The organism is Gelidibacter sediminis (genome assembly GCF_004364975.1).
Taxonomy (GTDB): domain Bacteria; phylum Bacteroidota; class Bacteroidia; order Flavobacteriales; family Flavobacteriaceae; genus Gelidibacter; species Gelidibacter sediminis.
Genome location: NZ_SOBW01000007.1, coordinates 173,015 through 288,357, shown reverse-complemented (window position 1 = coordinate 288,357; position 115,343 = coordinate 173,015). Strand labels below are relative to the sequence as shown.

The 115,343-nt window shown below is 36.8% G+C and carries 104 protein-coding genes (2 of these 104 running past the window's edge); 39 read left to right on the top strand and 65 right to left on the bottom strand.

The annotated features are described in order from the left end of the window. From BXY82_RS01350 to BXY82_RS01320, 7 genes are all read left to right on the top strand, one after another. Positions 1 to 433: the 3' end of a delta-aminolevulinic acid dehydratase gene (locus BXY82_RS01350; protein ID WP_208293680.1), read on the top strand. 776 nt of this gene lie to the left of the window's left edge; only the last 433 of its 1,209 coding nucleotides appear in the window; its start codon lies off the left edge, out of view; its stop codon occupies positions 431 to 433. A 1-nt stretch (position 434) separates the two neighbouring features. Then, positions 435 to 1,133, top strand: a complete 699-nt coding sequence (locus BXY82_RS01345) for a WecB/TagA/CpsF family glycosyltransferase (protein WP_133756387.1) — start codon at positions 435 to 437, stop codon at positions 1,131 to 1,133. A 195-nt stretch (positions 1,134 to 1,328) separates the two neighbouring features. Continuing rightward, positions 1,329 to 2,432, top strand: a complete 1,104-nt coding sequence (wecB, locus tag BXY82_RS01340) for a non-hydrolyzing UDP-N-acetylglucosamine 2-epimerase (protein ID WP_133756386.1) — start codon at positions 1,329 to 1,331, stop codon at positions 2,430 to 2,432. 120 nt (positions 2,433 to 2,552) lie between these two features. Next, complete coding sequence (locus BXY82_RS01335; RefSeq protein ID WP_133756385.1) at positions 2,553 to 3,698, top strand: MraY family glycosyltransferase; 1,146 nt, start codon at positions 2,553 to 2,555, stop codon at positions 3,696 to 3,698. 56 nt (positions 3,699 to 3,754) lie between these two features. Next, positions 3,755 to 4,519, top strand: a complete 765-nt coding sequence (locus BXY82_RS01330) for a polysaccharide biosynthesis/export family protein (protein WP_133756384.1) — start codon at positions 3,755 to 3,757, stop codon at positions 4,517 to 4,519. A 2-nt stretch (positions 4,520 to 4,521) separates the two neighbouring features. Then, positions 4,522 to 6,864, top strand: a complete 2,343-nt coding sequence (locus BXY82_RS01325; RefSeq protein ID WP_133756383.1) for a GumC family protein — start codon at positions 4,522 to 4,524, stop codon at positions 6,862 to 6,864. Positions 6,865 to 7,178: 314 nt separating this feature from the next. After that, positions 7,179 to 7,598 (top strand): CBS domain-containing protein, encoded by a 420-nt coding sequence (locus tag BXY82_RS01320; protein WP_133756382.1) that lies wholly within the window; start codon positions 7,179 to 7,181, stop codon positions 7,596 to 7,598. A 128-nt stretch (positions 7,599 to 7,726) separates the two neighbouring features. Here BXY82_RS01320 and rpe read toward each other — a convergent pair whose 3' ends face one another. The 8 genes from rpe to rpsO form a co-directional block, all read right to left on the bottom strand. Beyond that, positions 7,727 to 8,389: a ribulose-phosphate 3-epimerase gene (gene rpe, locus BXY82_RS01315; RefSeq protein ID WP_133756381.1), complete on the bottom strand. Its 663-nt coding sequence runs from the start codon at positions 8,387 to 8,389 to the stop codon at positions 7,727 to 7,729. 1,043 nt (positions 8,390 to 9,432) lie between these two features. Then, positions 9,433 to 10,296 (bottom strand): sigma-70 family RNA polymerase sigma factor, encoded by an 864-nt coding sequence (locus tag BXY82_RS01310; protein WP_066433750.1) that lies wholly within the window; start codon positions 10,294 to 10,296, stop codon positions 9,433 to 9,435. Positions 10,297 to 10,395: 99 nt separating this feature from the next. Next, entirely contained in the window at positions 10,396 to 10,770 is a 375-nt protein-coding gene (locus tag BXY82_RS01305) for a hypothetical protein (protein ID WP_133756380.1), read from the bottom strand. Positions 10,771 to 11,427: 657 nt separating this feature from the next. Beyond that, a complete protein-coding gene (locus tag BXY82_RS01300) occupies positions 11,428 to 12,627 on the bottom strand; it encodes a glutamate-5-semialdehyde dehydrogenase (protein WP_133756379.1) in 1,200 nt (399 codons plus the stop codon). A gap of 245 nt (positions 12,628 to 12,872) precedes the next feature. Next, positions 12,873 to 13,643 carry a glutamate 5-kinase gene (gene proB / locus BXY82_RS01295; protein ID WP_133756378.1) on the bottom strand — a complete coding sequence of 257 codons (771 nt, stop codon included), beginning with the start codon at positions 13,641 to 13,643 and terminating at the stop codon, positions 12,873 to 12,875. Between the two features lie 2 nt (positions 13,644 to 13,645). Further along, on the bottom strand, positions 13,646 to 14,449 hold the full coding sequence (gene proC / locus BXY82_RS01290) for a pyrroline-5-carboxylate reductase (RefSeq protein ID WP_133756377.1): 804 nt from the start codon (positions 14,447 to 14,449) through the stop codon (positions 13,646 to 13,648). Between the two features lie 306 nt (positions 14,450 to 14,755). Next, positions 14,756 to 17,020 (bottom strand): polyribonucleotide nucleotidyltransferase, encoded by a 2,265-nt coding sequence (locus tag BXY82_RS01285; RefSeq protein ID WP_133756376.1) that lies wholly within the window; start codon positions 17,018 to 17,020, stop codon positions 14,756 to 14,758. 210 nt (positions 17,021 to 17,230) lie between these two features. Beyond that, positions 17,231 to 17,500 carry a 30S ribosomal protein S15 gene (rpsO, locus tag BXY82_RS01280; protein WP_133756375.1) on the bottom strand — a complete coding sequence of 90 codons (270 nt, stop codon included), beginning with the start codon at positions 17,498 to 17,500 and terminating at the stop codon, positions 17,231 to 17,233. Between the two features lie 206 nt (positions 17,501 to 17,706). Here rpsO and BXY82_RS01275 point away from each other — a divergent pair, with 206 nt between their 5' ends. Next, complete coding sequence (locus tag BXY82_RS01275; protein WP_133756374.1) at positions 17,707 to 18,807, top strand: sensor histidine kinase; 1,101 nt, start codon at positions 17,707 to 17,709, stop codon at positions 18,805 to 18,807. Between the two features lie 91 nt (positions 18,808 to 18,898). On the opposite strand, the gene accD is transcribed toward BXY82_RS01275, so the two are convergent. The 3 genes from accD to tamL form a co-directional block, all read right to left on the bottom strand. Then, the gene (accD, locus tag BXY82_RS01270) at positions 18,899 to 19,756 is read right to left on the bottom strand and encodes an acetyl-CoA carboxylase, carboxyltransferase subunit beta (RefSeq protein ID WP_133756373.1); all 858 of its coding nucleotides are present in this window, start codon (positions 19,754 to 19,756) and stop codon (positions 18,899 to 18,901) included. A gap of 114 nt (positions 19,757 to 19,870) precedes the next feature. After that, complete coding sequence (gene fbaA, locus BXY82_RS01265; RefSeq protein WP_133756372.1) at positions 19,871 to 20,938, bottom strand: class II fructose-bisphosphate aldolase; 1,068 nt, start codon at positions 20,936 to 20,938, stop codon at positions 19,871 to 19,873. Between the two features lie 255 nt (positions 20,939 to 21,193). Then, a complete protein-coding gene (tamL, locus tag BXY82_RS01260; RefSeq protein ID WP_317128548.1) occupies positions 21,194 to 23,728 on the bottom strand; it encodes a translocation and assembly module lipoprotein TamL in 2,535 nt (844 codons plus the stop codon). A 116-nt stretch (positions 23,729 to 23,844) separates the two neighbouring features. On the opposite strand from tamL, the gene BXY82_RS01255 reads away from it, so the two are divergent. Beyond that, a complete protein-coding gene (locus tag BXY82_RS01255) occupies positions 23,845 to 24,576 on the top strand; it encodes a TrmH family RNA methyltransferase (RefSeq protein WP_133756371.1) in 732 nt (243 codons plus the stop codon). Positions 24,577 to 24,749: 173 nt separating this feature from the next. Here the strand turns inward: BXY82_RS01255 and porT are convergent, their stop codons facing one another. Beyond that, a complete protein-coding gene (porT, locus tag BXY82_RS01250; protein WP_133756370.1) occupies positions 24,750 to 25,487 on the bottom strand; it encodes a type IX secretion/gliding motility protein PorT/SprT in 738 nt (245 codons plus the stop codon). 28 nt (positions 25,488 to 25,515) lie between these two features. After that, positions 25,516 to 26,247, bottom strand: a complete 732-nt coding sequence (ubiE, locus tag BXY82_RS01245) for a bifunctional demethylmenaquinone methyltransferase/2-methoxy-6-polyprenyl-1,4-benzoquinol methylase UbiE (RefSeq protein WP_133756369.1) — start codon at positions 26,245 to 26,247, stop codon at positions 25,516 to 25,518. A 208-nt stretch (positions 26,248 to 26,455) separates the two neighbouring features. Between ubiE and trkA the strand changes: the two genes are divergently transcribed. Together trkA and BXY82_RS01235 are read left to right on the top strand one after the other, a co-directional pair. Further along, complete coding sequence (gene trkA, locus BXY82_RS01240; RefSeq protein ID WP_133756368.1) at positions 26,456 to 27,805, top strand: Trk system potassium transporter TrkA; 1,350 nt, start codon at positions 26,456 to 26,458, stop codon at positions 27,803 to 27,805. A gap of 83 nt (positions 27,806 to 27,888) precedes the next feature. After that, a complete protein-coding gene (locus tag BXY82_RS01235; RefSeq protein WP_133756367.1) occupies positions 27,889 to 29,382 on the top strand; it encodes a TrkH family potassium uptake protein in 1,494 nt (497 codons plus the stop codon). 332 nt (positions 29,383 to 29,714) lie between these two features. On the opposite strand, the gene BXY82_RS01230 is transcribed toward BXY82_RS01235, so the two are convergent. The 4 genes from BXY82_RS01230 to BXY82_RS01215 all read right to left on the bottom strand — a co-directional run bounded on the left by BXY82_RS01230 (position 29,715) and on the right by BXY82_RS01215 (position 37,163). Then, entirely contained in the window at positions 29,715 to 31,280 is a 1,566-nt protein-coding gene (locus BXY82_RS01230) for a RagB/SusD family nutrient uptake outer membrane protein (RefSeq protein WP_133756366.1), read from the bottom strand. A gap of 12 nt (positions 31,281 to 31,292) precedes the next feature. After that, positions 31,293 to 34,397 (bottom strand): SusC/RagA family TonB-linked outer membrane protein, encoded by a 3,105-nt coding sequence (locus BXY82_RS01225; protein ID WP_133756365.1) that lies wholly within the window; start codon positions 34,395 to 34,397, stop codon positions 31,293 to 31,295. A 467-nt stretch (positions 34,398 to 34,864) separates the two neighbouring features. Beyond that, positions 34,865 to 36,049, bottom strand: a complete 1,185-nt coding sequence (locus BXY82_RS01220) for a pyridoxal phosphate-dependent aminotransferase (protein ID WP_133756364.1) — start codon at positions 36,047 to 36,049, stop codon at positions 34,865 to 34,867. Between the two features lie 13 nt (positions 36,050 to 36,062). Continuing rightward, a complete protein-coding gene (locus BXY82_RS01215; RefSeq protein ID WP_133756363.1) occupies positions 36,063 to 37,163 on the bottom strand; it encodes a fatty acid desaturase family protein in 1,101 nt (366 codons plus the stop codon). 146 nt (positions 37,164 to 37,309) lie between these two features. Here BXY82_RS01215 and rsmG point away from each other — a divergent pair, with 146 nt between their 5' ends. Continuing rightward, positions 37,310 to 37,939: a 16S rRNA (guanine(527)-N(7))-methyltransferase RsmG gene (gene rsmG / locus BXY82_RS01210; RefSeq protein ID WP_133756362.1), complete on the top strand. Its 630-nt coding sequence runs from the start codon at positions 37,310 to 37,312 to the stop codon at positions 37,937 to 37,939. A 100-nt stretch (positions 37,940 to 38,039) separates the two neighbouring features. Here rsmG and pruA read toward each other — a convergent pair whose 3' ends face one another. From pruA to BXY82_RS01195, 3 genes are all read right to left on the bottom strand, one after another. Next, on the bottom strand, positions 38,040 to 39,665 hold the full coding sequence (gene pruA / locus BXY82_RS01205; protein ID WP_133756361.1) for an L-glutamate gamma-semialdehyde dehydrogenase: 1,626 nt from the start codon (positions 39,663 to 39,665) through the stop codon (positions 38,040 to 38,042). Positions 39,666 to 39,974: 309 nt separating this feature from the next. Beyond that, a complete protein-coding gene (gene apaG, locus BXY82_RS01200; RefSeq protein ID WP_133756360.1) occupies positions 39,975 to 40,361 on the bottom strand; it encodes a Co2+/Mg2+ efflux protein ApaG in 387 nt (128 codons plus the stop codon). A gap of 147 nt (positions 40,362 to 40,508) precedes the next feature. Beyond that, entirely contained in the window at positions 40,509 to 41,759 is a 1,251-nt protein-coding gene (locus tag BXY82_RS01195) for a type IX secretion system plug protein (RefSeq protein ID WP_133756359.1), read from the bottom strand. Between the two features lie 180 nt (positions 41,760 to 41,939). On the opposite strand from BXY82_RS01195, the gene BXY82_RS01190 reads away from it, so the two are divergent. The 6 genes from BXY82_RS01190 (at position 41,940) to nqrF (ending at position 48,100) form a co-directional block, all read left to right on the top strand. Then, positions 41,940 to 43,295 (top strand): Na(+)-translocating NADH-quinone reductase subunit A, encoded by a 1,356-nt coding sequence (locus tag BXY82_RS01190; RefSeq protein ID WP_133756358.1) that lies wholly within the window; start codon positions 41,940 to 41,942, stop codon positions 43,293 to 43,295. Between the two features lie 2 nt (positions 43,296 to 43,297). Then, positions 43,298 to 44,521 carry an NADH:ubiquinone reductase (Na(+)-transporting) subunit B gene (locus BXY82_RS01185; RefSeq protein WP_133756357.1) on the top strand — a complete coding sequence of 408 codons (1,224 nt, stop codon included), beginning with the start codon at positions 43,298 to 43,300 and terminating at the stop codon, positions 44,519 to 44,521. Positions 44,522 to 44,523: 2 nt separating this feature from the next. Next, positions 44,524 to 45,315: a Na(+)-translocating NADH-quinone reductase subunit C gene (locus BXY82_RS01180; RefSeq protein ID WP_133756356.1), complete on the top strand. Its 792-nt coding sequence runs from the start codon at positions 44,524 to 44,526 to the stop codon at positions 45,313 to 45,315. Positions 45,316 to 45,318: 3 nt separating this feature from the next. Next, the gene (locus tag BXY82_RS01175; RefSeq protein WP_133756355.1) at positions 45,319 to 45,969 is read left to right on the top strand and encodes an NADH:ubiquinone reductase (Na(+)-transporting) subunit D; all 651 of its coding nucleotides are present in this window, start codon (positions 45,319 to 45,321) and stop codon (positions 45,967 to 45,969) included. A gap of 84 nt (positions 45,970 to 46,053) precedes the next feature. Continuing rightward, a complete protein-coding gene (nqrE, locus tag BXY82_RS01170; protein ID WP_133756354.1) occupies positions 46,054 to 46,788 on the top strand; it encodes an NADH:ubiquinone reductase (Na(+)-transporting) subunit E in 735 nt (244 codons plus the stop codon). A gap of 4 nt (positions 46,789 to 46,792) precedes the next feature. Further along, entirely contained in the window at positions 46,793 to 48,100 is a 1,308-nt protein-coding gene (nqrF, locus tag BXY82_RS01165) for an NADH:ubiquinone reductase (Na(+)-transporting) subunit F (protein ID WP_133757383.1), read from the top strand. A gap of 226 nt (positions 48,101 to 48,326) precedes the next feature. Here the strand turns inward: nqrF and BXY82_RS01160 are convergent, their stop codons facing one another. The 3 genes from BXY82_RS01160 to BXY82_RS01150 form a co-directional block, all read right to left on the bottom strand. Continuing rightward, complete coding sequence (locus BXY82_RS01160; RefSeq protein WP_133756353.1) at positions 48,327 to 48,728, bottom strand: response regulator; 402 nt, start codon at positions 48,726 to 48,728, stop codon at positions 48,327 to 48,329. Next, on the bottom strand, positions 48,721 to 50,205 hold the full coding sequence (locus BXY82_RS01155; protein WP_166643240.1) for a PAS domain-containing sensor histidine kinase: 1,485 nt from the start codon (positions 50,203 to 50,205) through the stop codon (positions 48,721 to 48,723). Before BXY82_RS01155 ends, BXY82_RS01160 begins: the two co-directional genes overlap by 8 nt. Before the next feature lie 130 nt (positions 50,206 to 50,335). Beyond that, positions 50,336 to 50,800, bottom strand: coding sequence for a Na(+)-translocating NADH-quinone reductase subunit F (locus BXY82_RS01150; protein ID WP_133756351.1), 465 nt, complete (start codon positions 50,798 to 50,800; stop codon positions 50,336 to 50,338). Positions 50,801 to 51,013: 213 nt separating this feature from the next. Here BXY82_RS01150 and BXY82_RS01145 point away from each other — a divergent pair, with 213 nt between their 5' ends. Then, positions 51,014 to 51,391 (top strand): Na(+)-translocating NADH-quinone reductase subunit F, encoded by a 378-nt coding sequence (locus BXY82_RS01145; protein ID WP_133756350.1) that lies wholly within the window; start codon positions 51,014 to 51,016, stop codon positions 51,389 to 51,391. 32 nt (positions 51,392 to 51,423) lie between these two features. Beyond that, a complete protein-coding gene (locus tag BXY82_RS01140) occupies positions 51,424 to 52,425 on the top strand; it encodes an FAD:protein FMN transferase (RefSeq protein ID WP_133756349.1) in 1,002 nt (333 codons plus the stop codon). Positions 52,426 to 52,494: 69 nt separating this feature from the next. Here BXY82_RS01140 and BXY82_RS01135 read toward each other — a convergent pair whose 3' ends face one another. From BXY82_RS01135 to map, 3 genes are all read right to left on the bottom strand, one after another. Further along, on the bottom strand, positions 52,495 to 53,259 hold the full coding sequence (locus tag BXY82_RS01135; RefSeq protein WP_133756348.1) for a class I SAM-dependent methyltransferase: 765 nt from the start codon (positions 53,257 to 53,259) through the stop codon (positions 52,495 to 52,497). A 102-nt stretch (positions 53,260 to 53,361) separates the two neighbouring features. Continuing rightward, positions 53,362 to 53,739 (bottom strand): GxxExxY protein, encoded by a 378-nt coding sequence (locus BXY82_RS01130; protein ID WP_133756347.1) that lies wholly within the window; start codon positions 53,737 to 53,739, stop codon positions 53,362 to 53,364. Positions 53,740 to 53,961: 222 nt separating this feature from the next. Next, positions 53,962 to 54,780, bottom strand: a complete 819-nt coding sequence (gene map / locus BXY82_RS01125) for a type I methionyl aminopeptidase (protein WP_133756346.1) — start codon at positions 54,778 to 54,780, stop codon at positions 53,962 to 53,964. A gap of 121 nt (positions 54,781 to 54,901) precedes the next feature. On the opposite strand from map, the gene BXY82_RS01120 reads away from it, so the two are divergent. Then, positions 54,902 to 56,173 (top strand): acetyl-CoA hydrolase/transferase family protein, encoded by a 1,272-nt coding sequence (locus BXY82_RS01120; RefSeq protein ID WP_133756345.1) that lies wholly within the window; start codon positions 54,902 to 54,904, stop codon positions 56,171 to 56,173. On the opposite strand, the gene BXY82_RS01115 is transcribed toward BXY82_RS01120, so the two are convergent. Both BXY82_RS01115 and gpmI read right to left on the bottom strand, forming a co-directional pair. Then, positions 56,170 to 56,583, bottom strand: coding sequence for a BT0820 family HAD-type phosphatase (locus tag BXY82_RS01115; protein WP_133756344.1), 414 nt, complete (start codon positions 56,581 to 56,583; stop codon positions 56,170 to 56,172). The two genes, BXY82_RS01120 and BXY82_RS01115, sit on opposite strands and share 4 nt — an antisense overlap. Positions 56,584 to 56,636: 53 nt before the next feature. Next, positions 56,637 to 58,154 carry a 2,3-bisphosphoglycerate-independent phosphoglycerate mutase gene (gene gpmI / locus BXY82_RS01110; protein WP_133756343.1) on the bottom strand — a complete coding sequence of 506 codons (1,518 nt, stop codon included), beginning with the start codon at positions 58,152 to 58,154 and terminating at the stop codon, positions 56,637 to 56,639. 232 nt (positions 58,155 to 58,386) lie between these two features. On the opposite strand from gpmI, the gene BXY82_RS01105 reads away from it, so the two are divergent. Both BXY82_RS01105 and BXY82_RS01100 read left to right on the top strand, forming a co-directional pair. Continuing rightward, positions 58,387 to 58,623 (top strand): hypothetical protein, encoded by a 237-nt coding sequence (locus BXY82_RS01105; RefSeq protein ID WP_133756342.1) that lies wholly within the window; start codon positions 58,387 to 58,389, stop codon positions 58,621 to 58,623. 125 nt (positions 58,624 to 58,748) lie between these two features. Next, positions 58,749 to 59,174, top strand: a complete 426-nt coding sequence (locus BXY82_RS01100; RefSeq protein WP_133756341.1) for a GNAT family N-acetyltransferase — start codon at positions 58,749 to 58,751, stop codon at positions 59,172 to 59,174. 198 nt (positions 59,175 to 59,372) lie between these two features. Here the strand turns inward: BXY82_RS01100 and pepE are convergent, their stop codons facing one another. Then, a complete protein-coding gene (pepE, locus tag BXY82_RS01095) occupies positions 59,373 to 60,080 on the bottom strand; it encodes a dipeptidase PepE (protein ID WP_133756340.1) in 708 nt (235 codons plus the stop codon). 201 nt (positions 60,081 to 60,281) lie between these two features. Here pepE and BXY82_RS01090 point away from each other — a divergent pair, with 201 nt between their 5' ends. The 6 genes from BXY82_RS01090 to BXY82_RS01065 all read left to right on the top strand — a co-directional run bounded on the left by BXY82_RS01090 (position 60,282) and on the right by BXY82_RS01065 (position 66,787). Beyond that, positions 60,282 to 61,094: a carboxypeptidase-like regulatory domain-containing protein gene (locus BXY82_RS01090; protein ID WP_133756339.1), complete on the top strand. Its 813-nt coding sequence runs from the start codon at positions 60,282 to 60,284 to the stop codon at positions 61,092 to 61,094. Then, on the top strand, positions 61,081 to 61,854 hold the full coding sequence (locus BXY82_RS01085) for a carboxypeptidase-like regulatory domain-containing protein (protein WP_133756338.1): 774 nt from the start codon (positions 61,081 to 61,083) through the stop codon (positions 61,852 to 61,854). Before BXY82_RS01090 ends, BXY82_RS01085 begins: the two co-directional genes overlap by 14 nt. 62 nt (positions 61,855 to 61,916) lie before the next feature. Continuing rightward, positions 61,917 to 62,417, top strand: coding sequence for a DUF6702 family protein (locus BXY82_RS01080; RefSeq protein ID WP_133756337.1), 501 nt, complete (start codon positions 61,917 to 61,919; stop codon positions 62,415 to 62,417). A gap of 68 nt (positions 62,418 to 62,485) precedes the next feature. Next, positions 62,486 to 64,792 (top strand): M1 family metallopeptidase, encoded by a 2,307-nt coding sequence (locus BXY82_RS01075; protein WP_133756336.1) that lies wholly within the window; start codon positions 62,486 to 62,488, stop codon positions 64,790 to 64,792. Positions 64,793 to 64,876: 84 nt separating this feature from the next. Then, on the top strand, positions 64,877 to 65,167 hold the full coding sequence (locus BXY82_RS01070; RefSeq protein ID WP_133756335.1) for a twin-arginine translocase TatA/TatE family subunit: 291 nt from the start codon (positions 64,877 to 64,879) through the stop codon (positions 65,165 to 65,167). 114 nt (positions 65,168 to 65,281) lie between these two features. After that, complete coding sequence (locus BXY82_RS01065) at positions 65,282 to 66,787, top strand: S8 family serine peptidase (RefSeq protein ID WP_133756334.1); 1,506 nt, start codon at positions 65,282 to 65,284, stop codon at positions 66,785 to 66,787. A 290-nt stretch (positions 66,788 to 67,077) separates the two neighbouring features. Here BXY82_RS01065 and BXY82_RS01060 read toward each other — a convergent pair whose 3' ends face one another. The 9 genes from BXY82_RS01060 to BXY82_RS01020 all read right to left on the bottom strand — a co-directional run bounded on the left by BXY82_RS01060 (position 67,078) and on the right by BXY82_RS01020 (position 76,695). After that, entirely contained in the window at positions 67,078 to 67,719 is a 642-nt protein-coding gene (locus tag BXY82_RS01060; RefSeq protein ID WP_133756333.1) for an O-methyltransferase, read from the bottom strand. A gap of 145 nt (positions 67,720 to 67,864) precedes the next feature. Next, positions 67,865 to 68,953, bottom strand: coding sequence for an amidohydrolase family protein (locus tag BXY82_RS01055; protein WP_133756332.1), 1,089 nt, complete (start codon positions 68,951 to 68,953; stop codon positions 67,865 to 67,867). Between the two features lie 114 nt (positions 68,954 to 69,067). After that, complete coding sequence (locus BXY82_RS01050; protein ID WP_133756331.1) at positions 69,068 to 69,601, bottom strand: 3-hydroxyanthranilate 3,4-dioxygenase; 534 nt, start codon at positions 69,599 to 69,601, stop codon at positions 69,068 to 69,070. A 362-nt stretch (positions 69,602 to 69,963) separates the two neighbouring features. After that, positions 69,964 to 70,746: an SDR family oxidoreductase gene (locus BXY82_RS01045; protein WP_133756330.1), complete on the bottom strand. Its 783-nt coding sequence runs from the start codon at positions 70,744 to 70,746 to the stop codon at positions 69,964 to 69,966. Between the two features lie 212 nt (positions 70,747 to 70,958). Further along, on the bottom strand, positions 70,959 to 72,398 hold the full coding sequence (locus BXY82_RS01040) for an aldehyde dehydrogenase (protein ID WP_133756329.1): 1,440 nt from the start codon (positions 72,396 to 72,398) through the stop codon (positions 70,959 to 70,961). 37 nt (positions 72,399 to 72,435) lie between these two features. After that, positions 72,436 to 72,876: a RidA family protein gene (locus BXY82_RS01035; protein ID WP_133756328.1), complete on the bottom strand. Its 441-nt coding sequence runs from the start codon at positions 72,874 to 72,876 to the stop codon at positions 72,436 to 72,438. A gap of 55 nt (positions 72,877 to 72,931) precedes the next feature. Beyond that, complete coding sequence (locus BXY82_RS01030; protein WP_133756327.1) at positions 72,932 to 74,347, bottom strand: FAD-dependent oxidoreductase; 1,416 nt, start codon at positions 74,345 to 74,347, stop codon at positions 72,932 to 72,934. Between the two features lie 130 nt (positions 74,348 to 74,477). After that, positions 74,478 to 75,746 (bottom strand): kynureninase, encoded by a 1,269-nt coding sequence (gene kynU / locus BXY82_RS01025; RefSeq protein ID WP_133756326.1) that lies wholly within the window; start codon positions 75,744 to 75,746, stop codon positions 74,478 to 74,480. A gap of 283 nt (positions 75,747 to 76,029) precedes the next feature. Beyond that, positions 76,030 to 76,695 carry a hypothetical protein gene (locus BXY82_RS01020; RefSeq protein WP_133756325.1) on the bottom strand — a complete coding sequence of 222 codons (666 nt, stop codon included), beginning with the start codon at positions 76,693 to 76,695 and terminating at the stop codon, positions 76,030 to 76,032. A gap of 70 nt (positions 76,696 to 76,765) precedes the next feature. Between BXY82_RS01020 and BXY82_RS01015 the strand changes: the two genes are divergently transcribed. Continuing rightward, positions 76,766 to 77,569, top strand: coding sequence for a class I SAM-dependent methyltransferase (locus tag BXY82_RS01015; RefSeq protein ID WP_133756324.1), 804 nt, complete (start codon positions 76,766 to 76,768; stop codon positions 77,567 to 77,569). 67 nt (positions 77,570 to 77,636) lie between these two features. On the opposite strand, the gene msrA is transcribed toward BXY82_RS01015, so the two are convergent. From msrA to BXY82_RS01000, 3 genes are all read right to left on the bottom strand, one after another. After that, complete coding sequence (gene msrA / locus BXY82_RS01010) at positions 77,637 to 78,287, bottom strand: peptide-methionine (S)-S-oxide reductase MsrA (RefSeq protein WP_133756323.1); 651 nt, start codon at positions 78,285 to 78,287, stop codon at positions 77,637 to 77,639. A gap of 126 nt (positions 78,288 to 78,413) precedes the next feature. Then, entirely contained in the window at positions 78,414 to 79,196 is a 783-nt protein-coding gene (locus tag BXY82_RS01005) for a zinc ribbon domain-containing protein (protein ID WP_133756322.1), read from the bottom strand. Between the two features lie 2 nt (positions 79,197 to 79,198). Then, the gene (locus BXY82_RS01000; RefSeq protein WP_133756321.1) at positions 79,199 to 80,293 is read right to left on the bottom strand and encodes a Nif3-like dinuclear metal center hexameric protein; all 1,095 of its coding nucleotides are present in this window, start codon (positions 80,291 to 80,293) and stop codon (positions 79,199 to 79,201) included. Between the two features lie 55 nt (positions 80,294 to 80,348). Here BXY82_RS01000 and lpxK point away from each other — a divergent pair, with 55 nt between their 5' ends. Beyond that, complete coding sequence (gene lpxK, locus BXY82_RS00995) at positions 80,349 to 81,374, top strand: tetraacyldisaccharide 4'-kinase (RefSeq protein WP_133756320.1); 1,026 nt, start codon at positions 80,349 to 80,351, stop codon at positions 81,372 to 81,374. Here lpxK and BXY82_RS00990 read toward each other — a convergent pair. From BXY82_RS00990 to BXY82_RS00940, 11 genes are all read right to left on the bottom strand, one after another. Beyond that, the gene (locus tag BXY82_RS00990; RefSeq protein WP_133756319.1) at positions 81,346 to 83,577 is read right to left on the bottom strand and encodes an ATP-binding protein; all 2,232 of its coding nucleotides are present in this window, start codon (positions 83,575 to 83,577) and stop codon (positions 81,346 to 81,348) included. The genes lpxK and BXY82_RS00990 overlap by 29 nt on opposite strands. Positions 83,578 to 83,607: 30 nt before the next feature. After that, positions 83,608 to 84,624, bottom strand: coding sequence for a type I glyceraldehyde-3-phosphate dehydrogenase (gene gap / locus BXY82_RS00985; RefSeq protein ID WP_133756318.1), 1,017 nt, complete (start codon positions 84,622 to 84,624; stop codon positions 83,608 to 83,610). Then, entirely contained in the window at positions 84,624 to 85,502 is an 879-nt protein-coding gene (gene lipA / locus BXY82_RS00980) for a lipoyl synthase (RefSeq protein WP_133756317.1), read from the bottom strand. Before lipA ends, gap begins: the two co-directional genes overlap by 1 nt. Positions 85,503 to 85,554: 52 nt before the next feature. After that, a complete protein-coding gene (locus tag BXY82_RS00975; RefSeq protein ID WP_208293679.1) occupies positions 85,555 to 86,769 on the bottom strand; it encodes an NRAMP family divalent metal transporter in 1,215 nt (404 codons plus the stop codon). Beyond that, positions 86,769 to 87,317 (bottom strand): RNA polymerase sigma factor, encoded by a 549-nt coding sequence (locus BXY82_RS00970; protein ID WP_133756315.1) that lies wholly within the window; start codon positions 87,315 to 87,317, stop codon positions 86,769 to 86,771. The genes BXY82_RS00975 and BXY82_RS00970 overlap by 1 nt, the downstream gene beginning before the upstream one ends. Continuing rightward, positions 87,308 to 88,420 (bottom strand): glycosyltransferase, encoded by a 1,113-nt coding sequence (locus BXY82_RS00965; protein ID WP_208293678.1) that lies wholly within the window; start codon positions 88,418 to 88,420, stop codon positions 87,308 to 87,310. Before BXY82_RS00965 ends, BXY82_RS00970 begins: the two co-directional genes overlap by 10 nt. 6 nt (positions 88,421 to 88,426) lie before the next feature. After that, on the bottom strand, positions 88,427 to 88,630 hold the full coding sequence (locus BXY82_RS00960; RefSeq protein ID WP_133756314.1) for a membrane or secreted protein: 204 nt from the start codon (positions 88,628 to 88,630) through the stop codon (positions 88,427 to 88,429). A gap of 128 nt (positions 88,631 to 88,758) precedes the next feature. Beyond that, positions 88,759 to 89,562 carry an anti-sigma factor gene (locus BXY82_RS00955; protein WP_133756313.1) on the bottom strand — a complete coding sequence of 268 codons (804 nt, stop codon included), beginning with the start codon at positions 89,560 to 89,562 and terminating at the stop codon, positions 88,759 to 88,761. A 13-nt stretch (positions 89,563 to 89,575) separates the two neighbouring features. After that, positions 89,576 to 90,106 (bottom strand): RNA polymerase sigma factor, encoded by a 531-nt coding sequence (locus BXY82_RS00950; protein WP_133756312.1) that lies wholly within the window; start codon positions 90,104 to 90,106, stop codon positions 89,576 to 89,578. A 229-nt stretch (positions 90,107 to 90,335) separates the two neighbouring features. Next, entirely contained in the window at positions 90,336 to 91,349 is a 1,014-nt protein-coding gene (gene murB, locus BXY82_RS00945) for a UDP-N-acetylmuramate dehydrogenase (protein WP_133756311.1), read from the bottom strand. After that, positions 91,349 to 92,542, bottom strand: coding sequence for a pyridoxal phosphate-dependent aminotransferase (locus BXY82_RS00940; RefSeq protein ID WP_133756310.1), 1,194 nt, complete (start codon positions 92,540 to 92,542; stop codon positions 91,349 to 91,351). The genes murB and BXY82_RS00940 overlap by 1 nt, the downstream gene beginning before the upstream one ends. A gap of 120 nt (positions 92,543 to 92,662) precedes the next feature. On the opposite strand from BXY82_RS00940, the gene BXY82_RS00935 reads away from it, so the two are divergent. Next, the gene (locus tag BXY82_RS00935; RefSeq protein WP_133756309.1) at positions 92,663 to 93,976 is read left to right on the top strand and encodes an aspartyl protease family protein; all 1,314 of its coding nucleotides are present in this window, start codon (positions 92,663 to 92,665) and stop codon (positions 93,974 to 93,976) included. Positions 93,977 to 94,024: 48 nt separating this feature from the next. On the opposite strand, the gene BXY82_RS00930 is transcribed toward BXY82_RS00935, so the two are convergent. Further along, a complete protein-coding gene (locus tag BXY82_RS00930) occupies positions 94,025 to 94,450 on the bottom strand; it encodes a DUF1573 domain-containing protein (protein ID WP_133757381.1) in 426 nt (141 codons plus the stop codon). A gap of 196 nt (positions 94,451 to 94,646) precedes the next feature. Here BXY82_RS00930 and BXY82_RS00925 point away from each other — a divergent pair, with 196 nt between their 5' ends. Beyond that, positions 94,647 to 97,277: a valine--tRNA ligase gene (locus tag BXY82_RS00925; RefSeq protein ID WP_133756308.1), complete on the top strand. Its 2,631-nt coding sequence runs from the start codon at positions 94,647 to 94,649 to the stop codon at positions 97,275 to 97,277. Between the two features lie 121 nt (positions 97,278 to 97,398). Here the strand turns inward: BXY82_RS00925 and rodA are convergent, their stop codons facing one another. The 5 genes from rodA to purH all read right to left on the bottom strand — a co-directional run bounded on the left by rodA (position 97,399) and on the right by purH (position 104,693). Next, a complete protein-coding gene (rodA, locus tag BXY82_RS00920) occupies positions 97,399 to 98,622 on the bottom strand; it encodes a rod shape-determining protein RodA (protein WP_243835645.1) in 1,224 nt (407 codons plus the stop codon). Between the two features lie 57 nt (positions 98,623 to 98,679). After that, positions 98,680 to 100,623 carry a penicillin-binding protein 2 gene (mrdA, locus tag BXY82_RS00915; protein ID WP_133756306.1) on the bottom strand — a complete coding sequence of 648 codons (1,944 nt, stop codon included), beginning with the start codon at positions 100,621 to 100,623 and terminating at the stop codon, positions 98,680 to 98,682. A gap of 495 nt (positions 100,624 to 101,118) precedes the next feature. Further along, positions 101,119 to 101,940 carry a rod shape-determining protein MreC gene (gene mreC / locus BXY82_RS00905; protein WP_133756304.1) on the bottom strand — a complete coding sequence of 274 codons (822 nt, stop codon included), beginning with the start codon at positions 101,938 to 101,940 and terminating at the stop codon, positions 101,119 to 101,121. A 9-nt stretch (positions 101,941 to 101,949) separates the two neighbouring features. Beyond that, entirely contained in the window at positions 101,950 to 102,978 is a 1,029-nt protein-coding gene (locus BXY82_RS00900; RefSeq protein WP_133756303.1) for a rod shape-determining protein, read from the bottom strand. A gap of 185 nt (positions 102,979 to 103,163) precedes the next feature. Beyond that, positions 103,164 to 104,693, bottom strand: coding sequence for a bifunctional phosphoribosylaminoimidazolecarboxamide formyltransferase/IMP cyclohydrolase (gene purH, locus BXY82_RS00895; protein ID WP_133756302.1), 1,530 nt, complete (start codon positions 104,691 to 104,693; stop codon positions 103,164 to 103,166). Positions 104,694 to 104,897: 204 nt separating this feature from the next. Here purH and BXY82_RS00890 point away from each other — a divergent pair, with 204 nt between their 5' ends. Further along, positions 104,898 to 106,148: an ABC transporter permease gene (locus tag BXY82_RS00890; RefSeq protein WP_133756301.1), complete on the top strand. Its 1,251-nt coding sequence runs from the start codon at positions 104,898 to 104,900 to the stop codon at positions 106,146 to 106,148. Positions 106,149 to 106,237: 89 nt separating this feature from the next. Here BXY82_RS00890 and BXY82_RS00885 read toward each other — a convergent pair whose 3' ends face one another. Further along, entirely contained in the window at positions 106,238 to 106,696 is a 459-nt protein-coding gene (locus tag BXY82_RS00885; RefSeq protein WP_133756300.1) for a GAF domain-containing protein, read from the bottom strand. A gap of 91 nt (positions 106,697 to 106,787) precedes the next feature. Between BXY82_RS00885 and xrtF the strand changes: the two genes are divergently transcribed. From xrtF to BXY82_RS00860, 5 genes are all read left to right on the top strand, one after another. Then, on the top strand, positions 106,788 to 107,336 hold the full coding sequence (xrtF, locus tag BXY82_RS00880) for an exosortase family protein XrtF (protein ID WP_133756299.1): 549 nt from the start codon (positions 106,788 to 106,790) through the stop codon (positions 107,334 to 107,336). Then, positions 107,329 to 107,760: an exosortase F system-associated membrane protein gene (locus BXY82_RS00875; RefSeq protein ID WP_133756298.1), complete on the top strand. Its 432-nt coding sequence runs from the start codon at positions 107,329 to 107,331 to the stop codon at positions 107,758 to 107,760. The genes xrtF and BXY82_RS00875 overlap by 8 nt, the downstream gene beginning before the upstream one ends. A 56-nt stretch (positions 107,761 to 107,816) precedes the next feature. Continuing rightward, positions 107,817 to 108,224 carry an HYC_CC_PP family protein gene (locus BXY82_RS00870; protein ID WP_133756297.1) on the top strand — a complete coding sequence of 136 codons (408 nt, stop codon included), beginning with the start codon at positions 107,817 to 107,819 and terminating at the stop codon, positions 108,222 to 108,224. 171 nt (positions 108,225 to 108,395) lie between these two features. After that, a complete protein-coding gene (locus BXY82_RS00865) occupies positions 108,396 to 110,648 on the top strand; it encodes a TonB-dependent receptor plug domain-containing protein (RefSeq protein WP_133756296.1) in 2,253 nt (750 codons plus the stop codon). 8 nt (positions 110,649 to 110,656) lie between these two features. After that, a complete protein-coding gene (locus BXY82_RS00860; protein WP_133756295.1) occupies positions 110,657 to 111,019 on the top strand; it encodes a heavy-metal-associated domain-containing protein in 363 nt (120 codons plus the stop codon). A gap of 295 nt (positions 111,020 to 111,314) precedes the next feature. Here BXY82_RS00860 and groL read toward each other — a convergent pair whose 3' ends face one another. The 6 genes from groL to BXY82_RS00830 all read right to left on the bottom strand — a co-directional run. Then, entirely contained in the window at positions 111,315 to 112,943 is a 1,629-nt protein-coding gene (gene groL / locus BXY82_RS00855) for a chaperonin GroEL (RefSeq protein WP_133756294.1), read from the bottom strand. A 94-nt stretch (positions 112,944 to 113,037) separates the two neighbouring features. After that, entirely contained in the window at positions 113,038 to 113,313 is a 276-nt protein-coding gene (gene groES / locus BXY82_RS00850) for a co-chaperone GroES (protein WP_133756293.1), read from the bottom strand. A gap of 173 nt (positions 113,314 to 113,486) precedes the next feature. After that, positions 113,487 to 113,843: a preprotein translocase subunit SecG gene (secG, locus tag BXY82_RS00845; protein ID WP_133756292.1), complete on the bottom strand. Its 357-nt coding sequence runs from the start codon at positions 113,841 to 113,843 to the stop codon at positions 113,487 to 113,489. A gap of 3 nt (positions 113,844 to 113,846) precedes the next feature. Continuing rightward, positions 113,847 to 114,785, bottom strand: a complete 939-nt coding sequence (locus BXY82_RS00840) for a tetratricopeptide repeat protein (protein ID WP_133756291.1) — start codon at positions 114,783 to 114,785, stop codon at positions 113,847 to 113,849. A gap of 9 nt (positions 114,786 to 114,794) precedes the next feature. Further along, on the bottom strand, positions 114,795 to 115,301 hold the full coding sequence (locus BXY82_RS00835) for an LptE family protein (RefSeq protein WP_133756290.1): 507 nt from the start codon (positions 115,299 to 115,301) through the stop codon (positions 114,795 to 114,797). A gap of 24 nt (positions 115,302 to 115,325) precedes the next feature. After that, a protein-coding gene (locus BXY82_RS00830) for a sigma-54 interaction domain-containing protein (RefSeq protein WP_133756289.1) crosses the window boundary here: on the bottom strand, positions 115,326 to 115,343 show its 3' portion. 1,251 nt of this gene lie beyond the right edge of the window; only the last 18 of its 1,269 coding nucleotides appear in the window; its start codon lies beyond the right edge, outside the window; its stop codon occupies positions 115,326 to 115,328.

The window sequence follows — 115,343 nt, the reverse complement described above, 5'->3', positions numbered from 1 at the left end:
TCTACTACCAGTACAGTCTTGGATAGATAGTTTTCATACCGGATTTAATTTGGACGCCATTGAAACCTATCAACAACATACTGGGGATAAAAGTTTTCAAGATTATTCAGATAAAGGATTGGCTTATTACGTAAAAAACTTTTTTGAAGCCGATGGGATGCCAAAATATTACCATAATAAAACCTATCCTATCGATATACATTGTCCCGCACAAGTCATTGTCACGATTTCTAAAATGAATAGGTTTCAAGTGCACGAAGCGCTTCTAACAAAAGTATTGAACTGGACGGTTGACCATATGCAACATCATAAAGGCTATTTTTACTACCAGTATAGAAAGGGGGTGAGTTCAAAAATCCCTTATATGCGTTGGTCTAATGCTTTTATGTTTAATGCTATGGCACATTATTTACTAGAAACAAACTCTAAATAATATGGAAGCAAAGTCGTTGAATGGCGTCATTACCTATGCCCCTTGTTCTCGAAAAGAGTTGATGCAATATGCTTTTGATCACCATAAAATAATGGTGGCTGTAAATGCTGAGAAAATTTTGCATGCCACAGATGAAAGCCGGGCATTAATTAATAGAAATTTGGGTTATCCAGATGGTATAGGTGCCGTTTGGGCATTGCAACAAAAAGGCGCTGATAATGTCGTTAAGATTCCGGGTTGCGAGTTATGGTTAGATGTGGTACAAAATTATCATAAAACTAAGTCATTCTATTTAATCGGTGGTAAACAAGAAGTGATTGAAGCTACAGTATCTAAATTGCGTGCGGAATTTAAAGGTATAAATATATGTAATTACAGAGATGGTTATATTAAAACCGAGGCTGAAGAATTAGCATTAATTGAAGATATTAAAAAGTATAAACCAGACGTGGTATTCGTAGCTATGGGGTCACCTAAGCAAGAACTCTTGATGGAACGCATTCAGAAAGAACACGAAGCAGTTTATCAAGGATTAGGAGGGAGTTTTGATGTGTATACAGGTAATGTAAAACGGGCTCCGGAATGGTGGGTGAAAAATAATATGGAATGGACCTATAGGTTGTTGAGTCAACCTTCTAGAATTAAAAGACAAATTCATTTGGTGCGATTTCTAGTGAATTTAAAACTCAATAAATATTAAGATTTAAGGAGGTGCATCAAGGTCAGGTAGAGGGCCGTCACAACCTTTAATATCTTTTATGAAAATATTTATATCTAGGTATTAAAGCAACACAGTCGTCCAAAACAGCTTAGTAATCGTATACTAGTATAGTTAAAGGACAATAAATTTAAGATGGTTCAGAGCCATCGCACATTTTAATATAAAGTTATAAGCATGTATAAAATTACAATCATAGCAGGGGCGAGGCCAAATTTTATGAAAATAGCTCCCATTGTACACGCCATTGAAAAAGCAAAACAAGAAAACGTTGCCATAGATTATCGTTTAGTGCATACCGGTCAGCACTACGATAAAAATATGTCGGGAAGCTTTTTTGAACAATTAGAAATTCCTGAGCCCCACATTAACTTGGAGTGCCGTGGCGGATCTCAGGCTGAGCAGACGGCTGATATTATGATTAACTTCGAAAAGGAATTAATGGGGCATCCTGCTGATTTAGTTTTAGTTGTTGGTGATGTTACTTCCACTATGGCTTGCGCTTTAGTAGCTCAAAAGCTAAACACTAAAGTTGCGCATGTAGAAGGCGGTATCCGCTCTGATGATTGGTCTATGCCAGAAGAAATAAACCGTTTGGTAACCGATAGTATTACGAATTACTTTTTTACAACCTCAGAAACGGCTAATACCAATTTAAGACAAAGTGGGGTAAAGGATGACCAAATATTTTTTGTAGGGAATACGATGATTGATACCCTGTTAAAACAACGCCCAAAATTCAAGCAGCCTAAGGTTTGGAATCAGTTAGGTTTAACTACAGGGAATTACATTGTGATGACCTTACATCGTCCTGCTAACGTTGACGAAGAGTCTCAATTAAAGGACATGATTAACGAGATAGTAAAAAACACTAAAGACTTACCATTAATCTTTCCGGTACACCCGAGAACCGCAAAAATATTTGAACGATTAAAAATTAGTCATTCAAGATTGCATACGGTAGACCCTCTGAGCTATTTGGAGTTTAACTATTTAGTAGAGAATGCGAAAGCGGTCATTACGGATTCTGGCGGAATTACAGAAGAGGCTTCCGTGATGCGCATACCCTGCTTAACGCTGCGAGATAACACAGAACGCCCGGAAACAATAGCCTTAGGCACCAATGAATTGGTAGGGACTAACCCGAAACAGCTAAAGCATTATTTGGACCTTTTATTTTCTGGCCAATGGAAAAAAGGGCAGGACATTCCGCTATGGGATGGAAAAACAGCAATTCGTATCATTGATCATCTGAAGAGGATGACAACGCCAATGGTATAAAAAGACTTAAAATTATCATTAAAGTTATTTATATGTTTTTATGAGTTAAAGGTGTTTGCTTTAAAATCAGTACCTTCGCCCTATTACTTAAATGGTATAAAATTAGTATAGCCCATACTTATGATACAAACATTTTTTGACAATTTTAGTCCACAAAACAATGCCCTTATTTGGTTAATAGGTGCATTTGCATTGGCGTTTGTTATAGCACATCAAACCTTTCCCTCAATATTGTATGTCACTATGAGGAAACGTTTAATGGATGTGCCCGACAGTAGAAGTATGCATATTGATAAAACACCTACCTTAGGTGGTATCGGGATCTTCTTTAGTATTGTTGTGGTTATGACTACAACGGGTGCTATGTTAAACACTAAATTGTTATTATTGGTGATGGGGGGACTAACAATACTGTTTTTTCTTGGTTTAAAAGACGATTTAACCGTGCTTTCAGCAAGAAATAAATTTATAGGACAATTATTTGCTGCCGTTCTACTTATAGTTTTCACAGATACTAGAATTATTGGATTCTCTAAAATATTTGGTGTTGAAGAATTGCCCTATTGGATTTCTATCTTTTTTACCCTTTTTGTTTATATTTTAATCATCAACGCATACAATCTCATAGATGGTGTAGATGGTTTGGCAGGTAGTGTTGGTTTAGTAATTAGTGCCGTATTTTTGGTGCTTTTTTATAATTCAGGCAATTTAAGTTTGGCTACTATATCTGTGGCACTTATAGGTGCGCTATTAGCGTTTTTACGTTTGAACATGTCTGCGAGGCGTAAAATTTTTATGGGCGATACAGGGTCGATGATTGTTGGATTTCTTCTCGCGTTTTTTACGATAAGTTTTATATCTCAATCGCAAACCAATGTCGATTCTGAATACTTTAGAGCATCACCAGCCTTAGCCTTAGCCATGTTGTTTTATCCTTTAATGGATACTTTCAGGATTTTCTTTATAAGAATATTTGTTCTTAAACAGAGTCCATTTAAGGCCGATAAAAATCATATTCATCACCGCTATATTCAAATGGGTTACACACATCTCCAAACTACATTTATTATAGTCATTACAAACTTAATTGTAGTTTTAATAGCGTTTAATATGTTACATCTCAATTTGAATATGCAAATAGGATTATTGCTGCTATATGGCACTATTTTGTTTTTTGCTCCAATTATCTTTAAGCGCAAATTTCACACTTTTAAAAAAAAAAGGGAATTAAGTCTGAATGGTAGGCGTTCTTCTGCTGTTAAGTAATGTTTTGTGATAAGTTTAAATGACTTATATTTGCGACTTCAATGATATAAAAAAATATGAAATTTAGAATTTTAGCGGTAGTATTTTCCATACTAGTAGCTTCCTGCGCTTCAAAAAAAGACATCCTATATTTACAAGATGCCGATGTGAACAATAGCTTGTCTATTGGATACCAAGACACAAAAATCCAACCTAATGATATTCTTAAAATTACTGTCGAAAGCTTAGTGCCTGAAGCAGCCGTGCCTTATAATAGAGGTGGAGCTTCGGCAAATGGGAATGTCAATTCAGTAGAAATAATGAAGTTGGAAGGCTACCTTGTAAATAATCAAGGGTTTATTAACTTCCCTATATTAGGAGATATTTCGGTTGTCAATTTAACAATTGCCGAAGTTCAAGAAAAAATTAAGCAACAATTAATTTCAGAAGGCCATCTTAATAATCCGACAGTAATTGCGAGACTATTAAATGCTAAAATTACTATTTTAGGAGAAGTAAATGCGCCAGGAACTTATACGTTTACCGAACAAAATATCACTATTTTGCAAGCACTGGGTTACGCTGGAGATCTTACCATTAATGGAAAGCGTAATGACATTATTATTACGAGAGACGTTGATGGTATTCGAAAAATTTCGCATATTGATTTAACCTCTACAGATTTTATGAATAGTGAGTATTACTATGTCAAACCCAATGATAATATAATAGTAAATCAAAATGATCCCAAAGTTAAATCTGCCGGTTTTGTAGGTGATCTTGGTGCTGTTCTAACCTTGGTGTCACTAGGATTAAGTATTACAATTTTATTAACGCGATAATTATGGATAATTCTTTCAATACTAATGCCGCGTTTGAAGACGAATCGAACGTTGATCTTAAACAGGAAATTCGTAAATATTTAAGATTTTGGCCTTGGTTTGTCTTAACATTAGGGATAGCATTATTTGGGGCATATTTTTATTTAAGATATGCACCGCGCATCTATCAGACTTCGGCTACCATGAAGATTTTAGATAAATCAGACGGTTTGGAGTTGCCTACACAGGGCTTCGTTTTTAAAAGATCTAATATTAATCTCGAAAATGAAATTCAAATATTGACCTCCTATCGAATTCTTGAAAAGGTGGCACGAGACTTAATGTTAAATACCCGCTTTTTTGAGGAAGGGACAATTCAAACCACTGAAATGGCTGAGCTGCCCTTTGTGTATGAGCAAGTTATTCATACCGATAGTATCAAAAACGGCATGAGTTATGTAATTGAAGTTAAAAATGCTGGTTTTGAAATTTTAGAGTCCCGAACAGATCAAAAGTCTATTATTCCTAATCATAACACCTTCAGAGTAAATAATACATTTCCCTTTCAGTTAAAAATTGAAGATAAAGAAAGCTTAAAAAAGCTCGTGGGAAAGAAATACATTATTTCCTACGGTCCACTAAGGAATGCGGCTTTAAGTTTGAAGTCTAAAATTGCTGTGGAACCTATAGGGCAACAGAGTGATTTGTTGGAATTGACGGTGAAAGGTCAGAGTAAGGAGATTTCAGAGAAAATATTAAATGGGTTGATGGGGGTATTCAATCAAGATGGTATTCGTGATCGTCAATCCGTGTCCAAGCGTACCTTAGACTTTATAGATGAACGATTTGTATTCTTAGCCCAAGAATTAGACTCTATAGAAGTCAGTTATCGCGATTTTAAACAAGAGAACAATGTCATAGATATTAAAACTGACGCTGAACTTGGTTTACAGCTTCGATCTGCATCAGACGAGGAGGTTTTTAGAGTTGAAAATCAATTAGCCTTAGAAGGGTTATTGAAAGAGGCCCTCACCGGTACTTCTAGTAATGAACTCCTACCTAACAATATTGGGCTTGAGAGTGGTAATATTAACGGTTTGATCAATGAATATAATTCGGCCATACAAGAAAGGGATAAGTTGGTGAGTAGTGGTGGCAAGAATAATCCAACGGTTCAGTTGATTCAATCTCAAATTGATGATTTGAAAGCTAATATATCGAGATCTCTTAATTCTTATCATGAGCAACTCATAATGTCACAACGGCAATTGCGGGCGCGAAAAAGTAAGTTTGTGGGGCAAGTGGCACAAATCCCCCAAAAGGAGAAATTATTAAAATCTATTGAGAGACAGCAGCAAATTAAACAGAGTCTATATTTATTACTTTTAACTAAGCGCGAAGAAGCCGCCATTAATCTTGCCATAACAGAGCCATCTATAAAGGTAGTTGATTATGCTTTGACAAGTTCTGGGCCTATCTCGCCAAAGTCTAATATCATTTATGCAGGTGCAGTACTAGGTGGTTTACTTGTGCCATTCGGGATATTATATCTCATATTTATGTTAAATACTAAAGTGCAAAATAAGGAAGATATTATAAAGGTAAATAATAAAGTACCTGTTATTGGAGAAATCCCGGATATGAAAAAGAATTCGGAGATTGTTTTTGAAGACCCAAATGCGAGTACAGTTTTAGCAGAGTCTTTTAGAATTTTAAGTTCTAATGTTGAATATATTCTACCTGTTAAAAATGATAATAAGGGTAAAGTCATATACTGTACGTCTACTATTAAAGGTGAGGGTAAGACATATGTCAGCATAAATCTGTCATTGGCATTGTCCAGCATTAATAGACGTGTATTGTTAATTGGTGCTGATTTGAGAAACCCACAAATTCATACCCACATCAAAGAAGGTAAGGATAATGCAGGATTGTCAAACTATCTACATGATCCTGACTTTGATTGGAAGTCATCTTTAGTAAATGGGTTTGAAAAACATCCTAATCATCATATATTGTTGTCAGGTGACATCCCACCTAATCCAGCGCATTTACTTACTAATGGACGTTTTACAAAGCTTATTGAAGAAGCAAAAGAGGAGTATGACTACATCATAGTTGATACTGCACCTACTATTTTAGTAACGGACACTATGTTGATTTCCCAATTGGCGGATGCCACGGTATATTTGGCACGAGCCAATTTTACTGATAAAAATCTTTTGAAATTCTCAAAAGAATTAGCAGAAACGGGCAAATTAAAAAATATGGCTTATGTTATAAACGGCGTGGGCGCAAGTAAATCTTACGGCTACAGCTATAACTATGGGTACGGCTACGGGTATGGCAATGAAGGAGAGAATTGAGAGTTTAGTATTAAGTATTAAGTATTAAATATAGAGGCTTTGTTGCTGCTCAAATTCGCGATTTGCAGCTATTTTGGTCAGGTTTATGTCTATTATACATAGAATCCCTGAAGACTTTTCTTCAGGGATTTTTTATTCGTTTTATTTGAAATTAAAACCCACCTAAATATATTTTTCACTTACCCAAAGCTTAAAAATCACGAGCCTATCTGTCTGTTTATTGCCATTAATGAAATGTAGCCCTAGTTGATATTTATCATAGCCGGTGTCTTGAAATTGGTTTACTTTTAGTAGTGAATTTAAATGCTACTCCCATGAAAACCATTCCACCAATTTCAGGCATCATGTCCGTAAAAATCATCACCCTCAAGCGTGATGATGATTTAGAAACTGCTGAACATTTATTTAAAAAACACAAAATCAGACATATTCCGGTAGTGAATGGCGATGCTATTATTGGAATGCTGAGCTATACAGATTTGCTCAGAATTAGTTTCGCCGATGCTGTAGATGAAGACGAAGAAAATATAGAAAGTTTAGTATACAATATGTTTACCATTGAGCAAGTGATGGCAAAAAATGTGGTTACCGTTACTTCTGATACAAGCATTAAAGAGGTGGCTGAGATTTTGGCAAAAAAGGAATTTCATGCCTTACCTGTGGTAGATAAAGGACGTCTGGTAGGGATTTTGACCACCACCGATTTGATTAAGTATTTGCTGGTACAACTTTAAACAATTTTATAAAAATTTCAGGAATACTTGTATGTGATAATACATCATAAACTGAAAAATCCCCGACGTATTAAGCGCAGGGCTTTGATTCTATGAAATAATGTATGGTGTCTATTTAAAAACCAGCATTAGGAATTCGCCAATTCCTTTAAAGCTTTAATAGTCTCCGTTGGATTATCGCTTTTAAACACATGGCTTCCCGCCACAAAGGCATCAGCACCTGCGGCCACTAACTTCTGAATATTTTGATCGGTCACACCGCCGTCAATTTCAATTCGTGTATCTAAACTTTGCTCATCAATCATCTTGCGTAAATTTTTAATGCGCTTATAGGTCACCTCCTCAAATTTCTGACCTCCAAAGCCTGGATTTATCGACATTAAAAGCACCATATAGCATTCAGGTAAGATGTCTTCTAAAACAACGAGAGGGGTCGTGATATTAAGCACAACGCCTGCCTTACAGCCTGCATCTTTAATCTGGCGTAACGTGCGGTGTAAATGCACCGTCGATTCATAGTGTACCGTAATAATATCAGCACCCACTTTAGCGAATTCTTCGATATAACGTTCCGGTTTTTCAATCATCAAATGCACATCCAATGGTTTGGTGGCGTGTTTTTTAATGGCAGAAATAACCGGCATTCCGTACGAAATATTCGGTACAAAATGACCGTCCATGACGTCAATATGGAACCAATCAGCGTCACTGTTGTTGACCATTTCAACATCGCGTTGAAGATTTCCAAAATCAGCGGCGAGCATAGATGGGGCAATAAGTTTTGTAGACATGTTGTGTTTTTGTAAAGTTTTTGCAAAGATAGATAAAAATAGTTGGCAGTCCTCAGTTTACAGTATGCAGTCTTCCCGCCACCACAAAATGCTGCGGACGGGCAAGCAGTAGGCAGTCTTAGCTAGATTGTTTCTATTGTTTTTGGTTTCTGTTGTTTCTGTTGTTTCAGGGTTTCTGTTGTTTCAGGTTTCTGTTGTTCTAGGTTTTTATTGTTTCAGGTTTCTTTTGTTACGGTCACGTCGAGTTGAACTGTCTCGGTTTTCAAAAGGCAACTTGAATTTTAATTTCGATTTCAAATTCATATTCAATTTCAAATTCAACTTCAAGTTCAACTTCAATTTCAACTTCAATTTCAATTTCAGAGTTTTAACTATAGCCTCAATCTCAAAACTATTTTTTAATTTTCATGTGAAAGTGCATCCCGATGATTTAGCTTGTGATTTAGCTCTTGTGGATTTATTTTACTAATATGTAACTCTCAAACTTTGGAATTATAGGCCCTATGTGGTCAACATCTCCCTTAAACGGATGAATTTATTTGAAAAACTAACTAATTGTCTTCTCCTATATAGCTATATTAGGACGGATGATGCTCCCTAGATACGCCATGGATAGTGTATGGATAGTGTATGGATAGTGTATGGATAGTGTATGCAAAGTCTTTAAAAATGAAACGTCAATCCGATAGTTCTAAAACATAGATGAAAAAGGTCTATAATTATAATTGGAAACAATAAAACAGGGAGGCGTAAGACTACCTTCTGTGGAAGAAGATCTAAAACGACATAATGCCAGGAAAGATTTCTCAAAGTCCCCAGCCTAAGGGCCGTCAGAATTAGAAGTGCTCCAATAGCAAATTGTAACATTAAAATGGGGAGCGGGGTTTTGTTTCCGGAGGAAGACGGGAGACCAAAAAAAAAGTGAACCCCCGGTAATCAGCCGAGGGTTCTTCATCAATCAAAAAACGAACAGTAAAATTCCCGCGAAAGCGGGAATCTGTAACTGTTTGTTATCGTAATTTAGGCTGCATCACAATTGTGGACTATCCTAAATATGTTTTTAATATTTTACTTCTAGACGTATGTTTTAAACGTCGGATTGCTTTTTCTTTAATTTGACGTACACGTTCGCGGGTTAAATCGAAGGTTTCTCCAATTTCTTCCAAGGTCATTGGGTGTTGATCTCCCAAACCGAAGTATAAACGAATGACATCAGCTTCGCGCGGTGTCAATGTTTCTAACGCACGTTCAATCTCTGTGCGCAGTGATTCATGTAATAAATCTTTATCAGGGTTTGGCGACTCACCAGAACGTAAAACGTCGTACAAGTTAGAATCTTCACCTTCTACTAACGGTGCATCCATGGACACGTGACGGCCAGAGTTTTTCATAGACTCCTTCACATCATTAATCGTCATGTCCAATTCCTTAGCAATTTCTTCTGCACTTGGCGGACGCTCATGACTTTGCTCTAAAAACGCAAAAGTTTTATTGATTTTGTTAATCGATCCAATTTTATTCAATGGCAATCGCACAATACGCGACTGCTCAGCCAACGCTTGCAAGATGGATTGACGAATCCACCAAACAGCATAGGAAATAAATTTGAATCCACGGGTTTCATCAAATCGCTGTGCCGCTTTGATCAATCCTAAATTCCCTTCATTGATTAAATCGGGTAGGGTAAGGCCTTGATTTTGATATTGTTTTGCTACCGAGACAACGAAACGTAAATTGGCTTTAGTCAATTTCTCTAAAGCAAGCTGATCTCCTGCCTTAATGCGTTGCGCCAATTCTACTTCTTCATCTGCAGTGATTAAGTCAACTTTTCCAATTTCTTGAAGATACTTGTCTAGCGAAGCGGTTTCCCTGTTGGTGACTTGCTTCGTAATTTTGAGTTGTCTCATTTAAGTGTGTGTCTCTCTATTAATAATGGTGAATAATCCTTTCGTAAGTAGTTATACGTAAAGACCACTAAAAATGTTACAAGAAAGTGGAAATTAATTTTAAATTTTGATTAATTTTTTGTCCGTCAAGTTAATATCTTCAAGCATTTCATTGGTAAACTTGTAATGTCCCCGAGTAGTGATAATCTTAAATCTAGATGAAGTCATCGAGCTCAAGGTGTTTAAAAACAACCACTTCGATTTTAAAAGTCGTGGTTTATCCGACTTTAAACTTAACTCAAAATAATGTTTTCTACCTTCTTTTTCTGCAACAATATCAGGAGTTACATCAATATCACTTCCTTTTTTGTGATACGATTTTGGGGTTTCATAACCCTCTGCGTCTGCTTTGATGTTCTCAAAACCACTGTTCTCTAAATAAGTCAATGAATGACTTAAAATGTCTGAATATTTCTCTTTATCTGTATAAACCATAACCTAAAATATAATCAAATTCCTGACAATTACAAATTTTTGTGAATGTTTAACTTCTTTATTTAGTTGGCAGTCTTCAGTCCGCAGTTCTCAGTCCGCAGTCCTCAGTTCTCAGTCCGCAGTCCTCAGTCTGCAGTCTTCCCGCCTCCGCAAAATGCTGCGGACGGGCAAGCAGTAGGCAGTATTCCCGCCTCCGCAAGGTGCTACGGACGGGCAAGCAGTCCGCAGTCCGCAGTCCTCAGTGTTCCCGTCTCCGTAAAATGTTGCGGACGGGCAAGCAGTAGGCAGTATTCCCGCCTCCGCAAGGTGCTACGGACGGGCAAGCAGTCCGCAGTCCGCAGTCCTCAGTGTTCCCGCCTCCACAAAATGCTATGGACGGGCAAGCAGTTGTAGTATTTAGTATACCTTTTTAGGTCTCTCCTCTCTATTCTCTTCTCTTACCCTCAAACCTCAAACCTCGCACCAATAAAACCAGGCATGTTTATCAACAAATGGGAAGATTAGTCCTAAGTTTGCAGATTTCAATTTTTAGTTCTCTTTTCTCTGTTCTCTATTCTAACATCTTAAGAACTCAAACCTCACACCTCAAACCTCACACCTCAAACCTCAAACCTCACACCTCAAACCTCAAACCTCACACCTCACACCTCAGATCTATCAAACCCTCACATGTCCATCACCAAACACATAGTACTTATTAGTTACCAATTGCTTCAAGCCTAAAGGGCCTCTATGGTGTAATTTGTCTGTACTAATGGCCAGCTCAGCGCCAACACCCATTTGTCCGCCGTCAGTAAATCGGGTGGATGCATTGTGATAGACTGCTGCACTGTCTACTTGTTCCATAAAGGTTTGTGCCACTGCCTTGTCCTCCGTTAATATGGATGCCGAATGTCCGCCAGAGTAGGTGTTAATAGTCTCAATGGCAGCATCTAACCCGTCAGTTTCTGCAATTAAAAGCTTCATGGCTAAGAATTCTTCGTACCAAGTGGTTTCGCTATTTATCTGGGCTTCGTTGGTAAGAACTTTTCCAACCTTTTCATCAACAAGTAAATCGACGTTTAAATTGTGAAGAATGGCTTGAAGATCTTTTAGCTTCGTTTCATAATTAGGAATATTTTTATCGATCAACACCTTATCCAAAGCATTACATCCCGAAATTTTATCCGTTTTGGCGTTTACAATGACCTTCACAGTTTTCTCCCAATTGGCGTCCTTGGCCACATATAGGAAATTATTTCCTCTACCACTGATCAATACGGCACAGGTGGCGTGATCTTTAACAAATTTGATCAATCGTTCTCCACCTCTAGGTACAATAAGGTCTATTTTTTCCGACGGATTTTTAAGAAACTCTTGGGTTTCTTCGCGCTGTAAATGAAGAAGTCTGATCCACTCTTTGTCAAGACCATTTTCCTCTAATGCCTCATGCCAGCATTTTTCAAGTATAAGATTACTGTTCAAGGCTTCTTTTCCACCTTTTAATAGAATTTTATTGTTTGCTTTAAAAGCTAAAACCGCAGCTTCAATAGTCACATCTGGTCGCGATTCGTATATGATCATAATCGTCCCAAAAGGTGCCGTTTTATTAGTAATTTTCAATCCGCTGTCCAAAACCAGATCTGATATTTCTTGTCCTACCGGATCATCTTGGGCTTTTACTTCCTTAATGGCTTTGATCATCCCGTCAATTTTGGAATCATCAACTACCAAACGGTCGTAGAGTGCTTGATCATCTCGATTAAAAGCGTCCAAATCTTTTTGATTGGCCGCTAATATTGCAGGTCGTTCTCTATCAATAATAGTAATCATTGATTGTAATACCTTGTTTTTTATAGCTGTTTGAATAAGTTTCATAATATATAGTTTAAATTTTTTTTCCTGAAGAAGGCTTACGTTGATTTCTGTTCAGTGACTACTTAGACCCTTTTAATAAGCTAATTGGTCATGAATGAAGCTTGTAGCCCTTCCGTCTTCAATTCCTTTTTTGGCAATGAAGCCACCCTCCCTTGAAATAAGGGAAGGAATTTTTGAATGGGCCTCGTATTGAATTTCGTTGCTAATTCAAGCGTCTTGATGCCCGCTCCACATAATCTTTCTGTTTAAAGAATGAATTTTGTTCCCACCTCCTTATTGTCAATAATATCTACAATAACGTTCTCACGTTTTCCATTAGCGATGTAGGTAGGGATATTTTTTTTGGCCGTGCCTTTGGCGATTTTTAATTTTGAAGCCATGCCGCCGCGACCTTCGCCTTCTTTTTTGTTTGAGGCTTGAACATACTGTTCAACGTTGGCATCGCCTTTGACCTCTTTTAATTGTCTCGAATTTTCGTCGTCCGGATGGCCTGTATATAGGCCATCGGTATCAGAAAGAATAATTAGCCTATCGGCGTCCAATAATTCAGACACCAAACTCGCCAATTCGTCATTATCCGTAAACATAGACATGGTCAAGGATGTGGCGTCATCTTCATTGGCAATGGGTGTAATGCCTTCTGACAGCAAACCTTCGTAACAGTTAATCATGTTATCCCGGTGTTTCCCCTTGTCAAAGTCGCGTTTTGTAGCCAACACCTGAGCGCATCGCATGCCATAATCATGAAAAAGACTGTAATAATGGCGCATCATACGGGGTTGCCCCACTGATGAGTACACTTGCCTTCTTATGGTAGGATTCTCTATGCTGGTTTCACCAAGAATTTCCTTGCCCGCGATGGCTGATCCTGATGATACCAGGATCACATCAATATCCCGTTCGTTTAAAACAGATATTTGTCTTACCAGTTCCCTCAATACGGGGCCTAAAATTCGATTATCCTTATTGGTTAGTACGTTTGTACCAACCTTTACTACTACTCGTTTTGTGTTCATTATTATTTTTTTCCTAATTCAACAGCTCTATCAAATGCAGCATAGGCCGCGTCTTGAATAAGTTGTTTTACATTATTATCTTCCATAGAATCTATGGCTGCCTGCGTGGTGCCACCTTTAGAGGCAACCTTGGCAATCCAGGATTTTGGGGAGATATCATTTTGATTAAAAAGTTCAATAGCACCTTCAAAGGTGTTACTTACCAAAACTTTTGAATCATAATCAGAAAATCCCATTTTTAAAGCAGCTTCTAACATAGATTGCATAAAGTAAAATACATATGCCGGACCACTACCTGAAATCCCTGTTGAAGCATCTATAAAGTTTTCAGTATCTACATGAATGGAAGTTCCTGTAGTATCTAATAGATTTCTAACCATCAACAGTTCAATTTTCGAAATTTCTGCGGCTTCTGTATATGAGGTTACCCCTTTGCCAACTTGAGCTGGAAGGTTGGGCATAGTACGCACCACCTTTTTACGGCCTAAATGATCCTGTATGGACTCAATGGTGACCCCTGCCATTAATGATACAAAAATTTGATCATCATTGAGCATCGGTCTCATTTTCGCAAATAGATCTTCACTGTGATACGGTTTCACCGCTATAAATACGAGATCCGCTTTTGGCAGACAGTCGTCAAGAGTGTCATAGACATCAAATTGTGGTTGTTGCCGTAATGTTTCTATTTTTTTTGGATCTGTGTCAAAAATCCGTAGTTTGTGTTTACTGAGCAAAGGCGAACTCGCCATTCCTTCTGCATAGGTCAATCCCATATTTCCTGCTCCAATAACTAATACTTTCATTTCTTATTTTGTTGATTATCAATGTTATTTGCGCTAATAGCTGCAAGGACTGTACGGAAGCCCCGTTTTTAACATCTTATTTCAAAGATTCATCAAATTGATAATTATAGGTGAGGGAGGCTGCGATTTTGTGAATTTTAGAGTGCTCTGCTTATCGAATACTCAAAATGAAAATTATTTGGAAGGTGACAGCTTGTCGGGAATGTGCAAATTTGTCGGGTAATTATATAAAATTAGAGTATAAAAAAACCTCCCAAGATTTTAAAGCTTGAGAGGTTTGCTGTATTAAGAAGTTTGTATCAGAGTTTAATCTGATTTTCTATCTTCTCTTGGTTTTCGATCATCACGTCTGTCATCACGACCTCTATTGTCTCGAGACCCACGGTTATCACGGCCACCACTTCTATTATCTCTATTATTATCTCTTGGCGGTCTTGCTACATAACCTTCCGGTTTGTCCAACAAAGCTTTACGAGATACTTTCTCTTTACGGGTTTTAGGATCTACGCCAAAGTATTTCACTTCAAACACATCGCCCATATTGACTACGTCAGATACATTTTCTGTACGTTCCCATGCCAATTCACTTACGTGTAATAACACTTCGTTTCCTGGTGCATCTAAATATTCTACAACAGCACCAAAATCTAACATTTTGATTACCTTCACTTTATAAGTACCGCCGACTGTTGGTTTGAACAATAATGAATCGATTTTAGTCAATACAGCATCAATACCTTCTTGGTTGGTACCTAAAATTTCCACGATACCTTCTTCAGTAACTGGGTCTTCATTGATAACAATAGTCGTTTTTGTTGCTTTTTGTAGCTCTTGAATTACTTTTCCACCTGGTCCGATCAATGCACCAATGAATTCATTAGGAATGACACGAGTAATCATTTTTGGAGCATGGGCTTTAACTTCTGCATTAGGTTCAGCAATAGTTTCTACCAATTTCTCAAGAATATGTAAACGACCGTTACGTGCTTGCTTTAATGCATTCACTAATATTTCGTAAGACAATCCTTTTACCTTGATGTCCATTTGACACGCCGTAATACCATCTGCCGTTCCTGTAACCTTAAAGTCCATATCACCTAAATGATCTTCATCCCCTAAAATATCAGACAAGACAGCATATCTTCCAGAATCACCATCAGAAATTAATCCCATAGCAATACCAGAAACTGGTTTGGTTAACTTCACACCAGCATCCATTAGTGCCATTGTACCAGCACAAACGGTTGCCATAGAAGAAGAACCATTAGATTCTAATACTTCAGAAACCACTCTTACGGTGTATGGACACTCATCAGGAACCATTCCTTTTAGTGCACGTTGTGCCAAGTTACCATGCCCTACTTCTCTACGAGAGGTGCCACGGATTGGTCTAGCTTCACCGGTTGAAAAAGGAGGGAAGTTATAATGTAAATAGAAACGCTCTTCACCTTCAAATGATGGCATGTCTATTTGGTTTGCTTCTCTAGAAGTACCTAAGGTAACTGTTGCCAAGGCTTGAGTTTCTCCACGTGTAAAGATTGCCGAACCGTGTGTAGATGGTAAATAATCTACCTCACACCAAATTGGTCTGATCTCGTCCGTCTTACGACCGTCCAAACGCAACCCCTCATTTAAGGTTAAATCGCGAATGGCAGCTTTTTCAGCTTTATAGTAATATTTAGACACCATGCCGCCATAATCAGCTAATTCTTCTTCACTGAAAGTGGCTTTAATATCTTCTTTAATCGCTTCAAATGCAGCGCTACGCTCATGTTTAGCTGAACCTGCTTTTGCAATAGCATATACTTTGTCGTATGCTAAGTCGTGAATTTTCTTTGCTAAATCTTCATCTTCTCTTTCTGGTTCGTACTCACGAACTTCTTTTTTACCAAAAGCTTCAGCCAATCTCACTTGCGCAGCACATTGTACTTTAATTGCTTCATGAGCAAATTTAATGGCTTCAGCCATTTCTTCTTCTGAAATCTCATCCATTTCACCTTCAACCATCATCACTGAATCAGCAGAAGCTCCAATCATCATATCGATGTCAGATTCTAATAATTGTGCACGTGTTGGATTGATTACAAATTCGCCATTAATACGACCAACTCTTGCTTCAGAGATTGGACATTCAAACGGAAAATCTGACAACTGAATGGCCGCAGAAGCCGCTAATCCAGCCATAGCATCAGGCATTACATCATCATCATGAGACATTAACTGAATCATTACTTGTGTTTCAGCGTGATAATCTTTTGGGAAAAGTGGGCGTAAAACCCTATCTACTAAACGCATTGTCAAAACCTCACCATCACTTGGTCTTGCTTCTCTTTTGAAGAAACCTCCTGGATAACGTCCTGAGGCAGCAAATTTTTCTCTGTAATCTACGGTCAACGGTAAAAAGTCAACGTCACTTTGTTTGTAATTGGAAACTACTGTACATAATAACATACAGTTTCCAGATTGCACCACAACCGAACCATGGGCTTGCTTTGCCAATTTTCCGGTTTCGATGGATATTGTACGTCCATCACCAAGGTCAATGACCTCTTTAAAAACTTTTGGAATCATAATTTTTTTAATTCTAATTAAACAATGGTTTCCGTCTTAAATAAGTCGGACAAAGTTGTGTTGTTGTGTAGTGTTGTGTTGACCAATGAAAAACTATTTCGTCCTGAACATATTCCAGGATCTCGCTTCTTATATGCGATTTTGTGGACTCTTACGCTTGAGTATGATAGAAACAAAAAACCACGCTGAAAGGCGTGGTCTTTATGGTGATTATTTTCTTAATCCTAATTCTTTAACGATAGCACGATATCTTAAGATATCTTTTTTAGTTAGATAATCGAGCAATGCACGACGTTTACCAACTAATTTTACTAATGAACGCTCAGTATTAAAATCTTTACGATTCTTTTTTAAATGTTCTGTTAAATGATTTATTCTGTAAGTAAACAAAGCAATTTGCCCTTCTGCAGAACCTGTGTCTTTTGCACCTTTACCGTGTTTTGTAAAGATTTCTTCTTTCTCTTTCTGATCTAAATACATGCTAATATTGTTGTAAATGATTGTTATGTACGACTCGGTTTTCGAATCAAGCTGCAAATATAACAATTATTATGTTACAATGAATGTAAGTTTAGATAAATTAAAAGGTTTATAATTTGAGCGAATTGGCTACAAATTATCGTTTTAGGGTTAATAGAGTGCTTTATTCGCAATTATTTTTGTTTAAAATATTTACACCCTAACTTATGCCTACACAAATAGTTAACATTAAAGACCAACTTTTTGAAAATATTTTTGACCACGCTCCTAACGGCGTAGCCATTGTTGGGCTAGATTTCCGATGGGTCAAAGTCAATCAGAGTCTAATGGATTTGTTAGGGTATTCTGAGGAGGAATTTTATGCCATGACCTTTCCTGATATTACACATAAAGATGATGTAGCTGCAGATATGGAGCTTTTAGGGCAATTGTTAAATGGCGCTATTAATCGCTATCAAATTGAAAAACGCTATTTTCATAAAACTGGGAAAGTGATATGGGGTTTGCTTTCCGTTTCTTTTGAACGCAGTCCAATCGATGGCGCGCCACTCTACTTTATATCTCAAATTGTGGATATCACCCGTCAGAAGGAAATGATAGGGCAAATGAATGCGATAACTAATATTGCGAACATTCAGAATGAAAAACTCAAGAATTTTGCTCATATCGCTACACATGATATCAGGACACACTTGGGCAATTTAGGGGTGATTTCTGGATTTATGGAGGAGGAATTGGAAGTATTAAAGAATAATGAGAATTTTTTAATGCTTAAGGAGGCCTTATCTCAATTGGAAAGTACGATAGACAACCTCAATGAGGTTAGAAAATCAGATTTTAGTACTGAAGAAAGAATGACTTCCTTAAATTTAAAGGATTTTGTAGACAGTGCCATTTACAATATTAATGCAATTGCGCGTCATGAGCAGTGTAAACTTATCAATGAAGTAGATGGAACATTTAATGTGATGGCTGTTGCTGTATATCTTGACAGTGTGATCCTGAACTTGTTAACCAATGCCATTAAGTATAGTTCTAAAGAGCGTCAGTCTTATGTGCATTTACGCAGTTTGGAATCTGAAGATTACATCATATTAGAGGTGCATGATAATGGGATGGGTATTGACATGGAGGTCCATCAGGCCGAACTTTTTCAGTTTAAGAAAACCTTCCATAATCGTGCCGATGCTAGAGGGATTGGATTGTTTTTAACCAAAAATCACGTGGAGAGCATGGGCGGTAAGATTACCGTAGAAAGTAGAGTAGATGTAGGTACCACTTTTAGAGTGTTTTTAAGAAAAGCATAGCAAATATAGCATCTCATAAAAGAATGCCACAACTACCAGAATTTTATTTAAAATCCAAGTCTTGTGGCATGCTTTTTCTATAAATTTACTCCTATGGCCTTAATGGCGCATTAGTAATCAAGTCTATATATTGATTGATTTTATTCTTTAAATCTTTTCGTTCTGTAATAAAATCCAAAAAGCCATGTTCCAATAAAAATTCAGCTGTTTGAAAGTCTTCAGGGAGTTCCTGGCCCGTAGTGTCTCTTACTACACGTGGTCCAGCAAATCCGATAAGCGCTCCAGGTTCACTGATATTAATGTCACCTAACATTGCAAAAGACGCTGTTGTACCTCCCGTTGTTGGGTCTGTACACAAGGAAATATATGGAATGCCTGCATCGGCCAATTGGGCCAATTTTGCTGAGGTTTTAGCCAATTGCATTAATGATAAAGCGGCTTCTTGCATACGTGCACCGCCAGATTTTGAAATGATTACAAAGGGTAGTTTTTTCTTTAATGCATACTCCCCAGCACGAGCAATCTTTTCGCCTACGACGCTTCCCATAGAGCCTCCAATAAAGGCAAAGTCCATACAGGCTACAACAATATCCTTGCCTTTCGACTTTCCTACAGCACAACGAACGGCATCTTTAAGGTTGGTCTTAGCTTCAGCAGCTTTTAAACGGTCTGGGTATTTTTTTGTGTCCTCAAACTTTAGAGGGTCTTTAGAGGCTAGATTTGGATCTAACTCCTTGAATTCATTATTGTCAAAAAGGATTTGGAAATATTCCTTGCTCCCAATTCTCACGTGATAGCCATCTTCCGGACTCACGAAGAAATTTTTCTCTAATTCTTCAGTATCTATAATTTTACCTGTTGGAGATTTGTACCACAAGCCTTTCGGCGTGTCTTTCTTCTCCTCAGTAGTAGTGGTGATTCCTTTAGTTTTTCTTTTAAACCAAGACATATTGATGTATGATTTTAGAGCTTTGCCAAAGCAAAACTTTTGTGTTTATAACTCAAATTCCTTTAGACTTCCAACATTTAAATCAGAACTTCTGGATTAAATATTAGTGCAAAGTTATAAAGTATTTACGTTATTTAAATCTTCAAATGCCTTTTTTAATCTTTCTACGAAAGTTTCTTCTCCTTTTCTTAGCCAGACACGTGGGTCATAATACTTTTTGTTTGGAGAATCCTCACCGTCAGGATTGCCTATTTGAGTTTTTAAATACGCTTCGTGTTTTGTAAAGTAATCACGAACACCGCTCATAAATGCATATTGCATATCTGTATCAATATTCATCTTTATCACGCCGTAGCCAATTGCCTCCCTGATTTCTTCTACACTAGAACCTGAGCCGCCATGGAATACAAAATCAATATGATTATGAGGTAAACCGTGCTTTTTTGATAAGAACTCCTGAGAATTCTTTAGAATTTTTGGCGTTAGTTTGACGTTGCCAGGTTTGTAAACCCCGTGCACATTTCCAAATGCCGCTGCAATTGTAAATTGATCACTTACTTTGCTTAGTTCTTCATAAGCATAAGCCACCTCTTCAGGCTGTGTGTATAATTTAGAGTCGTCAACATCTGTATTGTCAACACCATCTTCTTCTCCTCCGGTAATACCTAACTCAATCTCCAAAGTCATTCCCATTTTGCTCATGCGCTTTAGGTATTCTTTACAGATTTCAATGTTTTCTTCTAAAGGTTCTTCAGAAAGATCAATCATATGCGAACTGTATAATGGCTTGCCAGTTTCTTCAAAATGCTTTTCACTTGCATCTAAAAGTCCATCTATCCAAGGCAATAATTTTTTTGCACAATGGTCAGTATGTAAAATCACAGGAACACCATAAGCTTCAGCCATAAGATGTACATGTTTGGCTCCCGCTACAGCACCTGCAATTGCTGCTTTTTGTCCGTCATTGCTCAAACTTTTTCCTGCATTAAAAACGGCACCTCCATTAGAGAATTGAATTATTACTGGCGCGTTTAAGGCCGCTGCTGTTTCTAACACACCGTTAATGGTGTTGGATCCGATGACATTGACTGCTGGTAAAGCAAAGCCTTTTTCTTTTGCCAGTTTAAAAATGGCCTGTACCTCCTTGCCTGTAGCAACTCCTGGTTTTATGTTGTGACTCATAATGTTTTAGTTGTTTAATTAGTTTCAAAAATAATGAATTTAAAGCTAAATAAAGGTTCTGGGATTGGGCTTTTTTATAAACAATATGTAATTGATGTGCCGAAAACCTTGTAGTTAGCAGCATCAATTGTTTTTGTCTTAAATATAGCATGTGGTCCACATATGTATCCGTTACCGCTTTTGGAAAACTGGGTGATAAGCATATAAATGTGGTTGAAGACTGATGATTTATTGAAGTAAACTGATCAGTAACATTTAAAATGGATAGTTGATGCCTATATTGTAAACAGCATTGTTGAAGTTGTAATCTTTAAACCAACGGTTGCCTAGACTGTAGGAGGGGTCATAGGTTTTGAAACCAATATCACCACGCAGTACAAAAAAGCTGAAATCATAACGCAAACCAAAGCCTGAGCCTACCGCAATATCTTTTAATGAGCTTAAGCTGTCAAAGGTTTGTGCCTCGTCGGTCACGTTGTCAAAAACATTCCAAATATTACCGGCATCTATAAAAAATGCACCGAACAGCGCACCAAACATATTAAAGCGTTGCTCAACGCTGAAGTGTAGTTTTAGGTTGGCTTCATTAAACTCGTTGGTGGATTTTAAACTCCCCGGGCCTAAATTGTAAGCCGTCCAAGCCCGGTTGTCATTAGGACCTCCAGCAAAGAAACTTTTGGAGAACGGAATGTTTTCTGAATTGCCATAAGGAACTGCAATACCAAAATAACTCCTTAGCGCAAATACACTTTTTTGACCCAAATCCCAATATTTAACATAATCAAATTCAGTTTTGGTGTATTGTGAAAATGCTACCCCAAAAATGTCGTAGCGATCATTGTCATTTTTAGGTGAGTTTGCAATATTTGCGATGGTAGCTAAGATATTTCCCGCAAACTCTACTCTAAATCGGATGATAGAAAAATCATTGTCAAAAATATTTTCCCTTCTGTTCTTAATATAATTGAAACTTGAGGAAATGATCAAGTTGTTTTCCGTCAGTCTTGTTTTTCTTTGATCTATGTTGCTGATTGTTTTATATGCATCATCAGTAGGGGCTATGCTAGTGTTATTGTTGAGGACCTCTTCAATAAAAATGTTAGCACCATTGGGGATGCTTAAAGTCTCGTCAGTGTCAATGTATCGGATGTCTTTTGCAATGTTATTGAGGCTGCTGAACGAGTTTTGATAGACCCCAAAATAGTTGTCGGCGTTAAGATTTTTTACAAATTGTACATTAAACAAGTCTAAGGTATTGGTCACTCTTTGGTTAGGATACCAATTGTAGCTCAAATTTCCGGTAAAGGTCTGTTTGTCTAGTCCGATGTTGCGTTGACTTGTTGCCGCGGCAAGAATTCTTGTGCTAGGCGACATGTACTTGGGAATGACTTTATCTGTATTCACAGGAAAAAATAAACGCGGAATGGTGAGTTTAACCGTAGCACCAACTTCTGTGATATCGAAAAAAGCATCCTTAGTGTTTTTTGCATCTTTTGAAGCGCCAATTGAACTTAACCCGGAGACTTCCAATGTTTCTGCACCTCTAAATACGTTTCGGATCAATAATCCGCCACTAAATGCAAATCCGATGGTTTGGATATTGCTTTGTGATACTTCAGCATTAAAATTAAGACCAAACTTCTTTTTTGGAATGAGATAGATGTTAGTGGTCAGTGTGGTGTCCTTAACATCTTCAACGTATTCAATATTAGGGTATCTAAAGGTCCTAAGTTCGCTTAAATGGCGATAGGTTCGGGTTCTGTTGATGTCTTTAAATATGCTCCCTTTAGTGATGAAAACTGCATCTGTTAAGGCTTTTGCGCGGTATTTTGACTTGCCGTAACTGTAGATGTTAAACCCCTTGTAATTGATGGTGTCTGTTGGAATGGCATCTTTGTTTTGATAGGTGTCATCTGTAAAAATGTTCACGTCCTTAATCTTATAAACCTTGAATGGTCTGACTTCAATAGAATCGTCATACCTGATAATTCGGTTTTGTACAATAATGTCGGTATTGACTTTTTTATTGGTGCCAATGGTGTCAATTTCAAAAGTAATGTAATCTTGGGCAAAGTGGTAGAGTCCCGAATTTCGCAATTCAGTAGTCATGCGCTCGCGCTCGTTTGTGAGATTGATTTCTTTAAACTGGTCGCCTTTTACCAATAAGGAGTTCTTTTTGATGTCTTTATAAAGTGTGTCTATAATTGGCGTGTATATTTTAGTTCTAATCGAATCTAAAAAATAAGGATCGCCGGTTTTTACAAAATAATTGACCTCAGCTCTTTTGGTATCAACGGTGTCTATTTCAAAGTGTGCATCTGCATTAAACCATCCATTTTTATAATAATAGGTCTTTAAATTGGCTGTCGATTTTTCAGCTCTTGCTGGGTTAACAATAACAGGGGGCTCTCCAGTAGTTTTTAGCCAACCATTAAAGGTGCGCTTGGAGTTGATTAGCGCTTCGTATTGTTTTAGGGATAAAAAATTCTTGAGTCCAGTTTTCGGGTCGTTGGGATTTCTATATTTAGCATCTAAAATTGAATCAATATTCGGTCGAGCCAAATTATAAATATGGAGTCGTATTGGAATTCCAAATAAAGGGAATTTACCATTGGGTTTTTGATAAATTAAACTGTTAAGGGCGTCCGTATTATTTTTTTTATCGTTAACGTGAATAGTATTATCCGTCAATAAGTACTGATCGCTACTAAGCCGTTTTACCGCATTACAGGACGACAACATTAGGAATAGTGTTGTAATAAATGATATTTTTGCTACCTTAAGTTTCAAAGTGAAATTGACATATGTGTTGATGAGTTCAAATTTACTGTTTTTCTAGATGGTATATCAGCTATTACTTAAATCCTTAACGGAATTTATAACGTAACAAAAGTAAATAGATTTTAATGGTAACAAAAAATCAAATAAAATTAATTACAAGCCTTGGGCAGAAAAAACAGCGTTCAAAATATCAACTGTTTGTTGTAGAAGGCAAAAAGGCAGTGGATGAGTTTTTAAAGTCATCCTACACTCTAAATCATTTGTTTGCGGTGACTGATACTTATAATGTAGCCGCTGATCAGTTTAGCTTGATAACGAACACCGAGTTAAAAAAAATAAGTGCCTTAACGACGCCTCAGGAAGTATTGGCGATATTTGAAATTCCTGAAACACATAAAATAGTCGCCAACAAACTGACAGTTGCGTTAGACGCTGTACGTGATCCCGGTAATTTGGGAACAATTATCAGACTTTGCGATTGGTTTGGTGTGGAGCAAATTGTATGTAGTTATACGACGGTAGATTGTTATAATCCGAAAGTAGTGCAAGCCACAATGGGTTCATTAAGTAGAGTACAGGTAAGTTATGTAGATTTGGAGGAATTTTTAAGATCAACCCACGGTCAAAAATTTGGTACTTTTATGGACGGCAACAATGTTTACGATACTGCATTGCCCAAAGATGGCATACTGATTATGGGTAATGAAGGCAGTGGTATTTCCGATAAAATTGAAAGCTTGGTTGATCACCGACTGAGTATTCCTAGCTTTAGTGTACACCAATCTACTGAGAGTTTAAATGTGGCTACGGCCACTGCAATTTTATTGAGTGAATTTAAAAGACGGGGTGAGGTTTGAGGTTTGAGGTTTCAGGTTTGAGGTTGTGGGAGAGGAAGAATTGATCTGCGCTTTGCATTTGTAGTGCGCACTTTTTTTCCAATTAAATAGTCATATTGCAAATTTTTAAAAGATATACAAGAACAAATTGCCTTTAAACTCTATAAAAATAATTTAAACCTAATCACCAAAATTTACTGAAATGTAAAATTGATAAAGACGCCACGGGTTTGCATTTTATCGATGTTCCCAGTCCATGGGCTTTGTGGATCTTTGTCTTTAACCAATTCATCGTTAATAGCAAAGACGCCTCTAATAGATGGCGTAAACTTAAACCACTCTAGATAAAAATCGATTCCAAAACCTAATTCATAAAAGAGCATTCCTGTTTTAGTGCGAAATTGTCCTGAAGCATTGTCATCAGGGTTTTCTTCGTTACTGGATAAGTTTAAGGCCGTAGATACGCCACCAACAACAAATGGTTTGAAGTTATTGATACGTTTGGTGGAAACTTTTAACAATAAAGGGAAATGGATATAAGTGGATTTCACTTCTCTAAATAAGTCGCCAGGATTGTATGTATTGTCATAAAAATAAGGGTCATATTGCATGGTTTCATCATATTCCAAATTTCTACGTGTAATGTAAAGACCAGGCTCAAAACGGAGATTTAGATACTCGTTAATACGCATATCTCCAACTAATCCTACGTTAAAGCCAATGGTGGTTTCTACACCAATATCAGGACGATTTGCTTGGTCGGCATTGTATTGAAATTTAAAATCATAACTGTTGAAACCCAAAAAATAACCCCAAGTCAAAAAGTCTTTGTCGAAGTTTTCTTGATTTGCTATTTTTTCTTTTGAAAATAATTGTGCAGATGCCGATGTGTACATCAATAAAAGCACGATAACTAGGACTGTTCTTTTCATTGTGACGAGATTCGAGTTCAATTGGGGTTTATAATTTTGTGGCCTTGTAAATTGTTGCAACGCCAAAAGTTTGAGGTAAATCCTCAACATTACTAAACCCAATTTGTCTTAAAATATTGTTTAAGGTTTCACCATATGGAAAAACCGATGCAGATTCGCTTAAATACGAATAAGCGGAACGATCTTTTGAAAAGACTTTGCCTATGGTTGGCAAGATGTATTTAGAATATACTTTATAACCTTGTTTAAATGGTGTTTTAGTGGGAACGGAGGTTTCTAAAATCACGAAAGTGCCCTGAGGTTTCAACACGCGTAGAATTTCTGCCAGGCCCTTTTCTAAATTCTCAAAATTACGTACCCCAAAAGCTACCGTAATCGCATCAAAACTGTTGTCTTCAAAGGGGATGTTTTCAGAATCGCCAAGCGTCATGGTAATTTTGTCGCTCAATTTTTTCTCAGCAATTTTTTTGCGTCCCACTTCAAGCATGCCATCGCTAATATCTAAACCAATAATTTCCTGAGCTTCAGTTTGCGCTAAATTGATAGCCAAATCGCCTGTGCCGGTTGCAATATCTAAAATACGCTTGGCTTTTGACTTTGCCACAATGTCAACAACTTTTTTTCGCCATTTAACATCAATTCCAAAAGAAATCACGCGGTTTAATCCATCATACTCTTTAGAAATATTGTCAAACATTTGTGCTACCTGTTGTTTTTTGTTTAACTGACTGTCCTTGTATGGCTTTACTTTTTCTGACATTCCAATATTTTTGGCAAAATTACATATTTTTTCATTGTTAAGTTGCCATCACCTTTACAAAAGTAGCGATGTGTCGGTTTTTATAATTTAACGTTGTAAGATAGCAAGTTTATAATGAGCAGCTTTAATTCTATTATAATCCTCAGTAAATTGAAATAGAGCCATTTTAAAATCTTATATTTGTACGTTTTTTTGAATACTTCTACTAATGAAAATAATCATTGCAGGCGCAGGTGAGGTTGGATTTCATTTGGCAAAATTATTATCGTACGAATCGCAAGAAATTACGCTACTAGATACGAAAAAGGAAAGCCTAGTTTACGCTATAGACCATTTGGACATTAGGGTAATAAAAGGTGATGCCACTTCTATTGCGGTATTAAAGGATGCGAGAATTGCCACTGCCGATTTGTTTATTGCCGTGACCTCTTCTGAAACTACAAATATTACAGCCTGTGTTTTGGCCAAACAACTCGGAGCAAAAAGAACTATTGCAAGAATCTCTAATGCCGAATTTATTGATCAGAAAGATGAGGTTGGATTCGCTAAGTTTGGGATAGATGAATTGATCTCTCCTGAATCATTGGCTGCAAGTGAAATTGAATTATTGTTAAATCAATATGGTTTTAACGATAGTTATGAGTTTGAGTCTGGAGCGTTAACCATGTTAAGTTTAAGATTGTCGAGAACCGCAACATTTGTGGATAAAACGGTACAAGAAGCCGCAGAGGTTTTCCCTGAACTCCATTTTGTTCCCATTGCTATACAACGTTTTGGTACACAATATACCATTATTCCGCGTGGCGATACGCAATTTAAAGAAGGTGATAAGGTTGTTTTTATTACCTCAAAAGGTGGTGATGAAGAACTGTTTGAGCTTTCGGGAAAAGTCAGATTGGATGTTAAAAACATCATGATTTTAGGCGGAAGTAAAATTGGGCATAAAACGGCTAAAGATTTATGTGCTAGCAAATTTAATGTGAAACTTGTGGAAAGTGATAAGGATGTGGCGTTTGAACTTGCTGACGATTTGCCAAACGCGCTCATTATTAATGGTGATGGTCGAAATGTGGAGTTGTTGGAAGAGGAGAACATCAGTAAAATGGATGCTTTTATTGCGGTTACCGGAAATTCGGAAACCAATATTATGTCTTGCTTAGTAGCAAAATCCAAAGGGGTCAGAAAAACTATCGCGATGGTTGAAAATATGGATTACTATCAATTATCGCAATCTATAGGGATTGATACGCTCATTAATAAAAAGCTTTTGGCCGCCAATAATATATTTCGATATATCCGGAAAGGTGAGGTGGTTGCCATGACTAAGCTCAACAATATGAATGCGGAATTATTGGAATTTGTCGTTAAGAAACGATCAAAAATCACAGATAAATTAATAAAGGATTTAGATTTTCCGCGATCAGCGATTATTGGTGGTGTCATCAGAAATGGAACAGGAATTATTCCTTTAGGCGATTTTAAGGTGATGGCCGGAGATCGGGTGGTAGTCTGTTGTTTACCAAGGGCTATTACACAGGTTGAAAAATTCTTCTTTTAATAAAACTTACAGTCGAATTTAGATAATGGTACTTCCTATAAGTGCCATGATGCATAGAAGTTCGTTATGTTGCAAAGAGTACAATGAAAATTAATTACAAAATCATTTTCCATTTTTTTGGGTTGTTATTATTATTTAACGGCGGTTTTATGTTGTTGGCCACTTTAATCAGTCTTATCTATAATGATGGTGTAACCTTAAAGCTTTTTCTTTCTGGATTGGCAGTGTTATTAATTGGCGTGTTTACCATGCTGGTTACTAAAAACCATCGCAAAGAAATGAATAAACGGGAGGGTTATATGGTGGTTACTTTCGGATGGATTGTAATGGCTGTTTCAGGCACTTTGCCCTATATGGTTACTGAGGTTATACCGAGCTTTACCAGTGCAATATTCGAAACCATGTCAGGTTATACTACTACGGGAGCAACCATTATAAATGACATTGAGATTGTGCCAAAAGGGGTGTTGTTTTGGCGAAGTATAACGCACTGGATTGGTGGAATGGGGATAATTGTTTTGGCCATTGCAATTTTACCCTTGCTAGGGATTGGGGGAATGCAGTTGTTTGCTGCCGAGGCCCCAGGGCCTAGTGCAGATAAGTTGCACCCGCGTATTACGGATACCGCTAAGCGATTATGGCTTATTTATTTTGGGTATACTGCAGCCGAAACCATTTTGTTAAAAGTAGCTGGCATGTCGTTTTTTGACGCTATAAACCATGCCATGAGTACGCTGAGTACTGGGGGGTTTTCAACTAAAAATGCGAGCGTAGCGCATTGGAACGACAACCCTATAATTCAATATATAATTATTGTATTTATGTTTTTGGCCGGCACTAATTTTGTACTCAGTTATTATGCTTTTAAAGGTAAGGTGCAAAAAGCGTTAAATGATGAAGAACTGCGCTGGTATTTTAAGTTTATCGCCACCTTTACGCTTATCGCAGCTTTAATCATCTACTTTAAAGCAGATTTTTCTTTGTCTTCAATAGAACATCCTATGGTATGGGGGCGTTTGGAAAGTGTTATTCGTCACGCGTTGTTTCAAGTATTGACAGTGATTACTACCACAGGATTTATTACCGCTGACTATACTTTGTGGACCCCATTTTTACTGGTCTTTTTCTTCGGAATAATGTTTTTGGGTGGTTCTGCTGGGAGCACCTCTGGTGGTGTTAAGGTTGTGCGCCATCTGATTTTAATTAAAAATGGATTTTTAGAATTTAAACGTGCTCTGCATCCCAACGCCGTATTGCCAGTTCGATATAATACCAAAGCAATACCTGGGGTTGTGGTGTATAATATTCTCGGATTTTTTATTTTATACATGCTCTCTTTTATTGTAGGGGCTCTAGGGTTCTCATTTTTCAATATTGATTTTCAATCTGCTATTGGTCTGTCCGCTTCCAGTTTAGGTAATATAGGTCCTGCTTTGGGTGCCTTTGGTCCTGTGAATAATTATGCGGCATTACCACCCTTGGCACAGTGGTGGGCATCTTTCTTAATGCTCTTAGGACGTTTGGAATTATTTACTGTTCTTATATTGATGACGCCATTTTTCTGGAGGAACAGATAAATAAAGTAAAGAAAGACCTCTTTTCCATTGATGTATGGGTGCTCTTTTTGAGTATATCTCCGGGCGCATTTTATATTAACCGTTGTGTGTGCCTTGTGTATAAAATATAGAACAAATGGACTGGTGATTCGCATCAGTCATTAAAGACTCATAAGCTTTCAATGTTTCTCATCCGGTTTTATAAAGTTCTCAAGTGTTTAACCTAGTTTTTAGCCTGAGGCTCGATTTAAATAAAAAAACCGTCTCGAATTTCGAAACGGCTTCTTTTTACTGGTTTAACCTAGGTTTTAATTAGGAGGTACCATCATTTATAGACTAACTCAAACGATCGTTTACCAGCCTGGATTTTGCTGTCCAGCTAAGGTTGGGTTGGCATCAAGTTCTACTTGTGGAATTGGCCACAAAAATCTCGGGTCTGTACCTGGAATGGCGTCAACACCGTAAGGTCCTGTGTATGGTGTTCCCAAAACAAATGCAGAAGCAGGAGGGTTTCCATTGGCTACTTTTTGAGGAATGCCATCTATAGGTTGTAAATCATCATTCTGTAATCTGTGGATATCTGACCAACGTCTACCTTCCATTAAGAATTCAATTCTTCGTTCCTTAATAATGGCACCTACCATAGCAGCAGGCGTTGTAAATGATGCTACTGTATATGCTTGGGTTAATGGAGAGGCTAATGCTCTATTTCTTACTTTGTTTAATAGTTCTAAAGACATCAATAAATCTGGCGTAGATTTTCTAGCGTGCGCTTCTGCCATATTTAATAATACCTCTGCGTACCTGATTACAGGAGCTGCGTCAGTATAATTGACACCGTCTCTATATTTTGCGGTGTATACTCTACCGGAGAATGTAAATACCATTCCTGTTGGAACTCCAGCTTCATATGTTTCGGATCGACGCTTGTCATCTACCAACCAGCTTGGGTCTCTCCAGATAATTGGACTGACAGATACCAAACGTCTTCTGTTGTATTGTGATGCCAGTGCTGCATTTACTCCAGGATTGTTTGTTGCGGCGTGCAGGATAGAAAATATGGATTCTGTGTTGCCATAATTGTCATCAAATACACCATCAGGCTCTGCTGTTAAAGTATAGGCGCCCGCAAGCTTATTACCTTCCTCTATTACCTTATTCCAATTTCTCATATGTAAATAAACGCGAGTCTTAAATGCAATTGCTGCATTTTTACTGGCTTTTGTCAACTGAGTGTTGGTAATTAATGATTCAGCAGAATCTAAATCAGCTAAAACTTTTGCATAAACTTCTGCAACCGTATTTCTCCCTTTCAGAAGTTCAGAATCGATTTCAGCTTGCGTATCAATACCTACTTCTCTGTATGGGATGCCGGGATGTGTGGCGCCAGATGAAAAGTTATATGGACGAGCAAAGAATGTGGACAGTTCGAAATGTGTAATAGCTCTTAAGAATTTAGCTTGACCTATATAGTTGTTGCCAATTTCAGAACTGATAATTCCGTTTTCAACGGCTTTAGTAACACCTTCTATTACCAAATTGGCTCTGTTGATTAATCTATAACCATCAATCCAATAGTACACATTGTTTGCTGTTGTAGCGTCATAAGTTGCTGTGTAAGTGAGTTGGTAGAATGTTGCAGTATTTACAACGTCTTCACCTCTAGTGTCTCCTTGCTCAACAAAGGCAGCACCCCAAACATAACCTCTACCACCATTAGGGTTAGTACTGTTATATTGGCCAATTGCTGCCGCATTGTACATTCCGTTTATGGAACTTTCAATTAAGGTTGGAGACGAGAAAGCGTCGTCAATAGAAATATTATTGATCGGACTCAAATCTAGAATAGCTTCCTCTGAACATGAAACCATACCGATTCCAAGACAAGTAATTGCTAAATATTTAAATATTGTTTTCATTTCTTTTTAATATTATAAATTAACATTTAAACCAAAAGATAAAATTTTAGCTCTTGGAGTACCGTTTAAATCAACACCTCCAGATTCCATTTCAGGATTTAAACCTTTATAATCGGTAATGGTAAGTAAGTTTTGGCCTTGAACGAATAGTCTAATCATATCAACTTTTACGCGGTCAGTAAATGATTTTGGAATTTGATAACCCAATGTTAGATTGTCTAAGCTAATAAAATCGCCATCCTCCAAAAATCGAGATGTTGTCACACCTGTAAGGTTCGTAAATGTGTTGCTGCTTGCCCATAGTCTTGGAGTTACACCGTCGCCAGGGTTTTCAACACTTTGCCATCTACCCAAAATTTCTGTACTGTTGTTATTCAAGTTTTGTGTCACCAAATCTCTACGAGTTGAGTTGAAAATCTTGTTGCCACCACTAAAGCGGAACATAAACGTTAAATCAAACGCGTCATACGTAAAACGATTAATTACTGATCCGTAATATTTCGGTAAGGTAGTGCCTAAAATAACTCTATCTGTACCAGCACTTAAAGAAGATGCTTGAGACAAATCAGAAGGGTTGCTCGGGTCAAATACGAAATAGGTTGCTGTTGCTAAGTTGCCTTGTACTAAAGTTCCATCAGCTTTATAATATACTGGGTTACCATTAGCTGGGTTTACACCGTAATACTTGTAGCCATAGATGGAGTTGATTGGTTGCCCTTCTCTAATAATTAAGTTTTGGGCAATATTGGCATCTGAGAATGTGCCCCCCAAAATATCCTGACCGTCAGGAATACTTAAAACTTCGTTTTTGTCCATGGTTAAGTTGGCAGTAATATTCCAGTTGAATTTAGCATTGGAGACAGCTCTGTAGTCTACACCAAATTCATAGCCTTTATTAGACATAGCGCCAATATTTTTCTTAACTCTGTTACCAGGAACCCCCAATGATGCTGCAATTGGTACATCTAGAATCAATCCGTCGATGTCATTTTTGTAGTAATCAAAATTGAATCTCAATTTATTGTTGAACATTCCTAAGTCTAGGCCAAAGTCGGTTTTCTTGCTTGTTTCCCATAGCAACTGGTCATTACCAAACTGTGTGAAGGCAATTCCGTTTAAGGTACCATATTGCGAAGCTGATGTTAGACCTAAATAAGGATAGCTGCCTATTTCTGTGTTTCCTACTTCAGAATAGGAAGCTCTAATTTTGAATTCGTTTATAGTACCTTTAATGTCTCTAAAAAACTCTTCATTGGCAATATTCCAACCTGCAGAATATCCTGTAAAGTTATTCCAACGCTTAGCTTCACTTAATTTTGAAATACCATCACGTCTAATAGATCCTTGAAGGAAATATCTTTGTTTATAATTATAGCTTATTCGTCCAACATAAGAGATGATGCCATTCTCAGTTACACTACCACCTGATTCTTGTGTACCATAAGCGTTTGTTACTAAATTCTGGTTGTAGAATTCATCTAGTAGATCTGTTCCCACCCCAAAGAAGGACTGATTCTTTTCCTTTTGATATTCAGCAACTAAAGTAGCGCCAACATTGTGTGCATCAGCAAATGATTTGTTATAGGAAAGAATGTTTTGAATGTTCCATCTTAATAAATCGGTGTTATTGTTCTGTAATCTACCATTAGATCCTCTGCCATCACCATGAACAGGGTTCCAATATAGAAAACCTGAAGTTAGTGGGTTGTCAGCACTTGCTTGAAACCTGTAATTTAAGCCATCAAATAAATCGATAGAGGCAAATGTGTTTACAATGGTTCGGTTCACTTTTGATTTGTATTTATTTTTGGCCAATACATAGGCAATGTTTGAAATGTTATCGCCTACAGGGTCTGTATTGTCCCATTGTCCAACAACGCTACTATCGCTAGACAAGTTGTATCCTGATGGATGGTCAGCATTAAAAATTGGAGTATTTGGAAGTTGTCTTGTAGCGTTAAAAATGTTGCCAGACAATGAATTCATCCCAGTATTTAGACCTTCGTATTCAGTTCTTGTAACTGCAATGCTTCCTCCTATGGTCAGCCACTTGTTGAGGTTGTGTTCTAGGCTTGCTCTTAAGTTATAGCGCGCTAAACTATTTGCTACAGCAACACCTTCTTGATTGGCGTAGCCCATAGAAAAGAAATATTTAGTGGCATCAGAACCGCCATTAAAAGAAAGACTATGGTCGGTTTGAAGAGCGTTCGAATTTAGAACTGCGTCTTGCCAATCAGTGTTGAATTCGTTTCCAACTGCCCAAGCTGTTTGGTTTCTATTGGTTCTTTTTTCATTGCTGATGAGGATAAAATCAGGCGTTTCTAAAAGATCGAAAGTTTTGATGGCTTGTGCAAATCCAGTTACATTGTTGTAACTTACTTTCATGGCTCCTCTTTTACCTTTTTTTGTCGTAATTAAAATTACTCCGTTAGCAGCTCTAGATCCATATATCGCAGTAGCGGCACCATCCTTTAGAATTTCATAAGATTCAATGTCATTTGGATTAATGTCTCCCAATCCATTTGCGGATGCATATCCACCCACGTTACCTGAATAAATAGGCATACCATCCACAACAATTAATGGCGAAGTGCCAGATCCAATTGAAGCGATACCTCTAATTCGAATTCTTGGAGCTTCACCAATAATTCCGTTGTTTGAAGTGACTTGAACTCCTGCAGCTCTACCGGCAAGTTGCGACTCAAAACTTGGCGTTACCAAGCCTTGTAAGTCAGAGCCAGAAATGCTTGAGATAGCACCTGTAACTTCCGACTTTTTTTGCACACCGTACCCTACCACTACAACTTCATCCAATACAGCGGCATCCTCTGCCATTGTCAGATTAATTGTGTTTGATGAAGTTACAGTAACTTCTTTGGATTGTAATCCTACGAAAGAGAATGATAAAACATCACCAACTTTAGCGCTTATGGAAAACTTTCCATCAAAATCAGTTTGAGTTCCTGTAGTAGTTCCTTTGACCAAAATATTCACTCCAGGCAATGGAATACCAGATTCGTCAGAAACGGTTCCCGAAATTGTTTTTTGCTGCGCAAATGTAATTTGTGCAATTAACACTAGACAAAGTGTTAGAATTAGACTAAATTTTGTTTTCATTTATTGAAATGTTAGAATTATGGCAGCAAATGAAATCATAAATTAAATATAAAACAATAGGCTATGTTAAATAATGCAAATATTAACAAAAAAACCGTTAAAACGTTAATGATATGGTAAGTGTTATTTTGAAATTGATAATCATAAAACACTTATAATGAGTGAATTAAAAATAATCGATCGTCAAATTTAACAGTTTTTTTTAAAGTGTATTTTTTGGGATAATTGAAGTTTCAAACCGTTGAACCATAGTTGGTTTATGTGAAGGTTTAGTATGGGTCTGTAGTGTTTACTGAGGCTGCAAAATGTTTAGGATGAAATTCTGTGCTAAAGCAGAATAATGTGTTTTGTCTTGGAAATACATTAATTCTAAAATCTACCGTGATATATTATGGCTGTTAATATTTTTTCAAAATAAAAAAGCCACTATATAAGTGGCTTTGATATGATGATAAAAGTAAATAAAATTAACTTACGGCAGACTTAATGCGTGTCATAGCTTCCACAATTTGGTCCTGGGATGCTGCATATGAAATTCTGATACAGTCAGGATTTCCAAAAGCTCCGCCGTCAACAGTGGCTACTAGTGCTTCTTCCAATAAGTACAATGAAAAATCTGAAGCATTAGTAATAGTTTTGCCCCTCAAAGTCTTGCCAAAATAATAAGAAATATTTGGGAAGACATAGAAAGCGCCTTCAGGTACATTGGTTTTAAAGCCTTCAATGTCTTTGAGTAAATCAAGCACTAAATCACGACGAACTTTAAATTCATCAATCATAAACTGAACTTTAGAAGGAGATTCTGTTAAGGCAGTAATTACAGCACGTTGAGCAATACAGTTAGCGCCACTGGTTATTTGGCCTTGCATCTTGTTGCATGCACGCGCAATTTTTTCTGGGCCTCCAATGTAGCCAATACGCCATCCCGTCATTGCAAATGCTTTCGAAACACCATTGACAGTCACCGTACGGTCGTACATGTCATCAAACTGCGCCATACTTGCATGTTGTCCTGAAAAATTAATATGCTCATAGATTTCATCAGAAACAACGATAATATTTGGGTATTTTTTAAGGACATCAGCCAAACCACGCAATTCTTCTTTGCTGTATACAGAGCCACTAGGGTTGCACGGAGAACTGTACCAAAGCATTTTTGTTTTTGGTGTTATTGCAGCTTCCAATTGTTCTGGCGTCATTTTAAAATCAGTAGCAATAGTAGTGGGTACTTCAACAGGCACACCATCGTTTAATTTCACCAAATCAGCATAGCTTACCCAATAAGGACATGGTAGGATGACTTCATCGCCCTTGTTCAGTAATACTGCAGCAAGATTGGCTAGTGATTGTTTGGCGCCCGTAGATACTACAATTTGATTGTAATTATAGGTAAGGTTGTTATCGCGTTTAAATTTTGTGATAATGGCATCCTTAAGTTCTACATAGCCATCAACAGGCGTGTAGGCACTATAATTCTCGTGGATGGCCTTAATAGCGGCGTCTTTAATGTAATCTGGTGTGTTAAAATCGGGTTCACCAAGGCTTAAGCCGATAATGTCTTTTCCTTCTGCTCTTAATTCTCGAGCCTTAGCAGCCATTGCAAGAGTGGCAGACGTAGCCATGTTTAAAATTCTGTCTGAAAGTAAATTCATGTATAAATATAGATTAAGCTTGTAATGCAGGCTTCATTCCCATTTCTTTCAAGTATTTGAAATGCGCTATTATGGCCTTACGTGTAGTTTTATATTCTTTATATGGGAGATTGAATTCCAATGCGGTTTCCCTAACTATTTTTGAAATCTTGGTATAGTGTACATGACTGATATGTGGGAAAATATGATGTTCTACCTGATGGTTCAGTCCGCCGGTAAACCAATTCACAATTTTGTTTTTTGTGCCAAAATTGATCGTGTTTTCCAATTGGTGAATGGCCCAAGAATTTTTCATTGTCCCATTGTCTTCTGGTAATGGCATTTCCGCATCCTCCATAACGTGCGCTAATTGAAATACCACGCTTAAAATGAGTCCAGCCACATAGTGCATTATAAAAAATCCGAGCAATACTTGCCACCAAGCGATGTTTGTTAATGCTAATGGCAGTACAATCCATATAGAAACATAAATTATTTTAGAAATAACAAGCTTACTCCATTCCGTGCGAGGGTTAGGAAATTTTCCGTATGATAACTTGCGTTTTAAATACCGTTTCATTTGAAGGTAATCAGTAGTAATTGCCCAATTAATGGTTAAGAGTCCATAAAGTAATACTGAATAATAATGTTGAAACTTATGGTGCTTATGCCATTTTGAATGCTTAGAAAAACGTAGGATGCGGCCAGCTTCTAAATCTTCATCATGACCATGAATATTTGTATAGGTGTGATGTAAAACATTATGTTGGACTTTCCAGTTATAAACGTTTCCTGCCAATATGTAAATACTACTTCCCATTAAACGGTTAACCCATTCTTTATTGGAGTAGGCGCCATGATTGCCATCATGCATCACATTCATACCTACACCAGCCATTCCAACACCCATAACAATAGTTAGAAGTACCATTGCCCATGCTGGTAAATCGAGTGTGAGAATTAAAAAGTAGGGTGTTAGGAACAAAGAGAACATTACCACTGTTTTGACCCAAAGTCGCCAATTTCCAGTTCTTTTGATGTTATTTTCTTTAAAATAATCGTTAACACGTTTATTTAAGGTTCTAAAGAATTTTGCGGAATCATTTCTGGAAAAGGAGAGAGTTTGTTGTGTCATGTTATTGTATTTACTGCGATAACTTCAAATATCAAGCCATCGTACTCGGAAAACGCAAAGATAATCATTTATTGCCGCGATGGTGATAAGAATATGCTAAAAATATCCATTTAAAATTACCTATTTTTGCTGAAAAATTAAACGGAATGCATCTTATTAAACATTATTTTCCAGATTTAACTGCACTGCAATTGCAGCAGTTTCAGCAGCTAGAGGAACTCTACAAAGATTGGAATCTTAAAATTAACGTGGTATCCCGTAAGGATATTGACGAATTGTATTTAAGACATGTGCTGCATTCTTTGGCTATTGCAAAATTTATGTCTTTTAAGCCAGGGTCTAAAGTAATAGATGTTGGTACGGGTGGTGGATTTCCTGGAATACCATTGGCGATACTATTTCCTGAAACAAGTTTTCACTTGGTGGACAGTATTGCTAAAAAATTAAAAGTTGTCGATGAAGTGGTTGCGGGCCTAGGATTAACTAATGTCAAAACCTCCCACTGTCGTGTGGAAGATATTAAGGATACCTATGATTTTGTAGTGAGTAGGGCTGTAGCGGCCATGCCTACCTTTGTGCATTGGGTAAAAGACAAGGTGGCAAAAAAACAAAACCACGATATTAAGAATGGTATTATTTATTTAAAGGGTGGTGATTTGGCCGAAGAGCTGATAGATTTCCCGAAAGCGACGGTTTATAATCTTTCCAATTATTATAAGGAAGACTTTTTTGAGACCAAAAAGTTGGTGCATTTACCTTTAAAATATAAGGGGTAGACTGTATTTGTAATTAATGGATACTAGTAATCTTCAGGTGAAATATAAAAAAAAATCCCCAAACAATGTTTGAGGATTTTTTTTATGAACTATAATTTGATTATCCTAAAAATGGATATCTGTAGTCTACAGGAGTGACAAAAGTTTCTTTAATCATACGTGGAGAGATCCAACGTAATAAATTTTGTGCGCTTCCAGCCTTATCGTTTGTTCCTGAGGCTCTTGCACCACCAAATGGTTGCTGGCCAACTACGGCCCCTGTTGGTTTGTCATTTATATAAAAGTTTCCAGCTGCATTTTGAAGCACTTTTGTGGCTTCATCAATTGCATAACGGTCTTTTGCGATAATAGCACCTGTTAACGCATATTCACTGGTACCATCAACAAGTTGCAGTGTGGCGCTGTAATCTTTGTCATCATATACATATACAGTTATTACAGGTCCAAAAAGTTCAGTACACATTGTGCTATATTTTGGATCAGTAGTTTCAATAACGGTAGGTTCTATAAAGTAACCTTTGCTTTTATCATAATTTCCTCCAGAAATGATAGTGGCGTTTTTGTCATTTTTGGCCTTGTCGATATAACTTGCCAATTTATCAAATGACGCTTCATGAATTACTGCAGTCATAAAATTACTCATGTCTTCTGGAGAGCCTAGCGTAATGGTTTTTAAATCTTCAATGACATACTTTTTAACGTCAGCCCAAATGCTTTTAGAAATATAAGCTCTAGAAGCTGCGCTACACTTTTGACCTTGAAATTCAAAAGCTCCTCTAACAATAGCTGTGGCTACTTGCTTCGCATCAGCAGTCTTATGTGCTACGATAAAATCTTTTCCTCCGGTTTCTCCAACAATCCTTGGATATGTTTTATAGTTTGCGATGTTATTTCCAATTTGTTTCCACAAATTCTGGAATACACTAGTTGATCCTGTATAATGTAATCCTGAAAAATCCGGACTTGCCATTACGGTTTCTGTAATCATCGCAGGATCACCAAAAACAACGTTGATCACCCCTGCCGGAACGCCAGCTTCTTCAAAAACGTCCATAATTACTTTTGCAGAGTAAATTTGATGATTACTAGGCTTCCAAATTACCACATTTCCCATCAAAGCCATACATGATGGCAGGTTGCCTGCAATGGCTGTAAAATTGAATGGAGTAACTGCATAAGTAAAACCTTCTAGAGGTCTATATTCTATTCTGTTCCATGCATCACTTGTACTTGCTGGCTGATCATTAAAGATTTCAGTCATAAACTGAACATTAAATCTTAAAAAGTCAATCAGCTCACAGGCTGAATCAATTTCAGCTTGATGAATGGTTTTTGATTGGGCAATCATGGTTGCAGCATTAATCTTTGCCCGGTAAGGACCGGCAATCAATTCTGCAGCTTTAAGGAAAATGCCAGCACGGTGTTCCCAAGGTAAATCAGCCCAAGCTTGTCGTGCTGCTAATGATGTTTCTATCGCTTCTTCAACATGTTTCTTTTCAGCTAAATGGTAGGTGCCCACTACATGTTTATGATCATGTGGCGGAGACATGGTTCTGGTGTTGTTGGTTTTTATGTGCTTTCCATTGATATATAATGGAACATCAACTGTGCTTTTGTACATTTTTGCATATTCAGCTAAAACAGCTTCGCGTTCAGGCGATCCTGGTGCATATGTCTTTACTGGTTCATTTACTGCTACTGGTACCTTGAAAAATCCTTTTCCCATGAGTATTTTAGTTTGAAAGTTTAAAAATTTAAGTGCCAAAGGTACAAAAAATTGTATGTTTTAATGGCTGATTTCCTGCTAAAAGGACGTTAAAAATGGAATGTTGTTTTATAGGAATGAGCTACACCTAAATAAGGTGCATTGGAGCGTGTTTTTTTTGAGAAGCTAAGCTTAATTATGACATGAGTTCAGCCGTAAATTACGTTTTAGAACCTCCGTTGTCAGTGCGCGAAAAACATAGAATTATAAAATTTGCAGATAATATTAATAACAAATTTTTTTGGACTATAAGAGGGCGCGTTTTTTATTTTAATTTAAGGCAAACGGAGCACTTAGTTTAAATGTAGGAATGTAAACCTTTAAATCATTGGATTTTGTAAAGTTGACCATGTTGTAATGCCCCTGCATTGCACCAAACGGTGAGGCAAGCAAACATCCTGATCTGTAGGTGTGAAGTTCACCCGGCTTGATAACCGGTTTTTTGCCAATGACACCTTCTCCTTCAATAATTTCGATATTATTTAGCGCGTCCAAAATCCGCCAATGACGAGAATTTAACTGCACTGCATCTTTACTTTGATTTTCAATGGTCACTTTATATCCAAAAGCATAATGAACTTTATAATTCTTATAAAAAGTGCCTTCAAAAACAGTCTCCACACTTATTCTAATTCCACTTGTAACTTGCTGAACCATAATGAATCAATCTTTAGCTATTTGCTAAAATAGTATTTTTTATGACAAGTTAATAATTAATATCAATCTACCTTTAATCCGTATGCTAGTTTAACAATTTCTTATTGGTTTAATCCAAAATAAAAAAACGCTCAAAAAAACATATAGCTAATTTGTAATATCAATTGAAGACGCTTCACCTATACCTATGAGGCGGTCATAACGTGCACCCAAATCTTTGTAATACACCAATACTTTGTAATTATTTTCAGTTTGATAATGATCTCCACTGATTGCGCCTTCCTTTAAGAGGCCAGCCTTATCTGTCAAAACGTATTTGTAATTATAAAACCCCTGTTTTAACTTAAAAGCAACTTCGTATAAGCCACTTTCACTATTGTAATGAAGTTGATTGTCAGGTTCGAGCGCGTAATTATTATAATTGCCATATACATAAAGGCTTTCACCATTGGTAAGTTCTGGATGTTGAAGCGCAAAATGTATCATGGTATAATCTGCTTCAATAGAAACATCATCAGTGTCTACGGCAGTGATCAGGAAATTGCCATTAATGTCAGGATTGTAAGTGTAGATCTGATTTATTCTGGGTGTATTTATAAACAGATAGTTGTGGTAAATGTCCTTAAGATCTATATATTGAACGCCAACGTTGGCCGCTCTGACATCTTTGTTCTCAAAATAAAGATATTCATTACCGCCCCAAAAACTTGTTTCAGACGCGTATTTATACACCAATTGGTTGCCTAAAGTGTATTGTGGTTTTATATTTGAAATGGCAGTGTTAAGATTGTTATTTTGCACAATCAAGCTCTTAACGTTTTCTAAAGGGTTATTAAAGTTGAAATTGGAGTTGTTAATAACAATGTCTACGGATTGTTTCTTGTCAATAAATTTAACGTCGCGTGAACGTTTTATTGATACGCCTACATTTACCAAGTCTTCATAAATCATAAACTTTCTCGAAAACATTAACTCGTTGCTATCATTAAATATACTGATCAAATAATTTCCAGTAACCAATAGGCCACGGGTTTGTTGATTGGGGATTTGGAGTTTGTAATGTGAATAAATTTGATAAGTGTTAAATGAGTTTCTATAGTCTTGAATACGCTGGTTGTCAAAACCACTTAAATATTCCGACTTTGCTAAGTTGGAAGGTTTCCAGTCATAATTATAATGTTCTATAACATAATAATAGTCAGGTTCGTTGCCCGTAAGCGCATCAAATTCCAACAAAAATGATTCTCCTAATCGCAAGATGGGCAACTGACTTTCACTAGTATTACCTTTAAATGAAATAGTTTTGATGTAATTGGGTGGGTTGACTTCTTTAACTTGCGAATATCCAAAAAAGGAGAGACATAAAAGCGCCATAAAAAGCTTGAATTGTAAGACCATTGAGATGTGATTTGAAAAGTAAAGATAAACAAAAATTGCGCCGTTAATTTTACGCAATCGATGCCGTACAAATTTTATAACAATAATTATGAAATCTGCATTATAAATTTGTAAATTTGCAGCGATTTTTACTGTTATTAAATCACATTTACTATAACTATTAACAAATAGACTTATAACATGTCAAACGACATTAAGATTAAAAAAGGTCTCGATATCAAACTTAAGGGCGAAGCTGAAAAAACTACTGAGAAGGCTGTTTTGAGCAACTTTTACACTTTAAGACCTGAAGACTTCCACGGTGTTATTCCAAAATTAATTTTAAAAGAAGGTGCAAAGGTGCAAGCTGGAGAACCTATTTTTTATGACAAGTCAAATGAAGCTGTGAAGTTTGTCTCACCAGTTTCAGGAGAAATTATTGAGATACAGCGTGCTGAGAAAAGACGAATCGTAGGCATTAAAATCCAAGCAGATAAAGAGCAATCTTATCAGGATTATGGACAATTTAACGTAGATGCTGTTGATGCAGAAACTGTAAAGGCACATTTATTGGCAACAGGTTGCTGGGCGTTTATCAAACAACGACCGTATGATATTATTGCAAAACCAGATCGTGCCCCGAAGGCCATATTCATTTCCGCTTACGCTAGTGCGCCATTGGCAGCAGATTTGGATTACGTGCTGCAAGGAAAGGAAGCTGAGTTGCAAGCTGCCGTTACCGCTCTAAGTAAGTTAACTGAGGGTAAGGTACATGTCAGTATAGGCAGTAAATCTAACTCACCGTTAGCAGGTTTGTCAAATATCACACTTCATAAAGTTTCAGGACCACATCCTTCAGGAAATGTAGGAACGCAGATCAATAAAATTGACCCAGTTAATAAAGGTGAAGTTGTCTGGACTGTGGCAGCTCAAGACTTGGTTATTATTGGCGAATTGTTACTAACAGGTAAGTTCAATGCTGAGCGTATTGTTGCACTTGTAGGATCTTCAGTAAAGAAACCACGCTACTTCGTTACTAAAATTGCGAGTGAAGTGTCTACCATGGTTTATGATAATGGTGTTGAGCAAAATAGTAATGATCGTATTATTTCAGGAAATGTATTGACAGGAAAACATGTTAAGCCTGATGGTTATTTAGATTATTACAGCAATACCATTACAGTTATACCAGAAGGTGATGACTATGAGTTCTTCGGATGGAACAAACCAGTTTTTGATAAAATATCTAGTTCAAGAGCACTAACATTCTCTTGGTTAACTCCAAATAAAAAATATGATCTAGACACCAATACCAATGGTGAGCACCGTAATTTTGTATTGACGGGCAATTATGAGGAAGTTTTTCCTTTTGATATTTACCCAATGCAAATACTAAAAGCTTGTCTATATCAAGATTTGGATGAAATGGAAGCTTTAGGAATGTACGAAGTTGCGCCTGAGGATTTTGCATTGACAGAATTTGTGTGTGTCTCTAAACAACCACACCAACAAATTATCAGAAAAGGTTTGGACGTAATGATTAAAGAAATTGGTTAAACATGGGCTTGAAAAGTAATTTACATAGTTTAAAAGAAAAATATAGAGGCACCAAAATGGCGCCTGCGTTCAATGCATTGCATACATTTTTGTATGCGCCTAATGAAACCACTCACAGTGGTTCTCATATTAGGGTCGTGGATGATTTAAAACGAACAATGAACACGGTTATTATGGCTTTGGTTCCTTGTTTGATTTTCGGGATGTTCAATGCGGGGTACCAACACCATTTAGCATTGGGAGAAATTGGTCGTGCTGACGGATTTTTTAGTGCTATCTTCTGGTCTTGGGACAACTTGGTTATCGGTCTTTGGAAAGTGTTGCCATTGGTGATCGTATCTTACGGTGTAGGATTAGCCATTGAATTCCTTTTTGCCGTCATTAAAGGTCATGAGGTTGAAGAAGGGTATTTGGTAACGGGTATGTTAGTGCCATTAATTGTGCCAATTGATACACCGCTTTGGATGCTTGGTGTCGCGGTAGCTTTTGGAGTTGTTATTGGAAAAGAAGTGTTTGGTGGCACAGGGATGAATATCTTAAACCCTGCCTTAACCATACGTGCCTTTTTATTCTTCGCCTATCCAACTTGGATGTCTGGAGACAAAGTTTGGGTGCATGGTGCAGTTGCACGAGACAAGGCCATTGCAGCCGGTCAAAATGTTGACGCTATATCTGGAGAAACAGTATTGGGTAGTTTGGCTCAAAATCATGAACCTTCCTATTCCGTAGCAGAAATGTTTTTTGGAATGATTCCGGGTTCAGTTGGCGAAACATCTACCATGTTGATTTTATTGGGTGCTTTATTCTTGATCTTTACCAAAATAGGAAGTTGGAGAATTATCGTTTCAACCGTGGCGGGAGCACTTACCATGGGCTTGATTTTTAATTTTGTAGTGGCCCAGGGTTGGATTTCTGAAAGCAGTAAATTCTTCGGCTTGATGAACACCACATGGTGGCATCATCTATTAATTGGTGGGTTCGCATTTGGAGCTGTGTACATGGCTACTGACCCTGTAACAGGCTCACAAACCAATATTGGTAAATGGTATTACGGATTCTTTATAGGGTTTATTTCAATTTTGATACGTGTGTTTAACCCTGCATACCCAGAAGGTGTTATGTTGGCGATATTATTAATGAATGTTTTTGCACCTACCATTGATCATTATGTAGTGCAAGGTAATGTGAAGAAAAGAATGAAACGTTTAAAAGTTAAAACGGCTTAAGAATGGAAAAGAGAACAGATAAAAATTCATATACAATACTATTCGCCGTTATTATGGTGGTGGTGGTAGGTGCATTATTGGCCTTTACAGCCTCGTCGTTGAAACCAAATATTACTGAAAATCAACGTCTGGAAAAACAGCAGAATATATTATACGCAATGGGCATCAATGACAACGATGAGTCCAATGCAATATTCATATCTACAGATAAAGCGCCGGAAGCCTTTAAGTCTAATATTAAAGACCAATTGGTAATTACTATTGATTCCAATGGTAAAATAATTAAGACGCAAACGCGCGATGAGTATGTTGCCGAAACGAAGCAGGAACCTTACTTGATTGATGTTAAAAAGGAACAGGCAAATGCAAAACAAGGCCAGCCAAGAAAATTACCTTTATTTGTTGGAGAAAGAGATGGTAAAACATATTATGTAGCGCCAATTTACGGAAAAGGGCTTTGGGATGCTATTTGGGGCTATGTAGCTCTAGACAAAGATATGGTAGTACAAGGTGCTTATTTTGATCATAAAGGAGAAACTCCTGGTTTAGGGGCCAATATCAAGCAACGTTATTTTATGGATGATTTTGAAGGCGAGCATTTACTTTCTGAATCAGGTGTCTTTAAAGGTATTACCGTTGCGAAAGGCAATGCGGACCCAAAGAATACTGATAAAACTGATAATGCCGTAGATGCAATTGCAGGTGCAACCATTACAGGAGACGGTGTAACAGCAATGATTAAAAGCGACTTAAAGCTTTACAAACCTTATTTTGACACTTTAAAAAACAATTAATCTATGGGACTTTTATCTAAAAAAGATACAAAATTAATTACTGATCCATTAGCAGACAATAACCCTATTACAATTCAGGTTCTTGGAATCTGTTCTGCTTTGGCTATTACAGCAGAGTTGAAAGCTTCCATAGTTATGGCAATTTCAGTATTTTTTGTATTGGGCATCGGAAACGTCGTGATTTCTTTGTTAAGAAATGTCATTCCTTCTAAAATTAGAATTATTGTACAACTTGTAGTAGTTGCTGCTTTAGTAATTATTGTAGATCAGGTGCTAAAAGCGTTTGCTTACGAATTGAGTAAAACCCTTTCTGTATTTGTTGGGTTAATTATTACCAATTGTATTATTATGGGACGTTTTGAGGCGTTTGCGCTCGGCAATGGACCTTGGCGTTCATTTTTGGACGGTATAGGTAACGCTGCAGGTTATGGGCTAATTTTAATAATCGTAGGATTTTTCAGAGAATTATTGGGTTCAGGAACCTTGTTGGGATTTCCAGTGTTAGGTAATCCTATACCTGGTGAACAAACTGGATTATATGCATTGGGCTATGAAAATAACGGATTTATGTTATTATCACCAATGGCCTTGATTGTAGTTGGAATCATTATTTGGATCCAGCGTAGTAGAAACAAAGATTTAATAGAAGACTAATTTAATTAGTCTGCAGTAGACATTCCAAAGAAAACACGTTGTTGTTTTTAAAGATTGTTGACTGAGGACTGAAGACTATAAAAAATGGAACACGTAGAATTATTTTTTAAATCGATATTTATAGATAACATGGTATTTGCAACCTTCCTTGGAATGTGTTCTTACCTTGCCGTATCTAAAAAGGTGGCTACAGCAGTAGGTCTTGGTGCAGCGGTTATTTTTGTATTGGCCATTACAGTACCTTTAAACTGGTTATTAGATCAGTATTTACTCAGAGAAGGTGCTTTATCTTGGTTAGGTGCTGAATATGCAAGTTACGACTTGAGCTTTCTTTCTTTTATCATGTTTATTGCTACCATCGCTACAATGGTGCAGCTGGTTGAGATTGTAGTAGAGAAATTTTCTCCATCCCTGTATAATTCATTAGGTATTTTCTTACCACTTATTGCCGTTAACTGTGCCATCTTAGGAGGGTCGTTATTCATGCAGTCTAGAGATATCCAAACTTTAGGATTGGCATTTAATTATGGCGTCTCTTCAGGAATTGGTTGGTTTTTAGCAATTCTTACCATTGCAGCAATTCGCGAGAAGATCAGATATTCTAATGTGCCTGCGCCATTAAGAGGATTGGGAATTACATTTATTATTACCGGACTTATGGCAATTGGGTTTATGAGTTTTGGAGGAATGCTAACTGGTGGAGATGAGCCAGAAGTAGCTAAAGGAACTGTTGTACAAGAAGGAGACAAGGAAATTTCTCAAGTTGAAAAGACAACAGAAGATAAACAAACGTTGAACATCACTAAAGTAAACGAATAAGATGATTTTATTAGCAGCAGGAACCTTAGGTACCATTATAGCAACAGTAGCAGCGTTTTTAGTAATTACGTTGGTATTGGTAACATTATTGCTCTTTGTAAAACAAAAATTATCACCATCAGGTCCTGTAAAGATCATGATTAATGGTGAGCGCGAAATTGAAGTCTCTTCTGGGAGCAGTTTACTATCTACCCTTAGTGGCGAAAAGATATTCTTACCATCGGCATGTGGTGGCGGTGGTACATGCATTCAATGTGAATGTCATGTATTATCTGGTGGGGGTGAGGCACTTCCAACAGAAACACCACACTTTACAAGAAAAGAGTTACAAGAAGGCGCACGTTTATCCTGTCAGGTAAAAGTGAAACAGGATATGGAAATCACCATTCCTGAAGAAGTCTTTGGGATCAAGAAATGGGAAGCAACAGTTGTAAGAAATTATAATGTCGCCTCTTTTATTAAGGAATTTGTTGTAGAGATTCCTGAAGATATGGGCTATAAAGCTGGTGGATATATTCAAATTGAAATTCCGCCGTGTACTGTAAAGTTCGAAGATATGGACATTACAGCGCATCCTGAAGAACATGATAGACCTGATAAATTTCAAGCGGAATGGGACAAATTTAAATTGTGGCCGTTAGTAATGAAAAATGACGAGACGGTAGAGCGCGCATATTCTATGGCTTCTTACCCAGCAGAAGGACGTGAAATTATGTTAAACGTACGTATTGCGACGCCTCCTTTTGATCGTGCTAAAAATGGTTGGATGGATGTCAATCCAGGAATTGCTTCTTCTTACATCTTTAATCAGAAAAAAGGAGATAAAGTAATAATTTCTGGACCTTATGGCGAATTCTTTATCAATGAGTCTGAAGCAGAAATGTTATATGTTGGTGGTGGAGCTGGTATGGCGCCAATGCGTTCACACTTGTACCACTTGTTCAAAACCTTAAAAACAGGCCGTAAAGTGACGTATTGGTATGGTGGCCGATCTAAGCGTGAGTTGTTCTACTTAGAGCATTTCCGTGAGTTGGAAAGGGATTTCCCTAATTTTAAATTTTACTTAGCCTTGTCTGAACCTATGGAAGAAGACAATTGGAAAGTAAAAGAGAATATTGACGCGCCTGGAGATGGATTTGTAGGCTTTATTCACAACTGTGTGATCGATAATTATTTAAATCACCATGATGCTCCAGAGGATATTGAACTTTATTTCTGTGGTCCACCGTTGATGAACCAAGCGGTGCAGAAGATGGGTGAAGACTTCGGAATTCCTGATGAGAACATCAGATTTGATGACTTTGGTGGATAATTATAAAAATTGAATCTTAATTTACTATTATAGGATTCCTATGGTGTAGGAATTTTAAAACCCAACATGAAAGTGTTGGGTTTTTTTATATTTTCCATCTCGATATCAAATTGGAATGAACTCTTGATATAAACAAGATTGTTGTTTTAGGAGTATAAAAAGCTGGTCTTAGGTTAACGACGTACCGTAACTAAGTCAGCTAATTAAAAGAGTAATGTTTTTTAATTTAAGGGTTTAAAACCTTCGCAGAAATGGATTTTAAGGTTTCTATTGAGATTGGTTTTACAATAAAATTAGAAACATTTTGATATTTCTTAACCTTATCCTGATCAGTTGGGTCTATAGATGAGCTCACAATAAAGATGGTTATTGGTTTTTGTGATTCAATCTTAATGAATTCATCTAAAAACTCCCATCCGTCCATTACTGGCATATTAATATCTAACAGAATGACGTCAGGGATATTTTCTCCAGTTTTAATTAGGGATTTTAAATTGTTTAACGCTTCCTTGCCATTTTTGAATATCATGAAGGATTCGCAAAAGTTTGCAAGTTCCATCATGCGTTTGGCTCCGAAAATAAAAATTGGGTCGTCATCAATTATACAGGCAATATCAATTTTATTCATGTTTTTTTAAGTATATAGAAAATGTTGTACCTGTACCAAGTTGACTTGTCACTTCAATCTTGCCACCAAGTGCTTCTACTTGATTTTTTGTAATAAATAGGCCTAAGCCTCTTGAGTCTTTGTGATTATGAAATGTTTTATACATTCCAAATAATTTTTTACCGTGCTTTTCAAGATCTATTCCAAGCCCTTGGTCTGAAATATGTAATATAATATGATCTTCCGTAATTTCAGTATGAAAATGGATGTGAGCTGGTTTACCCGGTTTCTTGTATTTTATGGCATTAGTTAGAAAATTTAGTAGTATACTATCTAAATATGCAGGAATTGCCATTACCCTCAAATGCTGTTCAATGTCTTTAACAACAATAGTCTTAGAATCTAAAATGAGAGCACTCATGCCTTTTATAACTTTATTAAGATTTCCCAATAGATTTATAGGTTCTAGCATGATCGCATTTTTTATATTTATTGAAGCGACCTCATTTAAATTTTCTACCGTTTCGCCTAAATGACTGACAGCCTCCTCTATATGTGGGAATATATCGTTTTTGGTGTTGTCTGGGTAATCAATCTTCACGAGATCCAATAACATATCTAAATTGCTGTAATGAGATCTTAAATTGTGTGAGACAATGTGAGCGAAATTTAACAAACGCTTATTTTGATTTTCAGTAGTTTCTAAAAGCTGATTTACTTCATCTCTATGGATCTTCATATGCGTAAGATCGTTTATTTGGGCTACAAAATGTTGGGGTTTTCCATCATCGTCTCTTATAATGGACATTGATAACAAAGCCCAGATTGCATTGCCATTCTTTCCAATAAAGCGTTTTTCTGCCTCATAATTATGTTTAGTCCCCTTCATCATTTTCGCCATTGCTTGATAATCATATTTCAAGTCCTCGGGATGCGTAATATCTAAGTAGGAAATACGTTGAAGTTCTTCTTTTTTGTAGCCAAAGATGTGACAGAGACTTTTGTTGAATTCAATCCATTGGCCATTTAAATCTAAAATAGCCATACCTACCACTGCGTTTTCAAAAGTTTTTGAGAGCTGTTCCTCTTTAAAAGCTAACGCTTTGATATTCTTGGTTTTTTCATCAATATCCTGAAATAGACCTTGGACCTTGATGCATTTACCATCCTCCATTACAGCCATTCCTATAGCCCGGACCCATTTCTCGCTACCTTTAGCTGTAACGATTTCTAGTTCTTCGTCAAAGTTTTTGTTGTGTTCTAAACAATCAGCAAAAAGTTTTTTGATGGTCTCTCTACTATATCCTTCTTTATAAAACGAAATGCCTGATGCGATTTCTGGTTCATAATCTAGGGAGAGTTCATGAATTCTTTTTGTCTCATCACTCCATTGGAGCGCTTCCTCTTCTACATGATACTCCCAAGTTCCGATAGAAGCTTGTTGTTGTATAAAATTAAGTAAGAAAAGGGTGTTGTCATTAGTAGGTGTAACTTGCATTATAATTTGTAGGTATTTGGGGCAATTAAGGATAATAGGCATCCTAGGCTTCGAATATAAATTTTATTTTTTACATTAATAAAACTTATTGAAACATTTTAATGTTAAAATTTATTGTCAAAATCTAAGCCTAATCAATGGGTTGATTTTCTAGAACGCTGATTTGTTGGTCTTTGTGGTTCCTGAGCATAGGTTTATGCTCTAAAATATCTGGTATACCATCCAACTCACACAAAAATTTAATCGTTTCTAATAGCGCCACAAACAGAAGATCTTTATCTTGAGGGTCTTCAATTCGTTTACTAGTAGACATTAGTGGGAGTGAATATCCACATGCTTTTAGAAATATAGCTTCAATTTGAAGTAGTTCTGAAGGTGTATACCCGTTGAACTTTCGTCCTAAATTTTGGTGTACTAAGCCCACATAATTCAACTGTAATGAACCATGACGGTCTGAAAAATGTTTCCAGGCATCGGTTTGGTCTAAAATATTTCCAACGGCACACTGTTGACAGCATTCTGGATGTAATGTGTCGTTGTAAAACGCCGTGTAAAGTTTCTTCAATGCTTGTTCTAATCGGTGTGAAGTGTTCATAATTAGAAATTTATGACAATTAAGATACTGAAAAACCGATTTTAAAAGAAGTATTTAATGCGTTTTAACAGATCAGAACTCTTGTATTCCAAAAATCAGGATCATGGGTGTTACAATTCCAATCCGTTCTAATTGAATTATCCCTTTTCTGATTTGTTATATTTTCTAATTTACTTAAGATCTTAATTGTTGGCATTATTGTATTTTTGCAACATGAGCAAAGCACTTACACCACAAGAACTACATAACCTCGCCATGAACCATGTTGGGAAGGATTTGGAGAAACGAGGCTTTGAATTTATAGCCATCAATAGCAAACTTAAAAGACATCCTCAGTTTGTTTGTATTGATAAAAACAAGCACTATTTCTTTGTCATCGTTAAGGCGGTGATGCTACCTGAAAATCCTAACAACTATGACATGATTTGGATGGAATCCTTCAAAAAACATGCACGGGAAAAGGATGCGAAAGTTTTATATGCAGGTGTCGGCCTCGGTAATCCGAAAGGAGAGGATTTACCTGTTTATTTGAACGAAGAATACTTGATTGAGTACAATGGCATTCAGGTAGTTGATACTAATTTGAATTAAATCTGAAGATGAAAGAACCAAAAAGTATACTGATGAATTTACTTAAACAGAGTCGAAACTTTTTTGGAATTATGTTCATCTTAATTTTAGTTTCCTGTAAGCAGGAATCTAAAAATACTGTGCTATCTGGAAACATTTTTGGAACCACTTATGGCGTGCAATATTATTCTGAAGATAATGTCAACTATCAACATCAAATAGATAGCTTATTTCAGGTGATCAATAATTCAATGTCTACTTATCAAGCGGATTCAGATATTTCAAAAATTAATCATAACAAAGCTGGTTTGGTGGACTCCCATTTTAAAACTGTTTTCAATGCATCTAAGAATATTTACGAAGCCACCAACGGCGTTTTTGATCCAACAATCGGTGTATTGGTCAATGCATGGGATTTTGGTCCCGAAGGAACAATCATTGCCTTAGATAGTCTTAAAATTGACAGTTTGATGGTGAGTGTAGGGTTGGATAAGGTGAATTTAAACAATAATGAAATCGTCAAAGATAATCCAAATACGTTTATCGATTTTAATGCGATAGCCAAAGGTTATGGTGTAGATGTCATTGCGGAATTTCTTGAAAGCCAGAATATCAAAGATTATATTGTAGATATTGGCGGCGAAATTAGATGTAAAGGTCAGAATTTTGAAAAACAAAAACCATGGCGAGTAGGTGTTGAGCTTCCACATTTTGATGGTGAACAATCCATTTTAAAAGCGATTTCCTTGCATGATGAAGCCATGGCCACCTCCGGAACCTATCGAAAATTTAAGACGGACAGTTTGGGAAATCGGTATTCCCATATTATCGATACCAAAACGGGATATCCAAGTAAAACGAATTTGTTGAGTATTTCAGTAATCGCTGATGACTGCATGACGGCTGATGCCTACGCCACGGCATTCAAGGCTATGGGAATTGAAAAGGTGAAAACTTTTTTAGCAACTCACCCAGAATTAAAAGTATTCTTGATTTTTGAAAATGATAAAAGGGAATTGGAAACTTTATCCTTAAACGGTTTCCCTGAAGATTAACCTTCTTTGGTCATTCCGACAAAGGAAGAATTGCATAAGCACATAGGCGAAATGTTATAATCCAACACTCTACTTACGCACCACCGGAATAACTTCCCCTTTCGCTAAACAATACCGCAAAACGTCTGCATCCGACAGTGTTGCCGTATAATCAACTTCCTCCACTGTAAAACCAATCGTGCGTAGCTTATCAAAATAATCCCGACCGTAAATACGAACATGGTCATACTGGCCAAAAATTGCCGCCCGTTCTTTCTGATCCGTAATAGTATCGTCTTCAAAAGTCTCTACTCTATTTATATCCAATGGAATTTGAAAAATGCCATAACCTCCGGGTTTCATGATGCGATATAATTCTTGCATAGCTTTGGTGTCATCCGGAATATGTTCCAATACATGGTTGCATAAAATGATATCATACTCATTGTCCTTAAACGGCAGATTGCAAATATCGGCCTTTACATCAGCTAACGGCGAATGTAAATCTGTCGTCACATAATCCAAATGCTTCATTGCTCTGAATCTTTTGTAAAATGCTTGCTCTGGGGCAAAATGAAGGACTTTTTTAGGCGCGGAAAAGAAATCTGTGTCCCTTTTAAGGTACAACCATAACAGTCGGTGGCGTTCCAAACTCAATGTTGATGGCGATAACACATTGTTGCGTTGGGTGCCATAGCCATAAGGCAAAAATCTTCTAAAACTCTTACCATCTATCGGATCAGTAAATTGATTGCCCTTTAAAATGAAAGCTAAAACAGGCCTTGCTACATAACTCAATCGGATGAGGATTGGTCTTGGGATGGTATTGAGGATTAATTTAAAGAGTTTCTTCAAGGTATTATATAAATTTCATTTTGAGTAATGGTGTGTTTTTGACACGAATTTCACTAATTATCACGAAAAGACTTAAAATTCATTTCAACTTTTTTTCTGCGCTTAAAGAACAACTCTTTTATATTTCAGACTGTCTTCTCCAAAATTGATTAAAAGACCAGGTTTTAATTTTGAAACGGCTAAATAATTTAATGTTTGCTTTAGATGAGCGGTATTTAAACATTCAATTGCTTTAATTTCCAAAACTATTTTATCATCAATTATAAAATCAGCTTTGTATTGGTGAGAAAGAATATTTCCTTTATAGCTTATTAAATAGCGCTTTTCTCTTAAGTAGTTGATATTATGCTCAATGAATTCGATTTCCAAAGCATCACTATAAACCACTTCATTAAACCCTTTGCCTAATTCACGATGTACCTCCATACATATACCCACAATTTTGTAAGCTTCTTCACGATAAATCAGATTCTCATTCATTTTTTATGGCTTAAGAGGAAATTTAACGTGAGTTTAATTAGTGGTAATTCGTGAAATACGTGTCTAAAGAACTAAAGCTTTCTGTTTAAACTCATCTTCCTCATCTGACACAATTTCCAATACTTCATTTATATACCGAAAGTCCACATTGTCCTTCATTGTTTATTGCTTCAGATGAAATTTGACGTGAGTTTAGTTAGTGGTAATTCGTGAAATTCGTGTCTAGAGAACTAAAGCCTTCTGTCTAAACTCATCTTCCTCATCAGACACAATCCCCAAAGCTTCATATATATACCCAAAAGTCGACAGTATCTCTGGTTTTCCATCAACAATAGCTACATCATGTTCAAAATGCGCACTAGGTTTTCCATCTAAGGTAACAATAGTCCAACCATCATCCAATTGCTTAATCCGATGGGTGCCTAAATTGATCATAGGCTCAATAGCCACAACCATACCTTCAATAAATTTCTTACCACGACCGCGTTTTCCGTAGTTAGGCATTTCAGGATCCTCGTGCATTTTCCTGCCCAATCCATGACCTACCAATTCTCTAACCACGCCGTAACCTTCGGCTTCGCAATACTGCTGAATAGCAAAACCAACGTCACCTACACGATTGCCTACTTTTAATTCTCTGATACCTACATATAAAGACTCTTTGGTAATTTGAAGGAGCTTTTTGGTTTCAGGTGCAACTTCACCAATTTCAAAAGTATAGGCATGATCCCCATAAAATTCGTTTTTGATCGCACCACAATCAATCGCTACTACATCTCCTTCTTTCAAAGGCACATTTGTTGGCAATCCATGGACTACAGCCTCATTGGTGCTACAAAGTAGTGTGGAAGGACAATCATATAGACCTAAAAACCCAGGAATGGCACCTTGTTCGCGAATAAATTCTTCGGCCATTTTATCCAATTGCATGGTAGTAACGCCAGGTTTTACTTCCTTGGCCAACATGCCTAAAGTTTTAGAAACGATAAGCGCACTTTCACGCATCAATTCTATTTCTTCTCGTGTTTTTTGTATAATCATTGTAAAAAAAATATTGGCAAAGATACTTAAAATAAATGGGGTGGACATTTTTTGAAAACATGACTTTCGACAGTTTTTTACTGGATTTTGTTGAATAGTTTTGCAATTAAATTGGACGAATATGTACAAATCAGTTTCTGCAGAAGAAGCCCTAAAGGCTGTCAAATCAAATGATCGTGTCTACATACAAGCAGCTGCTGCAGCGCCACAATTACTGGTCAATGCCCTAGCTAATCGGCATGAAGAACTCAGAAATGTAGAAATTTGTCAACTACATACTGAAGGCGATGCGCCGTATGCCAACCCGGAGTTAAAGGACAGTTTCCATGTGAATTGCTTTTTTATTGGTAAAAACGTCAGACATACGATAAAGGCCGGAAACGGATCATACACACCTGTTTTTTTAAGTGAATTGCCGTTGCTCTTTAAGCGACGCATTATAGATCTGGATGTCGTATTAATACATGTGTCTGTCCCGGATAGGCATGGGTATTGTTCCCTTGGTGTTTCTGTGGAAGCAACATTGGCAGCCATTGACAACGCCAAATATGTAATCGCGCAGGTCAATCAACAAATGCCTAGAACACATGGCGCTGGTATTATTCATATCTCAGAAATTGATGCTTTTGTAGATTGTGATGAAGCGCTTCCTATTCATTATATGGAAAAGCCAACTGCTACTGAGGGAATGATAGGTGATTTTGTGGCCAGTTTAATTGATGATAGAAGTACCTTGCAAATGGGTATTGGCAGCATCCCAAATGCAGTATTGACAAGATTATCCAATCATAAAGATTTAGGATTGCATACTGAAATGTTTAGTGATGGTGTGATTGATTTGATTTTGAAAAATGTAATAAATGGAAATTATAAAACTATCAATAGGGGCAGGGCATTAGCGACATTTTTAATGGGCTCTAAACGGTTGTATGATTATGTAGATGACAATCCGTTTATTGAAATGCGCGCTTCAAATTACACCAATGACGTATCTATAATCAAACAAAACCCTCGAATGGTGGCCATTAATTCTGCCATTGAAGTAGATGTTACGGGACAAGTATGTGCAGATTCTATTGGGTCTAAAATATATTCTGGCGTTGGTGGTCAAATGGATTTTATCAGAGGAGCTTCTTTAAGTGAAGGCGGTAAAGCAATAATAGCATTGCCATCGGTAACCAAATCAGGAATCAGCCGGATAGTACCAAATTTAAAGCCAGGTGCGGGCGTGGTGACTACAAGAGCCCACGTACATTACGTAGTAACCGAAAATGGCATTGCTGAACTTTATGGTAAATCAATTACAAATAGGGTAAAAGCTTTAGTGAATATCGCGCATCCTGATCATCAGGAAGCTATAGATCGGCAATACTTCCAATTATTGAGAAACTAATCCCTACTGAAAAAAGAGAATAGTCCTTTTTTACGTGGGATAGGAATGTTTGGTTCCTCTTTTGTAATCATTTGATAAATTTCGCCCCAGCCGAGTACACCGCCAATATTGCGATCATCAATAAACAAATCAGCATTGATCTTACGACTTTTGGTATTGTCAAATTGCTCTTCTGGAAAACTGCTGTTCACCGCATAAAATGTAATGCCATTTTCTTTGCAGAAAGCAACCGCTTCATCAAGGCTTTTACCATATCTATATGTCCATAAAATTAGGCGATGCCCATCTTCCTGAAGTCGCTTGAGCGTCTCAAAAGCAAAGATGCGCGGTTTTCCAATGCCAGGGTACCGATCTTCCACAATGGTGCCGTCAAAATCTACAGCTATAGTAAGTCTGTTAAGAAAATTCATGAGTAATGCTTTGGGGTTAAAAATACAACAAATATTCTGTAAGCCTAAACGGTTTACACCAACGGATGTTGCGTCATTATATCGGGCTGTGGTACGCCCATTAACTTTAGAATGGTCGGTGCAATATCTCCTAAAATACCATCATTTATATGCTTCAGATCCTTATCAATTAAAATAATAGGTACCGGATTGGTGGTGTGGGCAGTATTAGGTGTGCCGTCTGGGTTGATCATCGTTTCGCAATTACCATGGTCAGCAATCAATAAGGTGGTATAATTGTGGGCCAATGCAGTGGTTACTACATCTTTTACAGCAGTATCTACAGCCTCGCAAGCTTTAATGGCGGCTTCCATAACGCCTGTATGCCCCACCATGTCGCCATTTGCAAAATTAAGACAAACAAAGTCCACCTCTCCATTCTCTAATTCAGGAATTAAGGCATCGCGAAGTTCATAGGCGCTCATTTCTGGCTGTAAATCGTATGTGGCTACTTTAGGTGAATTGCGTAAAATACGTTTCTCTCCATCAAATGGAATTTCTCGTCCACCAGAAAAGAAAAAAGTGACGTGTGGATATTTTTCTGTCTCCGCAATACGGATTTGTTTTTTATGATATTTCTCCAATACTTCGCCTAAAGTTTCCGTCAGATTGTCTTTTTCAAAAACAACATTAATACCTGTAAAGACTTCGTCGTAATTTGTCATGGTAACATAGTACAAATCGAGTTTGTGCATGTTTTGTACATGAAAATCATACTGTGAAAGCGCTTCAGTTAATTGGCGGCCCCTATCGGTTCTAAAGTTGAAAAATATAACTACATCGCCGTCCTTGATTTTAGTTTTTGGGTTGCCATCAGCATCTGTCATTACAATGGGTTGAATGAACTCATCTGTAATGTCCTTATCATAACTTTGTTGAATGCTTTCAATTGCATCAGAAGATGGCTGACCAATACCATTCACTACAGCATCATAAGCTAATTTAACACGCTCCCAACGTTTATCACGGTCCATGGCGTAATAACGACCCGTTACAGTAGCCAATTCAGCAGAGGAGTCTAACAGGTGGTTTTGAAGTTGAGACACAAAGCCTTTACCTGATTTAGGATCTACATCACGTCCATCTGTAAATGCATGCACAAATACATCGTCCAGATCATACTGTTTTGCCGCATCAAGCAATCCAAATAAATGGTTAATATGCGAGTGTACGCCACCATCACTCAATAAACCTAATAAATGAACAGGCTTTTTATTTTCTTTTGCATAGGTAAAGGCATCCACTAAGACTTTTTCTTGAGCAAGGGTGTGATTCTCAACCGCCAAGTTGATTTTTACCAAATCTTGGTAGACAATTCTTCCTGCACCTAAATTCATATGACCTACTTCACTGTTACCCATTTGGCCTTCAGGAAGTCCTACATGTAGGCCATCAGTTCTTAAGGAAGCGCTAGGGTAGTTGGTGTATAATGAATCTATAAACGGGGTGTGGGCGTTGTCTATAGCTGATACTTTTGGGTCTGGAGATTTCCCCCAACCATCAAGAATCATAAGAATCACTTTTTTGTTCATTTGTAATGGGTTTAAGATTTCAAAGATAAAAGTTTATAACCTAATTGAACGTATAAGACTGCTAAAATCAGTAAAATTTTGAAGGTATAATAAGTGATAAATCTGATATATGGGATTCGTAAAAGACGATCTGCTTTAATCTTTACAGCATGAAATAATGAAGTTTTATTAGAAATTCTGTAACAGATATAATTTCCATTCGTCTGTCTTATAGCATCAAAAATCATTCATCATGAAAAAAACAATCATTATTTCTGCCATTGTATTAGGGTTTTTAATCAATTCCTCTAATGCTGCAACATTTATTGAAGATATGCCAGAGGCACATCAAATTAGAACTAAAATTGAGAAACGCTCGTATTGCATAACTATTACTAATGGTAACATTGAAACAGTTGTAGAGATTCAGGTAATAGATTACAGTCTTCCAATAACCATAGCAAGCAACCCCTGTCTGATTCGTCGCTAAGGTTGATACTCTTTAATTTTGGCCGTGCACAACATTAAATGTTTTCAATTGTTATTTAGGGTCAAATCTCTATCAATTGATTTTATCTTGAGAGATTTTATTTATTTTTACTCAAATTTAAGAGTATGCCCATTTCATTTAAAATAATAGAATCTACCAATATCAATACCATCATTCCGTTAATGCTCAAGCTGACGGAGTACAAGACCTCCGAGGCGGTTTTAAAGCAACGTTTTGCAGAAATGGTGACGCAGAATTACGAATGTGCTGGCATTTATGATGGTGATAAGCTTATCGGGATCTCAGGAATGTGGTTTTGTACACGTCATTATTCTGGGAGAAGTGTCGAATTAGATCATGTATTTATTGATGATGGTTACAGAAAGAAGGGATTGGGCAAACAGTTTTTAAAATGCATCTACGATTATGTGGCCCAAAAAGGTTGTCAAGCTGTAGAACTCAATACCTATGTGCAAAATTACCCTTCGCATAAATTTTATTATAATGAAGGCTTTGAGATTTTAGGCTATCATTTTTTGAAGAAGATTTAGACAACAGCGACTTTAGTTTTTGACACGAATTTCAGGAATTAACACAGATGGCCTTAAACAATATAGAGGCTATGTTATCACATATAAATCTTCAAAAATAATTTCAGCTTAGTGAAGTATATTGAAATTATATCTCCTTTCAGTTTCTCTTTCTTAATACTTAATTCTAACCCCAAACCTCACACCTCACTCCCTCATTTACTTCAGCCCACTCAAATCTGTACCCGTTTTCACTTCATAGGGCGCTGTATTGTATTCAAAAATTCGAGCATCCAATGCTCCTTTTAATACTATACTATTTCCATTTACTTCAAGCCAACTGCCTTCGCGAAGCCCAACTACAGGCGGTGTATTATACGCATGAAATTCCTGAATCCGTGTTTCCCGAGTTTCTCCCATATGTTTGCTGCTCGGATCAGGGTCTAGGTAATGGGGATTGATATTAAAAGGAATCTGTGCTAACACCTTGAAACTTGGCGGGTAAACAATAGGCATGTCATTAGTAGTGTTAATCGTAAGTCCGCAAATATTACTGCCTGCACTCGTGCCCAAATAGGGTGTTCCATTTTGGATCACCTCTTGCATCGTGCTAATCAAATCATTTTTATAAAGCTGATTGACGAGCACGAAGGTGTTGCCACCACCTACAAAAATTCCTTTAGCTTGTTTTAAAGCGTCTTTAGGATTGTTAAATTCATGAATTCCTTTTACCTTTTTTCCTATTTGTGAAAAGGCATCTTTTGCTTTTTGGGTGTAATCGTCATGACTAATGCCGCCAGGTCTTGCGTAAGGTATAAATAGAATGGTATCAGTCTCCTTAAAAAAGGAAGAAAGGTTTTCTAATAAGTAACTTAAATAGCCACTGCCATGAATGGTGGAGGTACTGGCAATCATCATCTGTTTCATATGTTCAATCTTGTTTAGTACATAAACGCTATCATGAGATTTTTGTTATAAGGAACGATTCCGGTGCAATAAGGTCAACAATCTCAAATATTTTGTTGTAAATTTAAGTAATCTGTCACTTTAACAAAAGTTTAATTGGGCTGAACATTATTATTAAGAGCATTCAAGCTTTCTTTATAATCCTAACTAAAACATCAACTTATGAAAACTGCTTTACTGTATCTTTTTCTCATAATTCCACTATCGGTAGTGACTGCGCAAACTATTAAACGCATTGAAATTTCAGGTAAGATTGTTGTAGAGAATAGCGACTTGGAGAATATTACCGTATACAACTCGTCGTCTAAAAAGGGCACGCTCACTGATGAAAATGGTATGTTTACACTCAATGTTGCTCTAAACGACATTATTGAGGTGCGTGCGTTGTTATTTCAGGATTTTACCGTCACTATTGATGAGAAAATTATAAAAACGCGAAGTATGACGGTGTTTTTAGTGGAAAAAGTAAATAAACTGGATGAGGTCATTATCCTGCCTTATGACCTGACGGGGAATTTACTTGTAGATATTGAAAGTGTCAGAACTTTCAATCCAGATTTAGATGCTATATACTTCGGTTTAGCAAATATGAACGATTATGAATTTCCTGATGACTATAAATCGAAGGTCGTTAATATTGCGATGCCCGGAACCGGAAATAATATTCAATATGGTTTTGATGTGATTGGGATTGTAGATTTATTTCTTCGACCAATTTTTAAGTCAAAAAAGAACAATGATAGGGAAGACGTCCTCAAGGCCACTTCTTATGACGACTTTACAGATCATTACAGTACCAAATTTTTAGTGGAGAATTTTAATATTCCAGAACATAAAGTTGAAGCATTTATTCGTTATGTAGAAGATGAAGGTGTTGATTATTCCTTATTAAACTCCGGCAAAGAGTTTCAGTTTCTAGAATTTATAAGTCAAAAAAGTAAAGAATTTTTAGACAAGGAAGGTGGAAAGAACTAAGGTTTTTATTCTCCTGCTAACGCTTTTTTGTATTCAATTTGTAAGTGGCCAAACGTTAGAAGTCATAGGGCAAATCATTGCACCTAGTGAGGTAGATGGCATTCATGTTATCAATAAAACGGCTAGTAGATTCACCATTTCCAATAGTAATGGGGAGTTTACTATTCCTGCCAAATTGAATGACACCATCCTGTTTTCTGGGATTTCTTACCAGCCTAAAGAAGTTATTATTACTAAACTTATTTTAGCTACAAAACGCGTTACGGTATACTTAGAGGAATTGGTCAATGCGTTAGACGAGGTGGTGGTAGGAAAAGTGCTTACAGGTGATTTAATGTCGGATATTAACAATGCTGATTTAACGCCAGAACTCAATTTTTATAATCTTGGCATCCCCGGGTATATTGGAAAACCTAAAACCCAATCGGAAAGACGGTTGTATGAGGCCACTTCGGGGGGTGGTTTTATTCCACTAAACCCTATTTTAAATGGCATTTCTGGGCGAACAAAACAACTAAAGCAACATATAAAATTGGAAAAATTAGATCATTGTTTAGACTACATTAAATCTAATCTTGCTAAAGATCTCTTCTCCAAATCTTATATGGAAGAAGCGCTAAGAACAGAATTTTTCTATTACTGTCAAGATGATGCCGAGTTTGAGCGCCTTTGCAAACTTAAAAATGATATGGCTACTATTGATTTTCTAATGGCTAAATTAGAAGCCTTTAAATCCATTCTCCAATCAGAAAAAGAGTAGAACTTGGTTTTTGGACTGTTTTTTGCATACTAAAACTGTATTTTTGAAAATTATCAATATCTATGAAGGCCATTAAAATTCTTGTTTTAGCAATCTGTCTACCACTTTTGCTATCGGTAAATTCACATAAGTTTTATGTGAGTGTTACTGAAGTTGAATATGTTAAAGAGAAGCAATCCGTGCAAATTATTTCCAGAATCTTTATTGATGACTTGGAAAATACGCTTCGCAAGCGTTATGACAAACGCTTGATGTTTACACCAAACAATGAAACGGAAGAAGTCAATGTCTATTTGCAGCGCTACTTAAAAGATAAAATCAATATTACTATTAATGGCGCTCCTGTTAGCTTTAAATTCATTGGCAAGGAGTATGATAACGATATTCTTTTTTGCTATTTGGAGGTTATGGGAATTAAAAGCATCAAGACCTTTGATATTACGAATTCCTTATTGTTTGACAATTTTGACGACCAACAAAATATTGTTAAGCTAAATATAAACAATGAAAAAAAGAGCTATATCCTCATGCAGCAGAATGATAAAGCTGTGTTAAAATTTTAACAAATTGCATCGGATTGTTTCAAATTATTTACATTTCAAACTAATTAGTATACATATAACCCTTACAGATGAAATCATTTAAATTATTATGTCTTTTTGTTCTCTCTATTTCAGTAAGCACTTTTGCTCAAGATGAGACCAAGCAAGACCGTAAACCTGGTCACGTAAATACCAATAAATTCAGGCAATTATATACTGAATTCTCAACGCCTAATATGTATAGAGCAGCTTCTGGAGCACCAGGACATGCCTATTATCAACAACAGGCAGATTATAAGATGAATATTGAATTGGATGATGACACTGCAAGGATTCATGGTGATGAGGTCATAACATACACTAACAATTCGCCAGATGTTTTGACGTATCTCTGGGTGCAATTAGATCAAAATCAACGCGCAAAAGATTCAAAATCGCCATTAATTGAAAGTAGTGGTGTAGCAAAGGCTGCCACTACCGGACAATTTGCTTCAGCCTATTTAGAAAAACCTTTTGATGGCGGATTCCATATTTTAGAAGTAAAAGAAACCAATGGTAAGCCCTTGCAACACACCATCAATCAAACGATGATGCGTGTTGAATTACCACAACCTTTAAAATCTGGTGAGAAATTCTCTTTTGCTATTAAATGGTGGTATAATATTAACGATCACGTTAAAGATGGAGGCCGTTCGGGTTACGAATATTTTCCTGAAGATGGTAATAGAGCATATGTCATCGCGCAGTTTTACCCACGTATGGCAGTGTACAATGATGTAGAAGGGTGGCAAAATTCACAATTTTGGGGGCGTGATGAGTTTGCATTGCCTTTTGGGAATTTTGAAGTAAATATTACCGTACCTGCAGACCATATTTTGGATGCCACTGGGAAATTGATGAATAGAAAAGAGGTGTTCTCTAAAACCATGTTGGAGCGTTATGAAAAAGCTAAAAAATCGTATGATAAGCCTGTCATGATCGTGACACAAGCTGAAGCTGAAAAGGCAGAAAAAAGCCGATCTAAAGCTAAGAAAACCTGGAAATTGTATGCAGAAAATGTGCGTGATTTTGGTTTTGCCTCATCACGAAAATATATTTGGGATATGATGGCAGTTAAAGTAGGCGGAAAAGATGTTATGGCGGTGTCATTATATGCTAAAGAAGGTAATCCGTTATGGGAAGAGTGGTCTACTAAAGCTGTGGCAAGCACCTTAAAAACCTATTCGAGAATGACTTTTGATTATCCTTATCATAAAGCAATATCAGTACATGCCCAAAGGCAAGGTATGGAATACCCAATGATTTGTTGGAATTATGGACGTCCTGAAAAAGATGGTACGTATAGCGATCGTGTCAAATACGGGATGATGGGCGTAATCATTCATGAAGTGGGGCATAACTTTTTCCCGATGATCGTTAACAGTGACGAGCGCCAATGGACCTGGATGGATGAAGGGCTAAACACCTTTTTACAATATGTTGCCGAACAAGATTTTGGAGAATGGTATCCGAATGCGCTGTCGCCAGAGCATAAAACCTTTCCGTCACGTCGCGGCCCTGCTATTAATATCATTCCTTACATGGAAGGGAACCAAGATTATATTGCACCCATTATGAGTAAAGGTTTAAATACCTACCAATTTGGAAATAACGCCTATGGCAAACCAGCAACGGCGCTCAATATTTTGAGGGAAACCGTTATGGGGCGTGAGTTGTTTGACTATGCCTTTAAAGAATACGCGCACCGTTGGAAATTTAAGCACCCAACTCCAGAAGATTTCTTCAGAACTATGGAAGATGCGTCTGCGGTAGATCTAGACTGGTATTGGAGAGGATGGTTCTACACTACAGATTGGGTCGATATCGGCATTAAGGAAGTGACCAAATTTTACGTATCGTCAGAACCTAACCAATACATTAAAGATGTGGCGGCGAGAAGAAATTTAGATTTGAACAAATTAGAACCTATGGTATATATGGTAGAAGATGGCAGCGATGAGTTGACTGACGCTATGAGAAATGGTATTCAGGCTGACGATATTCCATCTCTTAAAGAATATTTAATGGATAATTTTACGGAGGCAGAGCGTAAAAATATCAAAACACCTAAGTATTTTTATAATGTGACCTTTGAAAAACCAGGAGGTTTGGTAATGCCAATTATCGTGCAGTACAATTACGTTGATGGAACTTCAAAAACAGAAAAGTATCCAGCAGAAATTTGGAGATTAAATGACAAGCAAGTGAGTAAAGCCATTGCTTCTCAAAAAGAAATCATATCTATAGTTGTGGATCCAAATGCGGAGACGGCAGATATTGATACGGCTAATAATTCATGGCCACGGAAAGAACAGACAAGTCAGTTTGATAGCTTTAAAAACAAAGTTCAAGAGTAAACTAGAAAACTTTAACTATAAAGGCCGACTAATTTAACAGTCGGCTTTTTTATTGTATTCAAAACAACTCACTATATTTGCATTGTGATACTACATTCTACATTTTTGTTTATTGGGACCACAGAGGTCATGTTCATCCTATTTATAGTGGTGATGGTTTTTGGTGCTGATAAAGTTCCGGATATTGCAAAGGGTATGGGTAAAGGTATGCGGACATTAAGAGATGCAACCAACGATCTCAAATCAGAGATTACTAAAACGACAGAAAAAAACGGTATCAATACCTCCGAATATACGAAGTCTATAACAGAAGAAATTCAAAAAGTTAAAGATGAAGTAGAAGATACTGTCGGATCCATTAAACGCAAAATGTAATACATCTTTAGAAATATTTGAGGCAAATTTTTGTCACAAATTTAAAATTTACAATTTTTTCTTAGGGATAATTCAATATATTTAGAATGTTATTCATTTCTAAATATTTGTCACATGAAAAAACTTCACTTTAAGGTAGTATTTCTTTTTACGCTCGTTCTGGTTTCTTGTTCTAAAGAAGAAACGAATTTTGAAGCGGCAGCACCTCAGGTGGTCTATCCAGAACACCCCTTAACCATTGATGAAATCAACACTAAAATCACAGAAACTTTAAACAAAACTGGCGATTTCGACTGGAGTCAGGTTGACGCATATTTTTTGTGGAGTGCCGTTATTCATGGCAATAATGTGCTAACTATTGGTTATGGTGAAAAAGGAGAGAGCTTTTCGGAAGGCGAAAATAGACAAATCATCTCGAAAAAGGATGAGGTATTGGCTGTCGTAGCCCAAAATGAAAAATCAAAGGCGTCTGAATTGACAACGGTTTCCCATGTAATTATTAACGTTGTTGATGTAGGTATACAGAATATCAACACCATAATTGAACTTCGTAAACATAAATATGTAAGGTATTTGGAACCTAATGGATACAGTCATTATAAAGGGAAAGAATATAACCGATCAAGTTCAGGTTGTAATGACAATTCAGCCACGATAAATCCAGCACATTACACTACAATTGCGCCTAATAATGCTCAAGTTTCATGGAATTTTGGTAAGCATAACATCCCGCAAGCTTGGAACGTAAGTACCGGAGCAGGAGTAACAATAGGATTAATCGATACGGGTGTTTCGGAATCTCAATCTTTATTAAATTCTTCAGGGTTTAACGATGGTTATTCTTCGGGACGTACGGTCCAAAAATATGGAACGTTTATCGACTCAGGCTGGTGGTGGTCCAGCAACTATGACGGTCCACACGATAAATGTGGTCATGGTACAGCCATGGCCTCTGCAATGGCCTCGCCTCGTAATGATAATGGAATGCCGGTTGGTGTCGCTTATAATTCAAATTTAGTGGCATATAGAGCTACTGAAGATGTGTTATTAAATGATTATCATGAGCGTAAAGGGGTTTCTGATGCATTGGTTCAATTAGGACGTAGAAGCGATGTACATATTATTTCAATGTCTATAGGTTACGTTTGGTCTATAGGAAATATTAAAGATGCTGTAAAGTATGCCTACAGTAAAAACAAACTTATTTTTGCTGCTGGAGGAACTTCCACGAGTTTTACAAATGGTTTTGGGGTGATTTTCCCAGCCACAATGGATGAAACGGTTGCCGTAACGGGTGTAGATGATGGGGTTAATTATGAGCGTTGTGAAACTTGCCACAGTGGTAGTAAAATTGATTTCACCATCGTCATGGAAGGAGATAATGACACTTCTAAATCGCCACCCGTTTTAGGATTCTATAATGGGACCCGTAATTATACCGGTGGATCTTCAGTTGCTACTGCGACTACTGCAGGCATTGCTGCCTTGGTGTGGTCAAAATATCCAAATTGGTCTCGAGAACAAGTGTTAAGTAGGTTGAAGCAAGCTTCTGATTTTTATCCTAGTAAGAATAGCAATTTTGGATATGGTAATATTGATGCCTTGCAAGCTGTACAATAAGATTTAAGACATTGTCAGTTTGAGTGAAGGCATTATATGACTATAAAAATAAATGTCAGTTTGAGCGCAGTCGAAAACCTTAATAATTGAACTTTAATTAATCTTTGTGGAAGATTTTAAAGGGGATCAAAGGCGGTTGAACGTGGGCATTATAATATTAAAAAACAAATGTCAGTTGGAGCGCAGTCGAAAACGTTCTCAAACTGACATTTTATTTGATATGATATTCTATCGAAGTTGTCTTTAAAAAAAATGACAATCCTTCGATAGATATTTCAAGGATAAAAATTCTATTTCTTTCGAGAGACCGTCAATCCGTCACGAATAGGCAACACGAGCGTTTCAACCCGAGCATCATCTTTAAGTAATTTATTGTACTTAATTAAAGCTTCTGTAGACACATCATCCTTTTTTAGGGGCTCTATAACCTTTCCGCTCCATAGGACGTTGTCCGACAAGATAATCCCTCCAGGATTTAACTTGTCAATCACCATATGAAAGTAGTTGGCATAGTTTTCCTTGTCAGCATCAATAAACACCAGATCAAAGGTGGTATCTAACTTCGGAATAATTTCTGAGGCATCACCTAAATGCTGATGGATAAGAGCTCCATATTCCGATTTGTCAAAATATTTACGCTGAAAATCGACAAGTTCTTCATTGATATCAATGGTGTGCAAAACACCATCTTTATTAAGACCTTCAGCTAAACACAATGCCGAATAGCCGGTGTAAGTTCCAATTTCTAAAATCGTTGTAGGATTCACCAATTTAGAAATCATACTCAAAACCCGACCTTGATAATGTCCGCTGAGCATCCGTGGTTGCAGAATTTTTTGATATGTTTCTCGAGTCAGTTGTTGTAACAATTCTGGTTCGTCTCCAGAATGCTCGGTAACGTATTTGTTTATGGGTTCAGGTAAAAAATTCATGTTATAGGTTTTAGATATGCAATCCCAATTGAATAGATTGATTTTTCAGTGTTTTTGAATTGAAAAGCACCAATTAAAGATGTCTTACTAAATAGAAGAACTCGATCTGGTGCTTAGGTTTTTATAAGAGGAATTTTAGTTCTTTTTAATTCCCTAAAATTCTATTGATCAACTTTTGTTTAGCGACCTCATCATCACCGCACAACCATCGGACTACGTTATCTTCCCAAATGGCATCGTGTTCATCAGCAGTAATAATTTCTCTTTCCATAGCCAAATCTAAAATTTTGCCTGGGTAGGACGATTGTTGTGCACTTTCCATTTCACCCAACGGATACGGATCATCCAAGCCCATTAGTACTTGTTTTGACCCTTGGTTTTTAATCAGTAATTGCAGTCCTCCGGTATCATGTACCAAAGTGTCAAAGAATATATTTTTATGGCCTACAGCTTTTCTCGGGTGACTCTTGCCTTCAAATAAATCGGGCCTACCGTCAAAACCTTGAATACGACGGCCTAAATTGATTTGTGCCAATTGCCCACCATGAGCAAAACAGGTGCGCATATTTGGGAATTTGTCTTGATAGCCATTTAACGTCAAAAAATGATAAGCGTCAGCACATTGCGCCAACATCCAAATCAAGTGGAATCGCCATGACGTATTTTCTAATTTGATGAATTTTTCACCATCATACGGATGAATTTCAACAGCTAAATTATACTTACTAGCCAGTTCAAAAAGCGGCTCATTTTCTTCATCAAAAATACAACGCCAAGTCCCAATTGTGTCCATGTAATGCGTAGGCAAACACAGGAGTTGCATGCCCAATTCTTCTACACAGCGTTCCATTTCCCACATGGCGCCCCGAACGAAACCTGGGTGCACTACAAAACCTGACGTAAATTTACTCGGATTTTCACGTTGGATTTTCGCATTAAAATCATTCTGAAAACGTAAGGCTTGCTTCATTTCTTCCACTCGCAACCCATTCCCGTACAGTTGCGACAGATTTAATACCACCGCATGGTCGATTTTGAAACGTTCCATCCACGCCAATTTTTCATCTAAAAAGAAACTTGAATCCGTTACTGGACGGCTCCAATCTTTTTGAAGCATGAATTTTCGGTCTTTATCAACCCAAAAAATACCTTTATCCTTCATAAATTGAGGGATTTCCTCAGGGTAAGGCAATAAATGTGAGTGTCCGTTGATGCGTAGTTTACGTTTTTCCATATGTATTTCCCACGACAGCGGGAATCTTATTTTTTATTATCAATTGTTAAAAAGAACTTTGGGATGAGGTCCTTCAAATCTGATTTAGCCTTCGATACCATTACAATAATGTCATTATTCAATTTTGACTTTAGTAGGCGGTTCCATCAATTCGCCACAATTCGGACATTTGCGTTTGTCCTTATCATTGTAATATTTGTCGAAAATTTTAGGCATATCAGTTTCAATATTTTCAACCGTAAAGTCTTCTTCATAGAGTTTTGTTGTGCAATTTTCACAAAACCATAGCAAGGCGTCTCGCATACCTTCCGGACGTTTGTATTCGATAACCAATCCAACAGTATTAGCTTCGCGTTGTGGGGAATGTGGCACTTTAGGTGGCAGTAAATAAATATCACCTTCTCTAATATGAACATCTTTAGGTGTGCCGTTATCAATAATTTTTAAAACCATGTCACCTTCCACTTGATAGAAGAATTCCGGGGTTTCGTTGTAATGATAATCCTTTCGATTGTTCGGCCCACCAACGACCATCACAATAAAATCGCCTTCCTTCCAGACCACTTTATTACCAACTGGTGGTTTTAGAAGATGTCTGTTTTCTTCAATCCATTTCTTGAAATTTATAGGAGAAACTAATTTGCTCATGGTTTTAGTTTTTGTTGGCGTTAATGAACTTTAAATTTTTTGGAGAAAGCAATCTTGACCTCCATCCTTAACGCAGATTTCGATCTTAAAATTAAGTATAAAACTGCAGAACAAAAAGACTTTGTTGATGCTTATTTTGTCCTGATTTTAGTGATTGTTTGCAACATATCATAAAGCTCTTAGTTGTGGCATTATGGTTACTTATTTATTTAGGCACTAATCACAAACCTTAGCATTTATTTTGCGATGATCCTCGTGATCTCCAGGATAACCTTTCATTTGGTCATAGTTTTGTATCCCGCTGATTTCACAGCTATTCGCAGATTTTTACGCGTATGACGAAAAAGGGATTTATGATCATTTTATAACGATTTGGTGCGGCCACCATCAACAGGCAGATTAATGCCGTTGATATATCCCGCTTTTTCACTTGCCAAAAACGTCACCGCATACGCCAACTCTTCTGGTTGCGCAAAACGTTTGGCAGGGACTGTATTTTTCATGGCATTGGCAGCTTCCTCTTCCGTCTGACCAGATTTTTCCGATTTATTTTTGATAATATCCGTTAAACGCTCTGTTTCGGTAGCACCAGGAAGGACGTTATTTACGGTAATTCCAAATTGACCAAGTTCATTGGCCAAAGTTTTACTCCAATTGGCAACGGCTCCACGAATGGTGTTGCTAACTCCAAGTCCGTCTAAAGGCTGCTTCACTGAAGTAGAAATAATATTGATAATGCGCCCGTAATTTTGTTCTTTCATAAAAGGAACAACAGCTTGTGCCAAAATGTGGTTACATTTTAAATGTTGGGTAAAGGCATTTCCAAACTCTTCCAATTTTGCCGAAAAAATAGGTCCTCCTGCAGGGCCACCAGTATTATTTAATAAGATGTGGAACCCATGATTTTTGGAAATGAACTCAGATATTTTGCTCTCCAACTCCTCAGGCTTAGAGAAGTCGGCCACAATATAACTGTGGTTTTCAGGATTGCTAAGCTTTAAAATAGTGTGCTTCAGTTTCTCCTCATTTCGCGCCACCAAGGTCACCTTCGCGCCTTCAGCTGCCAATGAAATTGCTGTTGCTTTTCCTATTCCTGCGGTGCTCCCGCAGACTAATGCGTATTTATTGTTTAGTTTTAAATCCATAGTATTCCCTGCAGAGGCAGGAATCTTTTTTAAGGTTAATCTATTTATTAAATGTGCGAATAGAGAATAGAGAACAAAGAAAAAAGAACAGAGAGTTTATTTAAACCATAATAAAAGTAATTCTCTTTTTTCTATGTTCTATCAATTATTCATGTTCAAGTAGCAAACATTATCCGTCTTGGCTCTTGACTCTATTATTCTTGGCTCCTTTTCTAGTATTTTATACAAACATTCTTCGCTTCCGTAAAAAAGCGTAAAGCTTCAAATCCGCCTTCTCGGCCAACACCAGATGCTTTTATCCCTCCAAAAGGGGTGCGTAAATCGCGCATCATCCAAGTGTTTACCCAAATAATTCCGGCTTGCAATTGATTGCTCATTCGCATAGTGCGTTTTAAATCATTGGTCCAGAGTGTTGCGGATAAGCCGTATTTCACTGCATTGGCCATTCTTAAAACATCATCTTCAGTTTCAAATGGCATAATAGTTACTACTGGGCCGAATATTTCTTCTTGATTAACGCGACATTCGTTTGATGTCACTTCAATAACTGTAGGCTCTAAATAATAGCCGTTTTCGTAATCTTTTATAGTCACTTTATTGCCGCCACAAAGGATGTTTCCTTGTTCTGATTTAGCAATTTCGATATAATTCTGAACCTTTTCTAAGTGTGCTTTGGATACCAAGGCGCCAATATTTGTTTCTGCTTCTGAAGGATGACCTACTTTAAGCGCTTTTACCCTGGCGACAAAATCGTCCTTGAATTTTTCATAAATAGAGGCTTCCACAAAAATCCTGCTGCCACACAAACAAATCTGCCCTTGATTGGCAAATGAAGAGCGCACTGTAGTTTCTAGCATGTCTTTATAATCGCAGTCAGCAAAAATGATGTTCGGATTTTTGCCGCCCAATTCCAATGATAATTTCTTAAACATTGGCGCCGCTACTTTCGCGATATGCGCACCAGTTGCAGTCCCGCCTGTAAAACTGATCGCTTTAATGTCTGGATGCTCAATGATGGCTTGTCCTGCGGTAGTTCCTAAACCGTGAACAATGTTCAATACACCATTTGGCAATTCAGCTTCAGTACAGATTTCTCCCAATAAATACGCAGTCATAGGAGTGACTTCACTGGGTTTGGCAACGACGCAATTTCCAGCGGCTATGGCTGGAGCGATTTTCCAGGTAAAAAGATAGAGTGGGAGGTTCCATGGCGAAATACAGCCCACAACTCCAATGGGTTGACGTAAGGTATAATTAATAGCATCCAAACCCACAGTCTCGTGACTTTCACTACCGAATTGGGTAATCGCATTCCCAAAAAATCGAAAATTACTGGCCGCTCTCGGAATATCAACAGCTTTTGCTAACGAAATTGGTTTCCCGTTGTCTTTGCTTTCAGCTTCGGCAAAGCGTTCTAAGTTCGCTTCAAGGAGTTCTGAGATTTTAATGAGGATTCTGCTGCGTTCTTCCAAAGTTGTTTGTGACCAACTCGGAAACGCCGATTTTGCAGCAATATAGGCATTCTCTACATCCTCAGTTGACGAGTTTGGGATGTGTCCGTAAACTTCGCCATTGGCAGGGCAATAATTATCTATCCATTCGTCAGCGACTGGAGGTAAATATTGACCGTTGATGTAGTTCTGTATCTTCATAATGCCTAATCTCAAATAAATCTCTTTTCTCTTCTCTCTATTCTTTAATCTTTTTATAAGCCATCACCTTAATTTCCACCACCAAATCAGGATGTGGCAATTGATGTACCGCTACAGTAGTTCTGGTTGGTCCTGTTTCTTTATCAAAAAACTCGGCATAAGCTTTATTGTACCCAGCAAAATCGTTCATGTTGACCAAAAATGTAGTAACATCGACGACGTCTTTTAGGGTTGCACCTTCTTTGGCTAGATTTTTCTCAATATTCTTGATGACCTCACGCGTTTGCACTTCAGCATTTAAGTGTTTGGTACCCATGGTGTCAATAATATCTACACCTGCAATGCTATTGTCTGCACGACGGGAACTTGTGCCCGATACAAAAATAAAATCGCCTACGCGTTTGGTATGTGGGTAAGCGCCTCTTGGTGTAACCTTAGTTCCTGTGGCGGTAGAAGTCTCATTTGTTTTTTCTGCCATAACGTCTATTTTATAATTTAAATCTTATCGATGTTTAAATTAACTTTTATTGTTCTTAGTGTTTAAAATTCTTTGCTACCCGATCATCTTCCAAAATCTCCTCAGTAGCACGATTTACTTTTTCTAAATTAGTTTTTAAATCAGCATTGCTGTCGAGTTCCTTGTCGGCAAGCATATTCAAGATGGCTTTATCTTGTGCACGACCTCTTAACATGGCCTCTCTATAGCCAATATCCTCATTAAAGGTAACCAATGAATATTTTGACGAATAGTCATCAGGGAAGTTTTTTTCGAAGGCCATCTCCAAATTGCGTTTTTCTCTAAAAATCGCATTATTGACGTGACCTTTCATCTCATGGAAATTATCAATAGCCAAATCAGCAATAGCGTCAGTGTCCATTTTGCGACTATTTTCATAGGCCTTAAAAATGGCTTCCCAACCTGCTTCGCTATTTGGTTCTCCTTCATCTAACGCCTTGTCAAATACAACAACATCCTCAAAAGACGCATTCATCCCTTGTCCGTAGAAAGGCACAATGGCATGTGCTGCATCGCCCATCAATAAGGTGTTTCCTTTATAATGCCATGGCGAACATTTTACGGTCCCCAAAGGTGAGGTTGGATTGGTGAAAAAATCATCTACCAAATTTGGCATCAGTTCTAAGGCGTCTTTGAAATATTTTTCGAAAAACTCAAGCACCTTTTCTGGGGTTGTTAAATTTCCAAAATTGTATTCGCCCTCATCAAAACTTAAAAATAAGGTAACGGTAAAACTGCCATCTAAATTGGGCAGGGCAATGAGCATAAAACTATCGCGTCCCCAAATATGAAGCGCATTTTTGTAGGTCTGGTAGCCTCCATTTTTAGCAGGAAGGATGCTTAACTCTTTGTAGCCATGGGTTAACCAATCCTGTGAAAAACTGAATAAAATTTTCTTTCCTAAAAAGTAACTTTTCCGCAATGCTGAACCGGCACCGTCTGTAGCTATAATAATATCAGCGTCTTCTACAAAATTTTCTTTTGTTTCATAATCTTCAAAAAGGGCTGTCGTATTTTCGAAATCGACTGATTTGCATTTTTTGTTGAAATAAATATTTACATTTTGATGTTTTTCCGCTTCATCCAAAAGTAAAGCATTCAAATCGCCACGAGAAATGGAATTTATAAATTCATGTTCGCGTCCGCTATAAGGTGCTAGTACCGTATTCCCTTCCATGTCGTGCAAAAGTCGTCCATTCATTGGGATACAGAGTTCCTTTACCTTATCCTCTACACCTGCAAGGCGCATCGCTTTTAAGCCTCTATCAGAAAGTGCCAAGTTGATGGAGCGCCCTGCACTAATTTCAACCTTCCGTAAATCAGGACGCATTTCATAAAGATTCACGTTAAAGCCGCGTTGGCCTAATCGTAAAGCAAGTAAGCTGCCACAAAGACCAGCGCCGATGATGAGTATGTTTTGTTGTTTTTTCATAATATGTCCTGCGAAGGCAGGAACCTTTTATTTTTGGTTTTAATCTAAGATTGAAAACTCTTCCAATTTAAAGCTCTGATTCGAACTTTAGTCCAACTTTCCTAAAAAGGGAAGGGATTTTTGAGCATTTTTAATTTAAAATCTCCTTTAATTTTTCTACCAAATAATATACATCCTCAAACGAATTGTATAATGGTGTTGGCGCACAGCGAATCACGTCAGGTTCACGCCAGTCTGAAATGACACCTGCTTCCGTTAATTTGTTGTGCAAGGCCTTGTCTGCATTTTTAACTTGAATAGAGAGTTGACATCCACGTTCGTCAGGATTTGATGGCGTGATGATTTTAATGCTGTCGTTCCCTAATTGATTCAATAGAAATTCAAAATAACCCGTGAGTTCCTTCGATTTTGCAGTTAGTTTTTCCATGCCGACTTCTGCAAAAATATCTAATGAAGCTCTAATGGCTGCCATTGATAAGATAGGAGGGTTGCTTAATTGCCAACCTTCTGCGCCAGCGAGTTGATCAAATTCGTCGCGCATTTTAAAACGGGTTGCTTTATTATGGCTCCACCAACCTGCAAAACGGTTGAGGTCTTTGTTATGTGCGTGACGTTCATGAACAAAAGCGCCACCTAAACTTCCCGGACCCGAATTTAAATATTTATAAGTACACCAAACGGCAAAATCCGCACCTGAATCGTGAAGATTTAATGCTACATTTCCTGCGCCATGTGCACAATCAAAACCAACCAAACAGCCATGTTTATGACCGAGTTGGGTGATGCGTTTAAAATTGAAAAACTGTCCTGTGTAATAATTAACGCCACCAATCATAATCAAGGCAATGTCATCGCCTTGCGTTTCCATGATGGCTTCTAAATCTTCATAATTTGCCAATTCTTCGCCTTTTCTGGCTTTCCACAGAACAACACCATCTTTCGGATCAAAACCGTGGTGTTTCAATTGGGATTCAACGGCATATTTATCTGAAGGAAATGCATCAGCTTCAATAAGTATTTTATAACGTTTTGGTGTCGGCTTATAAAAAGAAACCATCATCAAATGCAGATTGACCGTCAAGGTATTCATGACAATCACTTCAATCGGTTTTGCACCGACCACTTTTGCCATGTTTTCTGTTAGCAATTCATGATAGTGCAACCATGGGTTTTTTGCTTCAGTATGTCCTTCAACACCTAAATTTGCCCAATCTTCCAATTCTTGATTGATATAGTCTTTAGTAGATTTTGGCTGAAGTCCGAGAGAATTCCCAGTCATATAAATCAATTCGTTTCCATTTGTGTCTTTTGGAATATGGAAGTGATTTCTATAAGATGCCAATGCATCAGATTGATCTTGTTGTAGCGCGTATGCTAAGCCTAATTTATGATGTGACAAGGTGTATTTATTTTCGGTTGTACACAAAAATAAGAATTATAAGCTTAGAAAGAAGTTCTAAAAAGAGAGTTTATAAGATGCCAGAGTGGATTTCCTTGACATTTTGTAGTAAAGAAAACGGAAGTCTGTTAGAAAAAAAAAGAGCTTCAACTTTTTAAGTGGAAGCTCTTTGAATATATAGAGACGCATTGCTGCGGAATATTCATCTGATACACTATATATACGTGGTCTCTACATGTTTTGGATGTTCAGAAAGGCGGTTTTAGCAATAGTTTAACAAATCTTATTGGATGACCTTGATGTTTGTAAAATGTAGTGTCCAATCAACCTCTGGACGTTTATGTGTTTTACTAATTTTAATGCCATTGAAGTCTTCAAAATCCTCCCAGGTTGTCATCATAGAAGGTTCTTTGGAATTTCCTTTGCGATAGACCCATTCTTTCAACATAAAATCATCACCATAGTAAAAATCATATGCATCGCCTGGCGTATAGCCGCCTTCACTAGTATAGGTTATTGTTATCTTATTGAGTTGTGTTTTGCTTATGGGCGCCTCGGTAATAGTAGCTTCAGAAATGCTTGCTGAGGTGTCCCAGACCAATTGAAAAGGTGCTAATAGCCAGTATTTGTCGTTAATAAAGCTTTTATCTGCATTTAATGAGATGCTGTCGATAGATTTTCTGTTGTAAGCAACGGTGTCCTTCCCAGAAATCATCACTACATCTTCTGACTTTGGTTTCCAAATCCACGAACGTTCAAAATGCGTCGTATCTCTATCAACATTAAATGTGAACTGTACTTCAGAGACCTTTTTCCAATTTTCTAAACCATGAGCATTGGCAATTTTCTCTGCGGTTGACCATTCTTTTTCTATGACTTTAGCTTTTTCCTTTTGTTTACAGGATAGTGAGAAAGTGACTAATAGAATTATAATCAATGATTTTTTCATCTTTTAATTTTTTGATAAAGATAAACAAGAATGGTTTAGAAGTATTAATTTTAAATATCAAACAGGGTTTATGGATACAAATGATCAATATTTTATCACCAATAGAGACACGTGGAACAGCAAAGTTGATGTTCACGCTGAAAGTGAGATGTACAATATGGAAGCTTTCAAAAGCGGTAAATCGTCTCTAATGTCCTATGAATTGGAAGCGCTTGGCGATGTTAATAGAAAAACTTTACTGCACTTGCAGTGTCATTTTGGTCAGGATACCTTGAGTTGGAGTAGGATGGGAGCGAAGTGTGTGGGAGTCGATTTAAGCGATAAAGGCATTGCATTAGCGCAGCAGCTCAATGAAGAACTTCAGCTTGATGCCAAGTTTGTATGCTGTAATGTATTGGAAACATCTAAACACATTTCTGAAACTTTTGATATTGTCTTCACTAGCTACGGCGTCATTGGTTGGTTGCCCGATTTAAAGCCTTGGGGACGAATGATTGCTGAACGTTTAAAGCCAGGAGGGATCTTTTTTATGGCCGAGTTTCATCCAATTGTGTGGATGTTCGATTATTTGGATGGCAAACCTAAACTTGAGTATGGGTATATGCAGGATGGTGCTATTTACGAAGAGTATGAAGGCACGTATGCAAATCCGAATTCAAAAATGATAAGTAAAGAATATGGCTGGAACCACGGATTGGGAGCGGTTGTATCGGCTTTGTCAGAAGCAGGATTGCGTATTGAATATCTCAAAGAGCATGATGAAAGTCCGTACAATGTATTGCCCGATTTAGTGCCAACTGATTCAGAAATGTTTGTGACAAGGGATAAGCTATATCCTTTAATATTCACTTTGAAAGCAAGCAAAGAGTCATAAAAAAAACTCACAGGTTTTGAAAACCTGTGAGGTCGAAATCATATTATTAAGAGGATTTAACTAGATCTTATTGCTTAATCAACTCTGGAAATTTTGCTTTAAAGCGTTCGTATCTTGGGATGGATACATTTTGAATGTATGGATTTTGTGGATTGTGTTTTTCGTAATCTTGATGGTAGTCTTCTGCAATCCAAAATTTTTGAAATGGATACACTTCCGCAGCCACTTTTTGATTCAATTTTTTAGCCAATGCCGCTTTCTTATCTTCAATTATTTTTTTTTGGGCCTTATTCTGATAAAAAATAATAGAACGGTATTGTGAACCGATATCGCCACCCTGACCATTGACTTGCGTCGGATTTTGTGAGCCAAAATACACATCCACCAACGTCGCAAAACTAACCACGTTAGGATCGTAGATGACTTCTACAACTTCTGCATGCCCTGTTCGTCCTGTATTGCTCGATTCGTACGTCGGGTTTTTGGTATGCCCTCCAGCATAGCCGCTAATGACTTCCTCAACACCCTTAACATGCTCATAAATATTTTCTACACACCAAAAACAGCCGCTTGCAAAATAGGCTTTAGCCTTCCCGTTAATTAGTGGTACTTCAATAGGATCAGCAGTTTTAACCGCTTGCTGTTTTGGAGGATTTTGTGCCGAATTTTGGCAACTAAAGAAAAATATGAAGGATAAAGCTAAAAAGAGAGATTTCATAATGATATTTTTAGAAGTAGTCGCTAAGATATTTAAAACCTTAGTGGAATCATGTGAAAGTTGTGCCAAAATAAAAAAGCCTTTACAAAAATTGTAAAGGCTTCTTCAATATAATGAGGATAATGTTTAGCTTAATTTAGCGAACAATTTTTCCATTTTCTCTTTTTGTTCTTCAGCTAATTGTGCATCAACTAAAATACGACCACTGTGCTCATCAGTAATTACTTTCTTACGAGAAGCAATCTCAACCTGAACTTGCGGAGGAATAGTGAAGAAAGATCCACCAGAAGCACCTCTTTCAATAGCAACAACAGCTAATCCATTTTTAACATTTGCTCTAATTCTGCGGTAAGCATTTACCAAACGCTCATCAATAGATTCCTGATATTCTTCAGATTTTTTTATTAAAGCAGTTTCTTCTTTTTCTGTTTCAGCAAGGATAGCATTTAATTCATTTTTTTTATGCTTTAAATGCGATTGACGATCTTTCAAACGGTCTTTAGTCTCAGCAATAATTTCTTTTTTCTGCTCAATCTGAACTTTAAATTCCTTTATGTGCTTTTCAGCCAACTCAATCTCCAATTCCTGAAATTCTATTTCCTTTGTAATTGAATTAAATTCTCTGTTATTTCTAACATTTTTTTGTTGCTCTGCATACTTTTTAATCAAAGTTTTAGCCTCTTCGATCAAGTTCTTTTTAGATTTGATTTCGTCATCAACCAAGGTAAGTCCACCGTTTAATTTTTCAAGTCTAGTATTAAGTCCTTCAACTTCATCTTCTAAATCTCTTACTTCTAAAGGAAGTTCTCCTCTTATATTTCTGATTTCGTCAACTCTAGAATCAATTAGTTGTAAATCATACAACGCTCTTAATCGGTCTTCAACAGAAAGTTCAGCTTTTTTTGCCATAATTATAAATACTTTACAGGATTGGTGTTTATCGTCGATAAAACGACTGCAAAATTAGTAATTTTTTTTGATAGATAGTCAGCTAAATAAGATTTTGTGAACTGTTCGCTTTCATAATGTCCTATATCTGCTAAAATTATTTGATTTTCTGCCGAAAAAAAATCGTGATATTTTAAATCTGCCGTAATGAACATATCAGCTTTAACTGACTTTGCCGCACCAATGGCAAAACTACCAGAACCGCCAAGCACTGCAATCCTTTTCACTTTATTTTTTATAAGTTCAGAATGTCTTATAGTTGCCACCTTCATTTTTTGCTTCACAAATTGTAAAAAGTCGTCCGTATTCATTTCATTTGGGAGCTCTCCAACCATTCCGATGCCTATATGTTGGTTGTAATTATCTAAAGTGGTTACTTCAAAAGCAACCTCCTCATAAGGATGGTTTTCAACAAGCGATTTAAGAATGTTGTGTTCCAAATGTTTTTGAAACGTAACAGAGATTTGCGTTTCTTGTTCTTGACGGTATTCAAAGCGTTCCCCAACTTTCGGGTCAGAAGCTTCATTGCCTCTAAACGTACCAATACCTTCCACGTTATAACTGCAATTGTCGTAATTGCCTATTTGTCCTGCGCCAACATTAAAAAGCGCAGTTCGTAAAACATCAGCATCTTTTTGTGGTACGTAGGTCGTCAATTTTTTTATGGTCCCTTTTTGAGGTATAAGAATTTTTTTACTCTCAATTCCTAGAGTATTGCATATAATAGCGTTTACGCCCTGTAGCGCATTGTCCAAAGCGGTGTGAATCGAGAATATCGCAATATCATTTTTAATAGCTTTAAGAACCACGCGTTCTACATATGAACTGCCATTTATCTTTTTTAACCCTTTAAAAATGATGGGATGAAAACTGACAATTAAATTGCAGTTATTATCGATGGCTTCATCAACAACACTTTCGAGCGTGTCAAGGGTAACTAAAACACCTTTTAATTTTTCATTCTTATCTCCAACTAATAAACCTACGTTGTCAAATTCTTCTGCATACGCTAAAGGTGCTAATATTTCGAGATGATTGATGACATCTTGGATAATCATATGTTTTTTCGATTTTAGGTATAAAGCAAAGATAAAATATTATATTTTCGTTCTGATGAAATTAATTCGGTATCTCCTTTTTCCTGTCGTTCCCATTTACTATATGGTTACGTGGTTGCGCAATCAACTTTATGAGAACGGGATTAAAAAATCTACAGCTTACGATTTCCCTGTAATTTGTGTTGGTAATTTAAGTGTTGGTGGTACAGGTAAAACCCCAATGATTGAATATCTGATCCAATTATTGCGTGCAGACTATCAATTAGCTACTTTGAGTAGAGGCTATAAACGGCAAACACAAGGCTTTATAATTGCTGACCAGTCAGCAACTGCAAATACAATAGGAGACGAACCATTTCAGTTCTACCAAAAATTTGAAGATATTATTGTAAGTGTGGATGCTGATCGAGTTCATGGCATTGGTAAGTTAATGAATTTGAAGACTCCTCCTGATGTGATTTTATTAGATGATGCCTATCAGCATCGAAAAGTACGTGCGGGTCTTAACATTCTTCTCACCTCATATGACGATCTTTATGTGGATGATATTCTGTTGCCAACCGGAAATTTAAGAGAACCTCGACAAGGTGCTAAACGGGCCGATATAATTGTTGTCACAAAAGCTCCACAAGCTCTATCAATTGATAAAAAGCAAGCCATAATCAATAGAATAAATCCATTAGCGCGTCAAGCCGTGTTTTTCGGAGGGATAGGATATTCAGATGTCGTTAAAAATGCTGAGGCAACCATTTCATTAGACAACTTAAAACATAAGCCATTCACATTAGTTACCGGAATTGCAAATCCAAAACCTTTAGTGGCACATTTACGTGCACAGGGATTAAATTTTGTACATCTTAAATATAAAGACCATCATGAGTTCCAGGCCAATGAAATTGAAACTTTAAAACGAAAAGGTTTGATTGTTACTACAGAAAAGGATATGGTGCGCTTACAGTCTCACTTTAAGCCCAGTGAGGATCTCTATTATTTGCCAATTGAGATGGTCATTGATAGGCACGCTGAATTTGATAATCTAATACAACAGTTTCTTAAATGGACGCAGAAGAATCTTGGTTAACTTTTAAAGCATTGAATAATTTTTTTTCAAAGTCTTCCTGTTTAAATGGTTTGGAAATAATATCATTAAAACCAGCTTCGTCAAATTCGTGCATTTTATCTTCAATAGTCACAGCTGTAAGTGCAAATATAGTAAGCTCTTTGTCGAAGGTTCGAATAATTTTAGTTGCTTCCAATCCGCTGATACCAGGCATGTGGATATCCATCAAGACCACGTCATACTGAACCTGTTTAACACGTTCAACAGCATCCTCGCCATTTTCAACAATATCACAGTATAGATTCATTTTATTCAGAATCTTTCGGGTAATCATTTGGTTAATCTTGTTGTCTTCAACAACTAAAATTTTGATATTAGTCAAGTCCAATGTGTTAAGTTCATTAAGTGTTTTAGGCTTTTCAGCAATAATCGGTTCTTTAGAATATGTAAGCGGGATTTCAAAAAAGAAACTAGATCCTTTTCCGAGTTCACTCTTTAAATAGATTTTACCTTTTAAAATTTCTATAAGACCTTTAACAATAGACAATCCGAGGCCAGTACCACCATATTTTCGGTTAATCTGAATAGATCCTTGGGAAAAGCTTTCAAACATATGTTCCTGTTTTTCTTTAGTAATCCCGATACCGTTGTCTTGAATTTCGAATCTCACTGTATATACATCCTTATCCTGTTTTACCATATTTAATTTTACCCAGATGTCACCATCTTTTGTAAATTTAATGGCATTACCTATAAGATTGATAAGGATTTGAGAAATCTTTAATTGATCAGCGATAAAGGTTGAAGGCAAATTATGGTCATATTCTACATGCAATTTGGTATTGTTATCCATGGCAGAATTGCTTAATGCAGAGATAATATTCTCGACTTTTTTCTTAAGGTTAAAAACTTCAGGATCTAGTTCGACCTTGTTGGCTTCAATTTTATTGATTTGTAAAATGTCATTAATAAAGGTCAATAAATAATCTCCCGAAAATTTTAAGGATTTTAAGTGTGCAATTTGATTTGGTTTGGGATCCTCATCCAATAGCATATTGGTGAGTCCGGTTACCGCGTATAGTGGCGTTCTCAATTCGTGGGTAACGGTGGACAAGAAGTTTGCTTTTGTTTTTGAGGCAAGCTCAGCTTTTTCTTTTGCAACAATGAGCTCATCATTTTTCTTATGGAGCATATTATTAGTTTTAAGTCTAATATTGTTGTTTTTATATAATGACAAAGTGAGCAGCGATAATATTGTTATTAAAGCAATACTCAAAATAGTGGTAATTCTGGTTAAGTTATTAGAAGCGTCAGCTTCCTCTAACTTAATCTCCATTTGTTTACGTTCAGAGTCTTTGTAATTGTTAACAAATTGAGCTTTCTTTTCTGGTGAAAGATTTTTACGTTTTATATCTTGAAGTGAATCAGAGAGCTGTAAGTGTTTTCGTAGGTATTGATTCGAAAGTTGATAGTCGCCATTGGCTTCGTAAATATCACTCAAGGTTAAGTAGCTGTCATTTATATAGTCAGGGATATTGTTGCGTTTTGCCAATACCATCCCTTCATTGGCCATTGATAATGCTAATTCTGAGTTTCCTAACTTTTGATAAACCTTACCTATATTTATAAAGGCGCTACTTAATATACCCGCTTGATCATGCTTTTTTGCTAAGATGATGGTTTTTTCAAGCTTGGATTTGGCTGTTTTATAATCTTCCAATTCAATATATACCTTAGCCTCGTTTAAGTTAACGTCCGTTACGAAGCGCTCTAAACCTTCTTCTTCAAATTTCGTTTTTGCAGACTGAAAATAATCTAAAGCTGTTTGATACTCCTTTTTACTAGTATGTAAAATACCCCTGAGGTTATAAGTAATAGCTAAATTGGAATAATCATTAATTTCCCGTTGCAATTCAGCGGCTTTAGTTAAGGAGACTAATGCACTTTCTGGTTCTTCTATGATGAATTGAATTTTAGCAATTTTGGTGTAAATGCTGCCTTCAGATTTTTTGTCACCAATTTTATTGGCAATAACCAAGGCTTGCTCTAAATTGTCTTGAGCATTGTAAAACTCACCACGCTCAGTTTCAAAACCAGATTGTGTGATATGATTTTGAATGCGCATTTTAAGGATATCAATATCTTCATCCACTGTGCTTTGTGAGTACAGGGTAGAGCATATTAAAATAAAAAAAGCAACGATATAGTATTTGTATTGGGACATTTTTTGGTCACTTTATAAAAACAAATATAATTATTTATTCGATAAAAGTGCATTTTTCATCGTTATATTGCAAATTAAATCAAGAATTCGACTTGAATATCCTGTTTCATTATCATACCATCCAACAATCTTAATCATATTCCCAATGACGGAAGTCATTTGGGAATCAAAAATACATGAATGTGGATTCCCCACAATATCAATAGAAACAATAGGATCTTCAGTATATTCTAAGATACCCTTTAGATGTGTTTCGGATGCATTTTTGAACGCTAGATTAATATCTCTAATAGACACCATTCTGTCAACATTAAGTGTAATGTCTGTAAGAGATCCATTGGGTACCGGAACTCTAATGCCACAGCCTCCGATAACATCATTTAATTTCGGAAAAATTTTAGTTAAAGCTTTGGCTGCACCAGTTGTAGTAGGGACTATGGATTGACCAGCAGCTCTTGCACGTCTTAAATCCTTGTGTGGTTGATCGTGCAAACTTTGATCTGTTGTATATGAATGTACTGTAGTAATGTAAGCTTGTTTAATGCCACACAAATCGTCAATTACCGCAATCATGGGCGCGGCATTGTTTGTAGTACAAGAGGCGTTGGAAATAATTCTTTCACTGCCATCCAAAATCCCTTCATTAACCCCCAACACGATGGTTTTAATGGCATCATCTGTGGGCGGTACAGATAAAATTACGTTTCTAGCACCATTTTTAATATGGTATTCCAAGTCTTCGGAAGTTTTAAACTTTCCAGTAGATTCTATAACAAAATCAACATGATATGGTTGCCACTTTAACTCTTTAATATCTTTATGGTTAAGTAACGGAATATATTGATCTTCAAATATGATATGGGATTCATCGCATCCAATTGATGCCTTTAATACACCATGAATGCTGTCGTACTTCAGCAAATGACTTAAGGTTCTTGTGTCGGCCAGGTCATTTATCGCAACTACTTGCATGTCATTGCGTTCTTGGATAAGTCGAAAAACGCGACGGCCAATACGTCCAAACCCATTAATCGCTACTCTAATCATTAATTGATGTGTTTCTGAGCTTTGTAGGAAGATCTTACAAGGGCGCTACTTTCAACATGTCTAAAACCAAGATCAAGTCCTATGTTTTCATATTCCTTGAACTGTTCTGGGAGTATAAATTGTTTCACTGGTAAATGTTTTTTGCTTGGTTGCAAATATTGACCAATGGTCACTACATCCACGTCATGCGCTCTTAAATCGTGAAGGGTTTCAATAACTTCTTCCCGTGTTTCGCCAAGGCCCAACATGATCCCTGATTTAGTCCGACGTTGTCCTTGATCCTTTAAATATTTCAAAACTCCTAAACTCCGATCATACTTCGCTTGAATTCTCACTGCCCTGGTCAATCTTCTGACAGTCTCTATATTGTGCGATACTACTTCTGGAGCCACGTCAATAATTCTATCGAGATGTTGTTCTATGCCTTGAAAATCAGGAATTAACGTTTCCAGTGTTGTCTCAGGATTCATTCTGCGAACGGCCTTAACTGTTTCAGCCCACATGATGCTGCCCATATCTTTTATATCATCTCTATCAACACTGGTCAGAACGGCATGTTTGATACCCATAATTTTGATGGAGCGGGCAACTTTTTCAGGTTCATCCCAATCCAATGCCTCTGGTCGGCCTGTTTTCACTCCGCAAAAACCACAAGAACGTGTACATACGTTGCCTAAAATCATAAACGTTGCGGTTCCTTCGCCCCAGCATTCGCCCATATTTGGGCAACTCCCTGAAGTGCAGATGGTATTTAAACTATATTTGTCAACTAGGCCTCTAAGTTCAGTATATTTTTTGCCAGTTGGCAATTTTACTCTTAGCCACTTCGGTTTAGGTTGACGTTCTGGGATTATTTTTGAAATAGTTTCTGTGCTCATTAATTCGAAAATTTTCAAGGACAAAGATACAAAGTATAATCGGAAATAAAGGTTATAGTATGGTGAGATACCAGATGCTAAATCCGATTAAAAAAAGTATTCCCATCCAACATAAAATGTGCATTTGTAGCGTGGGGCGCCATGCCACAGGTGTATGCCTGCTACAAAGAAGTCTATAATTGATGACAGCATAAAACGGCGCGGTTAAAAATGAAATGATGGTAGCAATTTTAACCAATAACCCCATTTCTGAACCTAAAAAGAAAAAGATTGCAATGGTGCCCGCAATTAATAGTACTATCCAAAATAAATAGGTGTATCTAGAAAGCGTGCCAAAAAGCAATTCTGATGTTTTAACCATAGTTCGTGGCGAAGCGTCTAAAGTAGTTAAAGTTGTACTGAACATGGTGGTAAACGCCGCAACACCAATAACGAGATATGTCCAATTACCCAAGCTTTTGGTGTACATTGAAATTAATTGATTGGAAAATTCTCCAGCCTTTACACTAAAGGTTTCACCACTTTGATACATAACAAAGCTACCTAGAGCCATAAAGCCAATACCGATAACGATTGCAGCAAAATAGCCCACATTAAAATCGAACAGAGAAGTTTTTACGTCGTATTCTTTAGTTGCTTTTTGCTTTTCAAGTGCCCAAAGAGATTGCCATACAGAGACGTCTAAGGGTGCAGGCATCCATCCCATAAAGGCAATTAAAAAAGCAATTTCGATAGCGTTTTTTGGAAGTTGTTGCGCAAATGAAAGTGCTTGATGGTTGTTGTTGAGAGCTAAAATAACGGCAATGATGGTACTAAGGGTTAGAGTAATGACAATCACCTTCATCAATTTGTCTAACAACCTAAATTGTCCCTTTATAAGTATTAATATGCATATTGAAAGAATTATTATTGTCCAGAGTTCTGTTGAAATATAACCGCCAAATAGGGTGTTGGCAATTCCGGCAGTCACGATCGTGACTGCCGTTTGGATGGTGAACATGGTTGTAAATGTGATGATAAAGTAAATAATCAATACACCTTTACCCAATTTTTTATAACCGCTTAGCAAGCTTTCTCCAGTAGCAAGGGCATATCTCGGACCGAATTGAAAAAATGGATATTTAAATATATGTACCAATACTAAAGCCCAAAGTAGCCCAAAACCAAAATCGGCACCTGCTTTTGTTGATTGGACTAAATGTGAAACTCCAATAGCAGCACCGGCAAATAATAAACCGGGACCAATCTTTTTTAAGCTGAGTTGCATTATTTTTTAGTAATAACTTCTGCCAATAATTTTCGCGCTCTCAAGAGTTTTACCTTCACATTATTAATTGGTTCATTAAGCTCTTCAGAGATTTCTTTATAGCTCAATTCCTGAAAGTATCTCAGATTAATAATTTCCTGATAGTGCGGTTTTAGTTTTTTGATGTCGCGTAGTAACTTGGCTAGGTTTTGTTCGGTAATTAATTTGTCTTCTGGGGAGGGGGATTCATCAACAATATCATAAAATTCATCGTTTTCATTGCGTCGGCTACTATTTTGAATTAATGATTTTCTTTTTCTTAAAAGATCTATATGAATATTTTTTGAGATGGTAATTAACCAAGTTTTAAACTCATAAGTATCATTATAGGTATCAATCTTATCAAACGCCTTTGAAAATGTTTGGATGGTGATGTCTTCCGCGTCATTTTCGTTTTCGGTGCGTTTCAGCTGAAAACCATAAACATCATTCCAAAAGGAATCCAATAATACCTTAAAGGCAGACTGGTCATTCTTTTTTGCTTTCGCAATGACTTGTTTTATTTCCAACGACTTGGTCTTGATACGAGATTTTTTATAAAGATAGAAAATTGTGTTACAATTAAAAAGATTTCCAAAAGTGGAAATAATGGAATTAAATCTTTTTCATTTAACTTCTTAGCAACTAAAGTTAAATTGATAAAAAATGCTAAATACCTTGCCGCGATCAATCCGACTACAATTTGCCAATAGAAAGCAGTACTGATTAGAATTAGCCCAAGTATAAAAAATAAAAGTTGAGAAATAAAGAACAATCCTAATGCCGCTTTGTGTTTTAACTTGTAATGTTTGGCAGTAGAGACGTGCCTTCGTTTTTGTATAATCCAGTCGCCGTAAGTTTTTTTAGGGATTGATTCGGTAAAACTGTCTTTAGATAAACACATGGTGGTGTTTTTTGAATTGCCTATTTGATTTACAAATAAATCATCATCACCAGATTTTACGTTCATGTGATCCATAAAACCTCTAGCTTCAAAAAACAACTCTTTGGTATAAGCCATGTTTCGGCCAACACCCATGTATGGATTTCCTAATTTAGCATAGGAGAAATATTGAACTGCCGTCATGAAGGTTTCATAACGTATGAGTTTGTTGAGAACGGAATTTTTAACCTTAGCGTAGGCTCCATAGCCTAGAACCAACTGGTGTTGCGCGTCAAGATGATTAGTCATTTCGCTTATCCAACGCCGTGAAACTGGTTGGCAATCTGCGTCAGTAAATAATAATCGGTTATGTGTAGCGGCTTTAATACCTAGAGTTAATGCATATTTCTTATTACCCCAAAAGGCTTCAATATTCTTTACATTAACAATTTTAATATTGCTGTAGGACGCTTTAAATTTTTCCATGACCCTCAAAGTGGAATCATTGGAGCTATCATTAATTAACACTACCTCAAATTCAGGATAGTCTTGATCTAAAATATAGGGTAAAAATTGGGTTAAATTTTTGGCCTCATTTTTAGCACAAACAATAACTGAAACTGGAAGGGTTTGTGAGGGGGTAGAGGTGTGTTTTTTCTGTTTAACATTAGAAAAAATAAAACCGTAATAAAACAATTGGACAAAGGTAACTGCTGCAAAGATGTAGAACAGTACGTGTAATATAACCATTAACCTTTATGAATGTTGAGGTTCATTACAGTTGTCAAATTGATCTGGAGATTTTCCACAGAACCCGCAAGCTTCTCCCTCTTTATTGAGCATAGGGTTTTGACTTGCACAGGTGCCGGCAAATTTTCCGTCTTTTTTCGCCCAGATTTTAATGGCTATACCAGCAACACCAAGGCCTAATAGAATTAATGTGATGAGTAAAAGTTTCATGCGACTAGAATTTATGCAAAGATAATGCTTTTAAATAATTTTATGGACAATAACGACAAGAGATCAAAAGGAATAAAGACAAAAAAACCATCCTTTTGGATGGTTTTCAAATTTATTGGTAAAAATTTTTATTTATTGTTCTTTAAGACAATTTCAGCAACTGAGTTTTCTGCATTGGCAGTACTCAATTGTGCTCCGGATTTGGGCTCTATTGTAATGCTTAAACCAAGTGCGTTTTCCATATAAGGAATGGTCTTAAGTTTACGCTCAGATTCATCCAAGATGCCTAGATTTACCATTCTGTCCTGAAGTTCAGCCCAAATTTGATAAGATTGGTCTTCAGGTAATTTAGGAAGCGACACCACATCAATCATTGATGTTTTATCAACAGCATTAATATAGGCTACCGTTTTTAAATTTTTTGCTCTAGAGTTTCCTCTTAATACATATTTCTCAGTTTCAGGATTGTTCAACTTCATAAATTGAAGCATCACATTTTCTAACTTATTGTTATTTTCTTCAATATCACTTCTCAGGTCAAAAATTTCATCAACTACCACTTGGTTTTCATGGCTTAAGGATATATTTTTTTCATACAGGAAAAACGCTGTGCTAGCAAATACAAACGCGATTATGCTAGCTGCAATGCTATACCACGGCGTACGTCTTTGTGCTACGGGAGTCATTTGTACCACTGGTGTTTCCTTAGAAATCTCCTTAAGCACATCATTCAATATGTACTTAGGGGCTTCTACAGTACTTGCTTTAGCTAAAATTTCGAGATTCTCTTGAAGCCGTTCATATTCTGACGCCACCTCCGGAAATTCAGCAATATAGCTTTCAACTTCTAAATTTTCATCTAAAGTTGTGGTCCCCAAGATATAGCTATCTAAAAGGCCCGATTCCATAAAATGTTGTAATTTTTTTTCCATTATTTCTAACTTTTTAATGGTCAAAAAGTTTTCGTAAATCTCTTAAACCAATTTTCAACCTCGACTTAATTGTGCCTAGCGGAATGTCTAGTTCATCACTAGCCTCTTGTTGCGTCATGCCCTCGAAAAACAAGGCATTAAGAACAACTTGGTATTTTTCATCCAGTTTAGTTACATGGTCCTTTAAATCAATGACATCCTGATTTAAACTTGCAGTTGGTAAAATATATACGTTGGATTTGTCAATTTGGACTTCTTTTTCGAAACGATTATTAAAACTTCTTAATTTATCAATTGCAGTATTTCGCGCAATTCTATAAAGCCAAGTAAATAGTCGAGCCTTTTTTGAATCATATTTTTTTGAATTTTTCCAAATCTTTATAAAGCTCTCTTGCAGAGCATCTTGAGCAATTTCTTCATTGTTTGTAATCTTTAATATAACACCATATAGGCTATCGGAATAATTTTCATAAAGTAAATTAAGCGCAGCCTTGTCTCCTTTTTCAAGAAGCTCTACAATATGTTCTTCTAATGAATAGCTCAAAAGTTAAAATTTAATTCAATGTGAGGTTAATAAAGTCTAAATACGCGTTTTGATCGTATATCAACTATATGGTGGTAAAATTACAAATAAACTGCTTTATAATTATAATATAGTTTTTATATCTGTAGGGTTTAATTTTCTTCTTAATAAGGAATTTGATTAATAGCTTTTTCAATTTACACTACAGAGATTATCTAAAGGCTTCAACTTTAATGGTTGAAGCCTTTTTTTATATGATATTGACTTCTGTCTCTATGGTGATCCCGAAAATTTGCAGAATTGTTTTTTGTATGAGTTTAGCCAATGCATAAATGTCTTCGCCTTTAGCGTTCCCATAATTAACCAAAACCAAGGCTTGTTTTTTATGAACGCCATAGTTCCCAAAAGTTTTGCCTTTAAAGCCTGATTTTTCAATTAACCAACCTGCCGGAACCTTAACTTGGTTTGCAGATATACTATAACTTGGGATGTCTGGAAAATTGATTTTGAGTTTTTCGAAATGACTTTTAGTGATGATTGGGTTTTTAAAAAAACTACCACTGTTACCTATTTCTTTTGGGTTTGGTAGCTTGCTTTCACGAATGCCAATCACTGCCTTTGAAATATCATGAATAGTAGGTGTTTTCACTTCCATAGCTTCTAATTCTGAGGTAATGGCACCATAATCTATATGCAATTGATGGTTGTTGGTCGTTAATTTAAATGTGGCGCTTACAATGACATAATTATTTTTCTGGTCTTGTTTAAATACAGATTCGCGATAATCAAATTGACATTGTGCATTCGTAAAGGTTTCAATTGTTTTTGTCTTTATGTTTAAAGCCTCACAAGAGACGAGTGAATCTTTAATTTCCACGCCATAGGCTCCAATATTCTGTATGGGAGCAGTACCTACATTACCTGGAATTAAGGATAGATTCTCAATGCCACCAAAATTATGTGCCAAACACCACACTACGAATTCATGCCAATTTTCTCCTGCACTGGCTTTAACCAACACATGATCTTTCTGATGTTCAATTATTTCAATGCCTTTTAAGGCCACCTGAATTACTAAACAATCCAAATCTTTCGTGAGCAGCATATTACTGCCGCCACCAAGGATGAATTTGTTAGGATACGCCTCTAAGCTAAGTGCTTTTATGAGGTCTTGGATACATTCGACTTTTGTAAAATACGATGCTCGAGCATCCAAACCAAACGTATTATAGGGTTTAAGCGATATGTCTTTTTGTATGGTCACTAGCTGTTTGGGTATACTTTTAGAGCTTCTTTTAAAATATGAACCGCTTTAATCAAACTTTCTTCGTTAAGCACATAAGCAATTCTAATTTGGTTGAGTCCAACTTCTGGAGTTGAATAAAAACCTGCAGCCGGAGCCACCATAACCGTTTCCTTTTCGTACGCATAGCTTTCTAATAACCATTGTGCAAAATGATCGGCGCTTTTTATAGGCAATTCCACAATACAATAAAAGGCACCTTTTGGTTCTGCAATTTTGAGACCGTCAATTTTCTTTAATTCCCTAATAAGGGTGTTCCTTCTTTTGACATATTCTACAATAACATCATCAAAATAGCTTTGCGGCGTATTTAAGGCGGCCTCACTAGCAATCTGTGCCAGAGTTGGAGGGCTCAATCGTGCTTGTGCAAATTTTAATGCCGTTTGTATGACTGCGTTATTACGAGAGACGAAATAACCAATTCTAGCACCACACATACTATAGCGCTTTGAAACTGAATCAATCATAATGGCGTGGTCTTCTAAACCTTCCTCCTGCATAATAGAATAGAATTCATTTCCATCATACACAAATTCTCTGTAAACTTCATCAGCTATTAGGAAAAGATCATGTTTTTTTACAAGCGTAGCCAATTGCTTAATTTCCTCTCTTGAGTAAAGATATCCTGTTGGATTACCAGGGTTACAAATTAAAATAGCTTTCGTTTTTTCTGTAATGAGCTGTTCAAATTTTTCTATTGGAGGTAAGGCAAAATTATTCTCAATTTTAGATATTACAGGTACTACAGTAATGTCTGAAGCTGTCGTAAAGCCATTATAGTTAGCATAAAAAGGTTCTGGTATGATGATCTCATCGCCAGAATCCATGACACTTCCAAAAGCAAATAACAAGGCTTCACTACCGCCAGTAGTTACTATAATATCTTTATGGCTTACATTAATATCATTTTTTGCATAATACTGTGCAATTTTTTTTCGGTATTCTTCAGAACCTTCTGACCGTGTGTATGCCAAAATATCTAAAGAATGCACTTTTACAGCATCTAGCGCAACATCTGGGGTTTTAATATCAGGTTGTCCTATATTTAAATGATAAACCGTTTTTCCTTCTTTATAAGCTTGTTCAGCGTAGGGTACTAACTTTCTAATAGGAGATGAAGGCATCAATTGCCCTTTTTGTGAAATTTTTGGCATGTGAATCAAATTTAAGGGGTAAAGTTCTGAAAATAATCTCAAAGATTTTTGAAATTATCCATGTAAAAATGGAAACTAAAGTTAAAGAATTGTAAATTGGTAGAACGCTGCCATTTATATATGCTTAAAAGACTCTTAATAGCGACAGTTTTTCTGTTTTTTTGCGATATCGCCTTCTCGCAAAGTAGTTTTATCCTGTCCCGATCAGAACGGACTAAAATTCACTTCCAGTTAATAGATAATCTCATTATAATTCCTGTAGAAATCAATGGTGTAACCCTTTCTTTTCTACTAGATACAGGGGTGAGTAAACCCATATTGTTCAATATAATTGATTCAGCCGATTCGCTAAAACTAAAGAACCTTGAAACAATTTATTTGCGAGGCTTGGGTGATGGGGATTACGTTGTGGCGTTAAAATCAGAAAAGAACCTGTTTAAAATAGGAGACGCCATTAACGTGAATCAGGATGTTTATATTATTACAGATGAGTCTATCAATTTTACGTCCAGGCTAGGGGTGCAAGTGCATGGGATTATTGGGTATGATATTTTCAAAGATTTTATTGTGGAGATCAACTATAGTGCTAAGTATATTAGGTTGAACAATCCTAAAACATATACTTATAAAAAATGTAGTAAATGTGAAACTATTGCACTTACCTTAGTGAATAACAAACCCTATATTGATGCCTCCGTAACTACTAATGGAAATGTAGTTCCTGTAAAACTTTTGATGGATTCAGGGGGTAGTGATGCCTTATGGCTTTTTGAAAATGATTCGTTGGGATTGGTGCCCGATAAGGATAAATATTTTATGGACTATTTGGGCAAGGGGTTAAGTGGTAGTGTGTATGGCAAACGTTCTAAATTAGATCAATTTTCCATTAACAGTTTTCATCTTAATAATTTAAACGTAGCTTATCCAGATTCCGCAGCCGTCAGTTTTGCGAGAAAATTTAAAGAACGCAGCGGGAGTATGTCGGGCGAACTATTAAAGCGTTTCAATATTATTATGGATTATGGCAATACCAAAGTCACTTTTAAAAAGAACAAACATTTCAAATCGTCCTTTTCATATGATAAAAGTGGAATTGTTTTAGAGCAAGCCGGCAGCAGGATAATAAAGGAGCGTCAGAATAGCGGCAAGATAAAAGCAGATGAAACGGTTGGTATAATGGTAGTTGAAACGTACAAATACCAATTAAAACCAGCTTTCAAAATTGCAGAGTTAAGACCAAACTCTCCTGCAGAAAATGCGGGTTTAATGATAGGGGATGTGATTATTTCCGTAAATAGACGGGAGGTGCATTCTATGAAATTACAGGAAGTTAACGCATTTTTCAGGGGCAGTGAAGGGAAATTCATCAAACTTGTAGTTGATAGGAATGGGGTTATAATGACCTTTCGCTTTAAATTGGTGAGTTTATTGTAAAAAAAGCCCTTATCATAAGGGCTTTTATAGTGTGTTGTAATGAACCAATTACTGTTGCATTACACTTTTATCTTTTTTGTCTAACAAACTTGTTTTGTTAGGATCAATTACCTCACCTTTTATTTTGAGAGCTACAGTTGGAGTCTCGGCATTAGAGATAACCGTAATAGTTTTTCTTATCGGATTTACAAGTTGTGTATTGTACTTCACTTGAATCTCACCGGTATCACCTGGAAGAATTGGAGCTTCCGGTTTTTTAGGTATTGTACATCCACAAGTAGACGTCACCCTAGATATAATTAAAGGCGCATTACCTGTATTGGTAAATTCAAAAACACGCACACCGTCAGCACCTTTTTCTATAGTACCGTAATCAATTACATCAGTTTTGAACTCGATTTTTGCTACTTTGGTTTGTGCAAAGGCAGAAACACTTAGCATTCCTACAAATAAAATTGCAAATAAATTTTTCATCATTTTATATTTAAATTGATAGTGTCAAAATTACTTACTTTAAATCGTTTCGCAAAATAAATTAGACGTACGACATATATCTGTCTTAATTAGACGTCAAATTTCGTCTTAATAAATGTTTCTATAATTTCACGAAAACAGAAATATAAGTAACTTTGCCTGTTATTATATAGATATACAAAAACAGTACCAAAGTATGACAATCCCAACAAAATACAGCGCCTCTAGCGTAGAAGATAAATGGTATTCCTATTGGATGGAGCATCAGTATTTTAAGTCCGTACCAGACGAGCGTGAACCTTATACTATTGTGATCCCTCCTCCAAATGTTACGGGCGTACTGCATATGGGGCATATGCTTAACAATACCATTCAGGACGTACTTATCCGTAGAGCGCGTTTACAGGGTAAGAATGCCTGTTGGGTACCTGGTACAGATCACGCGTCCATAGCAACAGAAGCTAAGGTTGTAGCCAAATTAAAGGAACAAGGGATTGATAAAAATAAATTATCCCGTGAAGAGTTTTTAAGTCACGCGTGGGATTGGACTCATGAGTATGGTGGGGTTATTCTCGAGCAATTAAAAAAATTGGGTTGTTCTTGCGATTGGGACCGTACAAAGTTCACAATGGATGACGCTATGAGTGAATCGGTCATTAAAGTTTTTGTCGATTTGTACAACAAAGGGTTGATTTATCGTGGCTATCGCATGGTTAATTGGGATCCTGAAGCTAAAACTACGTTGTCAGATGAAGAGGTAATCCATATTGAACGTACTGACAAATTGTACTATGTAAATTACCGTATTGAAAATCAGGACGATTTTATAACCATTGCGACCACTCGTCCTGAAACTATATTGGGCGATACTGCGGTGTGCGTGAATCCTAATGATGAACGTTTTCAACATCTCATTGGCAAAAACGTGATTGTGCCAATTTGCAATAGAATTGTACCCATAATTGCAGATGATTATGTGGATATGGAATTTGGTACAGGCTGTTTAAAAATCACGCCTGCACATGACGTCAACGATAAAGAGATTGGAGACCGGCACGGTTTAGAAGTAGTAGATATCTTAAATGATGATGCTACGTTAAATAGTTTTGGTTTACATCATCAGGGTAAAGATAGGGTTGTAGCGCGAAAAGATGTGACCCAGGAGTTGAAAGATTTAGGTATTCTTTCAAAAACTGAAGATATTACACATAAAGTTGGAACAAGTGAGCGTACTAAGGCGGTTATAGAGCCGCGACTATCTGATCAGTGGTTTTTGAAAATGGAAGATCTTGCAAAACCGGCTATTAAAGCAGTTTTGGAAGATGAAGAAGTGAAGTTATTCCCAAAACGATTTAACAATACTTACCGTCATTGGATGGAGAACATTCGCGATTGGAATATTTCACGTCAATTATTGTGGGGACAACAAATACCCGCCTATTTCTATGGCGATGGGAAAGAGGACTTTGTGGTAGCTGAGTGTCTGGAAGACGCTGTATTGTTGGCGCAGGAAAAATCGAAAAATCCCAAGCTTACCACAGCTGATTTAACTCAAGATAAAGATGCACTAGACACCTGGTTTTCTTCCTGGTTGTGGCCAATAAGTGTATTTGATGGCATTCGAAATCCTGACAATCCTGAAATTGAATATTATTACCCAACGAATGATTTAGTAACCGGACCGGATATTCTCTTTTTCTGGGTGGCTCGAATGGTAATTGCAGGTTATGAGTTTAGGGATGAAAAACCATTTGAAAACGTTTACCTCACCGGATTGGTACGTGATAAACAACGTCGTAAAATGAGTAAATCCCTAGGGAATTCTCCTGATGCAATAAAATTGATTGAAGATTATGGTGCTGATGGCGTGCGCGTAGGATTACTGTTGAGTTCTGCCGCCGGTAATGATTTAATGTTTGATGAAGATTTATGTAATCAGGGAAAAGGCTTTGCGAATAAAATATGGAATGCATTCAGGCTCGTTAAAGGGTGGGAGGTTGCAGAAATAGAACAGCCAAAAGCGTCTAAAATTGCGGTAGATTGGTATCAATCCAGATTCCAACAGGCCTTGGTTGAAATTGAAGATCATTATAGCAAATACAGGCTGTCCGATGCACTTATGGGCATTTATAAATTAATATGGGATGATTTCTGTTCTTGGTTGTTAGAGATGATCAAACCCGAATACCAACAGCCTATAGATTCAGTAACATTTAAAAGTGTCATAGATCTTTTTGAGGCCAATTTAAAGCTATTGCATCCTTTTATGCCTTTCTTAACTGAAGAAATTTGGCATTTTATAGCGGATAGAACTCCAGAAGATGCTTTGATTGTTGCAACATATCCAACAATTAAAACATTTGATAAACAATTGATCTCCGATTTTGAAGTGGTCAAAGAAGTTGTTTCTGGCATTAGAACAATAAGAAAAGATAAGAATATTTCGTTTAAGGATAGTATTGAATTATCATTTATTAATAACGAGAAGTTGTCTGAGCATTATAATGTAGTGATACAAAAAATGGGAAACATTTCCCAAATGGCGTCAGTTAATGAGACCGTGGATGGTGCATTGAGTTTCAGGGTTCAATCAAATGAATATTTTATCCCAATTTCAGGAGCTATTAATGTTGAAGAGGAGATTAAAAAATTAAACGATGAATTGAATTATACGGAAGGCTTCTTAAAATCAGTCCAAAAAAAGTTGGCTAATGAGCGTTTTGTAAACAATGCACCAGCCCAGGTATTGCAAAATGAACGCAATAAAGAAGCTGATGCATTAGCTAAAATTGAAACCATTAAATCAAGTTTGTCGAGTTTAAATTAGTGGAACTTGTTATTCTGTAACTTAGAAAACCTGTCTGACCTAGACAGGTTTTCTTATGTTGTGCGGTACTGCATAATAAGGGGTCACATTATAACCTAAACTTTCTAAAAACACCAGAATGTTACCACTCGTTGATCCGGTTGGAATCGAGCTTAATAAATATAAAGAGAAGGATGGTGTAGGCCCAAAGCCCAGATCCGCCATAACTGAAAAAGGGCAGCGGAATCCCGATAGTCGGGATTAATCCCATTACCATCCCAACATTGATCAAAAAATGGATAAATAAAATGGAGGCTACACAATAGCCGTATACCCGGCTAAAGGTCGATTTCTGTAACTCGGCTAAGTATAATATACGTAACAGGAGCCCTACAAATAAAATGACCACTAGCGCGCTCCCCAAGAAGCCCCATTCCTCTCCAACTGTACTGAAAATATAATCAGTATGTTGTTCTGGTACAAATTTTCCGGTAGTTCGTGTGCCTTGTAAAAACCCCTTTCCTGTCAATCCTCCAGAACTGATGGCTTTTTCAGACTCGTTGAGGTTGTAAAGTATGGTTTGTTTCATTTCTAGAAGCTTTACCGGGTCTTTTTCCAATCGTAACCATAAACTAATTCTATCTTTTTGATGTGGTTGGAGTATGGAATTATAAAAATACTTTACACCAAATGATACGGCCACACATAATATTACTGCAGCAATTGGTTGAATGAGCTGTGGACGTTTTCTCTGGCCGAAAAAATGATAGCCGAAAATCACCAGTGCGGCTACTGAACTTGCAATAACTACATTAAATTTAAGAGCTAAAACCGATAATCCTATTAAAAACACGGCAATGACAAGATATATTTGTTGCAATCCTTCTCGATAAAACACAAAAAAGAAGGCGGCATAGACAACTGTACTCCCTGCATCATTTTGTAATAGAATAAGAATAGCTGGTAATATTATAAGCGCCATGGTTTTGGCCTGATCTTTAAACGTTTTCATATTGGTTTGTAGATCACTCATGTATTTTGCAACCGCCAATGAGGTCGCAAATTTTGCAAACTCACTAGGCTGAAGGGTCATACCGCCTATCCCATACCAAGCTGTAGCGCCATTAACGTTCTTTCCAAATATAAAAAGTCCTATTAATGAGAGGATTGACAGGGCGTAAATAATACTCGCAAAACGTTCATAAAATTTTGCGTCTAAAGCTAGAATTAGGATAATAAGAACTATTGTGAATAAGATAAAAATAGATTGCTTTCCGTAGGGTTGACTCATATCGAAATAATTTTCGATATCTCCAACATGTGAAGCCGACATGATATTTAGCCAACCAAAGAATACAAGAAGCATGAATATAATGATTGTAAGCCAATCAAAATTTAATAGTTTATATTCTCTTTGCATTAGTTACTGGTTAAATGACGATGTTCTTGTGCTACTAGGGTTTACCACAGTATCCTTAGTTATTTTATCTATAACTTGTAAGGAGGACTGTCTATTGATTCCAAATTCTTTGCCTGAATACGGTTTTGCATACTCATTTTCTAAGCTATGGGTTAAAATCCAATTTTCCATAGAAGTCATGGTAACCTCTCCTTTAATGTATTTTTCAATCATTAAACTTGCAATTCGTCCTGCAAATCGGCTTCCCCAATACCCGTTTTCCACAAAAACAGCAATTGCAATTTTTGGATTGTCTTTAGGTGCAAAAGCCACAAATATTGAATGATCTGTAAGTTGTGTACGTTTGCCGTCTATCTTCATAAAGTTTTCAGCTGTTCCTGTTTTACCGCAAATTTCAATTCCAGGAACCTGAAGGCTGTATGCGGTTCCGGTATTATAAACATCAAACATGCCTTGTACTACGGGCTCAAAATGCTCTTTGTCAATAGTGGTATAATTACGTGTCGTAAATTTCTCGTCTATAGATTCCCCTTCAATACTTTTGATAATATGAGGGGTATAATAATAGCCACGATTAGCAATGGCTGCTACCATGTTTGCCAATTGAATCGGGGTAGTTTCAACTTCACCCTGCCCAATGGAGTTGGAAATGTTATATGTTGAGGACCAGCGATTTTTGCCATACCATTTGTCATAAAAATCGGCATCAGGAATACGTCCTTTGTTTCCAATTTTAAGGTCATAGCCTAAATAATCTCCAAGACCAAAACTTTTCACGTGGTTGCTCCACACATCCATGCCTTCCGATGGTTTGTCATACTTATCAATAATACGTCTATAAACATTTACAAAATAAGCATTGCAGGATTGTGCAATACCCTGGTTCATTGCTAAAGGGCTAACGTGACTATGACAGCCAGTTAAACGTCTGTTACCTAAATAATACCCATGTCTACAGGAAAATTGATCCTGTGGAGTCACCACGTTTTCCTGAAGTCCGATCAACGCACTTAATACTTTAAAAGGCGACCCTGGTGGATATTGGGCTTTTAAACTTCTATCAAATAGTGGTTTTGCAATCGTATCCGTATACAGTTTAGAAAAATTTCTCGAACGTTGTCGTCCCACCAATAGGTTAGGATTGTAGGACGGCGCTGTAACCATAGAAATAATTTCGCCAGAGCTCGGTTCTATTGCAATAATACCTCCGTGCTTATGACGCATTAAGAGCTCGCCATATTCTTGAAGTTCAGAGTCAATGGTAATGCTAATGTCCTTACCAGCTTGGGGCAGCGTATCATAAATGCCTTCTTTGTACGGCCCTATATCTCTATTAAAGCGGTCCTTCTGAATAAATTTTATACCTTTTACCCCTCGAAGCACTTCTTCATAAGATAATTCGACACCTTGTTTTCCAATCAAATCGCCGCTTTTATAATAGGGATCGTTTTCAATAATATAATTGTTTACTTCTCCAATATCACCTAAAACATTTGCGCCAATAGTAGTCTGGTAATCCCTTAAGGATCGTTTTTGAATATAAAACCCTTCATATTTTCTAATTTTCTCCTGTAAAACCGCATATTCCATTCTAGAGAGTTGTGGAATAAATACTGAAGGCAAACGGGGCGAATAGCGATATGCTTTCTCATAAAATTTTATAAAATCGTCCTTCGTAATTTTTAAAAGGTTACAGAATTCTAGAGTATCTAAAGGTTTTACTTCCCGCGGAATAAACATCACATCATATGATGGTTGATTGGCGACCAGTAATTTGCCATGACGGTCATATATATAACCGCGTTTTGGGTAGTCGTATACCTTTCGTATGGCATTATCTTCATACAAGCTATACGGATCTTCATTATAAACCTGAAGATAAAATAAGCGTGCAATAAAAATAAAACCTACAACAACAATAACAGTAAGGAGTAATAATTTTCTCATTTACGTTTTTGACTAAAAAGTATTGTGATTATCAAACATAGGAGTATAGTGAAAATCCCTGAGAATAACGTTTTTTGAAGTATTAAAAGTATTTTAGAAATGTTAAAGATTTCTAAGGAAAACATAATGAAATGATGGATAAAAATCAACGCAGAAAAATAGGTTAGCTTACTTCCAAAATCAATTTGGTTGAATTTGATTGACTGATAATCATACACCGTTCCAAATGAGAATTTTAAAAAGACAGGTCTTATATACGCTATAGTTACACAGGCTGCAGCATGTACACCACCAGAATCAGAAAATATATCCACACAAAGTCCAAGTAGGAATCCTAAAAACACGAATAACGTACGATTGTTATTTGCTGGAAATAAAATGATAAATAGAATGTAGATATAGGGATTGATATACCCCATAAAATTAATGTGATTGAAGATCAAAACCTGTATTAAAATCAAAACCACAAACCTAACGGACATATTTAATATTACCTTAGTCATTCTTCGGTTTTTGTAGCGATTTAATTTCGGCAGCTTGCAAATTCTCAATCACATAGACATGGCCAATATTGGTCATGTCATTAAAAAGCTTAACGTTAACCACGTAACTATCACCTCCATTGTCAATCTTAAAGGAGTTTACCGTGCCAATTAATACTCCTTTTGGGAAAATAGTAGACTGGCCACCAGTAATGATAGTATCTCCAATGTTGAGTGGTGCAAATTTGGATATATCAATCAATTGCGCAAATTCAGCTGATTCTGTGTTCCAAACCAAGGACCCAATGTGGTTGGTTTTTTTAAGTTGTGCGTTGATGCGGCTACGTGTGTTTAAAATAGATAGCACTGATGAAAAGTTCTGTGAGGTATTCTCTACGATGCCCACAATTCCTTTTGAGGTAACAACGCCAAAATCGACCTTTATACTGTCTTTTTTTCCTTTATTTATAGTAAGATAATTGGTGGTTTGAGAGTAACTATTTTTATAAACTTGAGCAGTCCTGAACTTATAGCTCGGGTTGAGCTTAAAATTTTCTAGTTCAAGACGGGTCGTGTCAAGATCTAAATTATATACTATGGTTTTCAACATCCGGTTTTCTTCCAATAATGCCTTATTTTCATCGGCTAAATTAAAATATTGACCAATGCCATTAGCAACTTGATACACCCCTCCTGTAACCATATTGGACGAGTTGATAAACTTACTTTTATGATAAGAATGGGACTGAATGGTAAAAAATAACGACAGACCAAAAAGCAACAAAAACACTAGGAAGGTTTTGTTCCGAAGTACAAAGTTTATGATTTGTTGCATCTGGGCTTACTATTTAATCAATATGCTTTTGAATTTTGGAAGATTTTTCAATACAATTCCTGTACCTCTAACCACAGCTCTTAAAGGATCTTCAGCTATATATACTGGCAAATCGGTTTTCTGGGATAAACGTTTATCCAAGCCTCTCAGCATAGATCCTCCACCAGCTAAATAAATACCTGTATTGTAAATGTCTGCGGCCAATTCAGGTGGGGTTTGAGATAAGGTTTCCATTACTGAATCTTCAATACGCAAAATGGATTTATCAAGTGCCTTCGCAATTTCGCGATACGAAATTTGAACTTGCTTAGGTTTACCAGTCAGTAAATCACGTCCTTGAACGCTCATTTCTTCTGGTGGTAATTCTAAATCTTCAGTAGCAGCACCAATTTGAATTTTAATTTTTTCAGCGGTACGCTCACCCACATATAAGTTATGTTGGGTACGCATATAATATACGATGTCATTTGTAAAAACATCGCCGGCAACCTTAACCGATTTATCACAAACAATACCACCCAATGCAATTACTGCAATTTCTGTAGTACCACCACCTATGTCCACAATCATATTTCCTTTAGGCTGCATAATGTCTATACCAATACCTATTGCAGCGGCCATTGGCTCATGGATCAAATAGACTTCTTTACCATTAACCCGCTCACACGATTCTTTTACCGCGCGCATTTCTACTTCTGTTATGCCTGATGGGATACATACCACCATACGCAAAGCTGGTGTAAAAAGTTTCTTTTTTAATGCAGGAATATTTTTGATAAACAAACTGATCATTTGCTCTGATGCATCAAAATCAGCAATTACGCCATCTTTTAATGGGCGTATTGTTTTTATGTTTTCGTGTGTTTTTCCTTGCATCATATTGGCTTCTTGGCCAACAGCAATTATTTTTCCAGAAATACGGTCTCTTGCAACTATTGATGGACTATCAACAACAACTTTGTCGTTGTGAATAATTAAGGTGTTTGCGGTTCCTAAGTCAATGGCTATTTCTTCTGTCAAGAAATCAAAAAATCCCATGTGCTATTATTGATTGTATTAGTTGATATTAGATTGATTGTCAATATTGATGTAAATGTAATAAAAGATCATAAATATCAACGATTTTTATTATATACGAGTTTTTTTAGGTTTTAGTTGAGCGTAAGCGAAATTTATTCTGATAAAATCATCACGTAAAATCTGATGGGTTAAAAGGCTTCAGATTAATGTTTAAAATGACGTATCCCGGTAAATACCATAGCCACATTATTTTCATTACAATATGCAATGCTCAATTCGTCTTTAATAGAGCCTCCTGGTTGAATAACGGCAGTAACGCCAGCATCCTTAGCAATTTCTACACAATCTGGAAACGGAAAAAAGGCATCACTAGCCATCACTGCGCCCTTCAAATCAAAATTAAAGGATTGTGCTTTATGAATTGCTTGGTTAAGGGCGTCCACACGACTTGTTTGTCCGGTTCCGCTAGCACATAATTGTTTGTTTTTTGCCAATACGATGGTGTTGGATTTGGTATGCTTGCATATTTTAGAAGCAAATATCAAGTCTTCTAACTCGTTTTGAGTTGGTTTATTGTTGGTAGCGTAACTTAAATCTGTCAATGCATCTGTTTTATTGTCTTTATCTTGCACCAATACACCGTTTAAGCATGTTCTTACTGTGGTTTGTGGAAGTACAACATCCTTTTGTACTAAAAGAATTCTGTTTTTCTTACCCTCTAAAATACGTTGTGCGTCTGCTGAAAAAGAAGGTGCAATAACCACTTCACAAAACAAACTGTGAATTTCCTCAGCTGTCGCTTTGTCAATTTCAGTATTTGCAATTAAGATACCACCAAAAGCTGACACAGGGTCACCTGCCAAAGCATCTATATATGCTTGGTGAAGTGTATCTCTTTGAGCAAACCCGCAGGCGTTATTATGTTTTAAGATTGCAAAAGTTGGTGCTTCGCCTTTAAATTCATTCATTAAATTTACTGCAGCATCAACATCTAAAAGATTATTGTAACTTAATTCTTTTCCATGAAGTTGGGTGAACATCGCTTCAAAATCACCATAAAAAAATCCTTTTTGATGTGGGTTCTCACCATAACGCAATGCTTTTCCATTGGTTTCGCTGATTTTAAATACAGTTTCTTCTTGGTTGCTATTGAAGTAATTAAAGATTGCGGTATCGTAATGGGATGATACATTAAAGGCTTTACCTGCAAAACGTTTACGATCTTCTTCTGACGTTTCTCCGTTTTTAGATTTTAGTAATTCCAAAAACTCATTATAATCGTCCATTGAGGACACACATACGACATCTGCATAATTTTTGGCAGCAGCTCTTATCAATGAAATTCCACCAATGTCAATTTTTTCAATAATATCTTCATGACTGGAGCCTGAAGCAACGGTTTTTTCAAAAGGGTATAAGTCTACAATGACCAAATCAATTTGTGGAATGGAATACTCTTCCAATTCTTTTACATCTTGAGTATTGCTCTGACGATTTAATATTCCTCCAAAAACCTTAGGGTGTAAAGTTTTTACACGCCCACCTAGAATAGAAGGGTAAGACGTTACTTCTTCTACTGGAACAACCTCAATACCTAAATCTTTAATGTATTTTTCAGTGCCACCAGTAGAATATATTGTTACTCCTAATTGGTTTAATTGTTTTACAATAGGTTCTAGTCCGTCTTTGCTAAAAACAGAAATTAAGGCAGATGAAATGGTTTTGTTTTGCATGGTGTTGTGTGTCTAGTTTGGCTTTGTTTACAATAAAAGCGATGGAATTATTTAATTTTGGTAAAATATGTATTTTGAAGCGCAAAAGTACAATTTATCAGAGACATTTTCGAGTAACAAGCAGCAGTTTATTTGTGTTTTTTGTAACAAAAAATTGTTGAGAACGTCCTATCTTTAAATTTGTTCTAAAACCATCCATCATCAATGTTGCTCTACTTACGCTTATTTAAAGAAAGTTTCTCATTTGCACTAAATGCGCTTACTAACAATAAGCTACGTACCTTTTTGTCACTCTTAGGGGTAACTATTGGTATTTTTTCGATTATTGCAGTGTTGGCCGCGGTAGATTCTTTAGACAGGAATATTCAAGACCAACTTTCAGGATTGGATAAAAACACCATGTACTTGACCAAATTTTCATTTGGACCTACGGATGTTCCCCGCTGGCAACGTGACAATTTTCCGCAAACCGAATATGACGATTTTGATTTTATTAGAAGAAATGTGCCGGATATAGAGGCTTCTGCCTATGTGATTTTTGGAAGTCCACAAACAGTAAAGTATGAATCAGAAACTATCTCGGGAGTGGATATCAATCCTGTATCCAATGAAATTTATGATATAGAAAGTATTAAAATTGAAGAGGGCCGTTTTTATTCAGAATCCGAATCCATAAATGGATCTCCCGTTATCGTCTTAGGGCATGCCGTTGCCGAAAACTTATTTGGTAATATGAACCCTATAGGTAAACAAATAAGAGTTTACGGCAGGAAATTGACGGTGATCGGAGTCATGAAAAAAATGGGGGCAGGATTGGGCGGCAGTCCTGATAATAAGGGCTATGTGCCGGCTAATTTTGTTCGTCGTTTTCAAACAGGTGGGGTAAATGGAATTCCTGGAGCTGTAATTATAAAGCCAGAAAGCAATGTGGATATAGGTGCTTTCGAAGAGGTTTTAAAACAGAAATTTAGAGCTTATAGAGGATTGAAAGCCGGCGAACCGGATAATTTCTTTGTAAATAAAATGTCCGGTTTTACTGATGCCATTGATGGAATTATTGGCACGATGAATTTAATGGGATGGATTATTAGTGGTTTTTCGTTATTAGTGGGTGGTTTTGGTATTGCCAACATTATGTTTGTAAGTGTAAAGGAGCGAACCAATCTGATTGGAATTCAAAAATCATTAGGCGCTAAAAATAGATTTATTCTTTTCCAGTTTTTATTTGAAGCTGTAATATTGGCTGTCATTGGAGGTCTTGTCGGACTGTTCTTTGTGTGGATTGTATCATTGATTGCCTCACAATTTACCGGAGATTTTGAGTTTGTGCTGTCTGCCGGCAATATGTTTTTAGGTTTTGTTCTGTCAACAATTATCGGACTGGTATCTGGGGTTATTCCTGCTATCTCGGCATCTAAATTAGATCCTGTAGAAGCTATTAGAACTGGTATGTAGATGGAATTTAAAGCCTGCTAAAAAAATAAAATCCAAATTCCCATAACATCTTGTAACTACGGGAACTTGGATTTTTTTTATGTTGAAATTTAGATAAGCATAGTAGAGACTTCCGCGCATACAAATTCTAAAAAGCGCTCGTCCTGTGCTGTGAATGGGTCTGGCGTATTAGAATCAATATCAATTTGGCCTATGTTTTCGCCATTGACAAAAATAGGTACCACTATCTCGGCCTTTACGGTTATGCTGCAGGCAATGTAATTATCTTGTGCAGTAACATCCGGTACTACAAAGTTTTGATTGCTGACCGCTACTTGACCACAAATACCCTTTCCAAACGGAATAATCGTATGATCTGTTGGAGCACCAACATATGGGCCTAGTTTTAGTTCTTCTTTTTCACCATTTCTAAAATAAAATCCAACCCAATTATAATAAGGCACATGAGATTCCAAAACCTCACAGATAGAAAATAAACGCGCATCCACGCTGTCTGATGTATTCGATATGATGGTAAGTATTTGTGGTTTAAGCTGCTCTAAATTCATTGTTTAAAAGTTTTGGTAAAAGTATCTAAAATGCCCGTCATCAATTCTTCTTTTTGTATATTTTTAACACGCAAAATACAAACGGCTACTTTTGAAGGAATTGGTAACAAAATACAAATCTGTAATTAAGTTCATCCTGACTTTTTTACTGGTTTATGGTACCTTAACTTTTGCCTATAAATTTTATTTAGATAGTGCCAACTTTAATAACCATCCGGATTATCTCACCCACTTGGTGGCAAAACAAACTGATGTGTTATTAGAAAATTTGGGCTACGACTCTGCAATTCAGAAACATCCTGATGAACCTTCCATGAAGCTTATAATTAATAATAAATATGTAGCAAGGGTAGTAGAGGGGTGCAATTCTATAAGTGTACTTATATTATTCGGTTCTTTCGTGATTGCCTTTGCGGGGAAATTCAAAACTACATTTTTATATATTTTGGCAGGAAGCGTATTGCTGTATGTTGTAAATCTATTTAGAATTGTGATTTTATCCATAGGGCTTTACCATTATCCATGGCGTAGTGAAGAGTTGCATACGGTAATCTTCCCTTTAATTATATATGGAATGGTTTTTTTACTATGGATGTTTTGGGTGAATAGATTTTCTAATTTAACGAGGGTAGATGACTAAGGTGCTTAAATTAGTATTATTGTTGCTGCTTTTCGGGTTGTTAGTCCTAATTCGTGCCTTTGAACATGAATTGTTTTATGATCCCTATCTCACCTTTTTTAAGAATGATTACCTCTATATTGATAACCCGCGTCGGGAAATTTTTAAACTGACTTTATTTACAACATTGAGATTCTTTCTCAATTCGATAATCTCATTGGGCATAATTTACCTCTTTTTTGAGGATAGGAATGTGATAAAGTTTTCAGCTATTATATATGTCTTGGCATTTGTAGTACTTTTAGTCTTGTATCTCTATTTCGTAATAAATCCTAAAAAGGAAGATTATTATATTTTCTTCAATATTAGACGGTTTTTAATCCAACCGTTGCTCTTGCTTTTGTTATTGCCTGCTTTCTATTATAATCAATTGAAATCTCATTAAAATATGCTTTTTCGAATTTTCTTGGTATACGTGCAATATTTTGTAATTTTGCCGCGATGAAGCATAAAATCATTCATAAAATTTTTTCAACAGTACTAACAGTTTTAGTACTGTTATCTACAGTCTCGTTTACTTTAGAAAAGCATTTCTGTGGGGAAGTTCTGATTGATGTTGCTGTTTTCTCTCACCCTGAATCCTGCGGGAGCAATTTACCAGACGGTACAGATATTGTCGAGCAGCATTGTTGTAAGGACGTAGTTGAAATTTTGAAAGGTCAAGATCAATTAAAGAAAACGTCTTTTGAAGAGCTGAGTTATGCGCAACAATTTGTTGCAACCTATTTACACTCTGGTTATACAACCTTTTTGGAAAGAATACCTCAGCTTGTTGTCCCACACAATGATTATACTCCACCTATTTTGGTCTTCGATATTCATATTCGTGACCAAGTCTTCATTATTTGATTTTTTCGGTTAAGGTAGACAAACCCGTCTACAGTCTCTTAGTACCAGCTTTTAGCATGCCGACTTCAATGTTTTTGATATTTGAAACATATGTTACATTATAGATGTGCTACAATGGTATTTAAGTTTTGTCCATAACACCCAAAAATTCAATCTTATAACATTATAATAATGAAAAATATATTATATCTCACTTTTCTTCTTCCTGTACTTATATTTTCTCAGGAAAAAATTGACGGTGTCATCTCTGAATTGTCGGATCAAAAAAAGATAGTGCCACTTGCGGGAGCCAATGTATATTGGTTAGATTCAACAATTGGCGTTATTACCGACATTGACGGGAAATTCAGAATTCCGTACCAGGATGATTATTCCAAATTAGTCATTAGTTATGTGGGATACAAAACAGATACAATTACCGTCAACACCCTAAAGTTTATTAAGCATACGCTCCAAGCCACTGGCGAACTTAACGAAATTACCCTTACCTCTCGCAATCAAGCAACTTCTAAATCGTATTTGCAATCGGCAAATGTGATGTTTGTAAGTAGTGAAGAATTACTTAAAGCGGCCTGTTGTAACCTGTCGGAAAGTTTCGAAACCAATCCTTCCATTGATGTAAATTTTGCGGACGCGGTAACAGGAACACGACAGATTAAGATGTTGGGCTTAACCAGTCCTTATATTTTAATAACCTCAGAGAATATTCCAACCATACGTGGTGCATCTCAAGCTTACGGACTGAGTTTTACACCAGGCACATGGGTAGAAAGTATTCAAATTACTAAAGGTGCGGGGAGCGTGGTGAACGGTTTCGAAAGCATTGCTGGCCAAATTAATACGGAGCTTGTCAAACCCACAACTGATAACAGACTTTTTGTTAATTTGTATGGGGCAAGTAATGAACGTATGGAAGCAAATGTACATTTAAACACAAAGATTAGTGATCAATGGAGTACAGGCTTTTATATTCATGGAAATACACAGAATCAAACACATGATGTTAATGACGACGGATTTATGGATATGCCAAAATATAATCAAATTAATGTCCTGAACCGTTGGCAGTATACTAATGCAGAAAAGGGTTTTGTAAGTTTTATTAACCTCGGTTTTTTAGATGATAGCAAACATACAGGCCAAGTTAATTTTAATCCTAAAACAGATCGATTGACTACCAATGCATGGGGTAGTGAGATTAATACTAGAAGATTTGATGTGTCTTTAAAGTCTGGGTATGTTAATCCTGACATACCTTGGCAAACCCTCGGGTTTCAGTCGGCCTTTAGCAGTCATAAACAAGAGTCTTTTTTCGGATTGCGACAATACGATATTTTGCACAACAGTTTGTATCTTAACGCTATTTATAACACTATAATTAGCGACTCTAGACATAAGATTAAAACGGGCGTCAGTTATGCCTATGATTACTATGATGAATTGGTGCTCTCTGAAAATTTTGAACGCACAGAGAATTCAATAGGTGCCTTTGTGGAATACAATTTTGATAATTTGGATAACTTAAATTTAACGGCTGGGCTTCGCATTGATAACCATAATTTATTAGGAACTTTTGTAACCCCCAGATTGCATATGCGTTATACCCCTTGGGCAAAATCGGCCTTGCGGGCCTCGTTTGGTCGTGGAAAACGCAGCGCCAGTATTTTTGCAGAAAACCAGAACATATTTGCTACTTCCAGAACATTGATGATTAATGGAGCGGAACTTATGGGTGATGCTAAAGGTGCCTATGGTTTGGAGCCAGAGATTGCATGGAATTATGGCGTATCCTTTTTACAAGGATTCAACCTTTTTGGCAATAAAGCTGATGTAACACTAGATTACTATAGAACGGATTTCCAAAATCAAATTGTGGTCGATTTTGAGAACTCTCAACAGCTTAATTTCTATAATCTCGATGGTGAGAGTTATGCCAACAGTTTTCAAATAGAATTTAATTATAATGTTTTTGAAGGTTTTGATCTTAGAACAGCATACAAATTATATGATATTAAAACGCAATACAATTCAGGAAAGTTAGAGAAGCCGTTAACACCCCAACACCGTATATTCGGAAATATATCTTACCACACCAAGATTAAGGAAAACCTTGCGCAATGGAAATTTGATGCCACCTACAATTGGCTGGGAGAGCAACGTTTTTCATCAACAGCCCACAGCTCTATACAATACCGCTTACCCGAGTATTCAGAATCAGTAGGCACATTCAATCTTCAAATCACTAAGGTGTTTTCAGAAAAATTTGAAGTGTATTTAGGTGGCGAAAACATCACGGATGTACGACAGAATAATCCAATTTTGGGAGCGGATGATCCTTTTGGTGCAAATTTTGATACGACCTTTGTTTATGGGCCTATTTATGGCAGTATGTATTATGCGGGTTTACGATTTAAAATTAAATAAATAAAATTATGAAAAGAATAGTATTAGCAATCACATTATTAATTGGAACAGTTACCATGGCACAAAATAAAAATGCCAAAGCCACTATTGAAGTAGATGGTGTGTGTATGATGTGTAAAGAGCGCATCGAGAAAGCCGCCATTAAAGCGAAAGGTGTGAAAATTGCCAACTGGGATGTGAATACCCATGAATTGAAATTAATTTTTGATGAACGCAAAACAAGTTTAAAAGCCATACAACAAAGCATTGCTGAGGTTGGACATGACACCAAAGATGTTAAAGCGACGGACGAGGCTTATAACAGTTTGCATGCCTGTTGTTATTATAGAGATGAGGCTGTAAAAGACGATCATAAAAACGAGAAGCAATAATGTTTTAGTTAAATATTTACTAAGGAGAGAATAACGGTGCCTAAGTTGGTTGTAAATTTAGGATAGATTTTAAATCATAAATTATTATGGCACAATCTAATTTAGGTGGGAAACCACAAACGCCTAAGCCTGCGCAAAAGCAACCGGCAAAAAAGGCACCACAAGCTGCTCCTAAGAAGAAGTAGTTTGTAAAAACAGATTAACATTAGAACTGTTCAAGTAGATTTTTAAAAAAAGAAAACGCCTCAATGTCATTGAGGCGTTTTTTATTAAATGTAGTCTGATATTTTTTGAATTACATCATCCCTGGCATGCCGCCACCGCCCATAGGCATAGCTGGTGCATCTTCTTTAATGTCTACTAAAGCACATTCTGTGGTCAGGATCATTCCAGCAACTGAGGCAGCATTTTCTAATGCAATACGGGTTACTTTCTTAGGATCAATAATACCTGCCTTAAGCATGTCTACATAAGTTTCTGTTTTAGCATCAAAACCGAAGTCTTTTTTGCCTTCCATAACTTTAGACACAACCACACTTCCTTCGCCACCTGCATTTTCAACAATGGTACGTAAAGGGGCTTCAATAGTACGTGCTACAATTTGAACACCGGTTGTTTCATCTAAGTTATCAGTAGTCAACTTTTCTAAAACTGATTTGGCTCTTACAAGTGCAACACCACCACCAGCAACAATACCTTCTTCAACAGCGGCTCTTGTAGCATGTAGGGCATCATCAACACGGTCTTTCTTTTCTTTCATTTCAACTTCACTTGCTGCGCCCACATATAGTACGGCAACACCCCCAGCTAATTTAGCCAAACGTTCCTGAAGTTTTTCTTTATCATAGTCAGACGTTGTTGTTTCAATTTGCGCTTTAATTTGGTTAACTCGGGCTTTAATATCCTCAGCTTTACCCGCACCGTTTACTATGGTTGTGTTATCTTTATCGATAGTGATGGTTTCAGCAGTTCCTAACATGCTTAAATCAGCATTTTCCAATGAGAAACCTCTTTCTTCTGAAATAACAACACCACCGGTTAAAATTGCGATATCTTCTAACATTGCCTTACGTCTGTCGCCAAATCCTGGTGCTTTTACTGCAGCAATTTTTAATCCTCCACGTAATTTATTTACTACCAACGTAGCTAAGGCTTGACCTTCTACATCTTCAGCAATAATTAATAACGGGCGTCCAGATTGGGCTACAGGCTCTAAGATTGGAAGAATTTCTTGAAGATTAGAAATCTTTTTGTCAAATAATAAAACATATGGATTTTCTAAATCAGCAATCATTTTGTCGGCGTCTGTAACAAAGTAAGGGGATAAATATCCTCTGTCAAACTGCATTCCCTCTACTACATCCACATAGGTGTCCATGCCTTTTGCTTCTTCAACAGTAATAACACCCTCCTTGCCAACTTTACTAAATGCTTTTGCAATTAAGTCGCCAATAGTATCATCATTGTTTGCAGAGATAGATGCAACTTGTTTAATCATTTCTGAATCGCTACCTACTTTTTTGGATTGCTTTTCAAGATCTTTGACGATAGATTCAACCGCTTTGTCAATACCGCGTTTCAAATCCATTGGATTAGCGCCAGCAGCAACGTTTCTTAAACCTTCTTTTACAATAGCTTGGGCCAGAACAGTTGCGGTAGTCGTACCATCACCTGCTAAATCGTTGGTTCTAGAAGCAACTTCCTTAACCATTTGAGCACCCATGTTTTCTAGCGCATCCTCTAATTCTATTTCTTTTGCAACGGTAACACCATCTTTAGTCACCTGAGGCGCGCCAAATGATTTACCAATTATAACGTTACGACCTTTTGGGCCTAAGGTTACTTTTACTGCATTTGCCAATGCGTCCACACCACGTTTTAATCCGTCACGTGCTTCAATATCAAATTTTATATCTTTTGCCATAATTATAAATTTTTATAAAAACTTTTACTGTTTCAAATTTCAAATTCCAATACATAAATATTGGAGTTTGACGTACAATTTCTTTCCTATTTGATTAGATGATTGCTAGAACATCACTTTCACGCATGATTAAATAATCTTTGCCTTCAAGTTTCAATTCAGTTCCTGCATATTTTCCGTAAAGAACGGTTTCACCAACCTTTACAGTAATTGGATTTTTTTTAGTTCCAGCACCAACGGCAACAACTTTACCTTTTTGAGGTTTTTCTTTTGCGTTGTCCGGAATAATAATTCCTGAAGCTGTTTTTGTTTCAGCTTCTACAGGTTCAATAAGAACACGGTCTGCCAATGGTTTAATGTTTAATCCCATAGTTTTATTGTTGTTTTAGTCACGCCACGCGTGAATGGTTAATTAATTTTGTTTAATGGATTACGTAGTTGCGAAAAATGTGCCATGGGCGGTGAACTGACAAAGTTTCAGTAACAAAAAAATGCCAACAAAATTTGTTGGCATTTTAAAATATATAAAACGTACTACTTTAATTAATTTGTAGTATCAATAGGTGTTGTAGGGGTATTAACGGCAGGAGTTGAAGGACTAGCAGGAGCAGGCATGCTAGTGGCTGCATCAGTATCTAAGGCTTTGGATTCAGTAGTTCCTGTTGCTCCATCAATTGCGACATTGGAGACCAAAATTAACGCTAACAATACAGTTGCTAAAATCCAAGTACTCTTATCTAAAAAGTCAGTTGTTTTTTTAACGCCTCCTAATTGCTGAGAGCCGCCACCTCCAAATGATGAAGACAAACCGCCTCCTTTTGGATTTTGGACCATTATGACAACCACCAAGAGAAATGATACAATGATGATTAAGACTAGAAATATTGTAAATGTACTCATGTGCTATTTGGTATTATTTGCTTGTATTTGTTTTACCGCTTTAATTTGGTCTGCAAAGAAACCACTTTTTTCTGGATATTTCAAAATTAAAATTTTATAAGATTGAATTGCTTTTTCATAGTTTTTTTGCTCTAAATAAATGCGCGCCAAGGTCTCCGTCATGAAGTTATCATTTTGAACTAGTTGTGTTTGCGCAAGATTTAGTGGAGGCTTAGATTCTTTAACAGGAGAAATTTTAGGATTGGTGGTGATGAATTTATTTATTAAATCCAACTTTTTATCTAAAGCGGACTCTGCTTTGGCTGGAGTAATGGGCTCTATTTCGGGTGTTTCAATGGGCAACTCATCTTCTTCCTCATCCCGTGTTATAGGCTTAAAACTTGTAATTTTTAACCATTGCGTAAACGAATGGGTTTCATTCTTATCAAATTGCAAGGGTTTTCCAATGTTTAACTGTTCTTCAGGTGAGGGCTCGATATTTTTAACATCCACATCTATAATGGGCTGCTTGGATGTTGAAGCAAAACCAGGTTTTTCTTCAAATAAATTTGGATCTAAAACCCCTGCGCTCTCTATAACTTGTTTGCTTAAAGCATCATCTAAGGTAACACTTTTGTTAACCGTTATATCTTCCGCATCCTTAACATCTATGCTTTTTAAAAGCTCAGTATTTTGCTTTATAAGTTTGGAGATTTCATTTTGGTTGAACGCTTCAGAGGTAATAAAATCAAATAAAATACTTCGATCCGTCGTGTAGGCCGCGGTTTTTCGCAACTCCTGATTATACTGAGCACTCTCCTTTGTTTTTAAACCTTTTAGATGTAAAGCTCTAGCGGCCTGAAAATAAGGATACTTCGTAACAATGTCTCCAACATTGGAGGTATGTACTGCGCTCAATTCTTCTGGATGACTAAGTAGATATGTAAAATCTTGTGTGTTCACGTTATAAAATTACCATTTGCCTAAAGTAGCATTTAAAATGTCTTGAGTTATTCGTTCTAGTATTTCAGAAATTGCAGCATCTTTTTGGGCGCCCACCAACTGTACATTGCCCGGATAATCATAAAAGAATGAAAAAGTTTGATTGACGTCTCCATCTGGATTGTTTTTATCGTAAAACCGAACCCGTACCCCTATGGTCAGCCTATTTTGTGCGGCGGTAATGTCAGCCGTAGCTGTAGTTGGCGATATACGATATTCTGTTATCTCGCCTTCATAAGTAATATCACCACCAGAAGTTACTAGTTGTAAACTGGTTTGATTTTGAATTAAATCAGCAAGCGCGTTCGTAAATGTGCGTTCCAAACCTGGTTCGACCAAGGGGGCGTCGTTTTGAAAATAATTAACCTGATATGTTGTCGTGCCTGCCGGTAATGAAATTCCTGTAAAACCGTAATTGCCACAGCCAGTCAATACGCTGAGGCTAAACAAAAGAGCTGAAATTTTAAAATACTTCATAAATATTTAATAGTCAACGACCGATTATAAATCGTATTGCTT

Coding starts and splice junctions, on each gene's coding strand:
- BXY82_RS00965 (WP_208293678.1), bottom strand. CDS start 88,420: ATGGTTATATTACACGTACTGTTCTACATCTTTGCAGCAGTTACCTTT.
- rsmG (WP_133756362.1), top strand. CDS start 37,310: ATGCATCTTATTAAACATTATTTTCCAGATTTAACTGCACTGCAATTG.
- BXY82_RS01015 (WP_133756324.1), top strand. CDS start 76,766: ATGGATACAAATGATCAATATTTTATCACCAATAGAGACACGTGGAAC.
- BXY82_RS00860 (WP_133756295.1), top strand. CDS start 110,657: ATGAAAAGAATAGTATTAGCAATCACATTATTAATTGGAACAGTTACC.
- lipA (WP_133756317.1), bottom strand. CDS start 85,502: ATGAGCACAGAAACTATTTCAAAAATAATCCCAGAACGTCAACCTAAA.
- pruA (WP_133756361.1), bottom strand. CDS start 39,665: ATGGGAAAAGGATTTTTCAAGGTACCAGTAGCAGTAAATGAACCAGTA.
- groES (WP_133756293.1), bottom strand. CDS start 113,313: ATGGGATTAAACATTAAACCATTGGCAGACCGTGTTCTTATTGAACCT.
- BXY82_RS01120 (WP_133756345.1), top strand. CDS start 54,902: ATGTACAAATCAGTTTCTGCAGAAGAAGCCCTAAAGGCTGTCAAATCA.
- msrA (WP_133756323.1), bottom strand. CDS start 78,287: ATGAAATCTCTCTTTTTAGCTTTATCCTTCATATTTTTCTTTAGTTGC.
- BXY82_RS01325 (WP_133756383.1), top strand. CDS start 4,522: ATGGATAATTCTTTCAATACTAATGCCGCGTTTGAAGACGAATCGAAC.
- BXY82_RS01065 (WP_133756334.1), top strand. CDS start 65,282: ATGAAAAAACTTCACTTTAAGGTAGTATTTCTTTTTACGCTCGTTCTG.
- BXY82_RS01310 (WP_066433750.1), bottom strand. CDS start 10,296: ATGAGACAACTCAAAATTACGAAGCAAGTCACCAACAGGGAAACCGCT.
- BXY82_RS01275 (WP_133756374.1), top strand. CDS start 17,707: ATGCCTACACAAATAGTTAACATTAAAGACCAACTTTTTGAAAATATT.
- gap (WP_133756318.1), bottom strand. CDS start 84,624: ATGATTAGAGTAGCGATTAATGGGTTTGGACGTATTGGCCGTCGCGTT.
- BXY82_RS01000 (WP_133756321.1), bottom strand. CDS start 80,293: ATGATTATCCAAGATGTCATCAATCATCTCGAAATATTAGCACCTTTA.
- BXY82_RS00935 (WP_133756309.1), top strand. CDS start 92,663: ATGCTTAAAAGACTCTTAATAGCGACAGTTTTTCTGTTTTTTTGCGAT.
- BXY82_RS01105 (WP_133756342.1), top strand. CDS start 58,387: ATGAAAAAAACAATCATTATTTCTGCCATTGTATTAGGGTTTTTAATC.
- BXY82_RS01140 (WP_133756349.1), top strand. CDS start 51,424: ATGAATTTACTTAAACAGAGTCGAAACTTTTTTGGAATTATGTTCATC.
- BXY82_RS00865 (WP_133756296.1), top strand. CDS start 108,396: ATGAAAAATATATTATATCTCACTTTTCTTCTTCCTGTACTTATATTT.
- BXY82_RS01100 (WP_133756341.1), top strand. CDS start 58,749: ATGCCCATTTCATTTAAAATAATAGAATCTACCAATATCAATACCATC.
- BXY82_RS01040 (WP_133756329.1), bottom strand. CDS start 72,398: ATGAAGATACAGAACTACATCAACGGTCAATATTTACCTCCAGTCGCT.
- porT (WP_133756370.1), bottom strand. CDS start 25,487: ATGAAAAGAACAGTCCTAGTTATCGTGCTTTTATTGATGTACACATCG.
- BXY82_RS01050 (WP_133756331.1), bottom strand. CDS start 69,601: ATGAGCAAATTAGTTTCTCCTATAAATTTCAAGAAATGGATTGAAGAA.
- BXY82_RS01225 (WP_133756365.1), bottom strand. CDS start 34,397: ATGAAAACAAAATTTAGTCTAATTCTAACACTTTGTCTAGTGTTAATT.
- secG (WP_133756292.1), bottom strand. CDS start 113,843: ATGAGTACATTTACAATATTTCTAGTCTTAATCATCATTGTATCATTT.
- BXY82_RS01190 (WP_133756358.1), top strand. CDS start 41,940: ATGTCAAACGACATTAAGATTAAAAAAGGTCTCGATATCAAACTTAAG.
- BXY82_RS01285 (WP_133756376.1), bottom strand. CDS start 17,020: ATGATTCCAAAAGTTTTTAAAGAGGTCATTGACCTTGGTGATGGACGT.
- BXY82_RS01255 (WP_133756371.1), top strand. CDS start 23,845: ATGGTAACAAAAAATCAAATAAAATTAATTACAAGCCTTGGGCAGAAA.
- BXY82_RS00885 (WP_133756300.1), bottom strand. CDS start 106,696: ATGAATTTAGAGCAGCTTAAACCACAAATACTTACCATCATATCGAAT.
- BXY82_RS01215 (WP_133756363.1), bottom strand. CDS start 37,163: ATGACACAACAAACTCTCTCCTTTTCCAGAAATGATTCCGCAAAATTC.
- BXY82_RS01180 (WP_133756356.1), top strand. CDS start 44,524: ATGGAAAAGAGAACAGATAAAAATTCATATACAATACTATTCGCCGTT.
- BXY82_RS01035 (WP_133756328.1), bottom strand. CDS start 72,876: ATGGCAGAAAAAACAAATGAGACTTCTACCGCCACAGGAACTAAGGTT.
- BXY82_RS01045 (WP_133756330.1), bottom strand. CDS start 70,746: ATGGATTTAAAACTAAACAATAAATACGCATTAGTCTGCGGGAGCACC.
- BXY82_RS01160 (WP_133756353.1), bottom strand. CDS start 48,728: ATGAATAAAATTGATATTGCCTGTATAATTGATGACGACCCAATTTTT.
- BXY82_RS01305 (WP_133756380.1), bottom strand. CDS start 10,770: ATGGTTTATACAGATAAAGAGAAATATTCAGACATTTTAAGTCATTCA.
- BXY82_RS01075 (WP_133756336.1), top strand. CDS start 62,486: ATGAAATCATTTAAATTATTATGTCTTTTTGTTCTCTCTATTTCAGTA.
- wecB (WP_133756386.1), top strand. CDS start 1,329: ATGTATAAAATTACAATCATAGCAGGGGCGAGGCCAAATTTTATGAAA.
- lpxK (WP_133756320.1), top strand. CDS start 80,349: ATGAAATTAATTCGGTATCTCCTTTTTCCTGTCGTTCCCATTTACTAT.
- BXY82_RS01055 (WP_133756332.1), bottom strand. CDS start 68,953: ATGGAAAAACGTAAACTACGCATCAACGGACACTCACATTTATTGCCT.
- rpe (WP_133756381.1), bottom strand. CDS start 8,389: ATGTCTACAAAACTTATTGCCCCATCTATGCTCGCCGCTGATTTTGGA.
- rpsO (WP_133756375.1), bottom strand. CDS start 17,500: ATGTATTTAGATCAGAAAGAGAAAGAAGAAATCTTTACAAAACACGGT.
- gpmI (WP_133756343.1), bottom strand. CDS start 58,154: ATGAACAAAAAAGTGATTCTTATGATTCTTGATGGTTGGGGGAAATCT.
- BXY82_RS01175 (WP_133756355.1), top strand. CDS start 45,319: ATGGGACTTTTATCTAAAAAAGATACAAAATTAATTACTGATCCATTA.
- BXY82_RS01155 (WP_166643240.1), bottom strand. CDS start 50,205: ATGCAAGTTACACCTACTAATGACAACACCCTTTTCTTACTTAATTTT.
- BXY82_RS01060 (WP_133756333.1), bottom strand. CDS start 67,719: ATGAATTTTTTACCTGAACCCATAAACAAATACGTTACCGAGCATTCT.
- BXY82_RS01030 (WP_133756327.1), bottom strand. CDS start 74,347: ATGAAAAAACAACAAAACATACTCATCATCGGCGCTGGTCTTTGTGGC.
- BXY82_RS00870 (WP_133756297.1), top strand. CDS start 107,817: ATGAAGCATAAAATCATTCATAAAATTTTTTCAACAGTACTAACAGTT.
- trkA (WP_133756368.1), top strand. CDS start 26,456: ATGAAAATAATCATTGCAGGCGCAGGTGAGGTTGGATTTCATTTGGCA.
- BXY82_RS00875 (WP_133756298.1), top strand. CDS start 107,329: ATGACTAAGGTGCTTAAATTAGTATTATTGTTGCTGCTTTTCGGGTTG.
- BXY82_RS01345 (WP_133756387.1), top strand. CDS start 435: ATGGAAGCAAAGTCGTTGAATGGCGTCATTACCTATGCCCCTTGTTCT.
- BXY82_RS01220 (WP_133756364.1), bottom strand. CDS start 36,049: ATGAATTTACTTTCAGACAGAATTTTAAACATGGCTACGTCTGCCACT.
- BXY82_RS00975 (WP_208293679.1), bottom strand. CDS start 86,769: ATGCAACTCAGCTTAAAAAAGATTGGTCCCGGTTTATTATTTGCCGGT.
- BXY82_RS01320 (WP_133756382.1), top strand. CDS start 7,179: ATGAAAACCATTCCACCAATTTCAGGCATCATGTCCGTAAAAATCATC.
- pepE (WP_133756340.1), bottom strand. CDS start 60,080: ATGAAACAGATGATGATTGCCAGTACCTCCACCATTCATGGCAGTGGC.
- nqrE (WP_133756354.1), top strand. CDS start 46,054: ATGGAACACGTAGAATTATTTTTTAAATCGATATTTATAGATAACATG.
- BXY82_RS01235 (WP_133756367.1), top strand. CDS start 27,889: ATGAAAATTAATTACAAAATCATTTTCCATTTTTTTGGGTTGTTATTA.
- mreC (WP_133756304.1), bottom strand. CDS start 101,940: ATGCAACAAATCATAAACTTTGTACTTCGGAACAAAACCTTCCTAGTG.
- BXY82_RS01335 (WP_133756385.1), top strand. CDS start 2,553: ATGATACAAACATTTTTTGACAATTTTAGTCCACAAAACAATGCCCTT.
- BXY82_RS00940 (WP_133756310.1), bottom strand. CDS start 92,542: ATGCCAAAAATTTCACAAAAAGGGCAATTGATGCCTTCATCTCCTATT.
- mrdA (WP_133756306.1), bottom strand. CDS start 100,623: ATGAGAAAATTATTACTCCTTACTGTTATTGTTGTTGTAGGTTTTATT.
- BXY82_RS00930 (WP_133757381.1), bottom strand. CDS start 94,450: ATGAAAAATTTATTTGCAATTTTATTTGTAGGAATGCTAAGTGTTTCT.
- BXY82_RS01230 (WP_133756366.1), bottom strand. CDS start 31,280: ATGAAAACAATATTTAAATATTTAGCAATTACTTGTCTTGGAATCGGT.
- ubiE (WP_133756369.1), bottom strand. CDS start 26,247: ATGTCAGAAAAAGTAAAGCCATACAAGGACAGTCAGTTAAACAAAAAA.
- proC (WP_133756377.1), bottom strand. CDS start 14,449: ATGAAAGTATTAGTTATTGGAGCAGGAAATATGGGATTGACCTATGCA.
- BXY82_RS01080 (WP_133756337.1), top strand. CDS start 61,917: ATGAAGGCCATTAAAATTCTTGTTTTAGCAATCTGTCTACCACTTTTG.
- BXY82_RS01130 (WP_133756347.1), bottom strand. CDS start 53,739: ATGAATGAGAATCTGATTTATCGTGAAGAAGCTTACAAAATTGTGGGT.
- BXY82_RS00990 (WP_133756319.1), bottom strand. CDS start 83,577: ATGTCCCAATACAAATACTATATCGTTGCTTTTTTTATTTTAATATGC.
- BXY82_RS00955 (WP_133756313.1), bottom strand. CDS start 89,562: ATGGAAAAAAAATTACAACATTTTATGGAATCGGGCCTTTTAGATAGC.
- BXY82_RS00960 (WP_133756314.1), bottom strand. CDS start 88,630: ATGAAACTTTTACTCATCACATTAATTCTATTAGGCCTTGGTGTTGCT.
- BXY82_RS01115 (WP_133756344.1), bottom strand. CDS start 56,583: ATGAATTTTCTTAACAGACTTACTATAGCTGTAGATTTTGACGGCACC.
- BXY82_RS01020 (WP_133756325.1), bottom strand. CDS start 76,695: ATGAAAAAATCATTGATTATAATTCTATTAGTCACTTTCTCACTATCC.
- apaG (WP_133756360.1), bottom strand. CDS start 40,361: ATGGTTCAGCAAGTTACAAGTGGAATTAGAATAAGTGTGGAGACTGTT.
- purH (WP_133756302.1), bottom strand. CDS start 104,693: ATGCAAAACAAAACCATTTCATCTGCCTTAATTTCTGTTTTTAGCAAA.
- BXY82_RS00890 (WP_133756301.1), top strand. CDS start 104,898: ATGTTGCTCTACTTACGCTTATTTAAAGAAAGTTTCTCATTTGCACTA.
- groL (WP_133756294.1), bottom strand. CDS start 112,943: ATGGCAAAAGATATAAAATTTGATATTGAAGCACGTGACGGATTAAAA.
- BXY82_RS01185 (WP_133756357.1), top strand. CDS start 43,298: ATGGGCTTGAAAAGTAATTTACATAGTTTAAAAGAAAAATATAGAGGC.
- proB (WP_133756378.1), bottom strand. CDS start 13,643: ATGAACACAAAACGAGTAGTAGTAAAGGTTGGTACAAACGTACTAACC.
- BXY82_RS00900 (WP_133756303.1), bottom strand. CDS start 102,978: ATGGGATTTTTTGATTTCTTGACAGAAGAAATAGCCATTGACTTAGGA.
- BXY82_RS01300 (WP_133756379.1), bottom strand. CDS start 12,627: ATGAAACTTATTCAAACAGCTATAAAAAACAAGGTATTACAATCAATG.
- BXY82_RS01090 (WP_133756339.1), top strand. CDS start 60,282: ATGAAAACTGCTTTACTGTATCTTTTTCTCATAATTCCACTATCGGTA.
- BXY82_RS00835 (WP_133756290.1), bottom strand. CDS start 115,301: ATGAAGTATTTTAAAATTTCAGCTCTTTTGTTTAGCCTCAGCGTATTG.
- fbaA (WP_133756372.1), bottom strand. CDS start 20,938: ATGAGTCACAACATAAAACCAGGAGTTGCTACAGGCAAGGAGGTACAG.
- accD (WP_133756373.1), bottom strand. CDS start 19,756: ATGTCTTGGTTTAAAAGAAAAACTAAAGGAATCACCACTACTACTGAG.
- BXY82_RS01195 (WP_133756359.1), bottom strand. CDS start 41,759: ATGGTCTTACAATTCAAGCTTTTTATGGCGCTTTTATGTCTCTCCTTT.
- BXY82_RS01145 (WP_133756350.1), top strand. CDS start 51,014: ATGAGCAAAGCACTTACACCACAAGAACTACATAACCTCGCCATGAAC.
- rodA (WP_243835645.1), bottom strand. CDS start 98,622: ATGCTTCTTGTATTCTTTGGTTGGCTAAATATCATGTCGGCTTCACAT.
- BXY82_RS01330 (WP_133756384.1), top strand. CDS start 3,755: ATGAAATTTAGAATTTTAGCGGTAGTATTTTCCATACTAGTAGCTTCC.
- BXY82_RS01150 (WP_133756351.1), bottom strand. CDS start 50,800: ATGAACACTTCACACCGATTAGAACAAGCATTGAAGAAACTTTACACG.
- BXY82_RS00925 (WP_133756308.1), top strand. CDS start 94,647: ATGACAATCCCAACAAAATACAGCGCCTCTAGCGTAGAAGATAAATGG.
- BXY82_RS01005 (WP_133756322.1), bottom strand. CDS start 79,196: ATGGCAAAAAAAGCTGAACTTTCTGTTGAAGACCGATTAAGAGCGTTG.
- map (WP_133756346.1), bottom strand. CDS start 54,780: ATGATTATACAAAAAACACGAGAAGAAATAGAATTGATGCGTGAAAGT.